At 70.6% G+C, this 113,515-nt stretch carries 104 protein-coding genes and 2 tRNA genes (2 of these 106 only partly in view); 54 read left to right on the forward strand and 52 right to left on the reverse strand.

Annotated features, from left to right (window positions below):
- Positions 1-1,131, reverse strand: partial view of an aspartate kinase gene (locus tag JN22_RS18610; protein WP_085555371.1) — the 5' portion only. 105 nt of this gene lie to the left of the window's left edge; only the first 1,131 of its 1,236 coding nucleotides appear in the window; the start codon lies at positions 1,129-1,131; its stop codon lies off the left edge, out of view.
- Positions 1,132-1,314: 183 nt separating this feature from the next.
- Between JN22_RS18610 and ubiG the strand changes: the two genes are divergently transcribed.
- Positions 1,315-2,094 (forward strand): bifunctional 2-polyprenyl-6-hydroxyphenol methylase/3-demethylubiquinol 3-O-methyltransferase UbiG, encoded by a 780-nt coding sequence (gene ubiG / locus JN22_RS18615; RefSeq protein ID WP_085555372.1) that lies wholly within the window; start codon positions 1,315-1,317, stop codon positions 2,092-2,094.
- A 97-nt stretch (positions 2,095-2,191) separates the two neighbouring features.
- Here ubiG and JN22_RS18620 read toward each other — a convergent pair whose 3' ends face one another.
- The 10 genes from JN22_RS18620 to JN22_RS18665 form a co-directional block, all read right to left on the reverse strand.
- Complete coding sequence (locus JN22_RS18620; protein WP_085555373.1) at positions 2,192-2,737, reverse strand: Uma2 family endonuclease; 546 nt, start codon at positions 2,735-2,737, stop codon at positions 2,192-2,194.
- A gap of 107 nt (positions 2,738-2,844) precedes the next feature.
- Positions 2,845-3,303, reverse strand: coding sequence for a PTS IIA-like nitrogen regulatory protein PtsN (gene ptsN, locus JN22_RS18625; RefSeq protein ID WP_085555374.1), 459 nt, complete (start codon positions 3,301-3,303; stop codon positions 2,845-2,847).
- A 38-nt stretch (positions 3,304-3,341) separates the two neighbouring features.
- The gene (gene hpf / locus JN22_RS18630) at positions 3,342-3,935 is read right to left on the reverse strand and encodes a ribosome hibernation-promoting factor, HPF/YfiA family (protein WP_085555375.1); all 594 of its coding nucleotides are present in this window, start codon (positions 3,933-3,935) and stop codon (positions 3,342-3,344) included.
- A 124-nt stretch (positions 3,936-4,059) separates the two neighbouring features.
- Complete coding sequence (gene rpoN, locus JN22_RS18635; protein WP_085555376.1) at positions 4,060-5,664, reverse strand: RNA polymerase factor sigma-54; 1,605 nt, start codon at positions 5,662-5,664, stop codon at positions 4,060-4,062.
- 17 nt (positions 5,665-5,681) lie between these two features.
- Positions 5,682-6,455, reverse strand: a complete 774-nt coding sequence (gene lptB / locus JN22_RS18640; protein ID WP_085555377.1) for an LPS export ABC transporter ATP-binding protein — start codon at positions 6,453-6,455, stop codon at positions 5,682-5,684.
- A complete protein-coding gene (locus JN22_RS18645; protein ID WP_085555378.1) occupies positions 6,452-7,339 on the reverse strand; it encodes an LptA/OstA family protein in 888 nt (295 codons plus the stop codon). Before JN22_RS18645 ends, lptB begins: the two co-directional genes overlap by 4 nt.
- Positions 7,339-8,100, reverse strand: a complete 762-nt coding sequence (lptC, locus tag JN22_RS18650) for an LPS export ABC transporter periplasmic protein LptC (protein ID WP_085555379.1) — start codon at positions 8,098-8,100, stop codon at positions 7,339-7,341. Before lptC ends, JN22_RS18645 begins: the two co-directional genes overlap by 1 nt.
- A 25-nt stretch (positions 8,101-8,125) precedes the next feature.
- The gene (locus JN22_RS18655) at positions 8,126-9,157 is read right to left on the reverse strand and encodes a KpsF/GutQ family sugar-phosphate isomerase (RefSeq protein WP_143268356.1); all 1,032 of its coding nucleotides are present in this window, start codon (positions 9,155-9,157) and stop codon (positions 8,126-8,128) included.
- A gap of 169 nt (positions 9,158-9,326) precedes the next feature.
- A complete protein-coding gene (locus tag JN22_RS18660) occupies positions 9,327-9,953 on the reverse strand; it encodes a ribonuclease D (protein WP_085555380.1) in 627 nt (208 codons plus the stop codon).
- Positions 9,954-10,068: 115 nt separating this feature from the next.
- Positions 10,069-10,155, reverse strand: a tRNA-Leu gene (locus tag JN22_RS18665).
- A 243-nt stretch (positions 10,156-10,398) separates the two neighbouring features.
- Between JN22_RS18665 and JN22_RS18670 the strand changes: the two genes are divergently transcribed.
- The gene (locus JN22_RS18670; RefSeq protein ID WP_085555381.1) at positions 10,399-11,370 is read left to right on the forward strand and encodes a complex I NDUFA9 subunit family protein; all 972 of its coding nucleotides are present in this window, start codon (positions 10,399-10,401) and stop codon (positions 11,368-11,370) included.
- Positions 11,371-11,547: 177 nt separating this feature from the next.
- Positions 11,548-12,714, forward strand: coding sequence for an MFS transporter (locus tag JN22_RS18675; RefSeq protein WP_085555382.1), 1,167 nt, complete (start codon positions 11,548-11,550; stop codon positions 12,712-12,714).
- 22 nt (positions 12,715-12,736) lie between these two features.
- Here the strand turns inward: JN22_RS18675 and JN22_RS18680 are convergent, their stop codons facing one another.
- Complete coding sequence (locus JN22_RS18680) at positions 12,737-13,537, reverse strand: undecaprenyl-diphosphate phosphatase (RefSeq protein WP_085555383.1); 801 nt, start codon at positions 13,535-13,537, stop codon at positions 12,737-12,739.
- 378 nt (positions 13,538-13,915) lie between these two features.
- On the opposite strand from JN22_RS18680, the gene JN22_RS18685 reads away from it, so the two are divergent.
- The 11 genes from JN22_RS18685 (at position 13,916) to JN22_RS18735 (ending at position 28,461) form a co-directional block, all read left to right on the forward strand.
- On the forward strand, positions 13,916-15,367 hold the full coding sequence (locus JN22_RS18685; RefSeq protein ID WP_085555384.1) for an NAD(P)-dependent oxidoreductase: 1,452 nt from the start codon (positions 13,916-13,918) through the stop codon (positions 15,365-15,367).
- Between the two features lie 6 nt (positions 15,368-15,373).
- Entirely contained in the window at positions 15,374-15,634 is a 261-nt protein-coding gene (locus JN22_RS18690) for a DUF4160 domain-containing protein (protein WP_085555385.1), read from the forward strand.
- Positions 15,627-15,923 carry a DUF2442 domain-containing protein gene (locus tag JN22_RS18695; protein WP_085555386.1) on the forward strand — a complete coding sequence of 99 codons (297 nt, stop codon included), beginning with the start codon at positions 15,627-15,629 and terminating at the stop codon, positions 15,921-15,923. The genes JN22_RS18690 and JN22_RS18695 overlap by 8 nt, the downstream gene beginning before the upstream one ends.
- Positions 15,924-15,951: 28 nt before the next feature.
- Complete coding sequence (locus JN22_RS18700) at positions 15,952-16,317, forward strand: hypothetical protein (RefSeq protein ID WP_143268357.1); 366 nt, start codon at positions 15,952-15,954, stop codon at positions 16,315-16,317.
- A 108-nt stretch (positions 16,318-16,425) separates the two neighbouring features.
- Entirely contained in the window at positions 16,426-20,973 is a 4,548-nt protein-coding gene (gene gltB / locus JN22_RS18705; protein WP_085555387.1) for a glutamate synthase large subunit, read from the forward strand.
- Positions 20,974-21,207: 234 nt separating this feature from the next.
- A complete protein-coding gene (locus JN22_RS18710; RefSeq protein WP_085555388.1) occupies positions 21,208-21,663 on the forward strand; it encodes a GNAT family N-acetyltransferase in 456 nt (151 codons plus the stop codon).
- A 118-nt stretch (positions 21,664-21,781) separates the two neighbouring features.
- Entirely contained in the window at positions 21,782-23,257 is a 1,476-nt protein-coding gene (locus JN22_RS18715; RefSeq protein WP_223677940.1) for a tetratricopeptide repeat protein, read from the forward strand.
- 161 nt (positions 23,258-23,418) lie between these two features.
- On the forward strand, positions 23,419-24,087 hold the full coding sequence (locus JN22_RS18720; protein ID WP_085555390.1) for a glutathione S-transferase family protein: 669 nt from the start codon (positions 23,419-23,421) through the stop codon (positions 24,085-24,087).
- Between the two features lie 110 nt (positions 24,088-24,197).
- The gene (locus tag JN22_RS18725; protein WP_085555391.1) at positions 24,198-25,826 is read left to right on the forward strand and encodes a hypothetical protein; all 1,629 of its coding nucleotides are present in this window, start codon (positions 24,198-24,200) and stop codon (positions 25,824-25,826) included.
- Between the two features lie 349 nt (positions 25,827-26,175).
- Positions 26,176-28,059, forward strand: a complete 1,884-nt coding sequence (htpG, locus tag JN22_RS18730) for a molecular chaperone HtpG (protein WP_085555392.1) — start codon at positions 26,176-26,178, stop codon at positions 28,057-28,059.
- A 66-nt stretch (positions 28,060-28,125) separates the two neighbouring features.
- Complete coding sequence (locus JN22_RS18735) at positions 28,126-28,461, forward strand: endonuclease domain-containing protein (RefSeq protein WP_179166187.1); 336 nt, start codon at positions 28,126-28,128, stop codon at positions 28,459-28,461.
- A gap of 64 nt (positions 28,462-28,525) precedes the next feature.
- Here the strand turns inward: JN22_RS18735 and JN22_RS18740 are convergent, their stop codons facing one another.
- Entirely contained in the window at positions 28,526-29,728 is a 1,203-nt protein-coding gene (locus tag JN22_RS18740; RefSeq protein ID WP_223677784.1) for a sensor histidine kinase, read from the reverse strand.
- A gap of 411 nt (positions 29,729-30,139) precedes the next feature.
- Between JN22_RS18740 and JN22_RS18745 the strand changes: the two genes are divergently transcribed.
- The 4 genes from JN22_RS18745 (at position 30,140) to JN22_RS18760 (ending at position 32,250) form a co-directional block, all read left to right on the forward strand.
- Positions 30,140-30,574 (forward strand): Fur family transcriptional regulator, encoded by a 435-nt coding sequence (locus JN22_RS18745; RefSeq protein WP_085555395.1) that lies wholly within the window; start codon positions 30,140-30,142, stop codon positions 30,572-30,574.
- A 206-nt stretch (positions 30,575-30,780) separates the two neighbouring features.
- Positions 30,781-31,044: a hypothetical protein gene (locus tag JN22_RS18750; RefSeq protein ID WP_223677785.1), complete on the forward strand. Its 264-nt coding sequence runs from the start codon at positions 30,781-30,783 to the stop codon at positions 31,042-31,044.
- A 71-nt stretch (positions 31,045-31,115) separates the two neighbouring features.
- Positions 31,116-31,811, forward strand: coding sequence for an HAD family hydrolase (locus tag JN22_RS18755; protein ID WP_085555396.1), 696 nt, complete (start codon positions 31,116-31,118; stop codon positions 31,809-31,811).
- A gap of 64 nt (positions 31,812-31,875) precedes the next feature.
- Positions 31,876-32,250, forward strand: a complete 375-nt coding sequence (locus tag JN22_RS18760) for a response regulator (protein WP_085555397.1) — start codon at positions 31,876-31,878, stop codon at positions 32,248-32,250.
- Here the strand turns inward: JN22_RS18760 and sigJ are convergent.
- The 10 genes from sigJ to JN22_RS18810 form a co-directional block, all read right to left on the reverse strand.
- Complete coding sequence (gene sigJ, locus JN22_RS18765; RefSeq protein ID WP_085555398.1) at positions 32,239-33,150, reverse strand: RNA polymerase sigma factor SigJ; 912 nt, start codon at positions 33,148-33,150, stop codon at positions 32,239-32,241. The two genes, JN22_RS18760 and sigJ, sit on opposite strands and share 12 nt — an antisense overlap.
- Positions 33,151-33,157: 7 nt before the next feature.
- Positions 33,158-33,607, reverse strand: a complete 450-nt coding sequence (locus tag JN22_RS18770) for a carboxymuconolactone decarboxylase family protein (protein WP_085555399.1) — start codon at positions 33,605-33,607, stop codon at positions 33,158-33,160.
- A 99-nt stretch (positions 33,608-33,706) separates the two neighbouring features.
- Entirely contained in the window at positions 33,707-33,988 is a 282-nt protein-coding gene (locus JN22_RS18775; protein WP_085555400.1) for a hypothetical protein, read from the reverse strand.
- Positions 33,989-33,996: 8 nt separating this feature from the next.
- Entirely contained in the window at positions 33,997-34,464 is a 468-nt protein-coding gene (locus tag JN22_RS18780) for a DsrE family protein (protein ID WP_085555401.1), read from the reverse strand.
- 28 nt (positions 34,465-34,492) lie between these two features.
- Positions 34,493-35,308 carry a HesA/MoeB/ThiF family protein gene (locus JN22_RS18785; protein ID WP_143268358.1) on the reverse strand — a complete coding sequence of 272 codons (816 nt, stop codon included), beginning with the start codon at positions 35,306-35,308 and terminating at the stop codon, positions 34,493-34,495.
- A 123-nt stretch (positions 35,309-35,431) separates the two neighbouring features.
- Entirely contained in the window at positions 35,432-36,199 is a 768-nt protein-coding gene (locus JN22_RS18790; protein WP_085555402.1) for a hypothetical protein, read from the reverse strand.
- Positions 36,200-36,450: 251 nt separating this feature from the next.
- The gene (gene cysK, locus JN22_RS18795; protein WP_085555403.1) at positions 36,451-37,410 is read right to left on the reverse strand and encodes a cysteine synthase A; all 960 of its coding nucleotides are present in this window, start codon (positions 37,408-37,410) and stop codon (positions 36,451-36,453) included.
- A gap of 75 nt (positions 37,411-37,485) precedes the next feature.
- Positions 37,486-37,941 carry an RrF2 family transcriptional regulator gene (locus JN22_RS18800; RefSeq protein WP_085557233.1) on the reverse strand — a complete coding sequence of 152 codons (456 nt, stop codon included), beginning with the start codon at positions 37,939-37,941 and terminating at the stop codon, positions 37,486-37,488.
- A 218-nt stretch (positions 37,942-38,159) separates the two neighbouring features.
- A complete protein-coding gene (locus tag JN22_RS18805) occupies positions 38,160-39,749 on the reverse strand; it encodes a cisplatin damage response ATP-dependent DNA ligase (RefSeq protein ID WP_085555404.1) in 1,590 nt (529 codons plus the stop codon).
- Complete coding sequence (locus JN22_RS18810) at positions 39,746-40,837, reverse strand: ligase-associated DNA damage response exonuclease (RefSeq protein ID WP_085555405.1); 1,092 nt, start codon at positions 40,835-40,837, stop codon at positions 39,746-39,748. The genes JN22_RS18805 and JN22_RS18810 overlap by 4 nt, the downstream gene beginning before the upstream one ends.
- Positions 40,838-40,918: 81 nt before the next feature.
- On the opposite strand from JN22_RS18810, the gene JN22_RS18815 reads away from it, so the two are divergent.
- The 3 genes from JN22_RS18815 to JN22_RS18825 all read left to right on the forward strand — a co-directional run bounded on the left by JN22_RS18815 (position 40,919) and on the right by JN22_RS18825 (position 42,970).
- A complete protein-coding gene (locus JN22_RS18815) occupies positions 40,919-41,848 on the forward strand; it encodes a pseudouridine-5'-phosphate glycosidase (protein WP_085555406.1) in 930 nt (309 codons plus the stop codon).
- A 100-nt stretch (positions 41,849-41,948) separates the two neighbouring features.
- A complete protein-coding gene (locus JN22_RS18820; RefSeq protein ID WP_085555407.1) occupies positions 41,949-42,353 on the forward strand; it encodes a hypothetical protein in 405 nt (134 codons plus the stop codon).
- Between the two features lie 68 nt (positions 42,354-42,421).
- Positions 42,422-42,970, forward strand: a complete 549-nt coding sequence (locus tag JN22_RS18825; RefSeq protein ID WP_085555408.1) for a Uma2 family endonuclease — start codon at positions 42,422-42,424, stop codon at positions 42,968-42,970.
- A 7-nt stretch (positions 42,971-42,977) separates the two neighbouring features.
- Here the strand turns inward: JN22_RS18825 and JN22_RS18830 are convergent, their stop codons facing one another.
- From JN22_RS18830 to JN22_RS34965, 4 genes are all read right to left on the reverse strand, one after another.
- A complete protein-coding gene (locus tag JN22_RS18830; RefSeq protein ID WP_085555409.1) occupies positions 42,978-43,493 on the reverse strand; it encodes an invasion associated locus B family protein in 516 nt (171 codons plus the stop codon).
- A gap of 88 nt (positions 43,494-43,581) precedes the next feature.
- Positions 43,582-44,454, reverse strand: a complete 873-nt coding sequence (locus tag JN22_RS18835; RefSeq protein WP_085555410.1) for a pirin family protein — start codon at positions 44,452-44,454, stop codon at positions 43,582-43,584.
- Positions 44,455-44,562: 108 nt separating this feature from the next.
- Positions 44,563-45,009: a cupin domain-containing protein gene (locus JN22_RS18840; protein ID WP_085555411.1), complete on the reverse strand. Its 447-nt coding sequence runs from the start codon at positions 45,007-45,009 to the stop codon at positions 44,563-44,565.
- A gap of 85 nt (positions 45,010-45,094) precedes the next feature.
- Complete coding sequence (locus JN22_RS34965; protein ID WP_085555412.1) at positions 45,095-45,733, reverse strand: OmpA family protein; 639 nt, start codon at positions 45,731-45,733, stop codon at positions 45,095-45,097.
- A gap of 116 nt (positions 45,734-45,849) precedes the next feature.
- Between JN22_RS34965 and JN22_RS18855 the strand changes: the two genes are divergently transcribed.
- Positions 45,850-46,887 carry a DctP family TRAP transporter solute-binding subunit gene (locus JN22_RS18855; protein ID WP_085555413.1) on the forward strand — a complete coding sequence of 346 codons (1,038 nt, stop codon included), beginning with the start codon at positions 45,850-45,852 and terminating at the stop codon, positions 46,885-46,887.
- Between the two features lie 352 nt (positions 46,888-47,239).
- Positions 47,240-48,136 (forward strand): RNA polymerase factor sigma-32, encoded by an 897-nt coding sequence (locus JN22_RS18860; protein ID WP_085555414.1) that lies wholly within the window; start codon positions 47,240-47,242, stop codon positions 48,134-48,136.
- A gap of 30 nt (positions 48,137-48,166) precedes the next feature.
- On the opposite strand, the gene nikR is transcribed toward JN22_RS18860, so the two are convergent.
- Positions 48,167-48,688, reverse strand: a complete 522-nt coding sequence (gene nikR, locus JN22_RS18865) for a nickel-responsive transcriptional regulator NikR (RefSeq protein WP_085555415.1) — start codon at positions 48,686-48,688, stop codon at positions 48,167-48,169.
- A gap of 245 nt (positions 48,689-48,933) precedes the next feature.
- On the opposite strand from nikR, the gene nikA reads away from it, so the two are divergent.
- From nikA to JN22_RS18900, 7 genes are all read left to right on the forward strand, one after another.
- Positions 48,934-50,508, forward strand: a complete 1,575-nt coding sequence (gene nikA, locus JN22_RS18870; RefSeq protein WP_085555416.1) for a nickel ABC transporter substrate-binding protein — start codon at positions 48,934-48,936, stop codon at positions 50,506-50,508.
- A gap of 16 nt (positions 50,509-50,524) precedes the next feature.
- Positions 50,525-51,469 (forward strand): nickel ABC transporter permease subunit NikB, encoded by a 945-nt coding sequence (nikB, locus tag JN22_RS18875; RefSeq protein ID WP_085555417.1) that lies wholly within the window; start codon positions 50,525-50,527, stop codon positions 51,467-51,469.
- Positions 51,466-52,326: a nickel ABC transporter permease subunit NikC gene (gene nikC, locus JN22_RS18880; protein WP_085555418.1), complete on the forward strand. Its 861-nt coding sequence runs from the start codon at positions 51,466-51,468 to the stop codon at positions 52,324-52,326. Before nikB ends, nikC begins: the two co-directional genes overlap by 4 nt.
- Entirely contained in the window at positions 52,323-53,105 is a 783-nt protein-coding gene (locus tag JN22_RS18885; protein WP_396021952.1) for an ATP-binding cassette domain-containing protein, read from the forward strand. The genes nikC and JN22_RS18885 overlap by 4 nt, the downstream gene beginning before the upstream one ends.
- On the forward strand, positions 53,102-53,905 hold the full coding sequence (gene nikE, locus JN22_RS18890) for a nickel import ATP-binding protein NikE (protein WP_085555420.1): 804 nt from the start codon (positions 53,102-53,104) through the stop codon (positions 53,903-53,905). The genes JN22_RS18885 and nikE overlap by 4 nt, the downstream gene beginning before the upstream one ends.
- Positions 53,906-54,021: 116 nt before the next feature.
- Complete coding sequence (locus JN22_RS18895) at positions 54,022-54,432, forward strand: DUF2946 family protein (RefSeq protein WP_085555421.1); 411 nt, start codon at positions 54,022-54,024, stop codon at positions 54,430-54,432.
- Between the two features lie 140 nt (positions 54,433-54,572).
- Entirely contained in the window at positions 54,573-56,756 is a 2,184-nt protein-coding gene (locus JN22_RS18900) for a TonB-dependent receptor (protein WP_179166189.1), read from the forward strand.
- Positions 56,757-56,782: 26 nt separating this feature from the next.
- Here the strand turns inward: JN22_RS18900 and JN22_RS18905 are convergent, their stop codons facing one another.
- The 4 genes from JN22_RS18905 to JN22_RS18920 all read right to left on the reverse strand — a co-directional run bounded on the left by JN22_RS18905 (position 56,783) and on the right by JN22_RS18920 (position 60,098).
- A complete protein-coding gene (locus tag JN22_RS18905; RefSeq protein ID WP_085555423.1) occupies positions 56,783-57,634 on the reverse strand; it encodes a hypothetical protein in 852 nt (283 codons plus the stop codon).
- Between the two features lie 254 nt (positions 57,635-57,888).
- Positions 57,889-58,389, reverse strand: a complete 501-nt coding sequence (locus JN22_RS18910) for a CarD family transcriptional regulator (RefSeq protein WP_085555424.1) — start codon at positions 58,387-58,389, stop codon at positions 57,889-57,891.
- A 353-nt stretch (positions 58,390-58,742) separates the two neighbouring features.
- A complete protein-coding gene (gene fdxA / locus JN22_RS18915) occupies positions 58,743-59,072 on the reverse strand; it encodes a ferredoxin FdxA (RefSeq protein WP_085555425.1) in 330 nt (109 codons plus the stop codon).
- A gap of 96 nt (positions 59,073-59,168) precedes the next feature.
- Positions 59,169-60,098 carry a LysR family transcriptional regulator gene (locus JN22_RS18920; protein ID WP_085555426.1) on the reverse strand — a complete coding sequence of 310 codons (930 nt, stop codon included), beginning with the start codon at positions 60,096-60,098 and terminating at the stop codon, positions 59,169-59,171.
- Positions 60,099-60,204: 106 nt separating this feature from the next.
- Between JN22_RS18920 and JN22_RS18925 the strand changes: the two genes are divergently transcribed.
- On the forward strand, positions 60,205-61,488 hold the full coding sequence (locus JN22_RS18925; protein WP_223677786.1) for a YbfB/YjiJ family MFS transporter: 1,284 nt from the start codon (positions 60,205-60,207) through the stop codon (positions 61,486-61,488).
- Positions 61,489-61,630: 142 nt separating this feature from the next.
- Positions 61,631-62,041 (forward strand): CBS domain-containing protein, encoded by a 411-nt coding sequence (locus JN22_RS18930; protein ID WP_085555427.1) that lies wholly within the window; start codon positions 61,631-61,633, stop codon positions 62,039-62,041.
- A gap of 36 nt (positions 62,042-62,077) precedes the next feature.
- On the opposite strand, the gene JN22_RS18935 is transcribed toward JN22_RS18930, so the two are convergent.
- The 4 genes from JN22_RS18935 to JN22_RS18950 form a co-directional block, all read right to left on the reverse strand.
- Positions 62,078-62,830 (reverse strand): TerC family protein, encoded by a 753-nt coding sequence (locus JN22_RS18935; RefSeq protein WP_085555428.1) that lies wholly within the window; start codon positions 62,828-62,830, stop codon positions 62,078-62,080.
- A gap of 166 nt (positions 62,831-62,996) precedes the next feature.
- The gene (locus tag JN22_RS18940; protein WP_085555429.1) at positions 62,997-63,395 is read right to left on the reverse strand and encodes an RNA-binding S4 domain-containing protein; all 399 of its coding nucleotides are present in this window, start codon (positions 63,393-63,395) and stop codon (positions 62,997-62,999) included.
- Between the two features lie 50 nt (positions 63,396-63,445).
- Entirely contained in the window at positions 63,446-65,920 is a 2,475-nt protein-coding gene (locus JN22_RS18945) for a helicase-related protein (protein ID WP_223677787.1), read from the reverse strand.
- A 130-nt stretch (positions 65,921-66,050) separates the two neighbouring features.
- Positions 66,051-66,881 (reverse strand): tetratricopeptide repeat protein, encoded by an 831-nt coding sequence (locus JN22_RS18950; protein ID WP_223677788.1) that lies wholly within the window; start codon positions 66,879-66,881, stop codon positions 66,051-66,053.
- 105 nt (positions 66,882-66,986) lie between these two features.
- Between JN22_RS18950 and JN22_RS18955 the strand changes: the two genes are divergently transcribed.
- The 9 genes from JN22_RS18955 to JN22_RS18990 all read left to right on the forward strand — a co-directional run bounded on the left by JN22_RS18955 (position 66,987) and on the right by JN22_RS18990 (position 76,902).
- A complete protein-coding gene (locus tag JN22_RS18955; RefSeq protein ID WP_085555431.1) occupies positions 66,987-67,886 on the forward strand; it encodes an SDR family oxidoreductase in 900 nt (299 codons plus the stop codon).
- 131 nt (positions 67,887-68,017) lie between these two features.
- Positions 68,018-69,715 carry a hypothetical protein gene (locus JN22_RS18960; RefSeq protein WP_223677789.1) on the forward strand — a complete coding sequence of 566 codons (1,698 nt, stop codon included), beginning with the start codon at positions 68,018-68,020 and terminating at the stop codon, positions 69,713-69,715.
- Positions 69,716-69,945: 230 nt separating this feature from the next.
- Complete coding sequence (gene dnaN, locus JN22_RS18965) at positions 69,946-71,079, forward strand: DNA polymerase III subunit beta (RefSeq protein WP_085555432.1); 1,134 nt, start codon at positions 69,946-69,948, stop codon at positions 71,077-71,079.
- A gap of 79 nt (positions 71,080-71,158) precedes the next feature.
- A complete protein-coding gene (gene recF / locus JN22_RS18970) occupies positions 71,159-72,337 on the forward strand; it encodes a DNA replication/repair protein RecF (RefSeq protein ID WP_085555433.1) in 1,179 nt (392 codons plus the stop codon).
- Between the two features lie 102 nt (positions 72,338-72,439).
- Complete coding sequence (gyrB, locus tag JN22_RS18975; protein WP_085555434.1) at positions 72,440-74,926, forward strand: DNA topoisomerase (ATP-hydrolyzing) subunit B; 2,487 nt, start codon at positions 72,440-72,442, stop codon at positions 74,924-74,926.
- Between the two features lie 157 nt (positions 74,927-75,083).
- Positions 75,084-75,239: a hypothetical protein gene (locus JN22_RS18980; protein WP_179166190.1), complete on the forward strand. Its 156-nt coding sequence runs from the start codon at positions 75,084-75,086 to the stop codon at positions 75,237-75,239.
- Positions 75,211-75,834, forward strand: coding sequence for a M48 metallopeptidase family protein (locus tag JN22_RS34970; protein ID WP_085555435.1), 624 nt, complete (start codon positions 75,211-75,213; stop codon positions 75,832-75,834). The genes JN22_RS18980 and JN22_RS34970 overlap by 29 nt, the downstream gene beginning before the upstream one ends.
- Positions 75,824-75,976 carry a M48 metallopeptidase family protein gene (locus tag JN22_RS34975; protein ID WP_211099672.1) on the forward strand — a complete coding sequence of 51 codons (153 nt, stop codon included), beginning with the start codon at positions 75,824-75,826 and terminating at the stop codon, positions 75,974-75,976. Before JN22_RS34970 ends, JN22_RS34975 begins: the two co-directional genes overlap by 11 nt.
- Positions 75,976-76,902, forward strand: a complete 927-nt coding sequence (locus tag JN22_RS18990; protein WP_085555437.1) for a restriction endonuclease — start codon at positions 75,976-75,978, stop codon at positions 76,900-76,902. Before JN22_RS34975 ends, JN22_RS18990 begins: the two co-directional genes overlap by 1 nt.
- Before the next feature lie 32 nt (positions 76,903-76,934).
- On the opposite strand, the gene JN22_RS35375 is transcribed toward JN22_RS18990, so the two are convergent.
- Entirely contained in the window at positions 76,935-77,297 is a 363-nt protein-coding gene (locus JN22_RS35375) for a DUF6538 domain-containing protein (protein ID WP_396022005.1), read from the reverse strand.
- 15 nt (positions 77,298-77,312) lie between these two features.
- Positions 77,313-77,388: transfer RNA gene (locus JN22_RS18995), tRNA-Ala, on the reverse strand.
- Between the two features lie 233 nt (positions 77,389-77,621).
- Here JN22_RS18995 and JN22_RS19000 point away from each other — a divergent pair.
- From JN22_RS19000 to JN22_RS19025, 6 genes are all read left to right on the forward strand, one after another.
- Complete coding sequence (locus JN22_RS19000) at positions 77,622-77,906, forward strand: YggT family protein (RefSeq protein WP_085555438.1); 285 nt, start codon at positions 77,622-77,624, stop codon at positions 77,904-77,906.
- On the forward strand, positions 77,906-78,238 hold the full coding sequence (locus JN22_RS19005) for a DUF167 family protein (RefSeq protein WP_085555439.1): 333 nt from the start codon (positions 77,906-77,908) through the stop codon (positions 78,236-78,238). Before JN22_RS19000 ends, JN22_RS19005 begins: the two co-directional genes overlap by 1 nt.
- A gap of 2 nt (positions 78,239-78,240) precedes the next feature.
- Complete coding sequence (folD, locus tag JN22_RS19010; protein WP_085555440.1) at positions 78,241-79,146, forward strand: bifunctional methylenetetrahydrofolate dehydrogenase/methenyltetrahydrofolate cyclohydrolase FolD; 906 nt, start codon at positions 78,241-78,243, stop codon at positions 79,144-79,146.
- Entirely contained in the window at positions 79,143-80,135 is a 993-nt protein-coding gene (locus tag JN22_RS19015) for a magnesium transporter CorA family protein (protein WP_085555441.1), read from the forward strand. Before folD ends, JN22_RS19015 begins: the two co-directional genes overlap by 4 nt.
- 18 nt (positions 80,136-80,153) lie before the next feature.
- The gene (gene modD, locus JN22_RS19020; RefSeq protein ID WP_085555442.1) at positions 80,154-80,996 is read left to right on the forward strand and encodes a ModD protein; all 843 of its coding nucleotides are present in this window, start codon (positions 80,154-80,156) and stop codon (positions 80,994-80,996) included.
- Positions 80,997-81,178: 182 nt separating this feature from the next.
- Positions 81,179-82,768 (forward strand): MAC/perforin domain-containing protein, encoded by a 1,590-nt coding sequence (locus JN22_RS19025; protein WP_179166191.1) that lies wholly within the window; start codon positions 81,179-81,181, stop codon positions 82,766-82,768.
- Positions 82,769-82,841: 73 nt separating this feature from the next.
- Here JN22_RS19025 and JN22_RS19030 read toward each other — a convergent pair whose 3' ends face one another.
- Positions 82,842-85,541 (reverse strand): bifunctional acetate--CoA ligase family protein/GNAT family N-acetyltransferase, encoded by a 2,700-nt coding sequence (locus JN22_RS19030; protein WP_085557237.1) that lies wholly within the window; start codon positions 85,539-85,541, stop codon positions 82,842-82,844.
- A 276-nt stretch (positions 85,542-85,817) separates the two neighbouring features.
- Here JN22_RS19030 and JN22_RS19035 point away from each other — a divergent pair, with 276 nt between their 5' ends.
- The gene (locus tag JN22_RS19035) at positions 85,818-86,768 is read left to right on the forward strand and encodes an L-lactate dehydrogenase (RefSeq protein WP_085555444.1); all 951 of its coding nucleotides are present in this window, start codon (positions 85,818-85,820) and stop codon (positions 86,766-86,768) included.
- A gap of 100 nt (positions 86,769-86,868) precedes the next feature.
- Here the strand turns inward: JN22_RS19035 and ppa are convergent, their stop codons facing one another.
- Positions 86,869-87,426 carry an inorganic diphosphatase gene (ppa, locus tag JN22_RS19040; protein ID WP_085555445.1) on the reverse strand — a complete coding sequence of 186 codons (558 nt, stop codon included), beginning with the start codon at positions 87,424-87,426 and terminating at the stop codon, positions 86,869-86,871.
- 203 nt (positions 87,427-87,629) lie between these two features.
- On the opposite strand from ppa, the gene JN22_RS19045 reads away from it, so the two are divergent.
- The gene (locus JN22_RS19045; RefSeq protein ID WP_085557238.1) at positions 87,630-89,426 is read left to right on the forward strand and encodes an extracellular solute-binding protein; all 1,797 of its coding nucleotides are present in this window, start codon (positions 87,630-87,632) and stop codon (positions 89,424-89,426) included.
- 90 nt (positions 89,427-89,516) lie between these two features.
- Here the strand turns inward: JN22_RS19045 and trxA are convergent, their stop codons facing one another.
- From trxA to JN22_RS19080, 7 genes are all read right to left on the reverse strand, one after another.
- Positions 89,517-89,840: a thioredoxin TrxA gene (trxA, locus tag JN22_RS19050; protein ID WP_085555446.1), complete on the reverse strand. Its 324-nt coding sequence runs from the start codon at positions 89,838-89,840 to the stop codon at positions 89,517-89,519.
- A 131-nt stretch (positions 89,841-89,971) separates the two neighbouring features.
- Positions 89,972-93,496: a double-strand break repair helicase AddA gene (gene addA / locus JN22_RS19055; protein WP_085557239.1), complete on the reverse strand. Its 3,525-nt coding sequence runs from the start codon at positions 93,494-93,496 to the stop codon at positions 89,972-89,974.
- 16 nt (positions 93,497-93,512) lie between these two features.
- Positions 93,513-96,485, reverse strand: a complete 2,973-nt coding sequence (gene addB, locus JN22_RS19060; RefSeq protein WP_085555447.1) for a double-strand break repair protein AddB — start codon at positions 96,483-96,485, stop codon at positions 93,513-93,515.
- 160 nt (positions 96,486-96,645) lie between these two features.
- Entirely contained in the window at positions 96,646-97,392 is a 747-nt protein-coding gene (locus JN22_RS19065) for a nucleotidyltransferase family protein (RefSeq protein WP_085555448.1), read from the reverse strand.
- Between the two features lies 1 nt (position 97,393).
- Complete coding sequence (locus JN22_RS19070; protein WP_085555449.1) at positions 97,394-98,407, reverse strand: aminoglycoside phosphotransferase family protein; 1,014 nt, start codon at positions 98,405-98,407, stop codon at positions 97,394-97,396.
- Between the two features lie 2 nt (positions 98,408-98,409).
- Complete coding sequence (gene tsaE / locus JN22_RS19075) at positions 98,410-98,889, reverse strand: tRNA (adenosine(37)-N6)-threonylcarbamoyltransferase complex ATPase subunit type 1 TsaE (protein WP_085555450.1); 480 nt, start codon at positions 98,887-98,889, stop codon at positions 98,410-98,412.
- Between the two features lie 102 nt (positions 98,890-98,991).
- Positions 98,992-99,408, reverse strand: a complete 417-nt coding sequence (locus JN22_RS19080; protein ID WP_085557240.1) for a hypothetical protein — start codon at positions 99,406-99,408, stop codon at positions 98,992-98,994.
- 249 nt (positions 99,409-99,657) lie between these two features.
- Between JN22_RS19080 and JN22_RS19085 the strand changes: the two genes are divergently transcribed.
- Entirely contained in the window at positions 99,658-100,680 is a 1,023-nt protein-coding gene (locus JN22_RS19085) for an NAD(P)/FAD-dependent oxidoreductase (RefSeq protein ID WP_085555451.1), read from the forward strand.
- A 338-nt stretch (positions 100,681-101,018) separates the two neighbouring features.
- Here the strand turns inward: JN22_RS19085 and JN22_RS19090 are convergent, their stop codons facing one another.
- Positions 101,019-101,591 (reverse strand): Spy/CpxP family protein refolding chaperone, encoded by a 573-nt coding sequence (locus JN22_RS19090; protein WP_085555452.1) that lies wholly within the window; start codon positions 101,589-101,591, stop codon positions 101,019-101,021.
- A 209-nt stretch (positions 101,592-101,800) separates the two neighbouring features.
- Between JN22_RS19090 and JN22_RS19095 the strand changes: the two genes are divergently transcribed.
- Positions 101,801-102,532 (forward strand): response regulator, encoded by a 732-nt coding sequence (locus JN22_RS19095; protein ID WP_085555453.1) that lies wholly within the window; start codon positions 101,801-101,803, stop codon positions 102,530-102,532.
- Positions 102,529-103,920, forward strand: a complete 1,392-nt coding sequence (locus tag JN22_RS19100; protein WP_317852930.1) for an ATP-binding protein — start codon at positions 102,529-102,531, stop codon at positions 103,918-103,920. The genes JN22_RS19095 and JN22_RS19100 overlap by 4 nt, the downstream gene beginning before the upstream one ends.
- 51 nt (positions 103,921-103,971) lie before the next feature.
- Here JN22_RS19100 and JN22_RS19105 read toward each other — a convergent pair whose 3' ends face one another.
- Together JN22_RS19105 and JN22_RS19110 are read right to left on the reverse strand one after the other, a co-directional pair.
- Entirely contained in the window at positions 103,972-106,272 is a 2,301-nt protein-coding gene (locus JN22_RS19105) for a PAS domain-containing sensor histidine kinase (protein WP_223677790.1), read from the reverse strand.
- A 169-nt stretch (positions 106,273-106,441) separates the two neighbouring features.
- Entirely contained in the window at positions 106,442-110,050 is a 3,609-nt protein-coding gene (locus tag JN22_RS19110) for a response regulator (protein WP_223677791.1), read from the reverse strand.
- Between the two features lie 183 nt (positions 110,051-110,233).
- On the opposite strand from JN22_RS19110, the gene JN22_RS19115 reads away from it, so the two are divergent.
- Complete coding sequence (locus JN22_RS19115; RefSeq protein WP_179166192.1) at positions 110,234-111,265, forward strand: transporter substrate-binding domain-containing protein; 1,032 nt, start codon at positions 110,234-110,236, stop codon at positions 111,263-111,265.
- A gap of 89 nt (positions 111,266-111,354) precedes the next feature.
- On the opposite strand, the gene dut is transcribed toward JN22_RS19115, so the two are convergent.
- Positions 111,355-111,816 (reverse strand): dUTP diphosphatase, encoded by a 462-nt coding sequence (dut, locus tag JN22_RS19120; protein WP_085555456.1) that lies wholly within the window; start codon positions 111,814-111,816, stop codon positions 111,355-111,357.
- Between the two features lie 99 nt (positions 111,817-111,915).
- Positions 111,916-113,196 carry a bifunctional phosphopantothenoylcysteine decarboxylase/phosphopantothenate--cysteine ligase CoaBC gene (gene coaBC / locus JN22_RS19125; RefSeq protein ID WP_085555457.1) on the reverse strand — a complete coding sequence of 427 codons (1,281 nt, stop codon included), beginning with the start codon at positions 113,194-113,196 and terminating at the stop codon, positions 111,916-111,918.
- Between the two features lie 230 nt (positions 113,197-113,426).
- On the opposite strand from coaBC, the gene JN22_RS19130 reads away from it, so the two are divergent.
- Positions 113,427-113,515: the 5' end (the start) of a sigma-54-dependent transcriptional regulator gene (locus tag JN22_RS19130; protein WP_085555458.1), read on the forward strand. 1,342 nt of this gene lie beyond the right edge of the window; only the first 89 of its 1,431 coding nucleotides appear in the window; its start codon is at positions 113,427-113,429; its stop codon lies beyond the right edge, outside the window.

A 113,515-nucleotide genomic window follows, 5' to 3' on the forward strand; every position in this document is an offset into this window, starting at 1 on the left:
CTGGATGTTGATGCCCTTGTCGGCCAGCGCCTTGAACATCCGCTGGGCGACGCCGGCGTGGCTGCGCATGCCGACGCCGATGACCGACACCTTGACGACGTTGGCGTCGGAGATGATGCGCTTGAAGTTCAGCGTCTCCTTCGCGTCCTCCAGCACCTTCACGCCGCGCGCGAGGTCGGCCTTGCCGACGGTGAAGGTCATGTCGGTCGACTTGCCGTCCTCCGACACGTTCTGGACGATCATGTCGACGTTGACGGCGTTGTCGGTCAGCGGCCCGAAGATGGCGGCGGCCACGCCCGGGCGGTCGGCGACGCCGACCAGGGTGATCTTCGCCTCGTCGCGGCTGTAGGCGATGCCGCTCACAACTTCCTTTTCCACGATCTCGTCCTCGTCAACAACCAGGGTTCCCGGAAGCGAGCTGCCCGCCGCCGCCTCGAAGCTCGACAGCACCTGCACGCGCACGCGGTGGTTCATCGCCATCTCGACCGAGCGGGTCTGAAGCACCTTGGCGCCCTGCGAGGCCAGCTCCAGCATCTCCTCGTAGGTGATCTTATCGAGCTTCTTGGCCTTGGTCACGATGCGCGGGTCGGTGGTGTAGACCCCGTCCACGTCGGTGTAGATGTCGCAGCGGTCGGCCTTCACCGCCGCCGCCAGCGCCACCGCCGAGGTGTCGGAGCCGCCGCGGCCGAGCGTGGTGATGCGCCCCTCCTTCGTCACCCCCTGGAAACCCGCGACCACGGCGACCTCGCCGGTCTGCATGGACTTTTCCATCTGGGTGGTGTCAATGGAGACGATGCGCGCCTTGCCGTGCGTGTCGTCGGTGTGGATCGGAATCTGCCAACCCGCCCAGGAGCGCGCCGGGATGCCGATCGACTGCAAGGCCACGGCGAGGAGACCGGAGGTCACCTGCTCGCCCGAGGCGACGACGGCGTCGTACTCGCGCGCGTCGTGCAGCTTGTCGATCTCGTTGCAGTATTTGACGAGCTGGTTGGTCACGCCGGACATCGCCGACACGACGACGGCGACCTGATGGCCCGCCTTGACTTCCTGCTCGACCTTCCGGGCCACGTTCTTGATGCGGTCGATGTCGCCGACCGACGTGCCTCCGAACTTCAGGACGATCCGCGCCATACCTCACACCAATTCTCTGGCCGCCTTCACGGGAGCCCTGGCGGGATCCGTGACGAAGGGCGGCATGCGGCACCCCCGCTCTACCGTTGCCGGCGCGGGGCGGCGTATCCATACTCCCTCGCTCACAGCGAGGCAAGGTTGCCCCGCATGCCAACCGTCAACCACCCCACGGAAATCCCAGCCATGACCGCGACCGCCGGAACTCCGCACGCCACGCCCTCGGGAACGTCCTTTGGAACGATCGATCCCGAGGACGTCGCCCGCTTTTCCGCCATCGCCGCCGAATGGTGGGATCCGGCCGGCAAGTTCCGGCCGCTGCACCGGCTGAACCCGCTGCGCCTCGCCTACATCCGCGACACGGTGTGCAGGCGGCTGGGCCGCGATCCGCTGGCGCCCCTGCCGCTGGCCGGCGTCCGCGTCGTCGACATCGGCTGCGGCGGCGGCCTGCTGGCCGAGCCGATCGCCCGCATGGGCGCCACGGTGGTCGGGGTCGACGCCTCGGAAAAGAACATCAAGACGGCGGCCACCCACGCCGCCGAGACCGGAACCGCCATGGACTACCGCGCCACCACCGCCGAGGATCTGGCCGCCGGCGGCGAGCGCTTCGACGTGGTGCTGGCGATGGAGGTGATCGAGCATGTCGCCGACGTCGACCTGTTCGTGAAGTCCTGCACCGACCTGCTGGCGCCGGGCGGCGTCCTGTTCCTCGCCACGCTGAACCGCACGCCGAAATCCTTCGCGCTGGCCATCGTCGGGGCGGAGTACATCCTGCGCTGGATGCCGCGCGGCACCCACAACTGGCGCCAATTCCTGCGCCCGTCCGAATTGAGCGCCGCCGTACGCGCGTACGGGCTGGGCGTACGCGACCTGACCGGCATCACGTACAACCCGCTGGCCGACGAGTTCCGGCTGAATCCGAAGGACCTGGAGGTCAACTACATGGGCTGGGCCGAGCGGCTGTAAGATCGTCCTGCGCTGCCTCACAGGCCGTGCCCCGCGCCACCCCTTCCCTGCTGGACGGGAGAGGGGCGGGCGGGGCTGACTTGCCTGCCCCTACCCGTCAGTCCTCATAGACCGCGCCCAGCGCCAACGTCAGACCCAGGGAGGCCAGCGTGACCTCGCCCTCGGTGACGATGTCGGCGACCCAGCCACCGCCCTCGCGGCGGTAGATCTCGATCCGCCGTTCGTTCTGCGCCACCAGCACGATCTCGCGCAGGGAGGGGATCGTCTGGTAGTTCACCCGCTTCTCGCGGCGGTCGACCGCCTCGGTGCTGTCCGACAGCACCTCCACGACCAGGACCGGCGCCTCGACCACATAGGGATCGTCGTCGCCCGGATGGCAGGTCGCCACGATGTCCGGGTAGTAGTAGGCGTTCGCCGCCTCGACGCGGACCTTGACGTCGTTCAGGAAGGCATCGCATCCCCGGCGCAGGGCCGCCTGCCGGATGGCGAAGCCGAAGCGGGCCACGATCCCCGCGTGCCGGCGGCTGGCGCCGACCATGGCGAAGATCTCGCCATCGACATACTCGTGCCGCAGCTCGGCCGTCCGTTCGGCGGCGAGATAGTCACCCGGCGAAATCCAGACCTTGCGCAGCGTGTTCGGCATGACGACGACTATACGCCGATGCCGCCCCAAGAAAAGAGGCCCAAAGAAAAAGGGCCGCGCAACCCGTGCGGCGGCCCTCGCGGCGTACGTCCCGTCATGGAAGCCCGTCAGGCGGTCGGGCTGGCCTCATGCTGGGTCAACAGAGCGTAGATCGCGTCGCCCGACTGGGCCCCGCGCAGCTTCTCGCACATGGACTGGTCGCGCAGCAGGCGCGACACGCGGGCGAGCGCCTTCAGGTGATCGGCCCCCGCCTGTTCCGGGGCGAGAAGAAGGAAGATCAGATCCACCGGCTGCTCATCGATCGCGTCGAAATCGATGGGACGTTCCAGGCGGGCGAAGACGCCGTGGACACGGTCGAGGCTGGACAGCTTGCCGTGGGGAATGGCGATGCCATGCCCCACGCCGGTCGTGCCCAGCCGCTCGCGTTCCAGGAGGACGTCGAAGATCGCCCGCTCGTGCTGACCGGTCAGATCGGACGCTTTGCGCGCCAGCTCCTGGAGGGCCTGCTTCTTGCTGCCGGCCTTCAGGTTCGGGAGGATGGCGTGCGGCGCTATGAGGTCGAGCATGAGGCTTCAGACCAGAGGGAAAGGGTCGGCGCCTGGGGTCAGGCGCCGGCCTTCTCCGCCGGATCGACCCAGCCGATGTTTCCGTCGGCGCGGCGGTACACCATGTTCAGGCGACCGTGCACGCCGTTGTGGAACATCAGCGCCGGAGCCTGGGCCAGCTCGAGGCGCATCACCGCCTCGCTGACCGACAGGGTGGCGATGGAGGTCTCCATCTCGGCCACGACCATCGGCTGGTGCGCACCGTCGACCGGGGCCTCCGCCTCGTGGTCGTCGGCCTCGGCCTCCAGGATCTGGTAGCGGGCCGGCAGCGCCTCGACGGCGGCGGAACCGTTCTCGCCATGGTGGTCGCGCAGGCGGCTCTTGTAGCGGCGCAGGCGCTTGGCCAGCTTGTCGCAGGCCGTGTCGAAGGCCGGGTACGGCTCCGTCGCGTCGGCGGCGCTCTGCAGGACGATGCCACGGCCCACATGGACCTGGATGTCGGCCTTGTAGAGGTGCGCGTCCTTGGCCAGGACGACGTTGGCTTCGATCGGCTTGTTGAAGTACTTGCCGACGACGGTGGTCAGGCTGTCGGCCACATGGGTGCGCAGGGCGTCGCCCACGTCAAGCTGCTTGCCTTTGACAGTCAGTTGCATGTTGGAACGTTTCCAATATTGGTCCGCTGGGGACGATGGAGAGACGACGGTCCGCCGTACGCGAGCCGCGACCTTAGTCGGGGGTCCCTAGACTGTCAACGAAGCGCGCCCCCGCAGGTTCCGGCTACATGCGTGACATCTTGGCACGGCGTCTCTGCACCGACGACGGTATTTTCATCGCTTCACGATACTTCGCGACCGTCCGCCGCGCAATGTCGATCCCCTCGGCGCGCAGAATCTCCACCAGCTTGTCGTCGGACAGCACGTCCTCGGGCTTCTCGGCGTCGATCATGGTCTTGATGCGGTGCCGCACCGCCTCCGCCGAATGGGCGGCCTGTCCGTCGGCCCCCTGGATGGCGGAGGTGAAGAAATACTTCAGCTCGAACACGCCGCGCTGGGTCGCCATGAACTTGTTGGTGGTGACGCGGCTGACCGTGCTCTCGTGCATGCCGATCGCCTCGGCGATGTCGCGCAGGATCAGCGGCTTCAGGTGCGAGACGCCGTGGATGAAGAAGGCGTCCTGCTGGCGGATGATCTCGGAGGCCACCTTCAGGATGGTGGTCGCCCGCTGGTGCAGCGACTTCACCAGCCAGTTGGCCGACTGGAACTTCTCCGCCAGATACTCCTTGTCGGCCTTGTTGCGGGTGGCGTCGGAGATGCGCGCGAAATAGCGCTGGTTGACCAGCACGCGCGGCAGGGTGTCGGGGTTGAGGTCGATCAGCCAGCCGCCGCCGGGGTTGGGCCGCATCAGGATGTCGGGGGTGACGAGTTGCGCCGGGGTGTGGTCGAAGCACAGAGCCGGCTTGGGGTTCAGCTTGCGGATGTCGGCGACCATGTCGGCGACGTCCTCGGCGTCGACGCCGCAGACCTTCATGATGGCCGGCAGGTTGCGCGCCGCCAGTAGCTCCAGATTGTCGAGCAGCGCCTGCATCGCCGGGTCGAGCCGGTTCTTCTCGCGCAGCTGGATCGCCAGGCATTCCTTCAGCGATCGGGCGAAGATGCCCGGCGGGTCGAAGCGCTGGCAGGCCGCCAGCACCCGCTCCACCCGCGCCGGATCGCAGCCGAGCTGTTCGGCCAGCGCCGCGGCGTCGAAGCCGACCAGCCAGCCGGCCTCGTCCAGCATGTCGATCAGCGCCAGCCCGATGAGCTGGTCGCCATGGTCGGGCAGGTCGATCTTGAGCTGCTCGGTCAGGTGGTCGCGCAGGCTGATCTCGCCGGTGAGCGTCGCCTCCAGGTTGGAGTCGTCGTCCTCGAAGCCGCTGCGCCCGCCGCGCTCGTTGTAGGAGCCGTAGACCTCGTTGCCGCCGTCCGAGCCGTCGGAAAAGCGGTCGTCGGAATAGACATTCTCGAAATCGGTGTCGAGCGGCGATTCCGACGAGGCCCCCATGGTGTCCGAGGAGGTCAGCTCCACCGTGTCGCGGGTGCGCCCGTCCGCCGGCGGCGGGGCCGGCCCGTCGTCACGCCCGTTGAGGCTGTCGGCCAGCGAGCCGCCCGGCTCCGTGCCGCCCGGCCCGTCCAGGCCACCCTGCGCCTCGCCGCCGACCGGGTCGCTGCCGCCGTCGCCGGGGCCGCTGTCGCGCTCCAGCAGCGGGTTCTGCTCGATCTCGCGGTCCACGAAGTCCGACAGCTCGATGTTCGACAGTTGCAGCAGCTTGATCGCCTGCTGCAACTGCGGCGTCATCACCAGTGTTTGGGCTTGTCGGAGATCGAGACGTTGAGCAAGCGCCATGGACAGGGAACCGAGTGCTAGAGGCTGAACCGGTCGCCGAGGTAGACCCGGCGCACATCCTCGTGCGCCACGATCTCCGCCGGCCCGCCCTCCATTAGTACCACACCATCGTGCAAAATATATGCCCGATCGACTAGGTCTAAAGTTTCTCGCACGTTGTGGTCGGTGATGAGCACGCCGATTCCCCGGTCGCGCAGGTGCCCGACCAGCTCGCGGATGTCGTTCACCGCGATCGGGTCGATGCCAGCCAGCGGCTCGTCGAGCAGGATGAAGTGCGGCTGCCCGGCCAGCGCGCGGGCGATCTCGACACGGCGGCGCTCGCCGCCCGACAGCGCCAGGGCGGGCGCGCGGCGCAGGTGGGTGACGGAGAATTCGGCCAGCAGCTCGTCCAGCATCGCCTCGCGCGCGTCGCGGTCGCTCTCGACGACCTCCAGCACCGAGCGGATGTTGTTCTCCACCGTCATGCCGCGGAAGATCGAGGCCTCCTGCGGCAGATAGCCGATGCCCAGACGCGCGCGCCGGTACATCGGCAGCGCCGTGATGTCCTGCCCGTCCAGCGTGATGGTGCCGGAATCGGCGGCGATCAGCCCGGTGATCATGTAGAAGCAGGTCGTCTTGCCCGCCCCGTTGGGGCCAAGCAGCCCGACCGCCTCGCCGCGCTGAACGCTGACCGTCACGTCGCGGACGACCGGGCGCTTCTTGAAGGACTTGCCGAGATGGCGGGCGACCAGCCCCTCGGCGGGGGCGGCCGCGCTGGCGGCGGCCGGCCCGTTGGCGGTCAGCACGGTCACGGCTTCGCCGCCGCCGGCCTGGCGCCGGGGGCCGGCCTGCCCTGGGAACCGCCCGCTTCCGGACCGTTCTGGCCGGGGATCAGCAGGCCGCTGACCCGCCCGGCGGCGGGGCCGGCGATGACCCGGTTGATCTTGGTGTTCATGTTCATCTCGGCGGCCTCGCCGTTCAGCTGGTTGTCGCCGCGCGTGATCTTCACGTTGCCGATCAGCACCGCGACGTTGTCGGCGACCGAATAGACCATCTTGTCCGACAGCGCGACGTCGGTCGCCGTCGTCACCACGACGCTGCCCGCCCCGTCGATCCGCTCCATCTGGGTGGAACCGTCCGGCATCTTCCTGAGCTGGCCGATCAGCACGTCGGCGCGCAGCCGGTCGGCGCCGCGCACCGCCACCGCGTCGCCGCGCGCCACGGTCAGGTCGCGCGCCTCGTAATATTCCAGGCTGTCGCGGGCGGTCACCACGTCCTTGGTGGTGATCAGCTTCAGGTCCTTGCCGGTCACCACGGCGACCTGCTTGTCGACGTCGTAGACGCCGTGGTCGCCGAACACCTGCTGGTTCGGACTGACCACACGGACGGCGCCGTCGGCGACGAGCTGGAAGACCTCGTTCCCCTTGCCGGGAACCTCGCGGTAATAGGCGGTCAGCACGTCGGCGAAGACGGTCGATTCGCCGCGCTTGGCCGAGGCGTTGCCGCGCGCCACATAGGCGCGGACGTCCTGATGCCACTCGATCGCTTGGTCGGCGTTGACCTCGACCGGGATCTTGCCGCCGCCCATGCCGGGCAGCCCCTGGGCCAGGGCCGCGCCGGGCATGACGGCGCCGCCGGCGACCCCGGCGGCGAGAAGGGCGAGGACGGCGGCCAGCCGGCTGCGCGTGGAATGCATCACCGCTTCTTACTCCCCGGACGCTCGGCGGCCTGGACCTCGGCCTTGGACTGGTTGAGGAAGACCACCGTCTTGCCGCGGTCGGTCATGCGGAAGCCCTTGGCGTTGATCTCGCCCTGCGGCCCCTGCCCGGTCACATGGGCGTCGCCCCAGGCGTTGCCCTTGCGGATGTCGGTTTCCGCTTCCTCGGTGGTGAACTCGTTTCCGTCGTCGCGCATGACGCGGACGTTGCCGCGCATCAGCAGGATGCCGGTCACCTGGTTGTACCAGCCCTTGTCGGAACGGATCGTCACCCAGGTGCCGGCGGTCTCCGTCATCTCCGCCTCGGGCAGGTCGAGCAGCATGATGTCCGGCTGGTCGGTCGACTTGTCGGCCTTGGCGGCGACCAGGGAGAAGGGCTGGTTGTGCTCGTCCAGGCTGAAATAGCGCGGCTTCAGCATCTCGCTCTGCCCCTTGTCCGCGGCGATGCGCGGGGTCGGCAGGCTGGTCAGCGACGGCCACGCCGCCAGCAGCGCCACCAGCGCCAGGGCGGCGGCCGGCAGCACGAACTTCATGGCGGAGACGAAGCGGCTGTAGACCCGGCTGACCGGGCGGGTGTCGCGGCGCCGGTGGGCGCGCGAGGCCGCGGTCAGGTGATGCGGGACCGGGCCGGCGGCCAGGGGCAAGGCCGGAGCCGGGGCGGCGCCCTGCGGCGGAACGGCCGGACGGGTGCCCGGGCGGGCCTCGGCCCTCAGTTCCTGGACACCATCCTCGATGCTCATGGGCGGCTTCTCCGCTCGGCCGTGGTCAGGCGGCGCCCGCCCGCAGGCAATCGTGGATGTGCACGATGCCCAGCGGCCGGTCGGCCTCGATCACGAACAGGGTGGTGATCTGCTTCTCGTTCATCACCCGCAACGCCTCGGCGATCAGCGCCTTCGGCCGGATCGTCTTGGGATGGGGCGACATGATGCGGTCCGCGCGTTCCGCCAGCAGTTCCGGGGCGAGATGGCGGCGCAGGTCGCCATCGGTGATGATCCCGACCAGCGCGCCATCACCGTCGGTGACGCCGACGCAGCCGAGCCGCTTCGCGGTCATCTCAAAGATGACGTCGGACAGCGGGGAATCAAGACGGCAGAGCGGCAGCCCGTCGCCCGCGTGCATGACGTCGGTCACCTTCAGCAGCCCGCGGCCGAGCTGCCCGCCCGGATGGAATTCGCGGAAATCGGCGGCGGAGAAGCCACGGCGCTCCAGCAGCGCCACGGCCAGCGCGTCGCCCAGCGCCAGCATCATGGTGGTCGAGGTGGTCGGCGCCAGCCCCAGCGGGCAGGCCTCCGGCACCGGCGGCAGGATCAGGGCCACGTCCGACTGCTCGGCCAGCGCCGAGGCGGCCCGGCGCGTCATGCCGATCAGCGGGATGTCGAAGCGGCGGGTGTAGGCGATGATGTCCGACAGCTCGTGGGTGCCGCCGGAGTTGGAGAGCGCCACCACCGCGTCGTCGCGGGTGATCATGCCGAGATCGCCGTGGCTCGCCTCGCCGGGATGGACGAAGAAGGCCGGCGTGCCGGTGGAGGCCATCGTCGCCGCGATCTTGCGGGCGACATGGCCCGACTTGCCCATGCCGGTGACGATGACGCGGCCGCGGATGCCGTGCAGCGTGTCGAGCGCGCGCAGGAAGGCGCCGTCCAGCCCGTCGGCCAGCGCGTTCAGCGCGTCGGCCTCGGTGCGCAGGACACGGGCGGCGCAGGCGATGTCGTCCGCCCGCGTCCTTCCGGACTCGGAGGTCACGGATCCGGCCGGATCGCCGATCGCTTCCGCCGCCTCGTTCAACAAGCTGGTCATGGACGCAGGATGCCTTCTGGAAGAAACACGGCGCCGCCCGCCGGAACGAGCGCGGGCGGCGCCCCGCGAAGGGGGCAGTATGCCCACCGGCGGGCGCCGGGTCAAACCCACGGCCGGATGGACAGGGTTTGTCCCACCTTTGGGAGAGGACCCGACTTTGTACGAAGGGTCAATGCGCCAGGATGTCCGGCACTTCCCAGCCGCCGAGGTCGAGCTCGCCACGCGCCGGCAGGAAGTCGAAACAGGCCTGCGCCAGATGGGTCCGCCCCTCGCGCGCCAGCATGACGTCGAGCTTCGCCTTCAGGTCGTGCAGGTGCAGCACGTCCGACGCCGCGTACTTCATCTGCTCGGGAGTCAGTTCGGCGGCACCCCAGTCCGAGGATTGCTGCTGCTTGGACAGCTCGACGCCGATCAGATCCCTGGTCAGATCCTTCAGGCCGTGGCGGTCGGTGAAGGTGCGGACCAGCTTGGAGGCGACCTTGGTGCAGTAGACCGGCCGGCAGGAGACGCCGAGATAGGCCTTCATCACCGCCACGTCGAAACGCGCGAAGTGGAACAGCTTGGTCACGGCGGGATCGGCCAGCAGGCGCTTCAGGTTCGGCGCCTCGTACTGGCCCTTGCGGAACTGGACGAGATGCACCGCCCCGTCGCCGGCCGAGAGCTGGACCAGGCACAGGCGGTCGCGGTGGGGGTTCAGCCCCATGGTCTCGGTGTCGATGGCGACGGCGTTGTCGCGGGCGTTCGCCGCGAGGTCGAGGCCGTCCGGCAGATCGCCGTCATGAAGATCGATGGGCATGGTCGGTTCCCGGCAGAAGGCCCCCGGCCACGGACCCTAGAAACGACGAACGCCGCTCTGCACGGTCGCCCCGGATCGGGGAGTTGTGCATGCGGCGCAGCCGGGTAGAAAGAAATGGTGCCCAGGAGAAGACTCGAACTTCCACGACATTTCTGCCACAGGTACCTGAAACCTGCGCGTCTACCAATTCCGCCACCTGGGCTCGGTGCTCGGTGTGTGGACGGGTTTTTAGTGACCGGGCCGGGGGCCGTCAACAGCTTTTTTCTCGGGATCGTCATTTTTCCGGAACGGGCCGGCCGCCAGGAGCGGCTCCCATGGATGGGAGGCCCTAGCCGGACGGGGATGCTTTCGCTATAAGCATCGGCGCATTCATGTCCTAGAGATCAGGTCCGGGCGGCGCGCCAGCTAAGGGAGCCCGCGCGACACGGCACGGGGGAGACGGTCGATGTCCTATCGCACTCAGGTTATCACGGTGTTCGGCGGGTCGGGCTTCATCGGCCGCCACCTGATCCGGCGCCTCGCCAAGTCGGGCGCCGTCGTCCGCATCGCGACGCGCAACCCGGCCAAGGCCGGCTTCCTGAAGACCGCCGGCGCCGTCGGCCAGATCGTCCCCTTCGCCACCGACGTGACCAAGGACGAGTCGGTCGCCCGCGCGCTCCAGGGCGCCGACATCGCCATCAACCTGATCGGCGTGCTGTACGAGCGGGGAGCCCAGAGCTTCCAGGCCGCCCATGTCGACTGCGCCGCCCGCATCGCCCGCATCGCCGCCGTCGGCGGCGTGTCGCGTCTGGTGCATGTCTCGGCGCTGGGCGCCGACGCCGCCTCGCCGGCTTCCTACGCGCGCTCCAAGGCAGCGGGTGAGCAGGCCGTGCTCGACGCCTATCCGGCGGCGACCATCCTGCGGCCGAGCATCGTCTTCGGGCCGGAGGACAATTTCTTCAACAAGTTCGCCGCGATGGCGCAGATCGCCCCGGCGCTGCCGCTGATCGGCGGCGGCAAGACCCGCTTCCAGCCGGTCTATGTCGGCGACCTCGCCGACGCCATCGTCGCCTCGCTGGATCTCGACAGCGCCAAGGGCCGGACCTTCGAGCTGGGCGGCCCGCGCGTCTACAGCTTCCGCGAACTGCTGGAGCTGACGCTGAAGACCATCCAGCGCAAGCGCTTCCTGGCCACCATTCCGTGGAGCGCCGCCGAGACGCTGGGCGGCGTGCTGGAAAAGGTGCCGGTGCTGGCCCCGGCGCTGACCCGCGACCAGGTCGAGCTGCTGAAGCGCGACAACGTGGTGTCGCCGTCGGCCGCCGGCTTCGCCGACCTCGGCATCACCGCGCTGACCTCCTGCGAGGTGCTGGTGCCCACCTATCTGGGTCGCTTCATCGTCGGCGGCCGCAACCCGACGGTGGCCGGCGGCGCGCACTGATCCGCAGCGCCCCCGCTTCGCCAACGACAGCCCCGGCCGCCGCGCCGGGGCTTTTTTTTCATGGCAGCCCTGTCGGGGGCCGGACACCCCCCGGCTTGATTTCACGGGGCCAGGGCGGCATGTCCGGGCCTCCGCCTTCCGGCCCGGCGGCGGAACACCAACCGGCGGAAGGCGATCATGACGGACAGCGAAGCAGGCCGCACGCAGGCGGCGCGGCGGGCAAGCCGGACCGCCTTCCTCCTGAACGGCACCGTCTTCGGCGTGTGGGCCACCCACATCCCCGCCATCAAGGCGCATCTGGATCTGAGCGCCGCCGTGCTGGGCACGGCGTTGCTCTGCCTCGCGGTCGGCGCGCTGACGGCGATGGTCGCCAGCGGCCCCCTGCTCGGCCGGCTGGGCAGCGCCCCGGTGACGCGGGCCACGGCGCTCGCCTTCGCCGGCCTGCTGCCCCTGCCCTCGCTGATGCCGGACGTCGCGTCGCTCTGCGCCGCCCTGTTCCTGTTCGGCGCGGCCGGCGGCACGATGGACGTCGCCATGAACGCCCAGGGCGCCCTGGTGGAGCGCCGGCTCGGCCGCCCGGTCATGTCGTCGCTGCACGGGATGTGGAGCCTCGGCGGCCTGACCGGGGCCGGGGCCGGCGGGCTGCTGCTGCCTCTGCTGCCGGCGCCCGTCCAGGCCGGGCTGGTCGCCGCCGTCCTGCTCGCCCTCTTCCTGGCGACGCAATCCAGTCTGCTGCCCGACCGCGAGAGCGCGGGAGAGGGCGGCCTCGCCCTGCCCGACCGCGGCACGCTGCTGCTGGGGGCGATGGCGATGCTCGCCTTCATGAGCGAGGGCGCCATCCTCGACTGGAGCGCCATCTATCTGCGCGAGGATCTGGAGAGCGCCACGGCGCTCGCCGGCTTCGGTTTCGCGATCTTTTCCGGCGCCATGGCGCTCTGCCGCTTCTTCGGCGACCGGCTGCGCCAGAAGGTCGGCGCGGTGGCGCTGGTGCGGGCGGGCGGGCTGCTGGCCGCCGGCGGGCTGGCGCTCGCCCTGCTGGGCGGGACGCCGGCGCTGGCGCTGGTCGGCTTCGGGCTGACCGGAATCGGCCTGTCGAACATCGTCCCGGTGCTGTTCAGCGCCGCCGGGGCCGCGGAGGAGGGGCCGGGGAAGATATCCGCCGCCCGCTCGATCGCCGCGGTTTCGACGCTCGGCTACACCGGGGTGCTGGCCGGGCCGGCGCTGCTCGGCTTCGTGGCGGAGGCGAGCAGCGTCGGGGCGTCCTTCGGTCTGGTCGCGGCGCTGATCCTGGCGATCACCGCCATGGCCCGGCGGGGCGTGCGGGTGCCCGCCCGACCGCTGTGACCCGACCGCTGTGACCTGACCGTTACAGATAGAGGAAGGCCAGCATTCCGCTGCCGATGGCGATGCGGTACCAGCCGAACGGCGTGAAGCCGTAGCGGCCGACGAAGTCCACCAGCGTCTTGACCACCAGCGCCGCCGCGATGAAGGCGGTGACGAAACCGACCGCGATCAACGCCGCGTCGTCGAGGTTCATCACGCCCCAGTTCTTGTAGAGGTCGTAGGCCGTCGCCCCGGCCATGGTCGGCACCGCCAGAAAGAACGAGAATTCGGCCGCCGCCTTGCGGTCCACCCCCATCAGCAGCGCGCCCAGGATGCTGGCGCCCGAGCGCGACACGCCGGGCACCAGGGCCAGGCACTGGCACAGCCCGATCTTCAGCGCCAGCGGCGCCGAGAAGCTCTCGATCTGGTGATAGCGGGCGACCGGGACGAAGCGCTCGACCACCAGGATGGCGACGCCGCCGACGATCAGGGCGACGCTGACCACGGTCGGGTTGAACAGCAGGGTCTTGATGATCCCATGCAGCCCGGCGCCCAGAACCATGGCCGGCAGGAAGGCCAGCAGCACGGCGCGGACGAAGCGGCGGGCGCCCGGATCGTCGGCCAGCCCGGTGGCGACCTTCCACAGCCGGGCGAAATAGACGACGCAGATCGCCAGGATGGCGCCGAGCTGGATCACCACCTCGAACACCTTGCCGGGCGGCCCCTCGAAGCCGAGGAAGGTGTCCAGCATGATGAGGTGGCCGGTGGAGGACACCGGCAGGAACTCGGTCAGCCCCTCCAGGAGGCCCATCAGGACGGCGTCCAGATATTGATCGATCAGCATGCGGTGCTGCGCCTTCGACGGAGTGGGGAAAACACTGTTCCGGCTTATAGCACCCGTCCTGGAGCTTGGCGATGTCGAGGGGTCGGTACCCCTCTTTGGGGGAAAGGACCGATTCGAGACTAATTTTCTTTCTTGATTTCCGAAACCGCCGATATGCGGACCAATCCGGTCTGGATTGCGAATGAAAAGGTCAACAACCGATACCTATCGGCTCTTTTGTGCTTCCACCGCGCCGCAGCATGCGTTATATGACGAGCGTCCGACCGTGCGCGGACATTCGGTTTCAACCCAGCCGAGGGTCCCAAGGCAACCGCCGGGACCTCCCGGTCAGGCGGTCGCCCCTCACGGCGCGGTGCCGCGTAGAAGGAGCAGAAGGTCATGGCGAGCCAGAAGATGTTGGGCTTCGTGCACACCGCGCAGAAGATGCCCGACAAGCGCACCGCCGAGGAGCGCCGCCAGGACTTCGCCGAGATCTACGCCCGCTTCACCGACCAGCGCGCCAACGAACAGGCCAACCGCTGCTCGCAGTGCGGGGTTCCCTTCTGCCAGGTCCATTGCCCGGTCTCCAACAACATCCCCGACTGGCTGAAGCTGACCGCCGAAGGCCGGCTGGAGGAGGCCTACGAGACCTCGCAGGCGACCAACAACTTCCCGGAAATCTGCGGCCGCATCTGCCCGCAGGACCGGCTGTGCGAGGGCAACTGCGTCATCGAGCAGTCGACCCACGGCGCCGTGACCATCGGCTCGGTCGAGAAGTACATCAACGACACCGCCTGGGAGCAGGGCTGGGTCAAGCCCCGCACGCCGGTGCGTGAGCTGGGCCTGTCGGTCGGCATCGTCGGCGCCGGCCCCGCCGGTCTGGCCGCCGCCGAGGAACTGCGCGCCAAGGGTTACGAAGTCCATGTCTACGACCGTCACGACCGCATGGGCGGCCTGCTGGTCTACGGCATCCCCGGCTTCAAGCTGGAGAAGGACGTCGTCGGCCGCCGCGTTCAGCTGCTGGCCGACGCTGGCGTGATCTTCCACCCGAACTTCGAGATCGGCCGCGACGCCTCGCTGGCCGATCTGCGCGATCGCCACGTCTCCGTGCTGATCGCGACCGGCGTCTACAAGGCGCGCGACATCAAGGCGCCGGGCTGCGGCCTGAAGAACATCGTGCCGGCGCTGGACTACCTGACCACCTCCAACAAGGTGAGCCTGGGCGACAGCGTCGCGGCGTTCGAGGACGGCTCGCTGAACGCCAACGGCAAGAAGGTCGTGGTGCTGGGTGGCGGCGACACCGCCATGGACTGCGTGCGCACGGCGATCCGCCAGGGCGCCACCTCGGTGAAGTGCCTCTACCGCCGCGACCGCAAGAACATGCCGGGCTCGCAGCGCGAGGTCGCCCACGCCGAGGAGGAGGGCGTCGAGTTCGTCTGGCAGGCCGCCCCCGAGGGCTTCACCGGCGATGATGTCGTGACCGGCGTGCGCGCCGTGCGCATCCATCTCGGCGTCGCCGACGCCACCGGCCGCCAGACCCCGCAGGTGATCGAGGGCTCCGCGTTCACCGAGGAGGCCGATCTGGTCATCAAGGCGCTGGGCTTCGAGCCGGAGGACCTGCCGGGCGCCTTCGGCGCGCCCGACCTGACCACCACCCGCTGGGGCACGCTGCTGGTCGACCACCGCACCAAGATGACCAGCCTGGACGGCGTCTTCGCCGCCGGCGACATCGTGCGCGGCGCCTCGCTGGTCGTCTGGGCCATCCGCGACGGCCGCGACGCGGCGGAAGCCATGCACGCCTACGCCCAGGCCGAGACGGAGCGCGTCGCGCTGGCCGTCGCCGCGGAGTGATCGACGGTGCCCACCGTCGCCTGGATCGTCGGCTTCGCCGTTCTCATCTTCTTCGAAGACCATGACCCGCCCCATTTCCACATCCGGGGCAAGGGCGTGGTGGCCAAGATCCTTCTGGAGGATCTGTCCATCGTCGAGGTGAAGGGAACCCTGAAGCCGGCGGAAATCCGGGCGATCCGCGCGTGGGCCAGGAACCACTTGCCGGACTTGTATCATTGCTGGCGGGCGGTGCAGTCTGGCGAGACACCACAGAAGATCGATGGGTGACGCGATGTATTCCATTGCACGAGCCACAGCCAACCGGGATCACACGGTGGACATCGACTGGCAGCACGGCGCCTCGTCGACCGTGGACTTCAAGCCCACCATCGCCAAGGGCGGGGTCTTCACGCCAATGGCCGACCCGGAATTCTTCGCGACGCGGATGCGGGTGGACCCGGAAGGTTACAGCCTGGGTTGGCCAGGCGAGGTGGATTTCAGCGCCGACAGCCTGTGGTACCGCACGCATCCGGAAGACTTGCAGCGTGATTATGGGGTGATTTCAGCAGCTGAATAAAAAATTAACAGATCAAGGAAAATACATCATGTTTCCGACAATAATACGTAGGATCAAGTTATTCTGCCCGGATTCCGGCCCTTTCTGGTTTGACGTCAGAACAGACAAAGATTGCAAAATTCTGCTTTTTCCTGGTCAATATTATCCAGGATTCCACAAGCATGAAGATTCTAATTTTCACTCCAATGAACCCGCACATCCCGTTCTTCTTGATCAAGACAGCGGCGAAGTAATATGGTCAGCTGAACCTAAAAACGACAGATGGCACTTTGATCTGAAAAGATTCAACGCCATAATCGGTGAGAAAATTACTTTTACACATGGTGATGGATCGCAATACATCTACACAGTAGAAGAGGATGATGTAATTTTCACGGAAAACACATTAGAGTAAATTTATTTGTTTGATGGCATTTTACTGACACCGCCAGCTGTTTTGTCTTTCATCTCCCCAGGGGTCCAAACCCCCAGGTCCACGTTCAGACTGTGAAAGGGTCGTTCCATGACCACCGAGTTGAACCAGGGTGAGCAGTTCGTCGCCGATTTCCGCGCCAACGCCGCGGCGCTGACCACTGCCAACGCCTACAATCCGGAGGATGAGCACGACGCCTGCGGCGTCGGCTTCATCGCCGCGATCGACGGCAAGCCCCGCCGTTCGGTGGTCGAGAAAGGCATCGAGGCGCTGAAGGCGGTCTGGCACCGGGGTGCGGTGGACGCGGACGGCAAGACCGGCGACGGCGCCGGCATCCACGTCCAGGTCCCGCAGAAGTTCTTCAAGGACCATGTCAGGGTCATCGGCCACCGCGCGCCCGACAACAACCTCGCCGTCGGCCAGGTGTTCCTGCCGCGCGTCAGCCTGGACGCGCAGGAAGCCTGCCGCTGCATCGTCGAGACCGAGATCCTGGGCTTCGGCTACTACATCTACGGCTGGCGCCAGGTGCCGATCAACGTCGACATCATCGGCGAGAAGGCCAACGCGACCCGGCCCGAGATCGAGCAGATCATCGTCGGCAACACCAAGGGCGTGTCCGACGAGCAGTTCGAGCTGGACCTCTACATCATCCGCAACCGCATCGAGAAGGCGGTGCGCGGCGAGCAGATCAACGACTTCTACATCTGCTCCCTGTCGGCGCGCTCGCTGATCTACAAGGGCATGTTCCTGGCCGAGCAGCTGACCACCTTCTACCCCGACCTGACCGACGAGCGGTTCGAGTCGAGCTTCGCCATCTACCACCAGCGCTACTCGACCAACACCTTCCCGACCTGGCCGCTGGCCCAGCCCTTCCGCATGCTCGCCCACAACGGCGAGATCAACACGCTGAAGGGCAACGTCAACTGGATGAAGGCGCACGAGACCCGCATGGAGCACCCGGCCTTCGGGGCGCACATGCAGGATCTCAAGCCCATCATCGGCGTCGGCCTGTCCGATTCGGGCGCCTTCGACTCGGTGTTCGAGGTGATGGTGCGCGCCGGCCGCACGGCGCCGATGGTCAAGATGATGCTGGTGCCCCAGGCGCTGACCAGCTCCAAGACCACGCCCGACAACCACAAGGCGCTGATCGCCTACTGCAACTCGGTGATGGAGCCGTGGGACGGCCCGGCCGCGCTCGCCATGACCGACGGCCGCTGGGTCGTCGGCGGCATGGACCGCAACGGCCTGCGCCCGATGCGCTACACCATCACGACGGACGGCCTGATCATCGGCGGGTCCGAGACCGGCATGGTCAAGATCGACGAGACCCAGGTGGTCGAGAAGGGCCGCCTCGGGCCGGGCGAGATGATCGCCGTCGACCTGCTGGAGGGCAAGCTCTACCACGACCGCGCGCTGAAGGACCATCTGTCCTCCCTGAAGCCGTGGGGACAATGGGTGAAGAACACCACCCACCTCGACGAGCTGGTCAAGGACGCCGCTCAGAAGGGCGAGCCGTCGGAGATGGACCGCGACGAGCTGCGCCGCCGCCAGATGGCCTTCGGCCTGACCATGGAGGACATGGAGCTGATCCTCCATCCCATGGCCGAAGACGGCAAGGAGGCCATCGGCTCGATGGGCGACGACAGCCCCATCGCCGTGCTGTCGGAGAAGTACCGCGGCCTGCACAATTTCTTCCGCCAGAACTTCTCCCAGGTCACCAACCCGCCGATCGACTCGCTGCGTGAACGCCGCGTGATGAGCCTGAAGACGCGGCTCGGCAACCTCGGCAACATCCTGGACGAGGACGAGAGCCAGACCCGGCTGCTCCAGCTCGACAGCCCGGTGCTGACCACCGCCGAGTTCCGCGCCATGCGCGGCTACATGGGCGACACGCTGGCCGAGATCGACGCCACCTTCCCGGTGGACGGCGGCCCCGACGCGCTCCGCGACGCGCTGCGCCGCATCCGCGTCGAGACCGAGGACGCGGTGCGCGGCGGCGCCAGCCACGTCGTGCTGACCGATGAGGCGATGGGCTCGGCCCGCGCCGCCATCCCGGCGATCCTGGCGACCGGCGCCGTCCACACCCACCTGATCCGCAGCAACCTGCGCACCTTCACCTCGCTGAACGTGCGCACGGCCGAGTGCCTGGACACCCATTACTACGCCGTGCTGATCGGCGTCGGCGCCACCACCGTCAACGCCTATCTGGCGCAGGAGGCGGTGGCCGAGCGTCACCGTCGCGGCCTGCTCGGCTCGCTGCCGCTGGAAAAGGCGATGGCCAACGTCAAGAAGTCGATCGACGACGGCCTGCTGAAGATCATGTCCAAGATGGGCATCTCGGTCATCAGCAGCTACCGCGGCGGCTGCAACTTCGAAGCCATCGGCCTGTCCCGCGCGCTGGTCGCCGAGCATTTCCCGGCGATGGTCAGCCGCATCTCCGGCATCGGCCTGAACGGCATCCAGAAGAAGGTGCTGGAGCAGCACGCCGTGGCCTACGACAACGCCGTCGTGGCGCTGCCGGTCGGCGGCTTCTACCGCTTCCGCAAGTCGGGCGACCGCCACGGCTGGGAGGGCGGCATCATCCACACCCTCCAGCAGGCCGTCACCAACGACAGCTACACCACCTTCAAGAAGTATTCCGAGCAGGTGAACAAGCGGCCGCCCATGCAGCTGCGCGACCTGCTGGAGTTCCGCTCGACCAAGCCCGCCGTCCCGGTGGACGAGGTCGAGAGCATCACCGCCATCCGCAAGCGCTTCATCACGCCCGGCATGTCGATGGGCGCGCTGTCGCCCGAGGCGCACGGCACGCTGAACGTCGCGATGAACCGCATCGGCGCCAAGTCCGACTCGGGCGAGGGCGGCGAGGATCCGGCGCGCTTCCGTCCCGACAAGAACGGCGACAACTGGAACTCCGCGATCAAGCAGGTGGCGTCGGGCCGCTTCGGCGTCACCGCCGAGTACCTGAACCAGTGCCGCGAGCTTGAGATCAAGGTCGCCCAGGGCGCCAAGCCCGGCGAGGGCGGGCAGCTGCCCGGCTTCAAGGTGACGGAGATGATCGCCAAGCTGCGCCACGCCACCCCCGGCGTGATGCTGATCAGCCCGCCGCCGCACCACGACATCTACTCCATCGAGGATCTAGCCCAGCTCATCTACGACCTGAAGCAGATCAATCCGGACGCGAAGGTAACGGTGAAGCTGGTGAGCCGTTCCGGCATCGGAACGATCGCCGCCGGCGTCGCCAAGGCCAACGCCGACATCATCCTGATCTCGGGCCATTCGGGCGGCACGGGCGCCAGCCCGCAGACCTCGATCAAGTTCGCCGGCCTGCCCTGGGAGATGGGCCTGTCGGAGGTCCATCAGGTCCTGACGCTGAACCGCCTGCGCCACCGCGTGCGGCTGCGCACCGACGGCGGCCTGAAGACCGGCCGCGACATCGTCATCGCCGCCATGCTGGGTGCGGAAGAGTACGGCATCGGCACCGCCAGCCTGATCGCCATGGGCTGCATCATGGTCCGCCAGTGCCACTCCAACACCTGCCCGGTCGGTGTCTGCGTGCAGGACGAGGCGCTGCGCGAGAAGTTCGTCGGCTCGCCGGAGAAGGTCGTCAACCTGTTCACCTTCCTCGCCGAGGAGGTCCGCGAAATCCTGGCCAAGCTGGGCTTCCGCACGCTCAACGAGGTGATCGGCCGCACCGACCTGCTCCATCAGGTCAGCCGCGGCGCCGAGCATCTCGACGACCTCGACCTCAACCCGCTGCTGGCCCAGGTCGATCCCGGCGAGAACGCCCGCTACTGCACGCTCCAGGGCCGCAACGAGGTGCCGGACACGCTCGATGCCCGCATCGTCGCCGACGCCCGCCCGCTGTTCGAGGAGGGCGAGAAGATGCAGCTCGCCTACAACGCGCGGAACACGCAGCGCGCCATCGGCACGCGGCTGTCCTCGATGATCACGCGGAAATTCGGGATGTTCGGGCTCCAGCCCGGCCACATCACCGTGCGCCTGCGCGGCACCGCCGGCCAGTCGCTGGGCGCCTTCGCGGTGCAGGGCATCAAGCTGGAGGTGATGGGCGACGCCAACGACTATGTCGGCAAGGGCCTGTCGGGCGGCATGATCGTGGTGCGCCCGCCGACCAGCAGCCCGCTGCTGTCGAACGAGAACACCATCATCGGCAACACGGTGCTGTACGGCGCCACCGCCGGCAAGCTGTTCGCGGCGGGTCAGGCGGGCGAGCGGTTCGCGGTGCGCAACTCCGGCGCCACCGTGGTGGTCGAGGGCTGCGGCTCCAACGGCTGCGAGTACATGACCGGCGGCACGGCGGTGATCCTGGGCAGGGTCGGCGACAATTTCGGCGCCGGCATGACCGGGGGCATGGCCTACATCTACGACGCCGACGACCAGCTGCCGCTCTACATCAACGACGAGAGCGTCATCTTCCAGCGCATCGAGGTCACGCATTACGAGGCCCAGCTGCGCGCCCTGATCGAGGAGCACGTCGCGGAGACCCAGAGCCGCTTCGCCGCCGAGATCCTGAACGACTGGGAGCGCGAGCTGACCAAGTTCTGGCAGATCGTGCCGAAGGAGATGCTGAACCGTCTGGCCGTTCCGGTGACGCTGCCCAAGGCGATCCCGGCGGAGTGACGGCCCGTCTGAAAGCCCCTCTCCTCCTGCGGGAGAGGGTTTCGGACAACCTCTCACGAAGACTTCCACAGGGGCGGTCCCATCCGGGCCGCCCTTTCTCTTTGGACGTACTCCCGGCTCCCGTCGCGACCAATGGACCGTTCGCCTATTTCCGCATTCCGGAATATTCTGGTGTGTGGATGGTTGATGCAGGCGGACCCGACCACCGCCCCGCAACCGACGAAAGGAGGGCGCATGCCGGCAGGCGACGGCTTTCGCATCGTGATCCGCATGGCCCGCGCGACCGACGCGCCGCGCTGCGCCGAGATCTTCCTCCACGGCCGCCGCACGGCGTTCTCCTGGCACCCGGCCGACCGCTTCGGCCTCGACGACTATTACGATTGCGTCCAGGAGGACGAGGTGATGGTCGCCGAGGTGGACGGGCTGGTCGTCGGCTTCGTGTCGATCGACGAATCGGAACGCTTCATCCACAACCTGTTCATCGACGCCGCCTGGCACAAGCGCGGCATCGGCTCCGCCCTGCTGCGCGAGGCGCTCGCCCTGCTGCAAGGCTCCGCCCAGCTCGCCTGCGCGGCGCGCAACGCGGCGGCCCGCGCCTTCTACGAGCACAAGGGCTGGACGCCGGTTCCCCCTCCCCCCTCGGACCATCCCGAACCGCTGGTGCTCTACCGGATGTCGCGGGCGGGCTAGACACGACCGGTTCGGGCGTTTCCCAGGGTGCCCACGGTCGCGCCCGTGCTAGAAGGAACCGGCACCCGGCACATCACCCGCGCGCAGGAGAAGCGCCATAGCGACCATCGCCGAAGCGCTGAATCTGGCACTCGACCACCACCGCCAGGGACGGATGGAGGAGGCGGGGATTCTCTACGGCCGCATCCTCGACGCCGACCCGGACCAGCCCGACGCCCTGCATCTGCTGGGCCTGCTGCGCGCCCAGCAGGGACACCCCGCGCAGGCGCTGGAACTGGTGGACCGGGCGCTGGCCCTGCGCGGCGACCGCGCGGCGTTCCACGTCAACCGCGCAAAGCTGGCCCTGGTCCTGGGCCGCCCCCGGGAGGCCGGCCATGGCCTGCGCCGCGCCCTGGCCCTGGACCCGGCGGCGGCGGACGCCTGGGAGCAGGCGGCCTCCCTCGCGGAGCACGGCATCGACCCGCCGCAAGATCCACGGCAGGCTCTCAGCCGCGCCGTCCGGCTGGGACGGCGGGATCTGGCGGCCCGGCTGGCGGCCCTGGGGCGTCAGCACGGCGACGCCATCCTGCTGGGCGACGCCGTCGCCGCCGGGGCCTGCGACGCCGACACCTTCTACGCCCTTGCCAACGCCCGGCTCGACGCGGGCCGTCCGGCCCCGGCGGCCCGCGCCTACCGCGCGACCCTCTGCCTGCGGCCGGACGCCCACGCGGCCTTCTACAATCTGGGCGTGGCCGCCTTTTCCGCCGGGGATTTCGACACGGCCGAGCGGGCCTTCGCGCGCGCCGGCACCGTCCGCCCGGACGACCTGCAAGCGCTCGACTACCGCGCGGTCGTTCTCCACACCGCCCATCGGCTGCCCGAGGCGGCGGCCCAGACCGACCTGCTGCTCGACCGCAAGAACGCACTGGCGCCCGCGGCACCACCCCTGCCGGAGATGCCCAGCCATCCCGGCCGGCGCCGGCGCGACGTGATCGCCTTCAGCCTGTGGGGCGACCGGCCGGACTACACGCAGGGCGCCATCGAGAATGTCCGGCTGGCGCGGGAGCTTTATCCCGGCTGGATCTGCCGGATCTACCACGACGACTCGGTGCCGGCCCCCGTGCTCGCCGCGCTGGACGCCGCCGGGGCAGAGCGGGTGGCGATGCCCGTGGGGACGGCGGCGGCGCAGGGAACCCTGTGGCGCTTTCTGGTGTCCGACGACCCCGATGTGGCCCGTTTCCTGTGCCGGGACGCCGATTCCCGGCTGAACCGCCGCGAGCGGGCCGCCGTGGACGAATGGCTGGCCTCGCCGCACCCCTTCCATGTGCTGCGCGACCATGTGCTGCACAGCGAGGTCATGCTGGCGGGGCTGTGGGGCGGTCTGGCCGGCCTGCTGCCGCCGCTGCCCCCCCTGTTCGACGCCCACACCGCGCGGGGGACCGACCGGCTGAGCGACCAGCGCTTCCTGCGCGACGTGGTCTGGCCGCGCATCCGCACGCGCTGCCTCGTTCACGACAGCGCCCATCCCCGCCACGGCCGCCCCTTCCCGCCCGTGTCCATCGAGCCGCGGTTCGCCTTCACCCATGTCGGGGCCAGCGTCCGGGTGGAGGGGTGAGCGTCGTGGCCGGCCGGGCCTGAAACCGCGATCGAAACCGCGATTCGGGGACCGGGCGCGACGTTCCGGCTGATGGGGGCGGTCATCCCCCGAACGGACGAGCGTCCACCCCGCCGCCCGGGCTGTTTTCCTTTGCTGCGTTGCGCTACAGTCCCGCCGCCATGAGGACCCTGTACCACCACCCGCTCCACACGCTGTCGCGAATCGCCCGCGTGATGCTGGCCGAGAAGGGCCTGCCCTTCGATCCGGTGATCGAGAAGCCGTGGGAGCGGCGCACCGACTTCCTCAAGCTGAACCCCTCCGGCGAGGTCCCGGTCCTGGTCGAGGAGGACGGCACCATCGTCGCCGGCGGGCTGGCGGTGGTCGAGTATCTGGAGGAAGCCTACCCCGACGTGGTCCTGCTGCCGCGCGAGATCGCCCACCGGGCCGAGGTGCGGCGGCTGGTCGACTGGTTCACCCGCAAGTTCGAGCGCGAGGTGACCGAGAACCTCGTCGGCGAGAAGCTGATCAAGCGGCTGTCCGGCGAGGGCCACCCCTTCGCCCCGGCGATCCGCGCCGGGCTGGCGAACATCCATTACCACCTCGACTACATCGCCTTCCTGTCGGAGCGGCGCCCCTGGCTGGCCGGGCCGAGCTTCACGCTGGCCGACATCGCGGCGGCGGCGGAACTCTCCTGCCTCGACTACATCGACAACGTGCCGTGGGACCGGCACGGCGAGGCCAAGGACTGGTACGCCCGCATCAAATCGCGGCCCAGCTTCCGCGCCCTGCTGGCCGACAACGTCACCGGCAGCCCGCCGCCCAAACACTACGCCGACCTCGATTTCTGACCGGCGGGGCCCGGCGGGTCGGCGGTTCGTCCGTCTCCCATTCAGACGATGGACCGGCGTCGCGTATCAGGCTTAACTGAGGCCAACCAACCCCTTGGGAGAGTCCCCAGATGCGTCGTCCGTCCGTCCGTCCCCTCACACCCGGCGCGCTCGCCGGCGGCCTGTTCGTCCTGGTCGCCGCCGCCTGGACTCCGGTCCGGGCCGAAGTGCCCGTGGTCGATGACGCCGGCGCCCGCGCCCTCGCCGCCACGCTGAAGAGCGGCCTCAACCGCTGGTTCCCCGCCGCCACCGAGGACAGCGAGGGCATCGGCTTCGAATGGGAGGGCGAGCCCACCGTCAAGCCGGCCGGCGACCATTACGACGTCGCCCTGCCCCGCCTGTCGGCGGAGGGCCCCGAGGGCACGCGGATCGAGGTCGGCACCGTCCTGCTGACCGTCACGCCGCGCGACGCCGGCCAGTTCGGCATCGCCGTCACCCTGCCCGGCAGGATCGCCGTCCAGCAATACGACGAGGAGGAGGACGACTACGCCGAGGCCGCCACCGTCACGCTGGGGCGCCAGAACTTCACCGGCACCTGGTCGGCCCCGCTGGAGACCCTGCTGACGGTCGATGCCGCCTACAACGACGTCACCGTCATCAGCCCGGACGGCAAGGGCAGCATCGCCATCGGCTCTCTGACCATGGCCCAGGACCTGAAGCCCGACGGCGCCACCACCTGGAGCGGCCCGGCCGCCATCGCCGTCGGCGGCGTGGTCGGGCTGGACGAGAAGAAGCGCGAGGTCTTCAAGCTCGGCGGGCTCGCCGTCGAGAACAGCTACGTCCGCGCCGACCTCGCCAAGATCGGCGCCCTCCAGAAGCTGTCGCAGCAGCTCGCCGCCAGCGGCAAGACCCCGACCTCGGCCGAGGTGCTGCCCATGCTGCGCGGCCTGATCGGCAGCGCCACCGGCAAGCTGCGGCTGACCGGCCTGTCGGCGACCGACAGCTCGGACGGCTCCACCGTCACGCTCGGCCAGCTCGCCTTCCAGGGCGGCATCACGGATCTCGACCAGGGCTTCGCCACCGCCAGCTTCGGGCTGGAGGCGCGCGACTTCGCCATGACGCCCTCGCCGGCCCCGTCGGCCTTCACGCCCAAGGCGGTCGATGTCCAGCTCTCGCTCGCCAAGCTGCCCACCACCGCGCTGTGGCAGACCTTCAGCGACCTGATCGTCGCCGCCGAGGCCGAGCAGAAGGCCGCCGCCGAGCCGCCCAAGAAGGGCGCCAAGGCCAAGCAGCCGCCGGCCGCCCCGGCGCCCGCCGCCGCCGACGTCGCCATGCAGAAGGCGATGGCCGCCCTGATCGAGGCGGGCAGCGAGCTGCGGCTCGACAAGCTGGCGGTCGACACGCCGGCCACCGCCGGCAGCGCCACCGGCGCGCTGCGCGTCGCCCCCCAGTCGCCCTTCGGCGTCACCGGCGGGACGGTCGTGCTGCTGAAGGGGCTGGACGCCGCCGTCAAGGCCTTGCAGCCGGCCCCCGGCGCCAAGCCCGACAAGGAGACCCAGGACGTCCTCGGCATGATCGGCATGCTCCAGGCGATGGGGCAGGTCAGCCAGGATCCGGGCGGCGCCGAGGTCCGCAGCTACAAGATCGACGTGACCGAGACCGGCCAGCTCCTGCTGAACGGCGCCGACATGGCGCCGCTGCTGGCCGGCGGCGCCGAGCCGGCCCCGGCCGAGCCGCCCAAGAAGGCCCCCAAGAAGTAAAGGGACGGGTCAGGCAACCGCCCTCCTTTCCCATCCGTCATGCCCGGCCTCGAGCCGGACATCCACGCGCAAACTCCCGACGCCCATGGCGGTACGCCCGTGGATGACCGGGCCAAGCCCGGTCATGACCTGGTCGGGAGAGCTGGCGCGCTGTTTCCGTGCGTCTCCCGGCCCAGCCGGACACTTTGCTCCACCAGCGCCGCGCAACCACGACGGGACGGGAAAACATCCCCGTCCCGTCGTGCGCGCGGTGTTTCTGCGCCCATGCCTCTTGAACCGGAGGGGTGCTCTCGCCTATCTCCGCCGTTCAAACGCTTCACCACGACAAGACACGGACGAAGGTGCCCCCATGACCGAAGAACGGCTCAGTTTCCAGGCCGAGGTCAGCCGCCTGCTCGACATCGTCGCGCACTCGCTCTACAGCGAGAAGGAAGTGTTCCTGCGCGAGCTGGTTTCCAACGCGTCGGACGCCTGCGACCGGCTGCGCTACGCGGCGCTGACCCAGCCCGAGCTGTCGGCCGAGGACCCGAACCTCCAAGTCCGCCTGCTGGCCGACAAGGAGGCGCGGACCCTGACCGTCGCCGACAACGGCATCGGCATGAACCGCGAGGATCTGATCGAGAATCTGGGCACCATCGCGCGGTCGGGCACCGCCGCCTTCATGAAGTCGCTGAAGGAGGCCAACGCCGAGGGCAAGAAGGACGTCAATCTGATCGGCCAGTTCGGCGTCGGCTTCTACTCCGCCTTCATGGCCGCCGACCGCGTCGAGGTGCTGACCCGCAAGGCCGGCGAGAGCCAGGGCTGGCGCTGGGAATCCGACGGCAAGGGCGAGTTCACGATCGCCGAGACCGACGGCCTGCCGCGCGGCACGAGGATCGTCCTGCACCTGCGCGAGGGCGACGACGAGTATCTGGAGGAGCACCGGCTGGGCGCCATCGTCCGCAAATACTCCGACCACATCGCCATCCCCATCGTCTTCGGCGAGGGTGAGGACGCCAAGTCGCTGAACAGCGCGTCGGCCCTGTGGACCCGCTCGAAGAACGAGATCACCGCCGACCAGTACAAGGAATTCTACCACCATGTCGGCCACGCCTTCGACGAGCCGTGGCTGACCCTGCACTGGCGGGCGGAAGGGGCGCTGGAATACACCAACCTGCTGTTCGTCCCCTCGACCAAGCCCTTCGACCTGTTCGACCCCAAGCGCGCCCACCGGGTGAAGCTGTACGTCAAGCGCGTCTTCATCACCGACGCGGCCGAGGGGCTGATCCCGCCCTACCTGCGCTTCCTGCGCGGCGTGGTCGACAGCGAGGATCTGCCGCTGAACATCAGCCGCGAGATGCTCCAGCACAACCCGATGCTGGCCAAGATCCGCGCCGGCCTGACCCGCCGCGTCCTGTCGGAGCTGAACAAGAAGGCCAAGGACACGGAGAAGGCCGCCGAATACGCGACCTTCTGGGAGAATTTCGGCGCGGTCCTCAAGGAAGGGCTCTACGAGGACTACGAGCACCGCGACGAGCTGCTGAAGCTGCTGCGCTTCCGCAGCACCGCCGGCGACGGGCTGGTGTCGCTGGAGGAATATGTCGGCCGCATGAAGGAGGGCCAGGACACCATCTTCACCCTGTCGGGCGACGATGTGGACAGCCTGCTGCGCAGCCCGCAGCTCGAAGGCTTCAAGGCCAAGGGCGTCGAGGTGCTGCTGCTGACCGACCCGGTGGACGAGTTCTGGATGCCTTCGGTCGGCGTCTATGACGGCAAGCCCTTCAAGTCGGTGACCCGCAGCGGCGCCGACCTCGGCAAGATCAAGGGCGGCGAGGAGGACAAGCCGGAGGACAAGGCGCCGGAAGGCGAGCTGGTCGACCTGCTGGCCCTGCTGAAGCTGACGCTGAGCGACGCCGTGAAGGACGTCCGCAAGTCCGAACGCCTGACCGACAGCGCCGTCTGCCTGGTGTCCGACGACAACGACATGGACATGCACCTGGAGCGGCTGCTCAAGCAGCACAAGCAGCTCGGCGCCGACGCGGCCGGGGCCAAGCGCATCCTGGAGATCAACCCGTCGCACCCGCTGATCAAGCGTCTCGCCGACCGGGCCAAGGCCGAGGGCGCCGCGGTGAACCTTGAGGACGCGGCGTGGCTGCTGCTCGACCAGGCCCGCATCGTCGAGGGCGAGTCCCTGCCCGATCCCGCCGCCTTCGCCCGCCGCCTGGCGAGCGCCATGGAGAAGGGGCTGGCGTAAGCGGAGGCGAAACCGAAGCCCCTCTCCCCTTGTGGGAGAGGGGTTGGGGTGAGGGGGCCGCAACTCATGACCACGGAACGCGCTCGCAGCTTGCGCCAAACGGCGACCGATGCGGAAAAGCTCCTTTGGCATGGCTTGCGTGACCGGCGTCTCGGCGGCATGAAATTTCGAAGACAGCAGACCGTTGGCCGCTATGTCGTTGACTTTCTTTGCTATGATCGGCGTTTGATTGTGGAGGCCGATGGCAGCCAACACACACCCGCGGCCGACGCCTTGCGAACGGCTTTTCTTCAAGCGCAAGGGTACCGCGTTCTGCGTTTCTGGAATCCGGATGTGCTTACGAATTTGACCGGCGTTCTGGAAACAATTCTCGCGATTGCGGAGGGGCGGGACATCGATTGATTGCGGCTTCGCCGCATCCCCCTCATCCCAACCCTTCTCCCACAAGGGGAGAAGGGCTTTTTCTTCACGCCCGCCCCATCCGGTCGGGCGGGAAGACCAGCGCCATCGTCGTGCCGCGGTCGGGCGTGCTGATCACGTCCAGCCGGCCGCCATGCAGCTCGATCAGGCATTTGGTCAGCGGCAGCCCGAGCCCGGTCCCGACATGGCCGCGCCCCAGCGCGCTGTCGATCTGCCCCCAGGGCTCCAGCGCCTTGGCCAGCTCCTCGCCGGACATGCCGATGCCGGTGTCGTGCACCGACATCCACAGCGATCCGTTCGCCGCCAGACGCGCGCTCACCGTCACCACCCCGTCGGCCGGGGTGAACTTCACCGCGTTGGACAGCAGGTTCAGCAGCATCTGGCGCAGCTTGCGCTCGTCCGCCCACAGGGCCGGCAGGTCGGGCGGAACCGCGGTGACGATGCGCACGCCGTTGCGCGCGGCGCGCTCGGACAGCAGGCGCGCGGTGCCGGCGAGCACGCGCGGCACGTCCACCGTCGCCTCGACCAGATCGAGCCGGTCGGCCTCGGCCTTCGACAGATCCAGCAGGTCGTTGATGAGATCCATCAGGTGCCGGCCGCTCTCCGCGATGTCGCGGGCGTATTCGCGGTAGAGCGGGATGGCGTGGGGCCCGAGGACCTCCTGTTCCAGGATCTCCGCGAAGCCCATCATGGCGTTCAGCGGCGTGCGAATCTCGTGGCTCATGTTGGCGAGGAAGGCGGTCTTGGCCCGGTTGGCCTGCTCGGCCTGCCGCCGCGCCGCCTCGAGCTGGCGGCTGCGCAGTTCGCCCTGCTCGGCCGAGCGCGCCATCAGCCCGGTGGCGGTGCCGAGGCCGAGATAGCGTCCATCCCGCACCACCACGAAGCCGGTCACCAGGGCCGCCGGCTTCAGCCGCGCCATCCGCCGGCCGATCTCGCTCAGGGTCAGGCCGGCCTCGACCGTCAACGGCTTGGCGTCCATCAGTTCGGCCACCGGCCGCCGCGCCACCTCGGGATCCTCGGCGAAGGCCGCCATCAGGCTGTTGCGGTCGATCAGCCCGAGCACCCAGCCGTCGCGGTCGACCACGACCAGCGCCGGCAGATCGGCGTGACGGGAAAAGCGGTCGATCGCCTCGGCGCAGACGCGGTCGCTGTCGACCGGCGCCACGGGCACGGCAAGCCCGGCGGCCGTGTAGGCCGCCTCGTCGTCGCGCGCCGCCGAGGCGTAGCCGATTGGGTCGGATGGCGTCACCGCGCTCCCCGCTGTCTGGACCGCCGCCGGTTCCGACCGGCCTTGCGGGCACCGGACAGGGTCGGGCAGCGGGTATCGTCGCGCCGGTCCCGACCGCAATCGGGCTGCGCTTGCAGCAAACGCTAGCAGCCGTTTATGAGCAATTGGTTTCCGAACGGCGTTTGCCCCTGCCTCCGCCCGGCCCGCCGCGGCGCCCGGAACGGCCTGCCGCCGGCCGGTCGCGCCGGTCGGAATAATGAGGCGCGCGGTCTTGCCATGGATCGGCGGCGGGGGCATTTGAGAATGATCTCGAAACACAGTATGATGGTCGGATATTCGGGGGCCGGGCGCAAATCCTGGTCCGGCCACCCGCAAAGCTCGCGGGCGGCCTTTCGCCGGAAGCGGTTAGAGACACGACAACAGGGGATTTCCATGCCTTCGCGCCTCGAGGATCTGTGTGTGCAGAAGGGGTTGAAGATGACCGACCAGCGGCGTGTGATTTCACGCGTGCTGTCCGACGCCACCGATCATCCCGACGTGGAGGAGGTGCACCGCCGCGCCTCCGCCATCGATCCGCGCATCTCGATCGCCACGGTGTACCGGACGATGCGGCTTTTCGAGGAGGCGCACGTGATCGACCGGCTCGATTTCGGCGACGGCCGCGCCCGCTACGAGGAAACCCGGACCGACCACCATCATCACCTGATCGACGTCGATTCCGGCGAAGTGATCGAATTCACCAACGAAGAGATGGAAAAGCTGAAGGAAAGCATCGCCCGCGAACTGGGCTATGACTTGATCGGCCATCGTCTTGAACTGTACGGCGTGCCGCACAACCGGCGCAACGACCAGGGCGAGGAATCCTGATCGTTTCGGGTTTGGGTGCAAATCCTAATCGTCTGCGCGCAAGGGGTGCCCGCGAACCGGGCATCCCCCGGAATCTCCAAAACTTTCACGGGCGGTTACGGCGCCCCACCGCTTGCGGAGTGCGCCGGGCGCGGCGCTGGTTCTTGACGGTTCGGGTTCCCAGATCAAGACTTGGACCCACCCCACCGACCGGAACCGGCCGTACCATGGACGACAGCAACACCGACCCCGTGCTCGCCCGCTTGGACCGCTTGTCCGAACTGCTCGTCCGCCGCCTGGACCGCCTTGAACAGAAGGTGCGCGGGCTGGAGCAGGACAACGGCGAAATCATCAACCTGCTGATCGCCGTCAAGGCGGGGCTGGAGGAAGCCTCCGGCGACCTGATCGCCCAGCTCGAGGAATTCCAGGCGGACGACCCGGTTCCCGACGACGACGGGCGGGACGGCCAGGCGGGCCCCATGCTGCACTGAGGTTTTCCCTGGCCGCAGGTCCCACGGAAAACCCTTGCCGGAGCGGCCGGGACCGCCGGATAAACGCGGCCATGCAGACCACCGACGCCAAAGCCGCGCCCCACGGCCTTTCACCCGCCATCGACCCGCCCGGCAAGGCCGGCGGCGGTCCCGGAGTCGCCTTCTTCGACTTCGACGGCACCCTGATCCACGGTGACAGCCTGCCGATGTTCGTCGGCGAGGTGATCGGGCGCCGCCGCGCCGCGCTGGCGCTGGCCGACGCCATCCGCTCCGGGCTGCACCGCCATGTGCGGGGGCGCGGGCCGGGGGTGGATTTTCCCGGATCGGTCAAGGCGATCTTCCTGAAGCGCACCCTGCGCGGCCTGCCGGTCGCCGACGCGCTGGCCGCCGCCGAACGGATGGTGCCGCGCGTCCGCTGGCATCCGCCGCTGCTCGACACCCTGAAGGCCCACCGCGCGCGCGGCCACCGCGTGGTGATCGCCACCGGCGCGCTCGACCTCTACATGCCGGCGCTGCTGCGCGGGCTGGGGGTGGACGATCTGCTCGCCACCGGCATGGAGGTGGTGGACGGCGCGCTGACCGGCCGGCTCGGCACCGCCAACTGCGTGCGGCTGAACAAGGCGGAGCGGGTGCGCGCCTGGATCGACGCCCATGGTCCGGTCGGCGCCACCTGGGGCTACGGCAACCGTCCGAGCGACCTGCCGATGCTGGCGCTGATGGAGCGCGGCGAGGTGGTGAAGATCCGCCGCGGCCACGCCCAACGGTAGCGCCGGTTTACAGGCCCGGCTCTCCGTTCTATAACCAAACGGTGATGAGCGAAGGAGACGGGCGGTGTTCAGCATCGATGCCGATATCCGGCCGCCGGGCCATGGCGGGCGCCGCGCCGTGGTGTCCGACCGCGACGCCGGCCAGCGCGAAGCGTTGAGCCGCCATCTGGCCGGGCGCGGTTTCCGCGTGTCCCAGGCCGACAACGGGCTCGACGCCCTGTCGATCATCGGGGAGGAGGCGCCGAGCGTCGCCCTGCTGCACGACGACCAGGGCGGCGACGGCGAACGCGCGGCGGCGCTGGCCGCGATGCTCTACCCGCAGACCCGCATCATCGTCACCGGCGGCGCCGCGCCGGCCGGCGACGGCCCCTTTCCGGTCCTGTGCCGCCCGGTCGACCTCGACCAGCTCGACCGCTGCCTGGACGCGCTACAGGCCTGACGGCGGCGTCACGTGCGCCAGCTTGTGCGGGTTGGCGATCTTGTACAGGCGCGTGATCCGCCCGTCCGCGATGTCCAGCGCCCACACCCCGCTGAACACCCCGCCATGGGTGGTCAGGAAGCCCGGCCCGCCATTGACCCGGACGGGCGTGAAGGCGAAGGCCCGGCCATGCTTGCGCTGCACGCCGATGATGAAGCGGGCGATGCGGTCGGCGCCGCGGATCGGGTTGAGCGCGGTCAGCGCCACGCCGCCGCCGTCGCCCAGCCACAGCGCGTCGTCCGACAGCAGCGACACGATCGCCGCGTAGTCGCGCCGGACGCTGGCCTCGGCGAAGGCGTCGGCCAGCCGGCGCCCCGCCTCGGGCCGGGCGGTGGCGGCGGAGGGTTCGGCCAGACGGCCACGCGCCCGCCGCATGATCTGGCGGCAGGCCTCGGCGGACTTGCCGAGGATGGCGGCGATTTCCGCGTAATCGAGATCCATCGCCTCGCGCAGCACGAAGACCGCCCGCTGGTCCGGGGCCAGACGCTCCAGCAGGAGCATCATCGCCATCGGCACCTGATCCGCCGCCTCGACCTCGTCGTCCCAGGAGGAGACCTCGGGTTCCGGCAGCCACAGCCCGTAATAGCGCTCGCGCACCGTCCGGGCGGCGCGCAGCCGGTCGAGCGCCAGCCGGGTCACCATCGTGGTCAGGAAGGCCGCCGGCGTCCCGACGGCCGCCGCGTCGACCGCGCTCCAGCGCAGCCACGCGTCCTGGAGCACATCCTCCGACTCGGCCACCGAACCGAGCAGGCGGTAGGCCAGCGACCGCAGCCGCCCCCGCTCGGCCGCGAAGACGGCGAGCGGGTCGTGGATGGCGGCGTCGCCAAAGGCCGTGTCGAGGGTGCCGAGGGCGGCGCTCATGCCGGCCTCAGGCGGCGGCCGGCGACACGGCTTCACGGTACTGGGCGATGCCGAGCCGGTTCCAGGCGTTGATCTGCGCCACCGCCACGGTCAGCACGCCGATCTGGCCGTCGTCGAAATGCCGCTGAAGCGCGCGGTGCGCCCCGTCGATCTCGTCGTGCCGGTTGCGGGTCAGCGCCTCGGCCCAGGCGAAGGCGGCGCGCTCGTCCGCCTCGAACCGGTCGGACGCGGCCCAGCCGGCGAGGGCGGCGAGACGCTCCTCGGTCTCCCCCGCGTGGCGGGCCTCCTTGCCGTGCATGTCGATGCAGAAGGCGCAGCCGTTGATCTGCGACACCCGCAGATCGACCAGATGGATCAGGCGGGCCGGCAAGCCGGCGGCGCGGAGGGCGGTGGTGGTCGCGATCATCGCGCGGTAGAGGGCGGGAGCGATGGCGGAAACGGAAAGACGGGTGTCCATGGTCGGCGCGTCCTTGGGCCTGGTTCGTGATCGCCCCTGTGACGGGACGGCCGGCGGAAACGTGACGCATGGCCGCCTTGCGCCTGGATCAACGCTCCGTCAGTCGCTTTCGAGGATCAGCCCGGCCGCCTCGCGCAGGATCGCGGTCTTGGCGGCGAAACGGCCGGCCGGGTCGCTCTCGCCGATCAGCTCGATCATGATGCCCAGCGCGTGGGCGACCCGTGGCGCCATGCCCGGCATCGCCCGCACCCGCCGCGCCAGATCGGCCAGGGCGTCGGCGTGGGGTTTGCCCTCGAAACCGTCCGTGGCGATGGCCTCGAAGCGGTTGGCGAGGTCGAGGACGGCGGCGTTGCCCGGCGGGGCGGGCTGGCGTTCAGGCATGGACGGGCTCACACGAACAGCATGGCGGCGCCCTTCGGCGCCTCGTTCAGGAAGGTGACGACGCCGCCGCCCTGCACCGGCACGTCCGCGCGCAGGGCCGCGCCGGCCGGCAGGCCAAGCGCCCGCAGCCCCATCTCGCAGGCCATCACGCGCACGCCGAGCAGGACGCAGGCCTCCAGCAGCTCCTCGAAGGTCGCGACTCCGTTGCCGGCGAACCAGCGGTCGCGCGCCGCCGGGGCGCTGCCGTCGTCGGCCGGGTCGAGCCCATGCCAGCCCGGCGCCTCCGGCCCGTCCCCGGGCAGCAGGGCCCCCAGGGCGCGGCCGGTGAAGAACAGGGTGACCGGCCGGTTGGTGGCCGCCGCCGCGCTGGCCATCACCAGCGCGTAATGGACCCGGTCGAACCCGCCGGCGAACAGGACGATCGCCAGCCCGGCCGGGTTGCCGGAGCCGGCGGATGGGGTGTCGGATGAAGACATGGCCGCCCTCCTCGGGCCGCGGAGCGCCTCAATGGGCGGAGAGATCGTGGGCGGAGAGATCGAGGATCGTCGGGTGATCGCCGCACAGCGGGCAGTCGGGATCCCGCTTCAGCCCGATGCGCTGGTAGGAGGCGTAGAGCGAATCCATCATCAGCAGGCTGCCCGACAGGCTCTCGCCCAGCCCCAGCAGTTCCTTCAGCACCTCGGTGGCCTGGAGCGAGCCGACGAAGCCGGCCAGCGCCCCCAGCACCCCGCCTTCCGAGCAGGAGGGCACCAGGCCGCGCGGCGGCGGTTCGGGGAACAGGCAGCGGTAGCAGGGGTGCGGCGGGCCGAGATGCGCCTTGAAGCTGCTCAGCTGCCCGTCGAACCGCAGGATCGCCGCCGACACCAGGGTCTTCCTGGCGAAGAAGCAGGCGTCGTTCAGCAGGAAGCGCGTGGCGAAATTGTCCGACCCGTCGGCGACGAGGTCGTAGCGCCCGATCAGATCCAGCGCGTTGTCGCGGGTCAGCCGGGTCCGGTGGGCCTCGACCGTGACGTCCGGGTTGAGGGCGCGGATGCGCGCGGCGGCGCTTTCCACCTTCGGCTGGCCGAGCGAGGCCTCGTCGTGGATGACCTGCCGTTGCAGGTTGGACAGATCGACCGAGTCGTCGTCGACGATGCCGATGGTGCCGACCCCCGCTGCCGCCAGATAGAGCAGCAGCGGCGCGCCCAGCCCGCCGGCGCCGACCACCAGCACCTTCGATCGCAAGAGCCGTTCCTGCCCGATCCCGCCGACTTCCGGCAGGATGATGTGGCGCGAATAACGGTGGAGCTGTGTGTCGGTGAAGTCCATGGCGCCGAGCATAGCGCAACCCGCCCCACCCGGCGCAAGTGTCCGCTCCGCTCTTTTCCGAAAGCGGCCGGCGGGGACGGCCGACGGGGACGGTTGGAGCGGCGGTGGTAGGAGTGGAGGCGGCCGGGGCGGCGGTCAGGCCGAGGTCGTGGTCGGCTTGGCCTCCGACGCCCATTGCTTCAGACGCGCCTCGCGCTCCCGAAGGATCTTGCTGACGCCGCTTTCCTGGTTCCCGCCCGTCGCGGTCACGGTGGTGTCGCGCGGCACGAAGCTCATGTGGAACGGGGTCGGTTGCTCCATCTTGGACGAGGGAATGATCATCATCTGATATTCCCCCGGCTCGATCTTGAAGGTCGGCTTGTTGAAGAAGTCCGTTTCCTGCTTGCTGTCGCTGGAGGCGACGACCTGACCGTTCTTGTCCGTCATCGCCCAGCGGGCGTTGGGCAGCGAGAAGTTGGCGATGAAGCTGCCGCCCTGGGCGACGTTCACCGTGTGCTTCTGGATGCCGGTGTCCGCCCCTGCCACCGGCTGCGCCATGCCCTTGAACGTCGCGCCGGCGGCGGTCATCAGCACGTTCTGCCGCTCGCTGATGTCGAGCGAGAAGTCGCGGGGCTTTGCGGTCCGGTTGGCCTCGGTGATCACCGCGGTGTAGGTGCCCGGCCCAAGCTTCGCGCTGGTGTCGGCGACCTCGGTCTTGGAATTGAGCTGGGCAACGACCTTGTTGTTCTGGTCGAGGATCTTGACGTTGGTGAAGGTGTTGTTGATCTTGAAATTGAGTTCGGACGCCTTGCCGACCTGGAACTGCTGGTAGGACGCCTTGCCGCCGTCGGAGGCAAGCTCCGTCGTCTTCCCCTTGATGCGCGAGAAGCTTCCCAGCGTCACGTTCGGTATGGAGACACCCATGGCGGTCACTCCCCATCGGCAAGGGGCACGCTCGGGCAGGCCGGATCGCCGGAGCGGCGGATGATGGAACGAATTTACTAAAATACGATCAAATCGTCAAACGGGAACCGTGTCCCGGTACGGAACCGCACGCCCGATCATAGCCGAACCGGCGCGGGCGCACAACGCTGGATGGAAGCCCGGCGCGGAAACCGCCCATGGAAGCCCGACCGCGCGCGGAACGGCGGCGCGGCCGGGCTTCGGCCGGAGGCTTACTCCAGCCCTTCGAACAGGGCGGTCGACAGGTAGCGCTCGGCGAAGGACGGCAGGATGACGACGATCTGCTTGCCCTCGTTCTCCGGACGGGCGCCCAACTCCAGCGCGGCGGCCAGGGCGGCGCCGGACGAGATGCCGACCGGAACGCCTTCCAGGCGGGCGACCTTGCGGGCGGTCTCGAAGGCGCGCTGGTTGGAGATGCGGATCACCTCGTCGATCAGATCCTTCTTCAGGATGTCGGGCACGAAGCCGGCGCCGATGCCCTGGATCTTGTGCGGGCCGGGCATGCCGCCCGACAGGACCGGGCTGTCCTCCGGCTCGACCGCGACGACGCGAAAGCTGGGCTTGCGGGCCTTGATGACCTCGCCGACGCCGGTCAGCGTGCCGCCGGTGCCGACGCCCGAGATCAGGAAATCGGCCTGGCCAGCGGTGTCGGTCCAGATTTCCTCGGCCGTGGTGGCGCGGTGGACCGCCGGGTTGGCGGTGTTCTTGAACTGCTGGAGCAGGTAGGCGTTCGGGTCGGCGGCGAGGATCTCCTCGGCCTTGCGGATGGCGCCCTTCATGCCTTCCGACGCCGGGGTCAGCACCAGCTCGGCGCCCAGCAGCTTCAGCATCTTGCGGCGCTCGACCGACATGCTCTCCGGCATGGTCAGGATCAGCTTGTAGCCCTTGGCGGCGGCGACGAAGGCCAGCGCGATGCCGGTGTTGCCCGAGGTCGGCTCGACCAGCGTGGTGCGGCCGGGCGCGATGGTGCCGGCGGCTTCCGCCGCTTCGATCATGGCGTTGCCGATGCGGTCCTTGACGCTGGCCAGCGGGTTGAAGAACTCCAGCTTGCCGAGAATCTGCGCCTTGACGCCCGCGTCGTCGGCCAGACGCTTCAGCCGCACCAGCGGCGTGGCGCCGATGGTGTCGAGCACGCTGTCGTAGATCCTGCCGCGGAATTCGGAAGCAGCCATGATTCTACCTCTTTCCTCTGTCTTTTAAGCGGTTTCAACACCCTGACTGGAATTTACCCACTCCGGCAGGGGGAATCAAATCGTAAAGTCGATGCGGTCTTCCGTTTCGCTCTCCACCCCGGCGGCCCGCGCGCGCATGCACAGATCCTCGATGGTGATGGTGTCGAGCTGCTTCATGGTCTCCTCCTGAAGCTCGCCCCACAGCGGACGCACCACCTTGTGGCCGAGGATCGAGCCGGCGGGCTCCTCGATCGGGTCGGTCGCGGTCTCCATGGAGCGGACGACCTTGACGATCTCGCCCAGCGTGATCCGCCGCCGCTCGCGGGCGAGGCGGTAGCCGCCGCGCGGGCCACGCACCCCCGCCAGCACGCCGTCGCGGACGAGCTGCTGGAGCACCTGTTCCAGATAGCGCTTCGGAATGCCCTGGCGGCGGGTGATCTCTCCGGACTGCACCGGCTCGGTGCCCGCGTTGTAGGCGATGTCGAGAACCGCCTCGATGGCGAACATCAGCTTCTTGGAGATGCGGAGCATCACGGCCACTCCTGAACGGTCCAATGGGTGTTGCGGGCGCGGACTGCCCGGTTTGCATCCGGCGGGTTGGGGAACGCGGACGGCTTTCCCCAGCCGGGCTGTTGGTTGGAAATTGTTTTACATCGGAGAGGCGGGAATTCACAACATGATTTGTCGCACCCCGCGGTGTGACGGGATGCGGGATGTCCGCTCCGCGAGGCGGGGAGGTCGTCTGATGTCTAGGCCGCCGCGTCGGCGCCCACCACCATGCGCGCCAGCGTCTCCAGCCGGTCGGCCTCGGGGGCGGGCTTGTCCCAGCGGATGCGGTGGATTCGGGGGAAGCGCATCGCCAGACCGCTCTTGTGCCGGGTCGAGGGGTGCACGCTGTCGAAGGCGACCTCCAGCACCAGCCCGGCCGACACCTCGCGCACCGGGCCGTATTTGCGGACGGTGTGGTTGCGCACCCAGCGGTCCAGCTCGACCAGCTCGGCGTCGGTGAAGCCGAAATAGGCCTTGCCGACCGGAACCAGCTCCCCGCCGCGCCAGACGCCGAAGGTGAAGTCGGAATAGAAGCTCGACCGCTTGCCGTGGCCGCGCTGGGCGTACATCAGCACGGTGTCGAGGGTCAACGCCCCGCGCTTCCATTTGAACCACGGCCCCTTGGGACGCCCGCCGAGATAGGGGCTGTCGGAGCGCTTCAGCATCAGCCCCTCGATCCCGTTCTCCCGCGCGCCCTCGCGCAGCGCCGCGAGCTGCTCCCAGCCCTGGAAGGGCACCAGCGGCGACAGGTCCATGCGGCGCGGCCGGACGGCCTCGTACCAGCGCTCCAGCCGGGCGCGGCGTTCGGTGAAGGGAAGACTGCGCAGATCCTCGGCGCCGTCGAACAGGATGTCGTAGAGCCGCACCCAGGCCGGCCCGTCGCGCAGCATCGCCGCCGTCACGCTCTTGCGGTTCAGCCGCTGTTGCAGGTCGTTGAAGGGCGCCACCACCCCGTCGCGCGCCACCAGAAGCTCGCCGTCCAGCACGGCGTCGAACAGCATGTGGTCGGCGACGTCGGGGAAGGCGCCGGACAGCTCGTCGCCGGTGCGGCTGTAGACGCGCCGCTGCCCGTCGCGCGCCACGAGCTGCACGCGGATGCCGTCCCATTTCCATTCGGCGCAATAGGCGGCGGGGTCGAGCGCCGCACGGTCCTCCTCCTCCAGCGGGTGGGACAGCATCATCGGGCGGAAGCCGGCGCCGTGCCCGGCGGCGGGGCGCTCCCCCCTGCCCTCGGCCCAGGCGAACAGGCCGGCGTAGGGCGGGGTCAGGCCGTGCCAGACCTCCTCCAGCTCGGCGATGTCGAGCTTGCCCCATTCGGCCAGCGCCGTCTTGGCGAGCCGGGCCGACACGCCGATGCGCAGCGATCCGGTGATGAGCTTCAGCAGGGCGAAGCGGCCCGACGCGTCCAGCGTGTCGAGCCAGCCCTCGACCAGCTCCATCACCTGCCCGCGCTTCACGTCGTGCAGCCCCCGCACCACCTCGTCGAGGCTGGGGGGCAGGCTGTTGGCGCGCTCCGGCCGCTCGGGCCAGATCAGCGCCACCGTCTCCGCCAGATCGCCGACATAATCGTAGGAGAGGGCGAACAGCTCCGGATCGACGCGGGTGGCGACCAGTTGGCGGATGGCGGCGGGCTTGGCCTCGCGGAAGCTCAGCCCGCCGGTCAGGGCGGCCAGCGCCCAGCCGCGCTCCGGGTCGGGCGTCCCGGCGAAATGGTCGATCAGCAGGCGGATCTTGCCGTTGCGCGAGGGCATGAAGACCAGCGCGTCGATCAGCGCGGCGAAGCGGTTCATGCGCCTTTCTCCCTTGCGCCTTCCCCGCTCACCGCCGCCTCCTCCAGATCCTCCTCCTCGAAGCCGATCAGGGCCAGGGCGCGGGCGCGGATGCCGCGCCGGGTGGCGTGGTGGACCAGCGCCTCCTCCCGGCCATGGGTGACCCAGACCTCGGGCGCGCCGACATCCTCCAGCGTTTGCGTCAACTCGTCCCAGTCGGCGTGATCGGAGATGACGAGCGGCAGTTCGACCCCGCGCTGCCGGGCCCGCTGGCGCACCCGCATCCAGCCCGACGCCATGGCGACCACCGGGTCGCTCAGCCGCCGCGCCCAGCGGTCGGTGGCGGCGGCGGGCGGGGCGAGGACCAGCGCGCCCCTCAGCTCCTCCCTGGCGGCGACGGTGGCCGGGCGCAGTTCGCCCAATTCCACCCCGAAACGGCCGTAGAGGGCGCAGAGCGGCTCCAGCGCGCCGTGAAGATAGATGGGCCGGTCGTAGCCGGCGGCGCGCAGCAGCGTGATGACCCGCTGGCATTTGCCGAGCGCGTAGGCGCCGACGACGTGGCTGCGCTCCGGGAACAGCGCCATCGAATGCAGCAGCTTCTCCACCTCCCCCAGGTCGGGCGGGTGGCGGAAGACCGGCAGGCCGAAGGTCGCCTCGGTCACGAAGACGTCGCAGGGCACCGGCTCGAACGGCGCGCAAGTGCGGTCCAGGCGGCGCTTGTAGTCGCCGGAGACGACGACCCGCGACCCGGCATGCTCCAGCACCACCTGGGCGCTGCCCAGCACATGGCCGGCCGGCGCCAGACGGACGAGGACGTCGCCGATGCGGATCGGCTCGCCATACTCCAGCGGCTGGGTCGAGGCCGGGGCCGCCTCCCCCATGCGCTGCGCCATGATGGCCAGCGTCGCGGGGGTGGCCAGGACATGGCGGTTGCCGGGCCGGGCGTGGTCGGAATGACCGTGGGTGACGACGGCGCGCTCCACCGGACGCACCGGGTCGATGTAAAAACCGCCGGGCTCGACATACAGCCCCTCGGGCTGGACCTTGATCCAGCGGTCGGGATGGGGACGGCCGGAAGGAAGGGGTTGGGGATGGAGTGCCGGGGCCATGCCCCCTAATATAGGGCGCGCCCACCCCGGAGCCATCGCCCCGGCACCTTCGTCCCAAAGCCACATTGCCCGGAGACCCCCATGCACGAGCGCCTGCTGCCGACGCCCGAGATCGCCGACGCGCTGGCCGAGGGCCGCCCGGTGGTGGCGCTGGAATCCACCGTGATCTCGCACGGCATGCCCTACCCGCGGAACCTCGACAGCGCCCGCGCCCTGGAGGCCGAGGTCCGCGCCGCCGGCGCCGTCCCCGCCACCGTCGCGGTGATGGACGGGCGCATCCGCATCGGACTCGACGACGCGGCGCTGGAGCGGCTGGCCGAAGGCGGAACGGCGGCCTGGAAGCTCAGCCGCCGCGACCTGCCCGTCGCGCTGGCGGTCGGCGCGCTGGGCGCCACCACGGTCGCCGCGACGATGATCGCGGCGCGCATGGCCGGCATAGCGGTCTTCGCCACCGGCGGCATCGGCGGCGTCCATCGCGGGGCGGAGACCAGCTTCGACGTGTCGGCCGATCTCGACGAACTGGCCCGGACCCCGGTCTGCGTCGTCTGCGCCGGGGCCAAGTCGATTCTCGACCTGCCCAAGACCCTGGAGGTGCTGGAGACGCGCGGCGTGCCGGTTCTGGGCTTCGGCACCGACGAGTTTCCCGCCTTCTACAGCCGGCGCAGCGGGCTGCCCGTCTCGCGCCGCTGTGACAACGTCACCGAGGTCGCGGCGATCCTGCACGCCAAATGGGAGCTCGGGCTGGAGGGCGGGGTGCTGCTCGCCAACCCGATCCCGCCCGCCGACGAGCTGGACGGCGAGGCGATGGAGGCGGCCATCGGTCTGGCGCTGGCCGACGCGGACTCCAAGGGAATCAAGGGGAAGGACGTCACGCCGCATCTGCTGGCGGCGCTGGAGCGCCTGACGGAGGGGCGCAGCCTGACCGCCAACATGGCGCTGATCCGCGACAACGCGCGCGTCGCGGCGGGGGTGGCGGCCGCCTTCGCGGCCATCACCCGCCCGAAGGACTAGGCCATACCTCAGGGGGAGTAAGGCTTCCGCCCCTGACCGGCTTAAGACCCCGTTAACCGCCGTGGGGCAACTCTGGGGCCGTCACACAGCGGAGGCTCTCATGCACACCTCGACCCTGGTTTCCCGGATGATCGCGATGGCCGGCCAGCCCGACGAGACGGCGCTCGCGACCGAGACCCAGCCGGCGGCGCGGGTCAAGCGCATCGTCTGGAGCGCCCAGGCCGCCGCGCTGCGCGGTTCGCTGTCGGCCCGCGCGGTCTACGACATCGAGACCGCCGTGACGCTGGATCTGGACAGCATGGAACTGCCGGAAATCTTCTTCACCTCGGTCGAGATCGGCGGCCGGGTCATCACCTGCGATCTCGACGCGTCGGGCACCGCGTCGATCTTCGGCCTGATCGACGCCGGCGAGTACGACGATCTGGTCGAGGAGGCCGGCGACGACGCCCTGTTCGGCGTCGATTGGGACGGCGTCTACATCACCCCGGCGCGCACCCGCCACTGAGGCCCCGCACCGAGCCTTTGCCTTTCCGCCGCTTGGAAGCGGGCGGACGCGATGCCATACTCAGGGGCATGAGCGATCCCGCCCGCCGTGTGATGACCGTCGATGAGTTCCTTGTCTGGGACGACGGAACCGACACCCGCTATGAACTGATCGGCGGCGAGCCGGTCGCGATGGCGCCGCCATCACCGAATCATGGTGCCTTGACGGTCGCCATCGCCGTCCAGATCGCCGCCCGCCTGCGCCCACCCTGCCGGGTGATTTCCGAAGCCGGCATCCGGCTGGCCAACCGCAACGACAGCTATTTTCAGGCCGATCTGGCGGTGACCTGCCAGCCGCTCGGCCCCGCCCTGACCGCGACCCCCGACCCGACCGTCATCGTCGAGGTGCTGTCGCCATCCACCGAGGGCACCGACCGGACGGTCAAGCTGCCGGCCTACCGCAACATCGACTCCGTCCAGGAAATCCTGCTGATCTCCGCCACCAAGCGCCGGGCGGAGCTGTGGCACCGTTCGGGCGACGAATGGCGGGTGCGGGACATCATCGGCGACGGCGTCCTCCGCTTCGAGTCGCTGGACGCCGAGATTCCGATGACCGCGCTCTACGACGGGCTGGTCTGACCCACCCTCATTGCAGGCTGCGCTGCATCTCCTCGAAGTTCCGCGAGAAGCCGTTCAGAGGAAAATCGATGTCGCGCTTGCCGGCGCGCAGAAAGCTGACGCGGACCAGGATCGACGAGCCGTTGCGGAACTGGTCGACCACCTTGCCCGACATGAAGTTCGGGAACATGCACATGTTCAGCGTGGCGATGTGGGATTCGATGCGCGGCTGGCGGTCGACGCGGATCGCGCAGCTCTCCACCAGCCCCTGGCTGGTCGTCAGGAACAGGTGGTAGTCGTTGCCGGTCGGGATGACGCTGAGCGCGACGAAGCCGACGTCCTTCCCGTCGTCGAACAGGCGGTAGACCATCAGCCGGCAGACCTTGCTGTCGGTCATCCGGTCGACGTCGCACTGGGTCGACCACGCGCCCTCCGGGCCGAACTCGGCGCCCGCCTTCGAGAAGTCCACCGCCCCCGCCGGCTGGACGAGGAACGCGGACATCAGCGCCGCCACGAAACCACCCAGAAGACCTTTCCAGCGCATTGCCCCGGCTCCCCATCCGTTCGGGTTAATACCCGCGCATGATAACCGGGGAAGGCCGGGGCGCAAGGCGCGTGTTGCCGCGCAACACTCAGATGCGGCCGGCCTCGTAGTCGCGGAAGGCCTGCATCACCTCCTCGCGCGTGTTCATCACGAAGGGGCCGCCCCAGGCGATCGGCTCGCCCAGCGGCCGGCCGGACAGCAGCAGGAAGCGCGCGCCTTCCGGCCCGGCGGCGGCCTCCACCCGCTCGCCCTCGCCCAGCACGACGACCTGCGGACCGGACAGGGTTCCCTCGGCCCCCGCCACGCTCACGCCGCCCTCGAACAGCACGAGGAAGGCCGTGTGATCGGCCGGCAGCGGCTCGGCGAAGGTCGCGCCGGCCGGGAGCGCCACGTCGAAATAGCGCGCGTCGGTCGCCTCGGCCCGCACCGGCCCGGCCGTGCCGCGCGCGGTGTCGCCGGCGATCACGGTGACGGTGACTCCCCCCTCGCGCGACTCCACCGGGATGCGGGCGGCCGGGAACTCCTGGTAGCGCGGCTCGGTCATCTTCAGGCGGGCCGGCAGGTTGATCCAGAGCTGGAAGCCGCGCATCAGACCCTCGGTCTGCTCCGGCATCTCGGAATGGATCAGGCCGCGCCCGGCGGTCATCCACTGCACGCCGCCGGTCTCGATGACGCCCTCATGGCCGTGGTTGTCGGCGTGGCGCATCCGCCCGGCCAGCATGTAGGTGACGGTCTCGAAGCCGCGGTGCGGGTGGTCGGGAAAGCCGGCGAGATAGTCGGTCGGCTCGTCCGACCCGAACAGGTCGAGCATCAGGAAGGGGTCGAGCGTGCGCAGGCGCGGGGTGCCCAGCATGCGGGTCATGCTCACGCCGGCGCCGTCCGACGTCGCCATGCCCTCGACGGCGGCGATCACGGGACGGATGCTGGGGGTCGGGCTGGCGGGGGGCGGGCTGGCGGGCATGGCGGATTCCTCAAGGCTGGCAATGGCCGAGAGGTAGTCGTTCCTTCCCGATGCCGGAAGTGGGAATGGAAAGGGAAGAGTGTTGCGAAGCGTGAAACAATGCCCGGTTCAGAACGCCGCTTCCACGGCGCCTTTCCCGCCCCCGCCCTTCAGCCAGCCGCGCAGCCGGAGCCTCAGCCGCGCCAGCGCGCTCTGGCGTTTCTGGACCGCGTAGTATTTGCGCACCGTCTCCTTGATGTCCCAGGTTCCGGTGAAGCCCATCGGCAGCACCAGCGCGTCGCCAGCCCGATACTCGCGCGCGGCCCCACCCTCGGGGGTGATCACCACCCGGCCGGACAGCAGGACGCAAAACTCGTCGTAGGGCCAGTCCTTCATCGCCACCAGCCCCGGCGTGCATTGCCAGACGCCGGAGGCGAAGCGCCCGCCGTCCCCGTCATAGAGATTCCGGTGGATCTCGCGCGGGTCGCCCGCCAGGACGCTGCCGAACACCGCCGGCTTCCCGACCTCGCCGTCGGCGATGCGGCCCTGGTCGATGCGCAGGACGGGCGGGGGCATGGCGGATCTCCTGCGTTGGGAACCGATGATGGAAGGGCTGTCGGCGGCTCACGCTGCAAACAGCCAAGTCCGTGAATCGATCCGCCTATTCCCCCAAATTGATGATCTCCACCCGCCGGTTCGCCGCCGCCTTGGGCTGGTCGGGCAGCAGCAATTCGCGCAATCCCCGGCCGGACGCCTCCAGCCGTTCGGGGCTGATTTGGTGATGCTCGACCAGATAGGCCGCCACCGCCCTGGCCCGCCGCTCCGACAGGGCGAGGTTGGCCGCGTCGCCGCCGACCGCGTCGGTGTGGCCGACGATGCGGAAACGCGCCTTCCCCGCCTCCGGCCCCGTCATCACCGCCGCGACGCGGTCGAGGATCGCCCGCGATTCGGGGCGGATGACGGCCGAATTGAACGCGAACTCGATCCGGAAGGCGGCGCGCAGGGTGGGCTTGGCGATGTCCGGCGGCGGCTCCAGCGCCGGAACCGCCACCGGTCCCGGCCTGGCCGGCGGCGGAGCGACCAGCGGCGGGGCGGTCAGCGGCTGGGCGGCCGGTTGCGACGGATCGGGCGGCGGCGGGCGGCGCATCCGCAGAGGGGGGCAGTCCGGCCCGACCACGCCCAGCAGCGCCGCCTGGATCTCGCATTCGCTGGGGTTCGGTCCCAGCGGAACGGTCTGCGCGAGGGCGGCCGGCGCCGCCGCCAGCAGCCCGGCGACGAGAAGGCGCCGCCATCCCCGCATGGCCGGATTGTCCGCCCGACGGATCGTTCCGTCAAATTCCGCGTGCAAGGGTCGTGCGTCGGTCTGTACCATCCCGGTCCGTATCTTTCGTATAAGGCGCTTGGGAGGAAACAAGCATGACATCGCTGAAGGCTCTGCTCGCCGGCATCGCGCTGGCCGCCCTGACGGTTCCGGCTCTGCTGACGGGCACCGCCGGCGCCGCCGACTACAAGGCGGAGTACAAGCTCTCCACCGTTCTGGGCAAGCCTTTCCCCTGGGGCATCGGCGGCGACCGCTGGGCCGAGCTGGTGAAGGAGAAGACCAACGGGCGCATCAACGTCAAGATGTACCCCGGCACCTCGCTGGTGAACGGCGACCAGACGAAGGAGTTCACCGCGCTCCGCCAGGGCACCATCGACATGGCGGTCGGCTCGACCATCAACTGGTCGCCGCAGGTCAAGGAGCTGAACCTCTTCTCCCTGCCCTTCCTGATGCCCGACCACAAGGCGCTCGACGCGCTGACGCAAGGCGAGGTCGGCAAGAAACTGTTCGACCTGCTCGCCACCAAGGACGTGGTGCCGCTGGCCTGGGGCGAGAACGGCTTCCGCGAGATCTCCAACTCCAAGCGCTCCATCCGGACGCCGGAGGATCTGAAGGGCCTGAAGATCCGCGTCGTCGGCTCGCCGCTCTACCTCGACACCTTCACCGCGCTGGGCGCCAACCCGACGCAGATGAGCTGGGCCGACGCCCAGCCCGCCCTGTCCACCGGCGCCGTCGACGGGCAGGAGAACCCGCTGACCATCTTCACCGCCGCCAAGCTGCCGACGCTCGGCCAGAAGCACCTGACGCTGTGGGGCTACGTCGCCGACCCGCTGATCTTCGTGGTCGGCAAGGGCGTGTGGGAGAGCTGGTCGAAGGAGGACCAGGAGGCCGTGCGCGCCGCCGCCGTCCAGGCCGCCGCCGAGGAGGTCGCGCTGTCGCGCAAGGGCATCGCCGCCGGCGACGACAGCCTGCTGAAGGAGATCGCCGGCCAGGGCGTCGATGTGGTCCAGCTCACCCCCGACCAGCAGAAGGCGTTCCAGAAGGCGACCCAGGCCGTCTACGACAAGTGGGCCAAGCAGATCGGCCCCGATTTGGTCAAGACGGCGGAAGACGCCATCGCCAAGCGTCCGTAAACGCTCAGCTCATCGAGCGCTCGGAAGCGCCCGGGGGCGCAGGGCCGGTCCGCAAGGGCCGGCCCACCTTTCGAATCCACCATCCGATCCGCGCCGCCACGCCGGCCTCCGCCTTCCCCTTTCCGCATAAATGCGTCCCGTCCGCCGACCATTCGTCATCCCGCCCACCAAGATCGCCTTCCCCTTGTGATCCAACCCCCGCTGATCTGCGTATGACGATGCAACAGGGGGCGCCGGCGCCTGTTGTCTTCCCCAGTCACATCAGCGAGGGGGTGGACGGCCGGCCGGCGGAGACCCATCGGAAAAGAACTCCAAGGGACATGATGCCGCCCAGACGGGAAGGAAGGGACGGATGGCTTACATCGACGATCCGGAGACTCAGCGCGCGAATCTGAGCTTCATCAAGGCGTCCATGCGCGAACCGCTGCTGTCGCGCGATCACGAGTTCGATCTTGCCCGCAAATGGCGCGAGGGGGCCGACGAGCGCGCCCTGCACGAGCTGGTGCGGGCCTACACCCGGCTGGTCATCGCCACCGCGTCGCGCTTCCGCAATTACGGCCTGCCGATGGGCGATCTGGTCCAGGAGGGCAATGTCGGGCTGATGCAGGCGGCCAGCCGTTTCGAGCCCGACCGCGAGGTGCGCTTCTCCACCTACGCCGCCTGGTGGATCCGCTCGGCGATGCAGGATTACATCCTGCGCAACTGGTCGATCGTGCGCACCGGCACGACCGCCGCGCAGAAGTCGCTGTTCTTCAACCTGCGCCGCCTGCGCGCCAAGATCGACAGCGCCTCGCAGAACGGCAGCGGCAACAGCCTGACCAAGGAAGGCCGCGAGTGGATCGCCGGCGAGTTGCAGGTCGACGTCGCCGAGGTCGAGGCGATGGAGATGCGCCTGTCCGGCGCCGACCAGTCGCTGAACACCCCGGTGGCCGACGGCTCGGACGACGACTGGCAGGACTTCCTCGCCGACCAGCGCCCGTCGCCGGAGGACGTCGTCATCGGCATGCGCGACGCCAACACCCGTTCGCAATGGCTGGCCGACGCGCTGGGCGAACTGTCGCCGCGCGAGCGCACGATCATCCAGGAACGCCGCCTCCGCGAGGAGGGCGCCACGCTGGAGGAGCTGGGCCGCGAGCTGGGGGTCAGCAAGGAGCGCGTCCGCCAGTTGGAGCACCGCGCCCTGCTCAAGCTGCGCCAGTCGATGCTCAAGCGGGTCGAGGATTCCGACGACCTGCTGGCCGAGGCGTGAGGAACGCCGGCCAGGGCCGGGGCGATCCCGTCACTCCGGCGACCGGACGCCAGGATGAGCATGGGGAGGGGACTGAGGATGGGCATGGCTGTGATGGCCGTGCCCGCCGCCGTTTTCGCCGTCGCGCGACGGGTCGCCGGACACCGGGTCGTCGCGCACCGGGATGACGACCGCCCGGCCGTGGCGCACGCCGCGCTCGGCGATCACCCTCTCCGCCATGCCGCGCACCGCCGCTTCGTCGCCCTTCAGCACCGACACCTCCATGCAGCTTCCATGGTCGAGATGGACGTGCAGCGTGGTCAGCGTCAGTTCGTGATGCTCGTGGAAGGTGGTGGTCAGCCGCTTCGACAGTTCCCGCGCCGCGTGGTCGTAGACATAGACCAGCGCCGCCACGCAGGGTCCCGTCTCCCCCTCCGCCGGGGCGGCCTCGGCCAGACCGCTGCGGGCGAGGTCGCGGATCGCCTCCGAGCGTCCCTGGTAGCCGCGCCGCTCGACCAGCCGGTCGATGTCGGCCAGCAGATCGTCGTCCAGCGTGATCGTCACCCGTTGCATGCCGCCTCCCGCCGCGCCGGGCCGGACACGGAAGGGCCGGGCGCAAAACCTTTTTTCCATAGGGGTATGATGATTCCAGATGGACATCATACAACCCCGGCCGTATCGTCACCCCATCGACCATAGGCCCGGCCACGGCGGCCGTCCATCCGCAAGCGGCGGTTGGGCGAGGCCGCCGCGTGTCCGCGCAGGGGATGCGGCCGCGCAAGGGGCATGGCGGGCGGGCCGGACGGAAGGGGGTTCGGATGACGCGGTGGCGGATGGGGCTGATCGGTGCGGCGGCGGCCGCGCTTCTGGCAACGGCGGCCGCGGGACACGCCGTGGCGGCAAGCCCAAAGGGCACGCTGACCTATTCCTGGACCGGCAACGTCGGGCCGCTCGACCCGCACCGCTACGCGCCCAATCAGATGTTCGCCCAGGCCATGGTCTACGAGCCGCTGGTGCGTTACCGGGACGGCGGCGCCATCGAGCCGTGGCTCGCCACCGCCTGGACGGTGTCGCCGGACGGCCGGACCTACGACTTCACCCTGCGCGAGGGCGTCACCTTTTCCGACGGCACGCCCTTCGACGCGGCGGCGGTCAAGGCGAACTTCGACGCCGTGCTCGCCGACCGCGCCAGGCATGACTGGCTGGAGCTGGTTGCGCAGATCCGCTCCGTCGAGGCGCCGGAGCCCCACAGGCTCCGGCTGACCCTGAAGGATCCCTATTACCCGACCCTGCTGGAACTGGCGCTGATCCGCCCGGTGCGCTTCGCCGCCCCGTCGGTGCTGACGCCGGACGGGGTGACGAAGCCGGTCGGCACCGGCCCCTGGATGCTGACCGGGACGAAGAAGGGCGAATACGACGTCTTCACCCGCAACCCGGCCTATTGGGGGCCGAAGCCGGCCTATGAGCGCGTCGTCGTCAAGGTCATCCCCGACCCCACCGCCCGCGCCGTCGCCTTCGAGACCGGCGAGATCGACCTGATCTACGGCGGCACCGGCCAGATCTCGGCCGACAGCTTCACCCGCTTCAAGACGCGCGGCACCGGCCAGACCGCCGTGTCGGCGCCGCTCGCCACCCGGACCATGGCGATCAACAGCGCCCGCGCCCCGACCAGCGATCTGGCGGTGCGCCGCGCCATCAACCACGCGGTCGACAAGGACGCCATCGTCGCCACGCTGCTCTACGGGCTGGAGCCCAAGGCCGACACGCTGTTCGCCGCGAACTTCCCCTACAGCGACCTCGGCCTGAGGCCCTACGCTTACGATCCGGCCCGCGCGGCGCGGCTGCTCGACGAGGCCGGCTGGATCCTGCCGCCCGGCGGCAAGCTGCGTGTGCGCGACGGCCAGCCGCTGCGGGTCGAGCTGTGCTTCATCGGCAACGACGCGCGGGAGCGAACGCTCGCCGAGGCGATCCAGGCCAACCTGAGGGCGGTCGGCTTCGACGCCCAGCTGGTCGGCGAGGAGGAGAACGCCATCGAGGCGCGGCAGAAGGACGGCCGCTTCGGACTGATCTTCGGCGATACCTGGGGGGCGCCCTACGACCCTCATTCCTTCGTCGGCTCCATGCGGGTGCCGACCCACGCCGACTACCAGGCGCAGCGCGGCCTGCCGATGAAGACCGAGATCGACGCGAGGATCTCCGCCGTTCTGGTGACGACCGACGAGACGGCGCGGCAGGCGCTCTACCGCGACATCCTGACGACGCTGCACGAGCAGGCGGTCTATCTGCCGCTGTCCCACCTGACCGCCATGGCGGTCAGCCGCGGCGTGGACGGGGTGGGCTTCGGCGCCAGCGCCTACGAAATCCCGTTCGGCGCGATGCGGCCGGCGCCGTAACCGGGGAGGGACGCCGATGCTGCGCTTCATCGCCGGCCGCCTGCTGACCCTGCCGCCGCTGCTGCTGGCGGTGTCGGCCGGCGTGTTCCTGCTGCTGCGGCTGGGGCGCGGCGACCCGGCGCTGGATTACCTGCGCCTGTCGAACATCCCGCCGACCGACGCCGCCATCGCCGAGGCGCAGCGGCTGCTCGGCCTCGACCGGCCGCTGGCCGAGCAGTATCTGTCCTGGCTGTGGCAGGCGCTGCACCTCGATTTCGGGCTGTCCTACGTCACCCGCCAGCCGGTGCTCGACGACCTGCTGCATTACCTGCCGGCCACCCTGCAACTGGGCGCCGCCGCGCTGGTCGTCACGCTGGCCGTCAGCCTGCCGCTCGGCGTGTGGGCGGCGCGGCACCGCGACCGGATGCCCGACCATCTGGTGCGGGCGCTCGCCTTCGTCGGCGTGTCGATTCCGAATTTCTGGCTGGGCTTCCTGCTGGTGCTGCTGTTCGCGGTGACGCTGAACTGGCTGCCGCCGCTCGGCCGCGGCGGCTGGAGCCACATGGTGATGCCGGTGGCCGCCGTGTCGCTGATGTCGCTGTGCATCAACGCCCGGCTGCTGCGCGCCAGCATGCTGGAGACGGCGGGGCAGCGCCACGTCCTCTACGCCCGGCTGCGCGGCCTGCCGGAGCGGCGCGTCGTCCACGACCACATCCTGCGCAACGCCCTGCTGCCCATCGTCACCGCCACCGGCATGCACATCGGCGAGCTGCTGGGCGGCACGCTGGTGATCGAGAACATCTTCGGCTGGCCGGGGGTCGGGCGCTACGCCGTCTCGGCCATCCACAACCGCGACTACCCGGTGTTGCAGTGCTTCACCCTGCTGATGACGGTGATCTTCGTGCTGTGCAATCTGGCCGTCGACCTGCTGTACGCGTGGCTCGACCCGCGCATCCGGCTGGCGCGGGAGGCCGCGCGATGAGCGCGCTCGCCGAGGAGGCCGCCGCGCCGGCCGTCCGCCACCGCCGGCCGCGCCGCACGACGCTGGCCGGGCTGGCCCTGGTCGGGACCATGATCCTGGGCGCCCTGGCCGCCCCCCTGCTGCCCTGGGATCCGGAGGCGGTCGACCTGATGGCCCGGCTGGAGGGGCCGGGCGCCGCCCACTGGCTCGGCACCGACCATCTCGGGCGCGACGTGCTGGCGCGGCTGCTGCACGGCGCCTCGGTGTCGCTGGGGGCGGTCGCCGTCATCGTCGGGCTGATCCTGGCGCTGGGCATCGGCGTCGGCGGCCTGTCGGGCCTCCTGGGCGGGCGGACCGACCGGATCGTCATGCGGGTGTGCGACGGCTTCCTGACGGTGCCGACCTTCGTGCTCGCCATGTTCATGGTCGGCGCGCTCGGCACCGGGCTGGCCAACGTGATGCTGGCCATCGCCCTGTCGCACTGGGCCTGGTACGCGCGCCTCGTGCGCGGCATGGTGCTGTCGCTGCGCGAGCGCGACTATGTGGCCGCCGCCATCGTCTCCGGCGCCTCGCGCCCGCGCGTCTTCGTCGAGCACATCCTGCCGGGGGTGCTGGTGCAGCTGGTGGTGCTGGCGAGTCTCGACATCGGGCACATGATCCTGCACGTCGCCGGCCTGTCCTTCCTGGGGCTGGGGGTGACGCCGCCGACGCCGGAATGGGGGGTGATGATCAACGACGCGCGCGAGTTCATCTGGACCCAGCCCACGCTGATGCTGTGGCCGGGGCTGATGATCCTGCTGACGGTGATGGGCTTCAACCTGCTGGGCGACGCCCTGCGCGACCGGCTCGACCCGACGCTGGCGGGGGACGACCATTGAGCGGGCGGCGTCTCGGCGTGGAGGGGCTGCGGCTCGCCGCCCGCCGCGACGGCCGGCCGCTGGAGCTGGTGCGCGGCGTCGATCTGGCGCTGGAGCGCGGGCGGGTCACCGCACTGGTCGGCGCCAGCGGGTCGGGCAAGTCGCTGACCTGCCTGGGCTTGCAGGGGCTGACGCCGCCGGGGGTGGAGCGGCTCGCCGGCCGCGTCCGGCTGGACGGCGCGGCGGTCGAGCCGGCGACTCTGCCGGGCCGGCTGGTGGCGACGGTGATGCAGAATCCGCGCAGCGCCTTCAACCCGGTGCTGACCATGCGCGCCCACGCCCGCGAGACGCTGGCCGTCCGTGGCGTCACCGACGATCTGGACGAGCGGCTGGCCGGGGCGCTGGCCGAGGTCGGCCTGCCGGAGCCCGGGCGCGTCGCCCGGCTGCACCCCTTCGAGATGAGCGGCGGGATGCTCCAGCGCATGATGATCGCGCTGGCTCTGCTGGCCGACGTGCCCTTCCTGCTGGCCGACGAGCCGACGACCGACCTCGACCCGCTGGCCCAGGCGCGCATCCTGGCGCTGATCGAGCGGCTGGCCGCCGAGCGGGGGCTGGGGGTGCTGATCGTCACCCACGACATGGGCGTGGTCGCCCGGCTGGCCGACGAGGTGGCGGTGATGGAGGCCGGCCGCATCGTCGAGACCGCGCCGGTGGCCGGGCTGTTCGCGGCGCCGCGCTCCGGCGCCGCCCGCGCCCTGCTGGCCGCCCACCGCGCGCTCTATCCGGAGGAGTTCGCGTGACGGTCCTGCTGGCCGCCGAAGCGGTGGAGAAGCGTTATCGCGGACCGGGCGCCTTCGGCGGCGGCCCGGCGAGGACCGTGCTGCGCGGCGTCAGCCTGTCGGTGCGCGAGGGGGAGAGCGTCGCGCTGCTCGGCGCCAGCGGGTCGGGAAAGAGCACGCTGGCCCGCCTGATGCTGGGCCTCGACCGGCCGGACGGCGGCACGGTGCGCTGCCTCGGCCGGCCGATCGACGGGTTGGACGCCGCCGGGCGCCGGACCTTCCGGCGGACGGTGCAGGCGGTGTTCCAGGATCCGCTGGGCGCCGTCAACCCGCGCCATCCGGTCGGCCGGATCATCGCCGAGCCGCTGCGCCACCTGACCGACCTCGACCGGCAGGGGCGGGAGGCGCGGGTGGCGGAGCTGCTGCGGCTGGTCGGGCTGGAGCCGGAGGATGCCGGCCGGCTGCCGGGCGGCTTGAGCGGCGGCCAGGTCCAGCGCGTCTGCATCGCCCGTGCGCTCGCCCCGCAGCCCCGGCTGATCCTGCTCGACGAGGCGGTGTCGAACCTCGACCTCGTGCTGCAAATCCAGATCCTCGACCTGCTGGCCGGGCTGCGCGAGCGGCTGGGCACCGCCTTCCTGTTCATCACCCACGACGTCCGGCTGGCCCGCCGCTTCTGCGGCCGGGTGGCGGTGCTGCACGACGGGGAACTGGTGGAGGACCGGCCGGCCGGCCCCTCCCTCGCTTTCGACCACCCGGCGGCGCGCGCGCTTCTGGAGGCGGCGTTGCCCGCCGCTCCGTCAGCGGCCCGGCCTTCCCGGTGAGGGGCGGCCGCGCCCCCCTGCGTGAAAATGCCGCTCACCCCGCCCCCGGCGCTTCGGCTAGTGTGCCGCCCCGGTGCGTGTCGGGCACCGCACCAGGGACGGATCGACGGACCGGCATGAGCGCGACCCAGGACAGGATGCGACCCGCGCGGCGGGCCGGCCTTGCGGCCGGCGCGGTCGCGCTGCTGTTGCAGATCGTCGCCTGGGCCTGGATGCCGGCCATGATCGCGTCCGCCAACGCGGCCGACAGCAGCCGGATCGTCATCTGCACGCCGGATGGCTTCAAGACCGTGGTGTGGGGCGATCACGGCACGGGGAGCGATCCCGCGGACGACAAGGCCGAATCGGCGATGTCCGGCGGTTCCTGCCCGCTCTGCCCGCTGATCGGCGGGCTGGCCCTGCCGCCGCCGGACACCCGGCCACTGCCCGCCCTGGCCGGACGCCACAGCCCCGAGGAGCTGCCCGGCGGCCTGATCGCCGCCGGCTGGTTCCTGTCCACCCTCCAGGCGCGCGCGCCACCGGTCTGAGCCCAGGGATGCGGGATCGTTGCGCGGAAGACCCGCGCGACCGACCGCCGTTGCCACCCACCCCTGCCTTCCGGCTTCGACACGCCCCCCGCCCCCTTGGCGCGGCGCCGTGTGTCGCCGGCCCCAGATCGAGAATCCTCATGACGTCGCGTTTTGCCGCGGCCGGCGCCCTGCGCGCGGCCCTGCTGTCGGGTGCCGCCCTGGCCGGCCTGCTGTCCAACGATGCTTTCGCCCAGCCGGTCCAATCCCTGCCCACCATCTCCGTGACCGCCAGCCCGGACGAGTCCGCCCTGCCGTCCGGCGACGGCCTGGGCGGAAGCGGGCTCGCCGCCCGCCGTGCCTCCACCAGCGACGTGGCGGCGCTGCTGCGCGGCCTGCCCGGAGTCAGCCTCTACGGCAACGGCGGCGTGTCGAGCCTGCCGGCGCTGAACGGGCTGGGCGCCGACCGCGTCAACGTGCTGGTCGACGGCGCGCCCGTCGCCCCCGCCTGCCCCAACCAGATGAACCCGGCCCTGTCCACCATCGCCCCGACCCGCGTGTCCAAGGTGGAGGTGCTGGCCGGCATCACGCCGGTCAGCGCCGGCGGCGACAGCCTGTCCGGCACCATCTCCGTCGAAAGCGCACCCCCGGTCTTCGCCGTTCCCGGCGAAACGGTGCACACGGAAGGCAGCCTGTCGGGCTTCTACCGCTCCAACGGCCGCAGCGTCACCGGCGCCGCCGAGGCGTCCGTCGCCAGCGACAGCGTCAGCCTCCGCTACAACGGCGCCTGGAGCCGCGCGGAGAATTACAAGGCGGGCAACGGCCAGACCGTCCGCTCGACGCTGTTCAACGTGCAGGACAACGCCCTGACGCTCGGCATGCAGCGCGACGGGCACCGGATCACCGTGCAGGGCGGCATCCAGACCATGCCCTACCAGGGCTTCCCGACCCAGCGCATGGACCTGACCGACAACCGCAGCGTCTTCCTCAACGGCCGCTACGAGGGAAGCTTCGACTGGGGAACGCTGGACGCGCGGGCCAACTGGCGGCGGACCCGGCACACCATGAATTTCCTGGAGGACAAGGGCGGCTTCACCGCCGGCGGCGGCATGCCGATGGACACGCTGACGACGGACGCCGGCGCTTCGGTCAAGGCGACGCTGCAACTGTCGGCGCGCGACACGCTGCGCGTCGGCGGCGAGTTCCGCCACACCGGCCTTGACGACTGGTGGGATGCGGTGGCCGGCAGCATGATGATGGGGCCGCTGACCTACTGGAACGTCAAGGACGGCAACCGCAACCGCCTGGGCACCTTCGCCGAGTGGGAGGCCGGCTGGTCGCCGGCCTGGACGACCCTGCTCGGCGTGCGCAACGAAGTGGTGTGGATGGACACCGGCGCGGTGCAGCCCTACTCCTGGCGGAACCCCATCGGCATGGGCATGATGGCGATGGCCAACCCGGACGCCGCCGACGCCCTCGCCTTCAACGCCCGCGACCGCGGTCGCACCGACGTGAATGTCGACGTGACGGCGCTGGTCCGCTACACCCCGTCCGACACCAGCGCGATCGAGGCCGGCTACGCCCGCAAGACCCGCTCGCCCAACCTGTACGAGCGCTACGCCTGGGGCACCGGCGCCATGTCGAGCAGCATGAACGGCTGGTTCGGCGACGCCAACGGCTATGTTGGCAACCCCGACCTCAAGCCCGAGATCGCCCACACCGTCAGCGCCACCCTGGCCCTGCACGCCGCCGACCATCAGGCGTGGGAGGTCAAGCTCACGCCCTACTACACCTATGTCCAGGACTTCATCGACGTCGAGCGGATCGGCACGCTGGGCAACGGCTTCGTCAAGCTGCGCTTCGCCAACCACGACGCGGTTCTCGTCGGCGCCAACCTGTCGGCGGCGGCCCGGCTCTACGCGGATGACGAGATCGGCGCCTTCCGCCTGTCCGGGGTGGTCGGCTGGGTGCATGGCCGCAACCTCGACACCGGCGACGCGCTGTACCACATGATGCCGCTCAACGCCCTGCTGACGGCCGAGCACCGGCTGGGCGGCTGGAGCAGCGCCGTCGAGCTTCAGGCCACCGCCCGCAAGGATCGGGTGGAAGCGGCGCGCAACGAGCCCAGGACGCCGGGCTACGCCCTGGTCAACCTGCGGACGGGGTACGAGTGGGGCGGCGTCCGGGTCGACGCCGGGATCGAGAACCTGTTCGACCGGCATTACGACCAGCCGCTGGGCGGAGTCGATTACGCCGACCACCGGGCCGGGGGAAGCCGCGGCACGGTCGGGGCGCTGCCGGGGATGGGACGCTCCTTCATCGCCGGCATGACCGTGAAGTTCTGAGGCGGGCGGCGAGCCGCCGGAGCCGCTCAGGCCTGGAGCAGTTCCAGCGGTTCGCCGGCCGAATCCAGCCGGGCGCAGACGAGAGGCCCGCCGAACCCGCAGCCGCCGTCCAGCGTGATCGTGTGTGCCCCGACGGCCAGCCCCCGGCGGGCCGGATCGAAGCCGCGAACCAGGCGCTGGAAGGCCCCGTAGGGGGCGTCCAACCGGGCGAAGCCGTTGCCGCCCCACCAGAAGGCGTCGCCCTGCCCGGTCAGCGGCCGGGCCGGGTCGATGCCGGCACTGACCAGCAGAAGCCGGGCGTCGTCCGGCCCGCCGCCGCCATTGCCATCCGCGTCCGCGTCGCCGCCGTCGGCACCGCCGGTGTAGGCGGCGCGGCGCAGCGCGTTGAACAGGGCCTCGTGCCCCGGCCGCGCCTGGACCGCCTGCCGGAGCCCCCGCGTCCAGCGGCCGAGCATCACCGTTCCTCCGCGCGCCGCCGCCATCCCGGCGTCCGGCGTGCCGCCGTAGGCGGCCAGCGTCGGGCCGACGCCCTGGCGCAGCATCCAGTCGAGCACATGGCGGGGGTCGGGGGCGAAATGGAGTTGCAGCAGCTTCTGCCACATCTCCTCCTGCGCGCCGCGCAGATAGACGATGTCGCTGGCCAGCATGCCGCGCCGGCTCAGCAGGGCGCGGCGGAAGACGAGCAGGCGGTCGATGGTGTCCAGCACCCGCTCGCCATGGCCGATCATGTTGCCGAGATAGACCAGCCGGTCGCCCGGCTGGAAACGTTCGGCGATGGCGTGGTGGATGGCGTCCAGCGGATCGGGCTGGGCGTGGATCGCCCCGATGGCCCAGACATGGCGCGGCCGCCCGAGCGTCGCGAACCGGGTGTCGGCCATGCTTCCGGCGCCGGGGCCTCCGGGGGCCGGGCTTCCGGAAACCGTGCGGCCGGGAGCGGTGTTGCGGCCGGCGGTCCGGGGGGCGATGTTTCGAAGATCAGCCATGCGCACGCAAACGCCCACACTCCGGTCCGAGGTATGACGGGCCGGAGTGTAGGCGTGTTGCGCAACGGAAACAAAGACGAAAGCGGACGGCGGACGCGCGGCTTAACGATGCAGCCGCGCGGATTCGCCGCGCGCGCTTGGACGGCCCCTCAGGCGGCCTTGGACAGGACCGATTCCAGACGCTCGGTCGCCTTCAGCTCGTCGATCATCTCGACGGCGGCGAGTTCGCGGGCCAGGCGCTCCAGGGCGGCCTGGTAGATCTGACGCTCGCTGTAGGACTGGTCGGACTGGTCGGCGCCGCGGTACAGGTCGCGCACCACCTCGGCGATCGACACCGGGTCGCCCGAATTGATCTTGGCCTCGTATTCCTGGGCGCGGCGGCTCCACATGGTGCGGCGCACGCGCGAACGGCCCTGGAGGGTCTCCAGCGCGACCTTGATCCGGTCCTTGGTGGACAGGCGGCGCAGGCCGGCGTTGCGGGCCTTGCCCACCGGAACCTTGAGCGTCATGCGCTCCTTCTCGAACGTGATCGCGTAGAGCTGAACCTCAAGGCCAGCGATGCTGTGGGTTTCGATCCCTTCGACTCGACCGACGCCATGAGCCGGATAAACGACGAAGTCGCCGGCTTCGAAGTCAAGCTTGTTCGACATGTGGGTTGGCTCTCACTTTTCGCGATCACGCCATTTTGGCCGCCCCGGTGGAAGGGACGAAAAAAGACCCTCAGACGATCATGGCGCCGTGGGGATTGGAACCCAGCCACGACGATCACGACAGTCACGAGTCCTTGAGCGTTGGGAATGCCGGCAATGGCGCGAAGGCCGGCTCCGGGCGCGCATTATAGCGATGTTACGCCCGAGTTACAAAGGGAACGTCCCTTGGGCCGGGCGGTTTTATCCGCCGCCCGACCATGGCCGACCCGTCCATTTTGCATGGCAACAAATTTAGGCGAAACCCGCGAAACGGGGCGACTCCGCGCCGCCCGCGAAGGGCCGGCGCGTTGGTGTCACTTGCCGGGCTTGGGCGAAAGATGCTTCAGCTTGTCCGCGACGCCCTTCCACTGGTCGGCGTCGGGCAGCGCGTCCTTCTTGCGGGTGATGTTCGGCCACTGGCCGGCGTAGTCGCGATTCAGCTCCAGCCATTGGGTCGCGCGGTCGTCGGTGTCCGGGACGATCGCCTCGGCCGGGCATTCCGGCTCGCACACGCCGCAGTCGATGCATTCGTCGGGGTGAATGACCAGGAAGTTCTCACCCTCGTAGAAGCAATCCACGGGGCAGACCTCGACGCAGTCGGTGTACTTGCACTTGATGCAGCCGTCGGTGACGACGTAAGGCATGATTCTCTCTCCGCTGTTCCGGCCCGCCCGTCTGTCCGTCGGCGCGAAAGCCCGCGCCGGACGGCCGTCAATGCCGGATTGCCAACCCGCGCCTGCCTAGCACGCCGCCTCGAAGGGGTTCAACCCTGCGCGTGCTGTGGGCGCTTGCGTCGCGGCCCCGGCGGCCGTCTCCGGAACCGCGCCGGACACGCTGTCCAGGAAGGCCCGCAGGCTGGCGGTCTCGATGGAATCGGTGCGGCGGACGAACAGGGTCGGCATCCGGCCCTGCCCGCCCGGCAGGGCGCGCCACGCCAGCAGGCCGCGCCACGGGTCGCGCTCCACCACCGAGCGCGGCAGGACGGTGACGCCCATGCCCGCGCCGACGCATCCCAATATGGCGTCGAGCGAGCCGAACTCCATCACCCGGAAGGGCACGCGGCCGGCCTCGCGCATCACCATCTCCGCCCGCCCGCGATAGGCGCAGGTCCGCGCGAAGCCGAGCAGCGTGCTGCGCGCGCCCTCCGTGGTCAGGCCGCCCGCCGGCTCCACCAGCACCAGCTCCTCGTCGAAGACGGCAAAGGCGGTCAGGTCGGGGTGGTCGACCGCGCCGCCGACGAAGGCGCCGTCGATGCGGCCGGCCAGCACCTCGGCCAGCATGGTCTCGGTCGGGCCGGGAAGGATGGTCAGCTCGACGTCGGGATGGTCGGCGTGGAAGCGGGCCAGGATCGGCGGCAGCCGCACCGCCGCCGTCGATTCCATGGTGCCGATCGACAGCCGCCCGCCGCGCCCGGCGGCGTCGGCCACCGCGTCGCGCGCCTGCGCCACCAGCCGCAGCACGCGGTCGGCGTAGTCGGCCAGCACCCGCCCGGCCGGGGTCGGCACCATGCCGCGGCTCATCCGCCGGAACAGGTCGACGCCGAGATCCTCCTCCAGCCGCTTGACCCGCGCGGTGACGTTGGACTGGACGCAATGCAGCGTCTCCGCCGCGCGGCTGACGCTGCCGGTGTCGGCCACCGCCTTGACGACGCGCAATCCCGCCAGATCCATGCCAGTCGCTCCCTTGCCGGGCCCCCGGTCGCCGCATGGCTCCCATCACCCGGAGTGCAGCTTATCATCAGGACAATTCATTGGAAATGAGCGCTGAACCGCGTCCATGATGGACACCAAAAGCAATCAGAAGACCAAACGAGAGGCGTGGACCATGTTTCGGGTGCTGATCGGCGGCGTCATCTCGCTCGCCATCGCCATGGGGGTGGCGCGCTTCGCCTTCACCCCGATCCTGCCGGCCATGCAGAGCGCCACCGGGCTGGGCACCGACGGGGCGGGCTTCCTCGCCTCGCTGAACTATCTGGGCTATTTCATCGGGGCGATCGGGGCCGGGCTGGTGCCGCACGGGCGGGTGCGCACCAACGTCTTCCGGCTGTCGCTGCTGCTCAACGTCGCCAGCACGGCGGCGATGGGCATCGATTTCGGCGACGCCGCCCAGGCGATGCCGGCCTGGAGCGTGCTGCGCTTCGTCTCCGGCGTGACCAGCGCCGGCATGTTCATCCTCGGCATCGCCATGGTTCTCGACACGCTGGCCCGCGCCCAGGGCGAGCGCTGGGCCGGCTGGCTCTACATGGGCGTCGGCACCGGCATCGCCTCGTCCGGGCTGTTCGTGGCGCTGGTGGGCGGCCGGCTCGGCTGGACCGGCGACTGGCTGGCGCTGGGGGCGATCTGCGCGGCGATCGGGCTGCTGCCGGCGCTGTGGCTGACCGACCCGCCGCCGGCCGCCCACGCCTCCCACGCCGCCGCTCCGACCGCCGGTGCCGGGAAAACCGGCGGGAAGAGCGGCGCGCCGTCCGCCCTGTCGGCGCCGCTGCTGCTGCTGACCGCCGCCTATTTCCTGGAGGGCGGCGGCTACATCGTCTCCGGCACCTTCCTGGTGTCGATCCTGAAGACCGACCCGGCCATGGCGGCGCTCGGCGAGACGGCCTGGATGGTCGTCGGGCTGGGCGCCATGGGGGCCGGCGTGTTCTGGGCGGCGGTCGCCCGCCGGGTCGGCTCCTGGTGGGCGCTGATCCTCGCCCACCTCGCCCAGACGGTCGGCATCCTGCTGCCGATGACCGGGTCGCCGACGGCGGCGCTCGTCTCGGCGATCCTGTTCGGCGGGACCTTCGTCGGCATCGTCTCGCAGGCCTTCGCGCTCGGCCGTTCCCTGTCGGGCGGCGCCTCGGCGAAGGTCGTCGGCACGCTGACCGCCGTCTACGGGCTGGGCCAGATCATCGGGCCGCTGCCGGCCGGCATGGTGGTGGCGCGCACCGGCAGCTTCGATTCCGCGCTGCTGGGGGCGGCGGCGGCGGTGGTCGCCGGGGCCGTCCTGCTGGCGGCCGGCGCCTGGATCGCCGGACGCCGGGCGGAGGAGCGCGATCCGCTGGCCCGCCCCAAGATTTCGTAAGTATTCATACGAGTCAGGGCGGCCTGCGACAATAGGTGCCCGCCGCCCGGACAGTCGGCGGCTTCCGCCGATCATACGCCTTGTCTACAGTTTCCCCCGTGTCGTCATCGGTTGGACACGACTCCAACAAGCGGGGGAAAACATGAAGCGCAAACTGGTTCCGGACGTCATCGGGTCGCAGGAGCTGATCCTGGTGCCGGAGGACACCTCGGTCGCCACCGTGTCGAAGCTGATGGCCGAGAAGAACATCGGCGCCGTGCTGGTGGTCAATCACGGCTCGCTGATCGGCATCGTCACCGAGCGCGACCTGAACAACAAGGTCCTGTCCAGGGATCTCGACCCGGCGGCGGTCGAGGTGTCGGCGGTGATGACCCGCAACCCCGACACGCTGCCGCCCGACGCCGACGCGGTGGACGCGCTGAAGCTGATGCACGACAAGCATTACCGCCATCTGCCGATCACCCAGGGCAAGCGCGCGGTCGGCATCGTGTCGATCCGCGACCTGTTCAAGGTCGCCTACGAGCATCTGATGGCCGAACGCGCGCCCGCCTGAGGCAAGAAAGAGGGCGCGCGGCAGGGGTGGGGGGGCTCAGTGCCCCGCCGCCGCGCCCCGCGCCTCCTTCTGCGCCGCCTTCTTGCGCCGGCCGGCGGCCATCAGGTTCAGCGCCTCGACCAGCGCCGAGAAGGCGATGGCGAAGTACAGGTAGCCCTTGGGGATGTGGAAGCCGAGGCCGTCGGCGATCAGCGCCACGCCGACCAGCAGCAGGAAGGACAGCGCCAGCATCTTCACCGTGGTGTGGCGGTTGACGAAGTCGCCGACCGGACCGGAGGCGAACAGCATCACCGCCATGGCGATGACGACCGCCGCGACCATCACCGGCAGGTGGTTCGACATGCCGACCGCCGTGATGACGCTGTCCAGCGAGAAGACGATGTCCAGCACCATGATCTGGAGCACGACCGAGCGGAAGGTCGCGTGCTTCGGCGCGGATCCGGCCTCCTCGTGGCCTTCCACCGTGTGGTGGATCTCCAGCGTGCCCTTGGCGAGCAGGAACAGGCCGCCGCCGATCAGGATCAGGTCGCGGCCCGACACCGCCCAGCCCATGACCGTGAACAGCGGTTGCGTCAACTGGGCGATCCAGGCGATGGAGGCCAGCAGCGCCAGCCGGCTGATCAGCGCCAGCGCGAGGCCGAACTGGCGCGCCGACTTCTGCTGCTCGACCGGCAGCTTCGACGCCATGATCGAGATGAAGATGATGTTGTCGATGCCCAGCACGATCTCCAACGCGGTCAACGTCAGAAGGCTGGCCCAGACATTCGGGTCGGCGAGCAGGTCGAGCATGATGAAGGGCGGGGCTCCAGGGGTTCGGGACGGCGTACGGCCGCCGGCCGGTCAAGCGTGACCGCGCCCACATGATGCCACAATCATCATCCCGCAAGAGGGGATGCGATGATTTTCCGGCTCAGCTTTTCGCCCTACGCCCGGCGTCCCGTCCCCTCGGCCGGAGTCACTCGCCGTCGCCGTGCAGGGCGTCGATGGCCCGGCGGTCGCGCTTGGTCGGCCGTCCGGCGCCGGGCGCCCGGTAGGGATCCTCCAGCCGCTCCTCCGGCACCGGCGGGGAGAGATCCTCGTAGAGCGCCTGGGCTTCCGGCGCCGGGCCGCGCCGGGTTCCCAGCGCCAGCACCTTGATCACCCGGATGTGGCGTCCCTGCGCGAAGGTCAGCACGTCGCCCGGCTTGACCGCCGCGTGGGCCTTGGTGACGACCGCGCCCGACAGGCGGACGGCACCGTCGTTGCAGTGCTTGGCGGCGAGGCTGCGCGTCTTGAAGAAGCGCGCGAACCACAGCCACTTATCGATGCGCAGCCGGCCGGGGGCGGAGTCGTCGGCGTCGCCGGTGGCGGTCATGACGGGGCTCCCGCCTGATCCGACGTTCCGGCATCGTTCATGTCGTTCATTCACATCCCCGACAGTTGACGCAACTTGGCGAAGGGGTGGTCGGCGTTGGCCGGAGGCCCGCGCCGGGGCCTCGGCCCCTGCGGGCGCCGCCGCCGCCACGTCACCGCCCCGTCCTCCGCGACCGAGCGGGCATAGCCGAGCCCGCTCAGCACCGCGCCCAGCTCCTCCGCCGACACGCCGATCCGCTGCCCGAGCGCGACCTCACTGACCGGCGCGCCGGATTTTCCGAGGGTCAGCAGTTCCGTCTCCAGCCGGTCGAGCATGTCGACCCGCAGGGCCCGCCCGCCGGCCGGCGGATAGCCGATGGCCTCCCAGAAGGCGGGCGGCGCGCCGGCGGCCTCGACCGAGACGCGGCCCGGCGGCGGCAGCGGAACCGGCAGCGGATGCCCCTTGGCGACCGCCCACAGCAGCCCGCGCAGCGCCACCGCCGCCGGCTTGGCCAGCGCCGTCAGGTAGAGGTGCGACACGCCGAGCCGCACGCCGAGCTTCGCCAGCGCCTTGCGGTCCTCGCGCTCCAGCCCCTCGACCAGCGGGGCGACCGGCGGGCGCGGCAGCACCCCCAGCCCCTCGACGAGCTGAAAGGCCAGCCCGCGCGCCGTGCCCGACAGGCCGTGGGGTCCGGCCCCGTGACCGTCGGCCAGCGCGAAGAGCGGCTTCAGCCGGGCGGCGACATGCTCCTTCAGCCAGCGCTCCAGCCGGGCGCGCACCCGCTCGCGCTGGGCCTGGTCGAGCATGCCCTCGTCGAAGGGGACGACCAGCGGCGCCAGCACCGACGGCCCGGCGGCGAGCCTCGCCACCGGCACCCCGTCGGCGCTCAGCACCCCGTCGGGGCCCAGCGCGAAGACGTCGTCGGGCTCCTGCTCGAAGGTCCGCAGCCGCCGCGCCAGCTCGTCGCGCAGCGCGCGGCGGGCGGCGGTGGCGAGCGCGCGCGCCTCCTCCGAGCGGTCGGGCGCGTCGGGGACGAAGCGGAAGCCCTCCAGCCGGCCGACGACGTGCCCCTCCACCACCACCTCGCCGTCGGCGCGCACGCCGCCGATCAGGGCGCGGCCGTCCTTCAGCGTGCGCGACAGCGTGGCGGAGCGGCGGTCGATGAAGCGTTGCGTCAACCGCTCGTGCAGGGCGTCGGACAGCCGGTCCTCGATGGCGCGGGTGCGCTCCTGCCAATGCAGCGGGTCGCTCAGCCAGGACGGACGGTTGGAGATGTAGGTCCAGGTGCGGATGTGGGCGATGCGGGCGACCAGCGCGTCGATGTCGCCCTCGGTGCGGTCGAGCCGGGCGATCTGCTTGCCGACCCAGTCGGTGTCGAGCCGGCCGAGCCGGGTCCGCAAGGATCGGTAGACCTGCCCGAGCAGCCTCGTGTGCGCGTCCGACAGCACCTTGCGGAAGTCGGGAACCTGGCAGACCTCCCACAGCAGCCGCACGGCCTCCTTGCCCTTGGCGAGATCCAGCACCTCCTGGTCGCGCACCAGCGCCTGGAGCGCCAGATGGTCGTCGGCGTCGCGGGTGCGGCTCAGCTCCGGGATGGGGGCCCGCTCCTCCAGCGACTTCAGCAGGAAGCCCGGCGTGTCGAAGCGCAGCGCGCTGTTGCGCCAACTCAAGGTCTTCAGCGTCTCGAACTCGTGATTCTCGACGCGGCTGATGAGGTCGGGGTCGAGTTCGCCCACCTCGTCGGTGGTGCCGAAGGTGCCGTCGCGCATGTGGCGGCCGGCGCGGCCGGCGATCTGCGCCACCTCGGCCGGGCGCAGGCGGCGCGGGGCGAAACCGTCGAACTTGACGATGCGGGCGAAGGCGACATGGTCGACGTCCATGTTCAGCCCCATGCCGATGGCGTCGGTCGCCACCAGGTAATCGACCTCGCCCGCCTGGTAGAGCGCCACCTGGGCGTTGCGGGTGCGGGGCGACAGCGCCCCCAGCACCACCGCCGTGCCGCCGCGCTGGCGGCGGATCAGCTCGGCCATCGAATAGACGTCGGTCGCCGAGAAGGCGACGACGGCGGAGCGCGGCGGCAGACGGGTCAGCTTGCGATGGCCGGCGTAGGTGAGCTGGGAGAAGCGCGGCCGGTTGACGAACTCGACGCGCGGCACCAGCCGGCGGATCAGCGGCTGGATCGAATCGGAGCCGAGGAACATCGTCTCGACCAGCCCGCGCGCGTTGAGCAGCCGGTCGGTGAAGATGTGGCCGCGCTCGGGATCGGCGCAGAGCTGGATCTCGTCCACCGCCAGGAAATCGACGGCGCGGTCGAGCGGCATCGACTCGACGGTGCAAACCCACCAGGACGGGTTGGGGGGCAGGATCTTCTCCTCCCCCGTCACCAGCGCCACGGCGTTCCTGCCCTTGATCGAGACGATGCGGTCGTAATTCTCCCGCGCCAGCAGGCGCAGGGGAAAGCCGATCATGCCGGACCTGTGGCCGAGCATGCGCTCGATGGCCAGATAGGTCTTGCCGGTGTTGGTCGGCCCCAGCACGGCGACCACGCGGCCCCCAAGCCCGAGACCGCCGCCCCCCAAAGCTTGAGAGGCCGAAGCGTGAGAAGACGTCATGGCAGTAAGCTTTGGTGTGCCGGAGGCCGCTTTGCAAGCGTCGGCTGGGCGGTGGGCGAGCCGTTCAGGGGGACTTCGGTTTTTCCGCCTTCGGCGCCTCGGGCGCGGGCGCCGTCCCGGCGCCGGTCATCCTCGCCACCCGCTCCAGATTGACCGCCGCCGCCTTGCCGGACTCGCTGTCGGGGGCGAGGCGCGCCACCAGCGCCCAATCCTCCCTGGCGCCGGCGAGGCCGCCGCTCAGCGCCTTGACGTTGCCGCGCAGCAGGATCGCCTCGGGGTCGCCGGGCTTCAGCTCCAGCGCATGGCCGATGTCGGCCAGCGCCTGCCGGTAATTCGACAGCGCCTTCTGCGCGCTGGCCCGGTAGAGGTAGGCGTCGGCCCGCGTCGGGTCCTTGGCCAGCGCCGCGTCGAGGTCGGCGATGGCGTCCCAGAATCGCTCCGCCTCGGCGCGGGCGAAGGCGCGGTCGATCAGCAGGTCGACGTCGCCCGGCTGCCGGTCCAGCGCGGCGCTGTAGAGCCGCTCCGCCCGCTTCTGGTCGCCCGCCCGCAGCCACGCCCAGCCGCCGCGCGCCAGGATCGAGGCCGCCGCCTTGGGGTCGTCCTTGCCCAGCACGCCGGCCAGCTCCTCCAGCCGCCCGCCGGCGGCCTTGAAGTCGCCCTTGTGGAAGAGCGCGAGCGCCTGGCAGAGCCGGGCGAAATCGCCGCCGCCCGCCTCCTGCCAGCGCAGCGCGCGGTCGAAGGCGGCGTCGGGCGCGGTCTCGGCCTGCGTCGCGCAGTCCTTCAGTTCGCGGTTCCGGTCGAGCGCCGGGTCGGCGGCAAGCGCGGGGGTCAAGGCGGGGGCCGTGGCCAGCAGCGACAGGACGGCCAGCGTGCGGTAAGCGTTGCGTCGGATCATGGTCGCCTTACACTCCGCCATCGTCCGGTCCGGCGCAAGCCCCAGCGCGCCGGGCCCGCCGCCCTCGACTCCGCCCTCGACTCCGTTGCCCAAGGATGCGCCGCGATGTCCTCCCCCCGCCTGTTCGTCTTCGGCCTCGGCTACAGCGCCCGCGTCTTCGCCGAGTCGCTGCGCGCCGAGGGCTGGCGGATCGCCGCCACCTGCCGCGGCGAGGAGAAGCGCGCCGCCCTGGAGGCCGAGGGGATCGAGGCCTTCCCGTTCGACCGCGACCGCCCGCTGGCCGATCCGGCGGCGGCGTTGGAGGGCACCACCCATCTGCTGGTCAGCATCCCCCCCGACGCCAAGGGCGACCCGGTGCTCGACCACCACGCCCGGCATCTGGCCGACCTGCGCACGCTGGACTGGGGCGGCTACCTCTCCACCACCGGGGTCTACGGCGACACCAAGGGCGAGTGGGTCAGCGAGGCGGCGTGGCTGAAACCGACCGGCGAGCGCCAGAAGCGCCGGGTCGAGGCGGAACGCGGCTGGCTCGGCCTCTACCGGCAGTACGGCGTGCCGATGCACCTGTTCCGGCTGGCCGGCATCTACGGCCCCGGCCGCAGCGCGCTCGATTCCGTGCGCGACGGCACCGCCAAGCGGGTGGACAAGCCGGGGCAGGTCTTCGGCCGCATCCACGTCGCCGACATCGCGGCGACCCTGCGCGCCTCGATGGCGAAGCCGACGCTGGGCGCCGTCTACAACGTGGTCGACGACCTGCCGACCCCCTCGCACGAGGTGGTGGAGTACGCCTGCCGCCTGCTGGGCGTCGAGCCGCCGCCGCTGGTGCCCTTCGAGCAGGCGGACCTGTCGCCGATGGCCGCCAGCTTCTACGCCGACAGCCGGCGGGTGAAGAACGACCGCATCAAGCGGCAGCTCGGCGTGACGCTGGCCTATCCCGACTACCGCGCCGGGCTGGACGCCCAGCTTGCCGCCGACAGGCTCGCCGCCGGCAATCTTCGGTCCTGAAGGATTCGCCGACACACCCCGCCAATATCAGCGCCTGCGACCAAAACACGCGTCCGGGCCGGAAAAGGTTATTTAATACTCTCAACGGATCATCACCGCATCGCTGACGGGAATCCTGCGGGAGTGTGGGCATGAACGGCACGTTGCCCGGCATGATGGCCAAGACTGGCGGTGGGTCCACGGAGAATCCGGACGTCGAAATCTTCCGCCGCCAGATGAACGAGGTCGTCTCGCGCATCCCGATGCACGCCATCCGCTCGGTGCTGGACGCGGTGGAGGAGTCGGCCGCGCCCAACGGCCAGCGCGCCCGGCACCTGCGCGACGCCCTGGTCGATCATTTCAACCGCCTGCGCCCGATGAAGGCGCGCCGCCTGTTCACCGGCCTGTTCGAGCCCTTCCTGGTCGACGACCAGATCCTCTACCGCGCGCCCGAGGCGGTGCCGGCCCTGATCCAGCGCGTCGACATGGGCGGCATCTGGGCCGCCCTGACGCAACACGCCTTCCCCGCGCTGGCCGCCGAGGTGCAGAGCCGGCTCGACGACATGGCGCGCGAGGCGATGCTCGACGCCGTCCTGGTCAGCCCGCAGGCGATGGGCCTGCGCGAGGAGATGCGCCGGGAGGCGCTCGATTTCCTGATCCGCATGGCCGCCGACCGCAAGCTGACCGACCGCTTCCTGGCGACGGCCAACGACGAGGCGCTGCACGACGCCCGCCTGCGCACCCAGTATCTCGGCCGCAAGGCGCCGATCGACAGCGACCTGCTGGGCTTCGTCCGCGCCCTGCTGGAGCACAACGCCGTGCTGGTGCCGCTGACCGAGCGGATGCGCCGCGACATCGAGGAGATGCAGGCGGGCAGCGACTCCCGATCCGCCGAGGTCGAATGCCAGTCGGCCCTGATGGTCGGCTTCGTGCGGCGGGTGCGCGACCTTGGCGTGCCCTTCCGCGACCAGACCCAGGTGCTGGCGTGGTTCGCCCCGCTCTACGGGCTGAACGTCAAGCGCCGCTACGACGTGTTCCTGCGCCATGTGCGCGAGCACGCCGGCCCGGCGGTGCGCGAGTCGCACCCGTTGCTGCGCGCCCTGCTCGACCATTTCCACGCCGCCGGCACCACCGTGCGCGAGGTGGTGGACGGCATGTTCGGCGACGTCGACATCCAGGACGGCGGCGTGCTGTCGGTCAACACCGCCACCCGCGAGCTGCTGTCGGCCGCGGTGGAGCGATTCGACCGCTCGCTGACCGCCCTGTCGGGGACCGGCTTCCTGGCCAGCCGCTCGACCGGCCCGGCGATCCGCGGGCAGCTCGCCGAGGTCAGCCGGGCGCTGACCGGAACCGTCATGCCGGCGCTGGCCTCGCGCATGCAGGCGGCGATGAGCGCCCGCGTCGCCCCGGTGCCCGACCAGCAGGACATCGTCTGGCTGCTGGAGCTGGTGTGGCGTTGGGGGCGCTGCCTCGGCAACGCCGGCTACGCCAACCCCGAGCTGAAGTCGCTGCGCCTCTACGCGGTGGAGACCGGGCGGGTCGCCTTCGTCCAGGCGATGAAGGCGGAGGGCGACGAGAAGCCCGCCCACCGGATGGCCCACATGCTGCGCATCCGCCGCCTGATGGCGGCGCTGGGCGAGGGCGTCGATTCCTGGATCAGCCCGGTCAGCCAGGGCCTGCACCGCGTCGTCTACGCCTATCTCGATCAGATCGAGGCGATCGCGGAGGACGAATGGGCGGTGATCGACGCCTTCGTCGCGGCGATCCGCTCGGAGCTGACCCGCTCCCGCCACTGGCAGAGCGCCGACCTCGTGGAGATCCTGAGGCTGCACGAGATGCGCGGGCGGTGAGGCGGCAGCCCGCGAAGCGGGCGGCGCCTTCCGGCACTCGCGGAAACCCTGCGATCGCCCATGCCGAACGGTCCTATGATCCGCCATAAGGCCCTGATCGCACGAATTTGGTTCGACGCAACCGCCATTATGGTATGATGCGCGCCCGCTCTGGGCGGTTGTCCCGGATTCCGCCTCCGGAAGTCCGCCCGAGCGCCCACCGATACATCCGCCGCCGAGACGACGACAGCATGAACATCACCATCGAACGCGCCGCCCTTCTTCGGTCCCTGGGTCACGTGCAGAGTGTGGTCGAGCGGCGGAACACCATTCCCATCCTCTCCAACGTCCTGCTGCGCGCGAGCGACGGCGAGCTGTCGCTGGCCGCCACCGACATGGATCTGGAGATCGTCGAGACGGTGCCGGCCACGGTCGGCCGCGCCGGCGGCACCACCGCCCCGGCCCACACCCTCTACGACATCGTCCGCAAGCTGCCCGACGGCAGCCAGGTCGAGCTGGACGTCGGCGGCGACGGCAACATCCTGACGCTGCGCGCCGGCCGCTCGCAGTTCAAGCTGTCCTGCCTGCCGGTGGAGGATTTCCCGCAGCTTTCCGGCGGCGAGCTGAAGCACAATTTCGCGGTTCCCGCCGCCGACCTGCGCGCGCTGGTCGACCGCACCCGCTTCGCGATCTCCACCGAGGAGACGCGCTACTACCTGAACGGCATCTACCTGCACGCCACCCGCTCCAAGACCGGCGGCGGCGCCGAGCTGCCGGTGCTGCGCGCGGTCGCCACCGACGGCCACCGTCTGGCGCGGGTCGAGATGCCGCTGCCCGAGGGCGCCGAGGGCATTCCCGGCGTCATCGTGCCGCGCAAGACGGTCAACGAGATCCGCAAGCTGATCGACGAGGCCGCCGACCGCATCGAGCTGTCGCTGTCCGACAACAAGATCCGCTTCGGCTTCGATTCCGTCACCGTCACCTCCAAGCTGATCGACGGCACCTTCCCCGACTACGAGCGGGTCATCCCGGTCGGCAACGACAAGGTGATGGAGGTCGACGCCAAGCTGTTCGCCGCCGCCGTCGACCGCGTCGCCACCATCTCGACCGAGAAGAGCCGGGCGGTGAAGCTGGCGCTGGCGCGCGGCGCCCTGACCCTGTCGGCGACCAGCCCGGAGGCCGGCAGCGCCACCGAGGAGCTGGAGGTCAATTACCAGGAAGGTCCCCTGGAAATCGGCTTCAACTCGCGCTACCTGCTCGACATCACGCAGCAGATCGAGGGCGAGGGCGCCCGCTTCACGCTGGCCGACGCCGCCTCGCCGACGATCATCCGCGACGTGGCGGATTCGACGGCCCTCTACGTCCTGATGCCGATGCGCGTGTGATGGGGTGCGGGGGACGGGTCCTCCGCCGAGCGGAACCGTGTCCTTGTCCACAGCAGCCTTCCATCCCCCTCGGCCCCCGATGAGCGCGGAACCGCCGGCGCTGGCGGTCCGCCGCCTGACGCTGACGCGCTTCCGCGGCTACGAGTCCGCGCGGCTGGAGCCCGACCGCCGGCCGGTGGCGCTGATCGGGCCCAACGGCGCCGGCAAGACCAACCTGCTGGAGGCCGTCAGCTTCCTCGCCCCCGGCCGCGGCCTGCGCGGCGCGCGGCTGGCCGAGATCGAGCGGATCGGCTCGCCTCCCGGCGCCGGCTGGGCGGTGGCGGCGACGCTCGACGGCCCGGCCGGCCCGGTGGAGATCGGCACCGGCCGCGAGCCGGCCCGCGAACCGCAAGGCTCCCGCAAGCCGACCGACCGCGACCGCCGCCTCGTCCGCATCGACGGCCACGCCGCCAAGGGCCAGACCGCGCTGGCCGAGCATGTCGCCGTCGTCTGGCTGACCCCGCAGATGGACCGGCTGTTCCTGGAGGGCTCCAGCGGACGGCGCCGTTTCCTCGACCGGCTGGTCTTCGGCTTCGATCCCGCCCATGCCGGCCGGCTGTCGCGCTACGAGCACGCGCTGCGCGAGCGCGCCCGCCTGCTGCGGGATGGCCGCTTCGACGAGGGCTGGCTCGGCGCGCTGGAGGACCAGATGGCGACCACCGGCGTCGCCGTCGCCGCCGCCCGGCGCGAGGTGGTGCAGCGGCTGCGCGCCGCCTGCGCCCGCTCGGTCGGCCCCTTCCCCGGCGCCGACCTCGCGGTGACGGGGGCGGTGGAGGATTGGCTGGACGAGGGGCCGGCGCTGGCCGCCGAGGACCGGCTGCGCCAGTCTCTGCGCGACAGCCGGCGCCACGACGGCGGCAGCGACGGCGGCGGCGGCGGCGCGGCGACCGGCCCGCACAAGAGCGACCTGTCGGTCCGTCACGCGCCCAAGGACATGCCGGCGGCGCTCTGCTCGACCGGCGAGCAGAAGGCGCTGCTGATCGCCATCGTGCTGGCCAACGCCCGCCTGCTGGCGGCGGAGCGCGGCGCGGCGCCGATCCTGCTGCTCGACGAGGTCGCGGCCCATCTCGACCCCGACCGGCGCGAGGCGCTGTTCGGCGAGATCCTGGCGCTCGGCGCCCAGGCCTGGATGACCGGCACCGACGAGGCGGTCTTCGCCCCGCTGGGCGGCGAGGCCGGGCGGTTCCACGTCGAGGACGCGCGCATCCGCCCCGGATAGCCCTTCCGATGATCCGGCCGGGCTGTGTGGAAGGCCGGAAAAAAAGCAGGCGTGCGCATGCGAAAACGCCGTTTTCTCAACCCGATCTGTTATAGTTGGCGCATGGCACAGGAAGCATTGAAGAACGACCTCCCGCAGCAGGACTATGGGGCCGAGTCGATCACCGTTCTGCGCGGGCTCGACGCCGTGCGCAAACGTCCGGGCATGTACATCGGCGACACCGACGACGGGTCGGGTCTGCACCACATGGTGTATGAGGTCGTCGACAACGCCATCGACGAGGCCCTGGCCGGCTATTGCGACAAGGTCGAGGTGCAGTTGAACGCCGACGGATCGGTGACGGTCCGCGACAACGGCCGCGGCATCCCAACCGACATCCATTCGGAAGAGGGCATCTCGGCCGCCGAGGTCGTGATGACCCAGCTCCACGCCGGCGGCAAGTTCAACCAGAACAGCTACAAGGTGTCGGGCGGCCTGCACGGCGTCGGCGTCTCGGTGGTCAACGCCCTGTCGGAGACGCTGGACCTGCGCATCTGGCGCGGCGGCCGCACCCACGCCATGCGCTTCCGCCATGGCGAGGCCGAGGCGCCGCTGGCCGACGTCGGCCCGGCCCCGGCGCTGGAGGCCGGGCGCGCCGACGGCAAGACCGTGCTGAGCGGCACCGAGGTCACCTTCCTGCCCTCGAAGGAGACCTTCACCAACACCGAGTTCGACTACGCGACGCTGGAGCACCGGCTGCGCGAGCTGGCCTTCCTCAACTCCGGCGTCCGGCTGGTGCTGACCGACGCGCGCGGGGTCGAGCCGAAGGTGCAGGACCTGCATTACGAGGGCGGGCTGGAGGCCTTCGTCACCTACCTCGACCGTTCCAAGGTGGCGCTGCACAAGCCGGCGATCACCCTGAAGGCCGAGCGCCCGACCGAGCATGGCGGCGTGGTGACGGTGGAATGCGCGTTGCAGTGGAACGACAGCTACCACGAGACGACGCTCTGCTTCACCAACAACATCCCGCAGAAGGACGGCGGCACCCACCTCGCCGGCTTCCGCGCGGCGCTGACGCGGGCGATCAACAGCTACGCCAACGAATCCGGCATCGCGAAGAAGGAGAAGGTCAATCTGTCGGGCGACGACGCCCGCGAGGGGTTGACCTGCGTCCTGTCGGTGAAGGTGCCCGATCCGAAATTCTCCAGCCAGACCAAGGACAAGCTCGTCTCGTCGGAAGTCCGCCCGGTGGTCGAGACCATCGTCGGCGAGGCGCTGGCCCAGTATTTCGAGGAGCATCCGGCCGACGCCAAGCGCGTCGTCATGAAGGTGGTCGAGGCCGCCGCCGCCCGCGAGGCCGCGCGCAAGGCGCGCGAGCTGACCCGGCGCAAGGGTGCCTTGGACATGGCCTCGCTGCCCGGCAAGCTGGCCGACTGCCAGGAGCGCGACCCGGCCGGCTCCGAGCTGTTCATCGTCGAGGGTGATTCGGCGGGCGGCTCGGCCAAGCAGGGGCGGTCGCGCCAGTTCCAGGCCATCCTGCCGCTGCGCGGCAAGATCCTGAACGTCGAGCGGGCGCGCTTCGACAAGATGCTGTCCTCCGCGGAGATCGGCACGCTGATCGCGGCGCTCGGCACCGGCATCGGCCGCGACGAGTTCAACGCCGACAAGACGCGCTACCACAAGATCATCATCATGACCGACGCGGACGTGGACGGCAGCCACATCCGCACCCTGCTGCTGACCTTCTTCTTCCGGCAGATGCCGGAGCTGATCGACCGCGGCTATCTCTACATCGCCCAGCCTCCGCTCTACCGGATCAAGCGCGGCAACGCCAAGGAACGGTATCTGAAGGACGACCGGGCGCTGGAGGAGTATCTGGTCGAGGCGGCGCTCGGCGATTTGTCGGTGCAGCTCTCCGACGGCAGCCTGCTGATCGGCGAGCAGTTAAGCGGTCTGGTCGAGCAGGCGCGCACCGCCCGCCCGGCGCTCGACGCGCTGGCCCGCAAGGCCGGCACCCTGACGGTGGTGGAGCAGGCGGCGGTCGCCGGCGCGCTGTCGCCCGCCCTGGTCAACGACGCCGCCGCGGCGCTCGCCGCCGCCCAGACGGTGGCGGAACGCCTGAACGGGCTGGATCCGGAGGGCGGCTGGCGCGGCGAGGCCCTGCCGCAGGGCGGCTACGCCGTGGTCCGCTCGCGCCGGGGCGTGACCCACCGCCACCTGTTCGACGCCGACCTGCTGAAGAGCGTCGAGGCGCGCCGGCTGGACGCGCTGGCGCCCGATTTGAAGCGGGTCTTCGGCACGGTCGGCCGCGCCTTCGAGAAGCAGAAGGAAACCCGCGCCCTGACCGGCCCGGTGGCGCTGTTCGACGTGGTGATGGAGCTGGGGCGCCGTGGCGTGACCATCCAGCGCTACAAGGGTTTGGGCGAGATGAACCCGGACCAGCTCTGGGAGACCACGCTGGACCCGACCAAGCGCTCGCTGCTCCAGGTGCGCGTCAACCACGCCGACCAGGCGGAGGAGGTCTTCTCCACCCTGATGGGCGACATCGTGGAGCCGCGCCGCGAGTTCATCCAGGACAACGCCCTGAAGGTCTCGAATCTCGACGCCTGACGTTGCCGATCGCGAGTTTTTTACCGACCGCCGCCGGATGACGGTGTGAGTCGCGTCCGGAAAGCGGTGCTACAGCAGGGCGGGGTCGAAAAGGCTCCGCCTTTCTTGCGACTCGGGGCACCCCGCTTCAGGCAGGGCGGGCCCCGGCCCACGCCGCGTGCGACAGGCCCTGCCGGCCGCAACCCGCCCCTCGGTGACGGCCAACACTGTCCCGCCCGAGCCCATCGGCCCGGCCATCCACATCGACCTCGACCTTCTGGCCAGCCGCATCGCCGAAAAACTCCATGCCGCCCAACAAGTCGCCGGGCAGTAACCGGCCAAATCAGGCAGCCAAGGGCCGCCGTCTGGTCGCCGACGCCCGCAAACGGAACGGGCTGATCGTCGATTGCATCGGCGTGTCCGCCCACCTCGACAGGGCTCTGGCCTCCTACCGGGCCGACGATGTCCGCAACGCCATGCGGGACCTCGACGACCTCCGCAACCAGCTTCGGGCCGCCCACGCCGCCGTGCTCCACATGATGAAGGGGGTGAAGCGGGCCGGCGGACGGATTGACAAGGACAGCCTGAAGGCCGAGTTTGACCAGCTTGTCGCCCGGCTGAAACCCGATGAGACCCAGTGGATCGAGTTCCGCAACAAGGCCCGCGAGTTCATCGGCCTGTACGAGGCCGTCAGCCCGGCCCCCTGCGTGCTGGAGTTCACCGCCGACCTGAAATGGGTGGCCCTGTTCCTCCATGTCGCCGACCTCGTCCGCCGGCACGGCGAGCCGAACGGGCTGAAGCCGAAGGATGCCCGGGTCAAGGACCAAAAGCATGTCTGGGGAAGCTGTGGGATCGACCGCGTCGTGAACCTGAACTGGCAGTTGGTCTTCGCCCCCCCGGACGGTGCTGGAATACGCGGTGGTCCATGAACTCTGCCACCTGCGGCACCGCACCCATGACCGGCCCTTCTGGGGGCTGGTCGGAACCATCCTGCCGGACTGGGAGGCCAGGAAGGCGTGGCTGGACCAGAACGAACATTTCCTGACGTTGCGACGCGTGGAGCCGACCTGATGGCCATTCCCGATTTCCAGACCCTGATGCTCCCCGTGCTGAAGACCGCCGCCGGGGGTGGCGAGGTCCGCATCGGCGATGTGGTGGACCAGCTTGCCGACGTGTTCGCCTTGACCGACGAGGAGCGAGCCCAGCTTCTGCCGTCAGGGCGGCAGACGACCTTCGCCAACCGGGTCCACTGGGCGAAGAGCTACTTGACCAAAGCCGGGCTGGTGGACCTCACCCGGCGGGCACATTTCCGCATCACGCCGACAGGCCGGGGCGTGCTGAGTTCGCCACCGGAGCGGATCACCATCCGGTTCCTGGAGCAATTCCCGAGCTTCAAGGGTTTTCGCGACGGCGAGGCCGGGGCGGCCGAAGCGGCCGACAGTGCCGAGGTCGTGCTGCCGGTCGCCGAGAGCCCCCTGACCCCCGATGAGGTGATGCGGCAGGCCCATCTGCGGATCGAGGCGTCGCTGGCGGAGGAAATCCTCCAGCGGGTGCGATCCGGCACGCCTGCCTTCTTCGAGAAGACCGTGGTCCACCTGCTGATCACCATGGGCTATGGCGGTTCGGTCACGGAACTCGACAAGGCTCTGGTCGGCAAGTCGGGTGACGATGGTGTGGACGGCGTCATCGATCAGGACCCGCTTGGGCTGGATCGGGTCTATGTCCAGGCCAAGCGGTACGCGGACGGCAACACCGTCGGGGCGGGGGCGATCCGCGACTTCTTCGGCAGCCTGAATCTGTTCAAGGCGACCAAGGGGCTGTTCGTCACCACCTCGGCCTTCACCGTGTCGGCCAGGGAGACGGCCGGCCGGTTGGGCACCCGCATCGTGCTGATCGACGGAATCCAACTGGCCAAACTCATGATCCGGCACGAGGTCGGATGCAGGATCGAGGAGACCCTGCACATCAAGCGGGTGGATGAGGACTTCTTCGAGTAGCCGCCGGGCCTACGCCGGGAACGGGGCAAGCATCAGGTGGCCAAGGTCCACCCGCGGGCCGCATCGAACAGTCCCTCGATCTCGAAGGCCAACCTGTGGGCCGCCCGGATGGCGTCGGGGTAGTTGCTGGTCCTGAGGGAGCGGTTGATGCGCGTCCGGCCCAGAACCTCCTGGAGGTCGGCCGGAACCCGCGTCTGGAATTGCCAGACGGCTCCCCGGATCCACAGCCCTGTGGGACGCCGTTTGGGCGACAGGGATGTGCGACACCGCGGACGGGCTGAAACGGCGGATTTTGAAGGGGATGGCGGCGATTCGGCCGGCGCCGCGTACGACAGGGCGGTGTCACACCGCAGGGAATTCCGCCGCTTCCGGGCGAATTCCTGTGTCGCATCAATGTTTTTTTAGGTAATTGGTGGAGCCGAGGAGGATCGAACTCCCGACCTACGCATTGCGAACGCGTCGCTCTCCCAGCTGAGCTACGGCCCCACACCATGTCGCCCGGCGGGGTACCGCCCGGCGTGGCGCGGATATTGTCCATCGGCGGCTCCCCTGTCAAGCGATTGATTCACGAAAATTCGCAGATTGTCGAACAGGCCCGGCGGGGCCATTTCCAAGGCCCGCGGCACTGGACAGCCTTCGCCGCTTGTGCTTAGGGTGCCCGGAAAACGCTGGCGCCCGGCGGGGCAGCCGCAAAAAAACCGAAACGGAGCAGGCCCGGAATGATCGCGCTGTATATGCTCATCAACACCATCCTCGACCTGTTCTTTTGGGTCCTGATCATCTCGGCGGTGCTGAGCTGGCTGGTCGCCTTCAACGTGGTCAACACGCGCAACCGCGCGGTCTACGTCATCGGCGATTTCCTCTACCGGATCACCGAGCCGGTGCTGGCTCCGATCCGCCGGGTGCTGCCCAACATGGGCGGGCTCGACCTGTCGCCCATCGTGGTCCTGCTGCTGATCTCCTTCATCCAGAACCTGATGGCCCAGTACTGGCCGCGCTTCTGATGGCACCGTCGCCGCCCTCCCCGCTGGAGCCGGTGGCCGACGGCCTGCGCCTGTCGCTGCGCGTGACGCCCAAGGCGTCGCGCAACGCCGTCGCCGGGCTGGCCGACACCGCCGAAGGCGGGCGGGTGCTGAAGGTGACGGTGACCGCCGTGCCGGAGAACGGCAAGGCGAACGAGGCGGTCATAAAACTGCTGTCGAAGGCGTGGAAACTGCCCAAGACCAGCCTGACGGTGGTGGCCGGCGCCACCGATCGGAACAAGATTCTGCATGTGGCCGGCGATCCGGCGGCGCTGATGCCGCGGCTGACGGCCTTGATCGAGGGTGGAGAGTGAGCATGGCGGACGCGAAGATCATCGACGGCAAGGCCTACGCCGCCGGCCTGCGGGCGCGGGTGGCGGAGGGCGTGGCGGCGCTGAAGGCCAGCCACGGCGTCACCCCCGGTCTGGCCGTGGTGCTGGTGGGCGAGGATCCGGCGAGCCAGGTCTATGTGCGCTCCAAGGAGCGGGCGCTGGTCGAGCTCGGCATGAACAGCTTCGACCATCACGAATCGCCCGACATGGCCGAAGGCGACCTGCTGGCGCTGATCGACCGGCTGAACGCCGACCCGGCGGTGCACGGCATCCTCGTCCAGCTGCCGCTGCCGAAGCACATCGACAGCCAGAAGGTGCTGGCCCGCATCGTGCCGGAGAAGGACGCCGACGGCTTCCACGTCGTCAACGCAGGCCTGCTCGCCACCGGCCAGCCGGGCGCCATCGTGCCCTGCACGCCGCTCGGCAGCCTGCTGCTGATCCGCGACACGCTGGGCCGCGACCTGAAGGGCAAGCGGGCGCTGGTGCTCGGCCGTTCCAACATCGTCGGCAAACCGATGGCGCAGCTGCTGCTCCAGGCCGACTGCACGGTGACGATGGCCCATTCCCGCACCGCCGATCTGCCGGAGGAGTGCCGCCGCGCCGACATCCTGGTCGCCGCCGTCGGTCGTCCGGAGATGGTGCGCGGCGACTGGATCAAGCCGGGCGCCACCGTCATCGACGTCGGCATCAACCGCGTTCCGGCCGCCGAGCCCGGCAAGACCCGGCTGGTCGGCGACGTCGCCTTCGACGAGGCGGTCACGGTCGCCGGCGCCATCACCCCGGTGCCGGGCGGCGTCGGCCCGATGACCATCGCCTGCCTGATGCTGAACACGCTCGCCGCCGCCTGCCGCGCCGCCGGCGCCCCGGTGCCGGAAGAGGCCGCCCTTTGATCACCGTCCACGCCCGCGTCGACGGCCGTGTCGTCCGCCAGCCGCTGGCGCTCGACGAGCCCCTGCCGGCCGACGCGGTGTGGATCGACCTGCTGCGCCCGGACGAGGCCGAGCGCGCCCGCGTCGGCGCACTGACCGGCTGCGACCTGCCAACGCGCGAGGAGATGAAGGAGATCGAGGCGTCGAGCCAGCTCTACACCGAGGGCGACGGCATCTACATGACCTCGCCCATCATCTCGCGCGCCACCTCGCCCCACCCGGAGCAGGGCGAGCTGACCTTCGTGCTGACGCCGCGCCACCTGATCACGCTGCGCTACACCGAACCGCTGCCGGTCATCACCTTCGCCGCCCGCAGCGTCCGCCAGCCGGAGCTGCTGGCCTCGGCCGAGAGCGCCCTGTTCGGGCTGCTCGACGCGGTGATCGACCGGGTCGCCGACGTGCTGGAGCTGGTCGGCGGCCGCATCGACGAGCTGTCGGCCCGCATCTTCGACGATTCGCTCGACGGCGGCGGCTTCGGCAAGGCGGCCAAGAAGCCGGACGAGTTGCAGGACGTGCTGCGCGGCATCGGGCGCGCCGGCGACCTGACCCACAAGGTGCGCGACAGCCTCGCCGGCCTCGACCGGCTGGTGGTGTTCCTGACCTCGGTCAGCGGCGGCCGGATGAACAAGGACCAGAAGACCGCGCTGAAGACGATGACTCGCGACTTGCGGTCGCTGAACGAGCACGCCGGCTTCCTGGCCCACGAGGCGAACTTCCTGCTCGACGCCACGCTGGGCCTCATCAACATCGAGCAGAACGCCATCATCAAGATCTTCTCGGTCGTCGCCGTGGCGCTGATGCCGCCGACGCTGATCGCGTCCGCCTACGGCATGAACTTCAAGCACATGCCGGAGCTGGACTGGGAGTTCGGCTACCCGATGGCGCTGGGGCTGATGGTGCTGTCGGCGGTGCTGCCCCTCTGGTACTTCCGCCGGCGCGGCTGGCTCTGACGCAAGGGAACATCGCCGATGATCGTCCTGCCCGACTCCGCCCTCGACGCGCTGCTGGCCCAGGACGTTCCCCACGGCGACCTGACCACCGACTCGCTCGGCATCGGCGGCCGGCCCGCCACCATGCGCTTCGCCGCGCGCGGCGCCATGGTGCTGGCCGCGACCGAGGAGGCCGCCCGGCTCGTCGAGAAGGCCGGTGGCCGGATCCTCCGCTTTTCCCCGAGCGGCACGGGCGTCGAGGCCGGTGCGGTCTTCCTGGAGGCGGACGGCCCGGCCGGCGCCCTGCACCGCGCCTGGAAGGTGGCGCAGACGCTGGTCGAATACGCTTCCGGCATCGCCACCCGCGCCCGGCGCATCGTCGACGCGGCTCCCGGCGTGACGGTCGCCTGCACCCGCAAGAATTTCCCCGGCGCCAAGGACATCAGCGTCAAGGCGGTGATGGCCGGCGGCGCCGTGATGCACCGGATGGGCCTGTCGGAAACCCTGCTGGCCTTCCCCGAGCACCGCGCCTTCCTGTCCGATCCGCCCGCGGACTGGATCGCCGCCCTGCGTCGCAAGGCTCCGGAAAAGAAGATCGTCGTCGAGGCCGGCTCGGTCGAGGAGGCCGTCGCCCTGGCCGAGGCCGGCGCCGACGTGATCCAGTTGGAAAAGCTGCCACCCGAGGCCGCCCGCGCGGTGATCGAGGCGACGCGCGGCCTGAACCCGGCCCCGGTCGTCGCTCCCGCCGGCGGAGTGACCGAGGCCAACGCCGCCGCCTACGCCGCCGCCGGCTGCCGCCTGCTGGTGACGTCGGCGCCCTATTTCGGGCAGCCCGCCGACGTCAAGGTGACGCTGCAACCGGCGCGGCAATATCCCTCATAAGGGGATTTATCAGCCACTCTTGCACGCCGAACCCCCCAATTCATGGGTTTTCCCACCACTTCCGCGCGCTCTAGAACAGGAGGCCGGACGGGATGACGGGTTGTGCGCCATCCCCGCCGCTCGCGGGGACTTCGGGAATCCACGCATCCTCGAAGCTCCCGGCCCCGATGCTGGAGATTGCCATGCCTCCCGTGACCGTCAGAACGGCGTCCGTCACTCCCCTTGTCCTGTCCGCCCTTGTCCTGTCCGCCCTGGCGACCGCACCGTCCGGCGCGGCGGCGAGCGGGTGCTCGTCGCTGCTCTATGGCTCCGACCTGCTCGGCCGGATGTACAACGTCAAGACCGGCAAGGTCGCGAGCGCCGATTCCGTGACCGGCATCCAGCTGTTCGACCTGAAGTGCCAGAGCACGAATTCCGCGACGCTCTATGGAACCACCTACGCCTACCCGGCCAGCCTGACGCTGACGCCGTCCGCCCAGACCACGGTGAACGACGCGGTTCAGTCGACCTACAGCTACGACGAGATCGACAACAATTTCGAGGTCGATCTCGGCGTCCAGGGCGTGTCCTCCACCTTCAGCGCCGAGCTCGACGCCAGCGTCGCCCTGTCCTCCACCCATTCCGTCGCCACCTCCTACGTGCAGGCGAACGCCGGATCGGTCCTGGAATCCTACCGGCTGGCGCTGCCGCCGGTGGCGGCTGGGCTGCGCGATCTGCTGATCCCCGGCGTCAAGGCCGACATCGACACGATGGAGCCGAACGCCCTGGTCGCCAAATACGGCACCCATTTCCTGAACTCGTCGGTCTTCGGGGGCCGCTGGCTGTTCTCCCAAAGCATCTCCAGCTCCCAGACGACCGACACCCAGAGCATCGAAGGGGCGGTCCAGGCGAACTACAACGCCTACAGCGCCAACGTCTCGGCGGGGCAATCCACCAAGGACTACGACAGCAACACCCAGACGGCGGCCGTCTTCGTCGCGATCGGCGGGGCGCCCATCGCCGGACAGACGACGCTGAGCCAATGGGCCGCCACCGTTCCCGGCAATTTCGGCCTGATCCAGTTCGACCGTCAGTCGGGCACCGCCTCCCTGCTGCCCCTGTCGGTGCTGGCGACGACCGCCCAGCGCACCTCGGAGATCAACCAAGCGATCGTCGCCGCCCTTCAGACCCCCCAGTTCAGCTTCTACAATCTGATGTGGGACAACAGCGGCATCCCCACCACGATCGTCGGCGAGAAGAGCTACCAGCTGACCGACGTCGGCAAGATCATCGTCGGCATCGCCCTGAACGTCGAAGACAACAACGTCAGCCACATGGCCGTGCAGACCCGCGATCTCAACAGCGGAGACACCGCCTGGGTGGACGTCGAGGGGCGCCCCTTCAACCAGAACTCCTACGAGGCGATCTACAGCCTGGAAGACACCGGAAAGGGGCTGGCCGCGGTGGGCTACTGCTTCAGCGCCGACAAGAACGTCCCCAACACGATCGGGCTCTACCACCGCGCGGTGAACGCGACGAAGGACACGAGCGGCTTCCTTCAGGGCGACGTCGCGCTCGGCTACAACAAGGGTCCGAACTGCGAGCAATCCTTCAACCCCGGCAACGGCGCCCAGAAGGTTCTCGTCGGCATCGGCATCATCGTCCACGACAACGCCGTCGGCATCGTCAACGCCAGCTTCGCCCCGCTGAAGGCCTCGCCGGCCACGGTGCCGTCCGGCGCCGCCCCGCGCAGCCAGGAACGAGCAGCCGGGAAGACGGCGGCCCGCCGATAGCTTCCCGCGTCTGCGGAAACGGAACCGCCGGCCGGTCGTCCCGGCCGGTGGTTCCCCCTTTCGATGCGCGGCCCTACTCCGCCGCCAGACCGCCGCCCAGCTCGATGCGCACCTCGACGACGCCGGGCTCGTCCATGTTCTCCTTGCGGACGAAGCCCAGCGCGCGGCACATGCCCAGCATGTTGGTGTTCTCGCGCAGAACCTCGCCATAGACCTCCCTGATGCCGCGCGAGCGGGCGTAGTCGAGGATCTTGTTCATCAGGATGTAGCCGAGCCCCTGCCCCTTCATGTCGGAGCGCACCATCACCGCGTATTCGGCGCGGCGGTTGTCGGGATCGGCGTTGATGCGCACCACGCCGTACATGATGGTGTCGCCGGTCTCCGGATCGGGGCCGACGGCGATCAGCCCCATCTCGCGGTCGTAGTCGATCTGGGTCAGCCGCGCCGCCGCCTGGTGCGACAACCGCTTCAGCGGCGCGAAAAAGCGCAGCCGCAGATCCTCGGCCGTCTGGTTCTCCACCAGATGATGCACCAGCGGCTCGTCCTCCGGCAGGATCGGGCGGACGACGAACTGCCGGCCGTCCTTGATGGTGATCCGGTCCTCCAGCGCCTTCGGGTAGGGGCGGATCGCCAGCCGGTTGGCCCCGGCCAGCGCCGGCACGCCCACCTTGATGCGGGCGTCGAGCGCCAGCACCCCGTCGGCGTCGGCCAGCAGCGGGTTGATGTCCAGCTCGGCGATCTCCGGGAAATCGACGATGAGCTGCGACAGCTTGTTCAGCGTCAGCGCCACCGCGTCGAGATCGACCGCCGCGCGCGAGCGGTAGCCCTGCAACTGCTTCCAGATGCGGGTGCGGCCCATCAGGTCGGCGGCCAGCTTCATGTTCAGCGGCGGCAGGGCGAGGGCGTAATCCTCCACCACCTCGACCCCGATGCCGCCCTCGCCGAACAGCAGGACCGGGCCGAACATCTCGTTCTCGGTCATGCCGACGATCAGCTCGTAGGCGTCGGGGCGGACGGCCATCTCCTGGACGGTGAAGCCCTCGATCCGCGCGTCCGGCGCCAGTTCGTGCACGCGGGCGAGCATCGCCTCGGCCGCCGCCCGCACCTCCTCCGGAGTCGTGAGCCCCAGCGCGACGCCGCCGACGTCCGACTTGTGGGCGATGTCGTGCGACAGGATCTTCAGCGCGATGGGGCCGCCGATGACGCGGGCGGCGGCGGCGGCGTCCTCCGGAGTCTCGGCGACGCGGGTGTCGACCACCGGGATGCCGTAGGCGGCCAGCACGCGCTTGGCCTCGTACTCGCTGAGCCAGTCCCGCTTTTCCGCCATGGCGCGGGCGATCACCCGCTTGACCGTGATGCCGTCGGGCTGGAAATCCTCGGCCACCGAGGGCGGGGTCTCCATCAGCAGCTCCTGGCTGCGCCGGTAGCGCACCAGATGCATGAAGGCGCGCACCGCGTTGGACGGCCCGTCGTAGGTCGGGATGCGGTTGGCGGCGAAGAGCTGGCGGGCGTCCGCCGCCGACTCGTCGCCGATCCAGCTGGTCAGCACCGGGTGGCGGCGCGCCTTGTTGGCCAGCACGGTGTCGGTGACGGCCTTGGCGATGGCGGCGCTGTCGGTCAGGGCCGAGGGGCAGTGCAGCACCAGCACCGCGTCGTTGCTGCCGTCCTGCATCAGCGCGTTCAGCGCGTCGGCGTAGCGCTTGGGCGTGGCGTCGGCGCCGATGCGCAGCGGGTTGCCGCGCGGCCCCCCGCCGGGATTCGCCCCCAGCACCGCGGTCAGCGCCTCCTGCGTCTCGGCGGACAGGGTGGCGAGGCGGCCGCGGGCATGGATCAGCTTGTCGGTCGCCATGACCCCCATGCCGCCGCCGTTGGTCAGGATGGCCAGCCGGTCGCCGGTGATCGGCACGCCGGTGCCCAGCGTGCCGGCGGCGTCGAACAGCTCGGCCAGATCGTTGACGCGCAGCACGCCGGCGCGGCGGAACACCGCGTCGTAGACGGCGTCCGACACCGCCAGCGCCCCGGTGTGGGAGGTCGCCGCCTCCTGCGCCTCGTCGGAGCGGCCGGCCTTGATGACGATGACCGGCTTCTGGCGGGCGGCGGAGCGCGCCGCCGACATGAACTTGCGGGCGTGGCTGATGCTCTCGATGTAGAGCAGGATGGCGCGCACGGTGACGTCGGAGGCCAGATAGTCGAGCAGGTCGCCGAAATCGACGTCGCCCCGGTCGCCCAGCGACACCAGATGCGAGAAGCCGATGCCGCGCGAGGTCGCCCAGTCGGCGATCGAGGTCACGACCATCGAGGACTGCGCCACCAGCGCGACGTCGCCCTTCTTGGGCGCCACCGGGCCGAAGCTGGCGTTCAGGCCGCGCCCCGGCACCATGGCGCCGAGGCTGTTCGGCCCCAGCACCCGCATCAGGTAGGGCTTGGCGGCGTCGAGCATCGCCTGCGTCTGCTCGGCGTTCATCCCGCCAGTCATGACGATGGCGGCCTTGGTGCCGCGCTTGCCCAGCGCGTCGATGGTCGCCACCACCTTGTCGGCCGGGGTGCAGATCACGCCGAGGTCGGGGGTGATCGGCAGGCCGTCCACCGCCTTGTAGGTCAGCACGCCCTCGACGGCACGCTCGGTCGCGTTGACCGGCATCACCGGCCCGTCGAATCCGGCCTGGAACAGGTTGCGGGCGACCACCGCCCCCACCGTTCCCGGCTTGCGGCTGGCCCCGATCAGCGCGATCGAGGCGGGTTTGAACAGCTTGTCGAGGTTGCGAACGGTCATGACCCGGCCCGGTGCAGGAGAATTCGCCAAGCGCGCAGCATAGCGCGCCCGATCGGCGGTTTTGATGACGAACAGCGGCGGGCCGGACTTTCTTCCGTCCCATTTGCTGCGGCGCAACATTAAGGGTTGGTATGACCATCGGACAAGGGGGCGTTTCGTCGCGCGTCGCCAAAGGCACAAAATTGGCGCGGCAGCCTTGCACGGACGCTCCTCCGGCCGCAGGTTTGAAGGCTTGACGCTCTTGAAACCGGAAATGGCAAAAGGGAGGACACGGGCATGAAGGTCGGAATCGTCGGGGCGGGCTTCGTCGGCAGCACCGCCGCCTTCGCGATGGTCACGATGGGGGCGGCCAGCGAGATCGTGCTGGTCGACGCCAACGACGCGCTGGCCCAGGCCCAGGCCCAGGACATCGCCCACGCCGTTCCCTTCGCCCGCGCGGTCGCCGTCCAGGCCGGGCCCTACGCGGCGCTGGAGGGTGCCGGCGTGGTGGTGCTGTCGGCCGGCGTCGCCCAGAAGCCGGGCGAAACCCGGCTCGACCTGCTGGAGCGCAACGCCCGCGTCTTCGCCGAGGTGATTCCCGCCGTTCTCGCCGCCGCACCCGACACTGTGCTGCTGATCGCGACCAACCCGGTCGACGTGATGACTCAGATCGCCACCCGCATCAGCGGCCTGCCGCGCCACCGGGTGATCGGCTCCGGCACCGTGCTGGACACCGCGCGCTTCCGCGCCCTGCTCGCCCGCAAGCTGGGGGTGACGCCGAAATCCGTCCACGCCCATGTGGTCGGCGAGCACGGCGACTCGGAGGTGCTGCTGTGGTCCGGCGCCACCGTCGCCGGGGTGCCGGTGGAGCGGATCGCCGAGCAACTCCGCCGTCCGCTGACCGCCGGGGACCGCGCCGACATCGACGAGGGGGTGCGCCGCGCCGCCTACCGCATCATCAACGGCAAGGGTCACACGGCCTTCGGCATCGGCGGCGGGCTGGCCCGTCTGGTCGCCGCCATCGCCGGCGACGAGCGCATGGTGACGACCTGCGCGATGCTGAACGATAACGTCGTCGGCGTGCCCGAGGTGGTGCTGTCGCTGCCCCGGATCGTCGGAGCCGGCGGGGTGCTCGACACCATCCTGCCCGACCTCGCCCCCGACGAGGAAACCGCCCTGCGGCGCAGCGCCGACATCCTCAAGGAGGCGGCGGACGGGGTGGAGCGGCGGATGGGCTGGAAGGCCTGACGGCCGCCCCCATCGCCTTCCCCAAACGCAAACCGCCGGACGGACCAGGACTTCGTCGTCCCGGTCCATCCGGCGGTGCGTGGCGTTGATCGGCGGTCGATCAGACGATGACGCCGGGCTTGCCCTTGTTGGCGGCCGCGGCGCGGGCCAGGCCTTCCTCGATCTTCTTGGCGGCCTCCTCGGCGTCGCCCCAGCGCAGGACCTTCACCCACTTGCCCTTCTCGAGATCCTTGTAGTGCTCGAAGAAGTGGGCGATCTGCTCGGTCAGGATGCTCGGCAGGTCGGTGTAGTTCTTCACGTCGCTGTAGAAGGGGTGCAGCTTGTCGACCGGAACGGCCAGCAGCTTCTCGTCCTCGCCGCCCTCGTCCTCCATGTACAGGACGCCGATCGGGCGCGAGCGCAGCACGGCGCCGGGGATGACTGGGGTGCGGCCGACGACGCAGACGTCCACCGGGTCGCCGTCGCCCGACAGGGTGTGCGGAATGAAGCCGTAGTTGCAGGGATAGAACATCGCCGTGTGCAGGAAGCGGTCGACGAACATCGCACCCGATTCCTTGTCGACCTCGTACTTCACCGGGTCGCCGCCCACGGGGATCTCGATGACGACGTTCACATCCCAGGGCGCGTTCTTGCCCACGGCAACCTTGCTCAGATCCATAATCTCTCGTCCTTCGACTGGCGTAACGGGGCGTGTTCTTGTTCGGCGCCGATGCCGATGACCCAAGACATGATGCCCCAAAGGCTCATGCCAGGACCGCACCGGCGCCGCGCGCGGCCGGAGTGTAGGCGAGAAGCGTGCGCAAGGCCAAGGCACTTGCGCGGCCTATTGCGCAGATGCGGCAAAGCGGCAACCTTGCGGGCATGACCCGGCTCATCTCCTCCCTCGTCCTGCTTCTGCTGGCCGGCACCGGCGCGGTGGCGGACACCACGCACGGCATCGCGATGCACGGCGACCTCCGGCTGCCGCCGGGCTTCGCGGCGCTGCCCTACGTCAACCCGGCGGCCCCCAAGGGCGGCACCATCCGGCAGGCGGTCACCGGCAGCTTCGACACGCTGAACCCGCACATCGTGAAGGGCGTGCCGGCGCTGGGCCTCGGGCTGACCTTCGAGAGCCTGCTGACCCGCTCGTGGGACGAGCCCTTCTCGCTCTACGGCCTGCTGGCCGAAAGCCTGGAGGTCGCCGACGACCGCTCGGCCGTCACCTTCCGCATCAACCCGAAGGCGCGCTGGCACGACGGCACGCCGGTGACCGCCGACGACGTGCTGTTCTCGCTGGCGGTGCAACGTGCCCACGGCACGCCGAACCGCCGGCTGTTCTACGCCAAGGTGACGACGGCGGAGGCGCCCGATCCGCGCACCGTGCGCTTCGCCTTCGCCGCCAACCCGGACGGCAGCATCGACCGCGAGATGCCCTTGCTGATGGGGCTGATGCCGATCCATTCCAAGGCATGGTGGGGTGACAAGCCGTTCGACCGCACGACGCTGGAGCCGATTCCGGGCAGCGGCCCCTACCGGGTGGCGTCGGTCGATCCCGGCCGCCGCATCACCTACGAGCGGGTGCCCGACTATTGGGGGCGCGACCTGCCGATCCGGCTCGGCCAGTTCAACGCCGACCGGCTCGACTACGTCTATTACCGCGACGACTCGGTGGCGCTGGAGGCGTTCAAGGCCGGCGAGGGCGACGTGCGGCGCGAGATCGACCCGGCCAAATGGGCGACCGGCTACGACGGCCCGGCCCTGCGCGACGGCCGAATCCTGCGCGAGGAACTGCCGCACCGGCGCCCCGACTTCGCGCGCGGCCTGATCTTCAACACCCGGCGGCCGCTGTTCGCCGACATTCGCGTGCGCCGGGCGCTGGGGATGGCGACCGACTTCGCCTGGATGGGGCGGACCCTGTTCCACGGCGTCCTGGCGCGGACCGCCAGCTATTACCCGAACTCGGAACTTGCGGCGCAGGGACTGCCCGAGGGGGAGGAGTTGCGCGTCCTCGCCGCCTTCCGCGACCGCTTGCCCCCGGAGCTCTTCACCCGGCCCTTCGCCCTGCCGCAAAGCGACGGCAGCGGCCCGGCGGGCTCGCGCGGCAACCTGCGCGAGGCGCTGCGGCTGCTGGCCGAGGCCGGCTGGCGAGTGCGCGACGGCCGGCTGACGGACGCCGGGGGACGCCCCTTCGCCTTCGAAATCCTGCTGGCCGACCCGTCGGAAGAGAAGGTGGCGCTGGAGTTCGCCCGCTCGCTCGACCGGCTGGGGATCGCCGCCTCGGTGCGGACGGTGGACAGCGCCCAGTTCCAGGCGCGGCTGGAGCGCTTCGACTTCGACATGACGCTGCGCTGGTGGATCTCCAGCCTCTCGCCGGGCAACGAGCAGCTCTATTACTACGGCTCCGAGGCCGCCGGGCAGGAGGGCAGCCGCAACCTCGCCGGCATCCGCGACCCGGTGGTCGACTCCATCGCCCGCTCCATCGCCGAGGCGACGACGCGCGCCGATCTGGTGGCGCGGGTGCGGGCGCTCGACCGGGTGCTGTCGTGGGGGCACTACATGGTGCCGCTGTTCCACAGCCCGGTGGACCGTCTGGCCCATTGGACCCGGCTGAAGCGGCCGGAGACGACGCCGCTCTATGGCCCGTTGATCGAGACCTGGTGGGTGGAGGACGGGCGGTAGGGGCAAGTGGCAGCCAAGAAAAAAAATCCAAGAAAAAACCCCGCCGCGACCGCGACGGGGTTCCTTCGACGAACGTGACCGCTCAGCGGCTCAGAGCGACGCCTCGAGCCACTGGATCAGCGCGCCCTTGGGCAGCGCGCCGATCTTGGTGGCGGCGACGTTGCCGTTCTTGAACAGCATCAGCGTCGGGATGCCGCGCACGCCGTACTTGGTCGGGGTGCCGGGGTTCTCGTCGATGTTCAGCTTGGCAACCGTCACCTTGCCCTCGAACGAAACGGCGATGTCTTCCAGCGCCGGAGCGATCATCTTGCAGGGGCCGCACCATTCCGCCCAGAAATCGACCAGGACCGGGCCGGGGGCCTGGAGAACGTCCTGCTCGAAGTTGTCGTCGGTAACCTTGATGGTGGTGCTCATGTGACCTCTTGCCTGAATTCAGGGCCTTCGCCGGCCGCGAGCGCGGGGAGGCGAGGCATGGCCCTGTCCGTGGAATTGAGCAAAATGTAGGGCGGACCTGACGTGCCGGTCAAGTGACCCCATCTTTCGGGTCAGCCACCGGCCCCGGCCGCGACCCCGGTCAATCCTGGAACGCCGGCCGCGTCGAGAAGTTCCGCCGGCAGTTCCATGGCGAACGGCCCATCGGTCCACAGCAGCACGCAACGCACGCCCATGCCCGGATAGACCGCCTCCAGCGCCGCCCGGTAGGCGGCCATCTGGCGGCGGTAAACCGCTGGAACATCATCCAAAACCCGTGGCGGCGGACGGTTCGTCTTGTAATCGACGATCCACACCGTGTCGCCGCGAATCGTCAGCCGGTCGATGCGGCCGGCGATGGTCCGGTTGCCGACGACGCCGACCAGCGGCACCTCGGCCCGCGACCCCGCGCCGAACAGGTGCGCGAAGTCCGCATGGCTCAGCACCGCCAGCGTCTCGCGCGCGATGGCGTCCTGCTGCCCGGCGTCGAGCTTGTGGGCCGGGCGGGCGAGGAAGCGGCGGCAGGCGGCCTCCCGAGCCCCCTCCTCCAGTTCGGGCAGGGTCTGCAACAGCCGGTGCACCAGCAGCCCGCGCTTGAAGCGCTGGCCGTCGTCGGCGCCGAGCGGCGAGCGGACCGCCGGCTCTTCCCCGTCGGGGCGCGACGGCGTGAGCGGGCGCGACGGCTCCGGCTCGACCGGGGCCGGGGCGGTCAGCCAGGACGGCGCGCCATGGTCGGCGGCGGCGTCCTCCTCGGCGACGTAACGGGGCGGAACGGCGGTCTGCGGGCCGGCCAGACGCCAGCCGGGGCCGCTCCAGCCTTCCGGCCCGTGGTGGGTGAAGTCGAAGTCCTGCGGCACGCCGCTGTCGCTCAGCGCCGCCTCGACCAGCTTGTACCAGCAGCCTTCCGGCGGCTCGCGCTTCCCCTGGTAGCCGCAGACGTAGAGCCGGTCCTCGGCGCGGGTCAGCGCGACGTAGAGCAGGCGGCGGTATTCCTGGTCGCGCCGCCGGTTGGCCCGCGCCCGCGCCTCGGCGCTCAGCGAATCCTCCTGGGTGCGGCGGGCGGCGAAGAGGGGCACCGGGCAGTCGTCGTCCGGCCACAGGATCGGCGGGCTCTGGGTCGGGTTGCCCAGCGTGTCGGGCAGGAAGACGATGGGTGCCTGCAAGCCCTTGGAGCCGTGCACCGTCATGATCCGCACGGTGCCGCCGCCCTGGTCCAGCTCGCGCTTGATCTCGGCCTCGCTGGCCGCCAGCCAGGCCAGGAAATTCTGCAACGAGGGCGGCTCGGTCTTCTCGAAGGCGAGGCAGACCGCCAGGAACTCGTCGAGCGGGTCCTGGGCGTCGGGGCCGAGCCGTTTCAGGATGGCGCGCCGCCCCGACCGGGTGTCGGCCGGACAGGGCCGGTTCAGCAGCCCGGCGAACAGCTCGTAGGGGGCGGAGAAGTCGGTGCGCGCCAGCAGGTCGCCGAGGTAGCGCCGCGCCGGCCGCACGTCCGGATCGGTCTCGGCCGCCGCCACCAGCGCGCGCCACAGCGTGCCGCGCCGGCCGTGCGCCAGCCGGAACAGCTCCTCCTCGGTCAGCCCGATCAGCGGCCCCTTCAGCACGGTGGCGAGCGTCAGGTCGTCGTCGGGCAGCAGCAGGAAATCGGCCAGCGCCATCAGGTCCATGACGGCGAGCTGCTCGGTCAGCACCATGCGGTCGACGCCGGCCACCGGGACACCGCGGTCCTTCAGCGCGCGGACCAGCTCGGTGACGAAGCCGGTGCGGCGGCGCACCAGCACCATCACGTCGCCGGGGCGCACCGGGCGGCCCTTGGCCTCCAGCAGCTCGCCGCGCTCCAGCCAGCCGCCGACCGTGCCGGCGATGACGGCGGCGAGCCGGGCCGACGGCGAATCGGCGGCCTCGCGCGCCACCGGCGGCGCCCAGGCGGGGGTTTCCATGGCCTCGGCCGGCTTGACCGGCGGCCACAGCTCGACCAGCCCGGCCTGCCCGCGCCGGAAGGCGCGGTGGCGGATCACCGGGCTGGCCGCCGACGCCACGCCGTCACGGGCGGCCTCGCTGGCGAAGACGGCGTCCACCGCCTCCAGCACGGCTGCGGTCGAGCGGAAGGAGATGTCAAGGTCCACCGACGCCCAGCTCCGCTCCGCCGCCTCGGCGCGCTCCTGGAAATGGCGGCGCATGCGGGCGAATTCGGCCGGGTCGGCGCGCTGGAAGCTGAAGATCGACTGCTTCTCGTCGCCCACCGCGAAGACGGTGCGGGTGGTGGCGTCCCCGGCGCTCGCCGCCAGTTCGCTGAAGAACTCCCCGGCGATGGCGGCGACGATCTCCCACTGGTCGGGGTTGGTGTCCTGCGCCTCGTCGATCAGGATGTGGTCGAGGCCGCCGTCCAGCTTGAACAGCACCCAGGGCACCGCCGGCACGCCGTTCTTGCCACGCAGCAGCGTCATCGCCGCCAGGATCAGGTCGTCGTAGTCGAGCAGCGCGCGGGCCGCCTTGCGGGCGCGGTAGCTCTCCAGCATGGCTTCCGCCAGCGTCAGCAGCGCCGAGGTGGACGCGGCGACCCCGGCGGCCTTGACCCTGCCCGCCACCTCGACCAGCCGTTCGGCCTCGGCCTGGAGCCCGGCCAGCGCGACGGCGCTGGCGGCGGCGGCCTTCTTGGTGATCAGCGTCTTGCGCGGCGTGCCCTCGGCGGTCAGGTAGAGGCGCAGGTAGGCCTGGAAGGCGCGGATGCGGCTGTCGGCGGCGTCGAGCCAGCCCTGGATGCCGATGCCGCGCTCCTGGTCGCTGGCGCTGCCGGCGGAGAGCGCCCGGCAGGCCTCGCGCAGGGTGGGGGCGTCGAAGACGTCGTCGCGGCAGGCGTCCGTGAGCAGCGACGCCTCGGTGGTGCCGGGCGCGACCTTGAGGGCGTCGTGGACCGCATCGACGATGCCGTCCAGGCTGCCGAACCGCTCGAACAGGCGCTGGATGCGCCCGCGCTCCGAGGCCAGCTCGGCCAGCAGATCGGCGAACTCCTCGGCGTTGAGGTCGGCGGTCAGCCGGGCCATGGCGCGGCCGAGCGGGCTGTCCGGCTCCATCCGGCCGGCGTGGAGCACTTGGTCGCGCGCCTCGGTCAGCAGGCCGGCAGCGGTGCGCTCGTCCATCACCTCGAAATGCGGGGCGAGCCGGGCCTCCAGCGGGAAGCGGCGCAGCAGCGACTGGCAGAAGGCGTGGATGGTCTGGATCTTCATGCCGCCGGGGCAGTCGACCACCTGGGCGAACAGGCGCCGGGCGTTGGTCCTGATCTCCGGCGACGGGCGCTCGCCGCACAGGTCGGCCAGACGGTCCTCCAGATCGGCGTCGGGCAGCGTCGCCCACAGGCCCAGCGTGTTGTTGACGCGGATCGCCATCTCGGCCGCCGCCGCCTTGGTGAAGGTCAGGCAGAGGATGCGGGCGGGCGGCGTGCCGGCCAGCATCTGGCGCAGCACGCGGTCGGTCAGCACCTTGGTCTTTCCCGACCCGGCCGACGCCCCCACCCACACCGAGGAGGCCGGGTCGGAGGCGCGGCGCTGGGCGACGTTGGGGTCGAGGGGCAGCGTGCGGGCAAGGTTGTCGGTCGTCGTCATGCTCATCCCTCTCCCCTCACCCTTCCCCGCCGTCGCCGCCGGCCGACCATTCCTGGATGCGGGCCAGATGCGCGTAATCGGTGTAGCGCGGCGCCATCGCCGGACGCGGGCAGGAGCGGTAGGGGGTGGACGGGTCGTCGAACTGGCGGATCAGTTCCTCCAGCCCGGCGCGCGCCTCGGCGGCCAGCGTCGCCGGGTCGCCCTTGACCGGCTTCTCCTCGCCCGCCGGGTCGCCGCCGGCCAGACGCCAGAAGGCCAGCTCGGCGACCGTGCCCGCGTCGATGCCGCTGAAGCCGCCGGCCTCGGCGATGGCGGCCTCCAGCGGCAATTGCGGGGCGAAGCCCAGCTCGATCTCGCGGGTCGAGGGCGGGGTGCCGGTCTTGTAGTCGATCACCACCAGCCCGTCGGGCCCCTTGTCGATGCGGTCGGCCTTGGCGGTCAGGGTGAAGGGGCCGCCGGGGCCCTGGAGGGTCAGCGTGCCCGTCACCTCGGTCGCCAGCGTGCGCAGGCGCGGGCGGCGCTCGCGCTCCAGCGCGACGAACCATTCGGCGACCCGCTCGAAGCGCGGCCACCAGAAGGCCCAGACGTCGGGATGGCTGCGCAGCAGCGGCCCGAAGGCGTCGCGGCCGAGGGCGAGCAGGCGCGGCAGCGCGTCCGGCGGCAGCGGGCCGGGGAATGCGCGGACGAAGGCGTCGAGCGTGGCGTGGATGATCTGGCCGCGGTCGGCGGCGCCGGGATCGGCGGCGATGGGGTCGAGCTTCGACAGCCGCAGCACGTAGCGGGCGTAGACCGCGTAGGGATCGCGCATCCAGGTCTCGACCGCCGTCACCGACAGCTTGCGCGGCCGGGCGGCCAGCGGCGGGCGCGGCTCGGGCGGCAGCACCGGGCGGACCTGCTCCGGCTCGTCGAGCCCCTGCGCCCAGGCCAGCCAGCGGGCACCCCGATCCTCGATGCGTCCGTGCAGGTTGAGCGCCTTCAGCACGGTGTCCAGCCGCAGCAGCCAGCGCGACGGCACGGTCGGCGTGCCCTCCACCCGCTCGGCGCGGGTCAGCACCACCTCGGGCGCGCCGCAGGCGTGGGCGAAGTCGTGGGCCGACATGCCGACCAGCCGTTCCGGGCTGGGCAGGCCGAAATCCCGGCGCATCGGCCGCGACATCCAGGGATCGGCCGACGGGCTGGGCGGCCAAGTCCCCTCGTTCAGCCCGCCGAGGATGGTGAGGTCGAGATGCTGGAGGCGGGCCTCCATCGGCCCCAGGATGAACAGGCGCGGGTGCAGGCCGAAACGCGGACGCACCGCCCGCGCGCTCATCAGCGCGTCGAGCAGCGCCGGATAGTCGGTCGCCGGAATGGCCGGGAAATCCTCGACGGCGTTCAGCAGGTCGTGGACGAAGCGCGCCGCCTCCTCGCCGTCCTCCTGGCGCCAGAGCCGCTTGGGCCCCTCGGTCTCGTGGTCGTCGGCCAGCGACTCGGCGAAGGCGACGTGGGCGCGCAGCAGGTCGGCCAGCGGCGCCTCGCCCTGCATGACCTGGAGGAAGGGGGCGGCCCGGCGCGACACATCGTCGAGCCAGTCGCGCAGGATGCCCTGCTGCTCCTCATGGTCGAAGCGGGTCGCCGCGTTCAGCGCCGCCGCCACCCCGGCGAAGCCCTCGGCCGGGCGCGGGCCGCGCAGGACGGTGCGCTCCAGCGCGCGGGCGGCGGCGCGGAAATCCGCCGAGTCGCGGCCGCCCGCCGCCATCGGGTGCTTGGCCAGCGCCAGCAGGGCCAGCGGGTGGACCCGCGTCGCCGCCAGCTCCGCCGTCATGCGCAGATAGGTGCCGACGGCGGTGTGGGCGAGCGGCTGGCCGCCCGAGTCGTTCACCGCGATGCCCCAGCGGGCCAGCGCCATGGCGACCCGGCGGCCGAGGTTGCGGTCCGGCGTGATCAGCGCCGCCGTGCGGGTCGGGATCTCCAGCGCCTCGCGCATCAGCAGGGCGATGACCTGCGCCTCTTCCTCCGAGGTCGCGGCGTCGATGCGGGTCAGCCCGTCGAGCGCGGTTGCGTCAAGTCCCTCCAGCCCGCGCCAGCCCTCGGTGGTGGCGGCCGGGCGCAGGGACTCGGCGATCAGGCGGGCGCGGGGGCCGCGCGGCTCCGGCGTGTCGGCCCAGGGGACAACCTCGGCTCGGGTGACGCCCAAAGCGCGAATGAGTTGCGACAGGCCGTGCTGCGGGTGGGCCTCGTCGGTCTCGATGTGATCCCAGATGTCGTCGCCGGCCCGCTGGTCGAGGCCGGGCAGCACCACCATCCCTTGCGGCAGCCGGGCGATGACGCCGAGCAGGTCGGTCGCCGCCGCGATCGAGCCGGTGGAGCCGGCAGCGATCACCATGCCCTTGGGCGGCACCGCGCGCCACAGCGCCGCCTGCGCCTCCAGCGCGAGGTTGCGGCGGTGGGCCGGGTCGGTCTCGGCGGTCGAGGCGAGGATCGCGGGCCAGACCTCGGTGACGATGGTCAGGAACTTCAGCGTGGTCTGCCAGTGCTCAGCGTAGTCGGCGGGGACCAGCGACTCGAGCCGGTCGAAGGCGACGCGCTCGGTCCACACCGCGTCGATCAGCCGGCCGAGGTCGGCGCCCAGTCGCACCGCCTGCGCGGTGGTGGCGGCCATGCCGTCGGCGTGCAGGATCAGCCGGGCCAGCGTCATCTGCCGGTTGAGCCCGGAGATGGCGCCCGGCAGGTCGAGCGGCACCTCGGGCAGCTCGTCCTCGGTCAGGGCGAGGTCGCCGGCGTCGAGTTCGCCGAGCGGGCTGAGACGCGGCAGCAGCATCGGCCGGCCGCCGGAGCGCCGCAGGAACGCCTGTTGCAGCGAGCGGCAGGCGCGGCGGGTCGGCAGCAGGACGGTGACCTCGGCCAGCGCCAGCGGATCCTCCCCGACCCGCGCCACGATGCCCTCCGCCAGCGTGTCCACGAAGGGCGCGCCGGAGGGGATGCTGTAGACCTTGGGCGGGGGGAGGGTCATCGGGGGTCCGGAGAAGGGGTTGGTCACTTGCCCCCCGGCCCTCCCTCGGCACGGGCGGGAAAGGGAGGGAGGAGCTTCGTCAAAGTAGGGCGGCCGTCCCCTCCCCTGCGAAGCGGAGGAGGGTCAGAGTGGGGGCAAGCGCGCCGCCCCTCCCCTCATCTCAATGCGCGATGGCCCGCACGCCGCCGATGGCGAGCAGATCCTCGGCCTCCTTCAGCCCGTCGGGTGTGCCGATGTGGAACCACAGCCCGTCATGGGCGAGGCCGAACAGCCGCCCCGCCTCCTGCGCGCGGTCCCAGATCAGGTTGGTGGAGAAGGCGCCGTCGGGAGTGTCCTGCGCGAACAGCTCCGGCTTGACGATCTGCACGCCGGCGAAGACGAAGGGGGCGAGTTCCAGCTCGGCCCGCCGGGTCAGGCGGCCCAGCGGGTCCATGTGGTAGTCGCCGCGCCCCTCGTAGCCGACCGCCCGCGTGGTCGCCATCAGCAGGAGCAGCGCGTCCATCGTCTCCGGATCCCAATGCCGGGCCAGCCGCCGCAGGGCGGGGATCGGACCGTCGAGCCACAGGATGTCGGCGTTCACCGTGTAAATCGGCGCCGGCCCCAGCAGCGGCAGCGCCTTCTTCACCCCGCCGCCGGTCTCCAGCAGCGTCGCCTCGGGCGACGGCACGATGGCCGGCACACTGCGGCCGGCGAGATGGTCCTCGATCATGCGGCCGAGATAGTGGTTGTTCACCACCGCCCTTTCCACCCCCACCTCGGCCAGCCGGTCGAGCGCGTGGTCGAGCATCGGCTTGCCGAGGATCGGGATCAGCGGCTTCGGCCGGTCGAGCGTCAGCGGGCGCATGCGCACCCCCTGGCCGGCGGCCAGAACCATCGCCGTCTGGGGGATCGGAACAGTCGCGGTCATGTCAGGTCGTCTCCGGAACGACGAAATCGGCACGGGTGCCCGGCGGCAGATGGCGGGCGAACCACTCGGCGACCGGGGCAAGCTCCGGCTTGGCCAGCTGGCCCTCCAGCAGGCGCCAGACCCGCCCCAGATGGACGAGGTAGCCGCGCCGGCCCTTCAGAGCCAGGCGCACGAAGATGGCGAGGATCCGTGCGTGGCGCACCGCCCCCAGCACCGCCATGGAGCGGCGGAAGGCCGCCGCGTCCAGATCCGGGAAGGCCGCCAGATAACGGGCGGTCATCGCCTCGGCGAGCGCGGGCGCGACGTCGCGGCGGGCGTCCTCCAGCAGGGACACCAGATCATAGGCGACCGGCCCATGGCCGGCGTTCTGGAAGTCGATCAGCCCGGCCGCCTTCACACCGTCGCGCGGCAGCCGCAGCACGTTGTCGACGTGGTAGTCGCGCAGCAGCAGCGACGCCGGCCCGGCGCAGGCCGGCTCGACCACCGCCCGCCATAGCGTTTCGAATTCGGAACGATCCTCGTCCGACAGGGGAGAGCCGCAGGCCGCCGGAACGTAGACGTCGGCGAACAGCATGGTCTGCTCGACGAACAGGGCAACGTCGTAGACCGGCAGCCCCAGCCGTTCCGACCCGCCCGCCGGCCAGCAGCGGTGCAGCGCGATCAGCGAGTCGGTCGCCAGCGCGTAGAGCGGCTGTGGGTCCGCCCCCTCCGCCAGCAGGCGGGTGAAGGTTTCGTCTCCGAAATCATCCTGCAAGGCGAGGCCGCGCCCGGTGTCCGCCGCGTGGATGGCCGGCACCGACAGGCCGATGCCGGCAAGCGCCGCGCCGATCGCCATGAAGGGAAGCAGATCCTCGGCCGGCACCGGCGTGTCGACCAGGATCAGGGTCGAGCCGTCCGTCCTCCTCAGCCGCTCGTAACGGCGGACCGAGGCGTCACCGGCCAACGGCGTCCGCACCGCGTCGGCCAGACCGTTCCGGGCGAGGAAGCTCCGGATCTCGGCGTCGCGTTCCGTCATGGTCACAGCGTCCAGTCGGCGGCGGCCAGCCGGGCCGCCAGGGCGCCATGACCGGTCAGGACGGCGCGGCGGGCGTCGGGGCCGTCGTGGAACAGCTCCAGCTCCACCCGGTCGGCGGGCAGCAGCGGCCCCAGCCGGTCAGGCCACTCGACCAGCGCCACAGCCTCGGCCCGCGCGTCGTCCCAGCCCAGTTCGATCACCTCGTCGGGGCCGGACAGACGGTAGAGGTCGAAATGCCAGAGCGGCCCGATGCCGGTGTCGTAGGTCTGCACCAGCGTGAAGGTGGGGGACGGCACCTCGGCGTCGGGCTCCGTGACGCCGCGGATCAGGGCGCGCGACAGGGCGGTCTTGCCGGCGCCGAGGTCGCCGCGCAGGGCCACGAGGTCGCCCGGCCGCAGCAGGGCGCCGAGCCGCAGGGCCAGCCGTCCGGTCGCGGCCTCATCCGGCAAGGCAAGGGTCTGGGAAAAAGGGGTGTCCGACATGGGCCGGATACTGAGCGAACGGACCCGCGACCCGCAACCGGAAAGCGGCGGGTGCCGTCGAGTGTCTCAGGCTGTGTCCCTGACACGTATCAGGTCAGGGCCTCAGGCGCCGACCTTGCGCCGCGCGCCGGCCACCGCCCCGGCGCCCCCGGCCTTCGGCCCGTTGGCGGCCAGCGGCGTGACCAGACGCGGCGCCTTCTGGAAATTCATCGTGATCATCAGCGTCAGCGCGCCGTTGATCAGATGCAGCGCCTTGTCCGAGGCCACCGGCAGGGGGATGCGCCGGCCCATGCAATAGGCGACCATGGCCGCCGCGACCTCCGTTTCCGACAGCAGCAGCTCGCGGGACTCGCCGGCGTCGCTGACGATCGTCAGGATGGTTTCGACCCCGTTTCCGTGGCGGTGGCCGACCCCCTTCACCGTCCCGGTCGGCAGAGGCTCGCGCAGGCGCTGTCGACGGTCGAGAACGGCCTTGATCACCTCCGGCTCGGTGAAGACCAGGCAACGCAGTTCCTTCATGGCGGCCTCCACCGCGGCTGGGGCCGGAAGCGCGGCCCGGTCCATTGTCCGGCACGGGCGGCGCGCCGCACAATCAACAAATTTAGACAAATCCCGCCCAAACGCTGCGACGCCCCAACCCTGCGACGCAACGTCGTCCTCGGGTCCGGCCGCCATCGCCCCTGCCGGGTTGGGGTTGACCCGGCGATGAAATGCGGACAATGGAAGGACAGTCGTTCTCCCGCACCCGGTTTCAAGGAATCGCCTTCCATGTCGCAGACCCTTCATCGCACCGATGTCGTCATCGTCGGGGCCGGTCCCGTCGGACTGTTCGCCGTGTTCGAATGCGGGATGCTGAAAATGCGCTGTCACGTCGTCGACGCGCTGGACATGGTGGGCGGGCAGTGCACCGCGCTCTATCCGGAGAAGCCGATCTACGACATCCCGGCGCACCCCTCGATCGAGGCCGCCGACCTGATCGACCGGCTGGCCGAGCAGGCCGCCCCCTTCGCCCCGACCTACCATCTGGGCCAGCAGGTGGTGAAGCTGACCCGCACCGACGAGGGGCGCTGGCTGGTCGAGACCAGCATCGGCACGCGGATCGACGCCCAGGCGGTCATCCTCGCCGCCGGCGCCGGCGCCTTCGGCCCCAACCGCCCCCCCTTGGAAGGGCTGGAGCAGTATGAGGGCCACGGCGTCCATTACATGGTCCGCCGCCGCCAAGATTTCGCCGGCAAGCGCGTGGTCATCGCCGGCGGCGGCGATTCGGCGGTCGACTGGACCCTGTCGCTGGCCGACGTCGCCGAGAAGGTCTACGTCGTCCACCGCCGGCCGAAGTTCCGCGCCGCGCCGGAAAGCGTCGCCCGCATGGACGCGCTGGCCCGCGAGGGGCGCATCGAGATGGTGGTGCCCTACCAGCTCTCCGGACTGGATGGGACGGACGGCACGCTCTCCGCCGTGCGGGTCGCGACGCTGGACGGCGAGGAGAAGGCGCTGCCGGCCGACGCGCTGCTGGCCTTCTTCGGCCTGTCGATGAATCTCGGCCCGATCGCCGACTGGGGGTTGAACCTGGAGCGCAGCCACATCGCCGTGTCGCAGCCCGGCTGCGCCACCAACACGCCCGGCATCTTCGCCATCGGCGACATCGCCACCTACCCCGGCAAGCTGAAGCTGATCCTCTGCGGTTTCGCCGAGGCGGCGCAGGCGGCCCACGCCATCCACCCGATGGTGCATCCGGGCGAGGCGCTGCATTTCGAGTACTCGACATCGAAGGGCGTGCCGGGCGCCGCCTGAGGCTCCGTCGACCGGGCCGCCCTTCCCCTCCTTCGTCATGCCCGGCCTCGTGCCGGGCATTCACGGCCGCAAATTCCGAGGCGATGGTCGCGCGCGGATGACCGTGACAAGGCCGGTCATGACGACCCGAGACACATCCCGCGTGAAGGTTCGGAACCTCGAAGCGCACGCTGAAAACGGCACAGGCCGCCGGAGGGGGGATCCGGCGGCCCGCGTCTTGCGGCGACTCCTTGGGGGGCTTGGGAAATCAGCCGCCGCAAACTCGATCCTTGGTCAGATCAAGGATTGATCGTTGGTCGGATCAAGGATTGATCCGTGGTCAGATCACACCTGATACGTCAGCCGCCGCGCGACTCCTGCGGCTTGCCGTCGGGGCCGGGACGGCCGGGGCCATGGTCGCGGTCATGACCCGGCCCGCCATGATGCCCGCCATGCATCCCCTTGCCGCCCATGCGCGGACCGCCCTGGTTCAGCAGATGGTCGGCGGTCTTCTGCTGGTCCGGCGTCAGCTGGGCGTACAGCTCGTTGAGGGCCGGACGGACGGTCTGGAGCTGCTGGAGATGGGCCTGCATCATCGTCTCGGCGCGCTCCAGGCGCTGCGGCAGGGCGGCCGGGCGCGGCTGGTCCTTGAATTTGACGCACAGGTCCTGGGTCGGCTTCAGGCTGGCCCGCGCGCTGTCGGCGAACTTGGTCCAGGCGGCGCGCTGCTGCTCGGTGATCTTCAGCTTCTTCTCGGCGAAGGCGAGCTTGCCGGCGAGCCGGGCGTCCTGGTCCTCGCACATGCGGCCGAAGTGACGGTCCGGCCCGCCCGGTCCGCCCATGGGGCCGCCGGGCTCGGGCTGGGCGAAGACCGGCAGGGCGAAGCCGAGGCCGGCGACCAGCATGGCGGAGGTCAGAAGGGCGCGTTTCATGAGGAAAACTCCTGGTTGGTTAGGAGGCGATCTCGTTGGGGTGCGGCGGCGCCGCGTTCCCGATGAGCCAGACAATGGGCCCCGAACTTTGCCGGACGATGTCCGCAAACCCGTCACTTGGTAACAGTGTGTAACCGCCGCCGCTCCCGTAACCGGCCGTTACACATTTCCCCTTCACCCCAAGGCCGCAGCACCCGATCATGCGCGGCATGGACCGCATCCCCCACCTTCTGGTCGTCGACGACGACCGCGAGATCCGCTCGCTCGTGGCCCAGTTCCTGACCAAGCACGGCTTCCGTGTCACCGGGGTCAAGGACGGGGCGGAGATGATGCGCACGCTGGACGGCGCGCGCGTCGACCTGATCGTGCTCGACCTGATGCTGCCGGGGGAGGACGGGCTGTCGCTCTGCCGCCGGCTGCGGGCGTCGCCGCCGACCGCCCAGACGCCGGTCATCATGCTGACCGCGATGGGCGAGGAGACCGACCGCATCGTCGGGCTCGAGATGGGCGCCGACGACTATCTGGCGAAGCCCTTCAGCCCGCGCGAGCTGCTGGCCCGCATCAAGGCGGTGCTGCGCCGCGCCTCGGCCCCGCCGGTGGCCGGCACCAGCGCCGGCGGCACGGTGCTGCGCTTCGAGGGCTGGTCGCTCGACGTCACCAAGCGCGAGCTGCGCTCGCCCGACGGGGCGCTGGTCCAGCTCTCCGCCGGGGAGTACGACCTGCTGGTCGCCTTCGCCGAGCATCCCCAGCGGGTGCTGAACCGCGACCAGCTCCTCGATCTGGCGCGCGGCCGCTCGGCGGTGCCCTTCGACCGCTCGGTCGACGTGCAGGTCAGCCGGCTGCGCCGCAAGATCGAGCCCGACCCGGCGGAGCCGACCCTGATCAAGACGGTGCGCGGCGGCGGCTATCTGTTCACGCCGTCGGTCGGTGTGGGATCGTGAGGCTCCGGCGCTTCGCCTTTCCCGACAGCATCGCCGCGCGCATGGTGCTGACCGTGGTGGTGGCGCTGTTCCTGACCCAGGCGATCAGCACGCTGGTCTATCTGACCGACCGCAGCGAGGGGCCGCCGATCCACGGGCCGGGCGTGCTGGTCCAGCGCGTCACCGCCATCGTGCAGCTCGTCGGCAGCACGCCCGCGGCCGACCGCGAGCGGCTGGTCAAGGCGATCGACGACCCGGTGCTGCGCGTCGAATGGCACCCCGACCGGCCGCCGGAGCTGAGCGACTACACCGGGGTGCGCTTCGACGGGCTGCGGCGGCGGCTGCGCGAGACGCTGAACATCCCGTCCCGCGCCATCGTCTTCGAGGTCGAGCGGCGCGACGGCGACGACCGCCACGAGGGGGGCCGCCACCGCCCGCCGCCGCCGCCCTTCGCCGGCGACGACGACCGGCGCTGGGGGCCGCACATCCGGCTGTCGATCCAGCTCGGCGACGGATCCTGGCTGACCTTCACCGGCGGCGACCCGCTGGAGGGGCCGTTCCGCGTCATCCGCTTCGTGCTGTGGATGGGCGCGCTGGTCGCGGTGATCCTGGTGTCGTCGCTGTGGGCGGCCCGCCGCTTCACCGCGCCGCTCGCCGGCTTCGCCGCGGCCGCCGAACGGCTGGGGGTGGACGCCGAGGCCCCCCCGCTGCCCGAGGCCGGCCCGCGCGAGCTGCGCGCCGCCACCCGCGCCTTCAACCGGATGCAGGCCCGCCTCGCCCGCTTCGTCGCCGACCGCACCCAGATGCTGGCGGCGATCAGCCACGACCTGCGCACGCCGCTGACCCGGCTGCGGCTGCGCGCCGAGCTGGTCGAGGATCCGGAGATGCAGCGCAAGATGCTGGCCGACCTCGACGAGATGGAGGCGATGATCGCCGCCACCATGGCCTTCGCCCGCGACGACGCCAAGCGCGAGCCGCGCGGCCGCCTCGACCTCGCCGACCTGTTGCAGAGCCTGTGCGACGACCGGGTGGATTCCGGCCATGACGCCGTCTACGACGGCCCGGCCCACGCGGTGGCGGAGGGGCGGCCGGTGGCGCTGCGCCGCGCCTTCGCCAACCTGATGGACAACGCCATCGCCTATGGCGGCGGCTTCACCGTGCGGCTGGAGCCGGAGGAGGGGCAGTGCCGCGTCCATGTCGACGACCGCGGCCCCGGCATCCCGGAGGACGAGTTCGAGAAGGTCTTCGCCCCCTTCTACCGGCTGGAGCGCTCGCGCTCACGCGACACGGGCGGGGTCGGGCTCGGGCTGTCGACGGCGCGGACGATCATCCGCGGCCATGGCGGCGACATCGCGCTGGCCAACCGGCCGGAAGGCGGCCTGCGCGTAACGGTGACGCTGCCCCGGTAGGGCGCATCAAGCTCCTCTCCCTGAGGGAGAGGGGCTTAAGACACGGCAGGGTCAGGGCCGAGGCAGGTGAGCGTCCGCATGCCCGCCGTTGACCGGCGCCCGCACCGGCATGACGCACCGCACATGGGCGCCGCGCCCGGTCATCTCGTCCAGCTCCAGCCGGCCGCCATGCAGCTCCACCACGTTGCGGGCCAGCGACAGCCCGAGCGCCGCCGCACCCTGGCCGTCGCCGCCGTCGGGGGTGGCGGCGCCGCTGACCGACAGGGTGACGGTGCCGTTCAGCCGCTCGCCGGACAGGCGGATGCGGCGGTCGGCCGGCGGGTTGCGGATGGCGCCGACCACCAGCGTGAACAGGGCCTGCTTCAGCCGCTTGCCGTCGCCCTCCATCTCGCCCAGGCCCGAGGGGGCGACGACGTCCAGCTTCAGCCCCTCGCGCCGCGCCCATTCGCGGGTCAGCCCGGCCACCGAGTCGAGCAGGTCCGGCACGTCCACCGGCCCGCGCTCCAGCGTCGTCACCCCGGCGCCCAGGCTGGTCAGGTCGACCACGTCGTCGATCAGCTCCAGCAGCCGCTCGCCGGCGTTCAGCGTGCCCTTGACGTACTCCATCTGGCGCGGGTTCAGCTCGCCGAAATACTGGTTCGCCAGCACCTCGGCGAAGCCGATGATGCCGTTCAGCGGCGTGCGCAGATGGTGCGAGACGTTGGCGATGAACTCGCTCTTCAACTGGTCCGCCGCCTCCAGCGCGGCGTTGGAGGCGCGCAGCGCCGCCTCCAGCCGGGCGCCGTCGGTGACGTCGAGGTAGCTGTTCAGCACCGCCCCGTCGGGCAGCGGCAGGGTGGAGAACTCGACCACCGAGCCGTCGCTGCGCTCGACCCGGCCCGACCGCACGGTGCGCTCCAGCGTGGCGCCGATCAGCTCCTCCTTCAGCGCGTCCCAGCCCTCGCCGGTCGTGTCGTCGGCGTGGGCCAGCAGCGGGCGCATGCGGTCGATGACCTCGGCGATGTGCGGCTCGCCCTGGAGATCCTCGTCGGCCATGTCCCAGACGCGGGCGAAGGCCGGGTTGGACAGCTTCAGCCGGCCGTCGCCGCCGAAGACGGCGATGCCCTCCGCCAGATTGTCCAGCGTCTCCTGCTGCACCGCGATCAGCGTGTTGTAGGAGGATTCCAGCGCCAGCGTGTTGGTCACGTCCTCCAGGATGGTGATCAGGCCGCCCAGCGGGTGGGGCGCCGCCAGATGGCGCAGCGTGGTGCCGTCGGGAAGATGCAGCAGCTCCTCCATCGGCTCCACCAGATGGGTGTAGCGGGTCAGCCGCTCGCGCTTGAAGGTCTGGTAGTCGGCGTATTCCGGCAGGCGGCGGCGGGCGCGCAGCTCCTCCAGAAGCTCGGCGTTGGTCGGCTCGTTGCGCAGCCAGGATTCGTCGAGATCCCACAGCCGGGCGTAGGCTTGGTTGAAGAATCTCAGCCGCGTGTCCGGGCCGAAGATGGCGATGGCGGTGCCCAGCCGCTCCAGCACCTCGGCGTGGGCCGAGAGATGGCGGTCCAGCTCGCCGCGCAGCTCCTCCAGCGGGGTGAGGTCGAGCGCGTAGCCGACCACCAGCGTGCCGCCGCTCCCGCCGCCCTCCTTGTCGAAGGGGAGCGGCGCCTCGGTCACCTCCAGCATGCGGCGTTCGGTGCCGATGACCACGGGCACCCGTTCGGACTGGGCGAAGCCGCCGCTGCGCGCCCGTTCGGCCAGCGCCCGGCGGGACGGCCCCTGCGTCAGTTCCCTCTGGCCGTCCAGCACGGCGGCGGGCTCCGCGTCCACGGCGCGGGCGTAGGCCCGGTTGCACCAGGACAGGCCGAGGTCGCGGTCGCGCAGCCAGACCGGGACCGGCAGGGCGTCGACCGCGGCGCGCAGCGCGGCGAGGCCGGACTCGGCGGCGTCAAGGGCGGACTTGCGGTCGCTGGTTTCCGCCAGGGCGGCGGTGACGTCCTCCACCCAGACCACGTCGCAGCGTTCGGCCTGCTCCCCGGCGCCCGCCCCGCCGCGCCGCCCGGTCAGGACGAGGCGGCGGCCGTCGCGGGTGGTGGCCGCGCAGCGAAAGGGCTCGCCGTCGCGGCGCAGGCGGTCGAGGGCCGCCGGAAGCTCGGGCGCCGCGACGGCGGAGACGAGGTCGTCGGCGGTGCGGATGCCGAGCAGGGACGCCGCGTCGGCCGACAGCCGCCCCTCCCCGTTGCGGTCCCAGGCGCACCAGGGATGCGGGGCCGCCGCCAGCACGGCCTCCAGCCGGTCGCGGTCGGCCGTCGCGCGGTCGGCGCGGCGCCGGGTTTCCTTCGCGTTCCAGAACAATCCGCCGAAGCCGGCCACGCTCACCACCCCCGCCGGCCCGGGCACAACCAGGGCCCCGGCCACTCTGGTCTGGAGACTGAATTCACGCGAGGGAGAGTAGTTCAGGCATCCCAGGGCGACAAGCAACGCGCGCGCCGCATGCGGTTTTTCCTACGCCACCGTCCGAATGGCGAAGCCGATAGGCCCGTAAGGGTTAGGCAACACCCTCTTTTGCGCAGCGCAGCGCCCGGATGGCGGCTTCGACCGCGGGATAGGCGGCGTCCATCGCCGCCGCCTGCCGTTGCGCCTCTTCGGGGCGATTCGCCAGGATCGCGTTCTCCAGGGCGGAACAATGGGCGGCCAGCATCTTCGCACCCGCGGTGCGGGCGGCCCCGGCGGCGGAATGGGCGGCGGCGCGCGCCGCCTCCAGATCGCCCGCCGCCAGCGCCGCCAGCGCCTGGTCGAGGGTGGGACGGGTCGTCTCCAGGAAGAAATCCATCATGTCGGCGGTCCCCGCGTCCAGCGACCCGAAGGTCGCGCGCACATGATCGAGGTCGAGGACCGGCAAGGCGGGCGGCGGGTCGGAAAACGGGGACTCGGAGAACGGGGACTCGGGCGGTGCGGACAGGGAAACCGGGGTGGAAGGCACGGCGGCGGATCGGGGCGGCGGCGGGCCGCCCAGCCAGCGGGACAGCGCGGCGGACAGGTGCGCCAGGGTGACGGGCTTGGCAAGGTAATCGTCCATGCCGGCGGCGACGCAGCGCTCCCGCTCGCCCGACAGGGCGTTGGCGGTCATCGCGATGATGGGAATGCGGCGCTCCCCGCCGGCCTCCGCCTCGCGGATGCGGCGGGCCAGCTCGTAGCCGTCCATGCGCGGCATGTGGCAGTCGGTGATCAGCAGCCGGTGGCCGCCGCCACGCCACGCCGCCAGCGCGACGGCGCCATCCTCCGCCAGCTCGGCCTCGAAACCGAGCTGGCGGAGTTGACGCAACACGACCTGCCGGTTGGTCGGGTGGTCCTCGGCGACCAGGATCGTTCCATGCCCCGGAAGCCCCGGCCCGACGAGCGGGTGCGGAGTCGGCCCGTCCCCGGACATGCCGGGACTGGGGCCGGAATTGGCGGGCGGGACGGCGGCGCCCCGGCCCAGCAGACGGGCCGCCGCCGCGATCAGGGCGGAGCGGTGGACCGGTTGCGTCAACCCGGCGACCGCCGGCCATGGTGCCGGCGGCGGCGGCGGGGAATGGGGGCCCGCCGGCCCGCCGCCGACCAGCAGGAGCGGCGGCGCTGCCCGATCGTCCGGCGCGGTGACCCGGCCGGCCATCGCGGTCGTCGTCACCAGCAGATCCGCCCCGCCCGCGCGCAGCAGCGCCGATGCCTCGTCCCCGTCGCCGGTTTCGGCCACCGCCGCCCCGGCATGGGCCAGATAGCGGGCCAGAACGCCGCGCTGGGTGTCGTCCGCGTCGGCCACCAGCACGGACAGGCCGGCCAGCGCCGTGGCCGCCCCGTCCGGCCCGGCCTCCCCGGCGCGCGCCAGCTCCACCGTGAACCAGAAGGTCGAGCCGTGGCCAGGCACCGAATCGACGCCGATCCGGCCACCCATCCGCTCGACCAGCCGGGTGCAGATCGCCAGCCCCAGCCCGGTCCCGCCGAACCGCCGGGTGGTCGAACTGTCGGCCTGGCTGAAGGGCTGGAACAGCCGGGCCTGCCCCTCCGCCCCAATGCCGATGCCGGTGTCCTCGACGCTGACATGCAGGCGGACCCGGCCGAGGGAGGGGCCGGGGGAGGGGCCGGGAACCGCCGGACCGGCGGCGTGGACCCGCAGCACGACCCGGCCCCGGTCGGTGAACTTGATGGCGTTGCCGGTCAGGTTGAACAGGACTTGACGCAAGCGGCCGGCGTCGCCGCGCAGCAGCGGCGGCACCGACCCATCGATGTCGCAGACCAGCGCCAGATTCTTGTGGTGGGCCTGCGGGGCCAGCAGGTCGGCCACCCCCTCCACCAGCTCGGCCGGGCGGAGATCCTGCTCCTCCAGCTCCAGCTTGCCGGCCTCGATCTTCGACAGGTCGAGGATGTCGTCGATGATCCGCAGCAGGGAGCCGGCGCTCTCGCGCATCGTGGTGACCAGCGTGCGCTGCTCGGCGTCCAGCGACGTCAGGGCGATCAGCTCCAGCAGGCCGAGCACGCCGTTCATCGGCGTGCGGATCTCGTGGCTCATCGTCGCCAGGAACTCGGACTTGGAGCGGGCGGCGACCTCCGCCTGCTCCTTGGCGGCGCGCAGCGCCTCCTCGGCGCGCTTGCGCTCGGTGATGTCGTAGCTCCAGGCCAGCACCGCCGGCTTGCCTTCGAACTCGGTGCGCTGGAGCGTCTGGAGCGCCCAGACCCGCCGCCCGTCCGGGCGGTCCACCGCGACCTCGACGTCGCGGGCGACCACGTCGCCGTCGCTGCCGCCGGCGGGGCCGCTGGGGGAGCCGCTGGGGGAGCCGGACTCGGCGCCGGCCGCCGCCGGACGGCGGCCGTGGATGGTGGCGCCCGGCAGGGCCAGCGCGTGGCGGCTGCCGATGAAGGCGCCGAGGTCGAGCCCGGCCAGCTCGGCGGCGCGGGCGTTGGCAAAGGCGACGCTGCCGTCGGTCCGCCCGATCGAGACGCCGACCGGGCTCTGCTCCAGGATGGCGCGCAGCCGGCGCTCGCTGTCGCTGAGCGCGCTCTCGCGGGCGCGGATGGTGCCGACGAAAAAGGCCAGCGCGCGGGCCATCTCGCCGATCTCGTCGCGCCCCTGGGTGGGGATGGCGACCGGCGAGCCCGCCTGGTGGGCGACCATCGCCGCCTGGAGCGCGCGCAGCCGCCGCACCACGTTGCGGTGGATGTAGGCGAAGATCGCGGCGGCCCCCAGGATCGACAGCAGCGCCATGGCGATCACCGCGCGCTCGCCGTCCTGGATGACGCGCTCGAACTCCGACGACCGGCGGGCGACGTCCCGCTCCACCGCCAGGAAATAGTCGGAGACGGAGGCGACCAGCCGGTCCGACACCGTCTGGTTCCGCGCCGCCGCGCCCTTGACCGCCCGTTGCAGCGACAGCTCGGCCGCCCGCGCCGCGAACAGCGGGTCGGGGCCGAAGGCGGCGGCGGAAAGCGCGTCCTGCAACGCCGCCAGCGGCGCCGCGCGGTCGGGCGGCAGCAGGGCCAGCGCCGCCGCGGCGCGATCGAGACGGACGCCGGTGTCGGCCCGCAGCCGGTCCAGCTGGGCCTCGTGGCCGGCGCGCAGCGCCGCCAGCAGGATGGTCAGCGCCTCCCCGGCGTCACGCTGCCAGCGGTGGATGGCCGCGTGGTCGGCCGGCGGGACGGCCCTGTCCTCCGTCAGCGCCTCCGTGGCGCGCAGGCGGGCGGCCAGCCCGGCCAGGGCCAGGGCGCGGGCGTCGGTGTCGGCGGTCTGCGCCAGTTGCCGCTCGACCTGCACGTTCAGGGTCAGCAGGTTGGCGACCAGCTCGTTCTTGCGGCGCTCCAGCTCGGTCAGGTCGCCCAGCCCCTCGCCGCGGGCGGCAAGGCGGGCCATCAGTTCCTCCAGCATGACGATCTGGTCGCCGAGCCGGGCCATCACCGCCTCGCGCGCCGGCTGGTCCTGCACCGCGACCAGCGCGGGGGCGATGGCGGCGACGGTGCCGCTCTGCTGGGCGAGCTGCGACGCGGCGACCAGCCCCGGCACCTTGGCGGTGGCGACCTGCTGAAACCCCTGGTGGAAGCGCGAGAACAGGGACACGGCGACGACGCTGGTGGCGGCGGCGAGTCCGCCAATCACCGTCAAGCCCGCCAGGATGCGGAACGCCACGCTTCGCCGGGGAATCCGCATTGCAGCCCCTGCCCCTTCAGCCGGCCGCCTCTCGCGGCTTCGTGACATACCATGCCGCGCAAGGCCGGTGCAATTCACCCGGTTGACGCGTCGGCGGAGGGGGTGGATCCTGTTTCACGTGGAACGGCGCGGGCGCGCTCCACGAAGCGGAGGACGGCGGCCATGGGCGGATGGATGAGGGCGGTCGCCGTCGGCGTGGCGCTGGCCGCCGGCGCCCTGCTGGCTGCCGAAGCCCGCGCCGGGACGCTGGAGCGGGTGCGCGAGGCCGGGGTCCTGCGCTGCGGCGTCATCCCCAGCGGGACCGGCGTGGCGACGATGGACGGGGCGGGCAACTGGACCGGCTTCTTTCCCGAGATGTGCCGGGCGCTGGCCGCCGCCGCGCTGGGCCGGGCCGGCAGCGTCGCCTTCGTCGAGGTCGGGGTCGAGAACCGCTTCACCGCGCTGCGCAACGGCGCGATCGACGTGGTGATGGAAACCTCGACCTGGACGCAGGAGCGCGAGCTGACCATGGGGCTGGCCTTCCCCGCCGTCTATCTGTTCGACGGCCAGGGCTTCCTCGCCCACCGCTCGCTGGCCGCCGCGACGCTGGCGGAGGCCGGGACGGCCAGCGTCTGCGTCGTCGACGGCACCACCACCGTCCGCAACCTGGAGAACTGGATCGCCCGCCAGGGGGCAAGGCTGACCATCCGGCGGATGCGGTCGGCGGACGGCGCGATCACCGCCTTCTTCAACCACCATTGCGATCTCTACACCGGCGACCGGGTGGCGCTGCACGGCCAGCGGGCGCAGAACGCGCCCGCCCGCGACGACTACCGCATCCTGCCGGACATCATCGCCAAGGAGCCGTTGTCCCCGGTGGTGCGCAACGACGATCCCAACTGGCGGGACGTGGTGCGCTGGGTCGTGCTGGCCCTGCTGACGGCGGAGGAGAAGGGCGTCACCGCCGCCAACGCCGCCGCCCGCAAGACCACCGGCGACGCCGAGACCCGCCGCCTGCTCGGCGCCTTGCCCGGCCTGGGGCAGGGGCTGGGGCTCGACGACGGCTGGGGGCTGCGGGTGGTCATGCAGATCGGGAACTACGGCGAGATCTACGACCGCACGCTCGGCCGGCTGTCGCCGCTCGCCATCGAGCGCGGGATGAACGCGCTGTGGACCGACGGCGGGCTGCTCTACGCCCCGCCGCTGGGCGGGTGACCGCCCATTGCATATGGTGGCGGGTGACCGCCCATTTGATACGGTGGCGGGGGTGACCGCCCATCGCATACGGTGGCGGTGAGGGCGCCTTACGCCACCCCGGTGGAGCCGAAGCCGCCGCTGCCGCGCGCCGTCTCGTCGAGATCCGCCGCCTCGACCAGCGCCGCCTGCGGCGCGCGGGCGATCACCGCCTGGGCGATGCGGTCGCCGCGCGCGATGGTGAAGGGCTCCTCGCCGAGGTTGATCAGGCAGACGGCGACCGGGCCGCGATAGTCGCAATCGACCGTGCCCGGCGTGTTCAGCACCGTCACCCCGTTCTTCACCGCCAGCCCGGAGCGCGGGCGGACCTGCATCTCCCAGCCGACGGGCAGGCCGACCGCGAAGCCGGTCGGCACCAGCAGGCGCCGGCCGGGCGCCAGCGTCACCGTTTCCCCGGCCGGAACGGCGGCGCGCAAATCGAAGCCGGCGGCCCCGGCGGTGGCGTAGGACGGCAGCGGCAGATCGTCGTTGCCGGCGAGCCGCAGGAACTTCACGACGGGGGCGTCGGTCATGGGGAGGCTTTCTGTCTTGGAAAATGTGGAGGATGCCGGGCCGCTTGCCCCCATCCCAGCAGGGGAGGGTCAGGGCCGGGGCACATGGAGCGCGCCCCCTCACCCCGCCCGGAAACGCTCGGCGATGGCCTCGGCCAGCCGGGCGGCGACGGCGTCCTTGCCCATGGTCGGCCAGGATTCCACCCCGCCCTCGCGGATCAGGTGCACGGTGTTGTCGGCCCCGCCGAAGGTCGTGGTGCCGAGCGACACGTCGTTGGCGACGATCCAGTCGCAGCCCTTGCGGGCGCGCTTGGCGGTGGCATAGGCGATCACGTCGCCGGTCTCGGCGGCGAAGCCAACGACCAGCGCCGGACGCCGTTCCCCCGCCTGCGACAGGGTCGCCAGGATGTCGGGATTCTCGGTCAGCGCCAGGGTCGGTGGGCCGCCGCCGTCCTTCTTCAGCTTGCGGTCGGACAGGCCGACGACGCGCCAGTCGGCGACCGCCGCGGCGCAGACCGCGATGTCGGCGGGCAGCGCCGCCTCGCAGGCCGCCAGCATCTCGCGCGCCGTCTCGATGGGAACCACCGTGCAGCCGGGCGGGTCGGCCAGCCGGGTCGGGCCGCTGACCAGCGTCACCGCCGCGCCCAGCCGGGCGAGCGCCTCGGCGATGGCGTGGCCCTGCTTGCCCGACGAGCGGTTGGCGATGTAGCGCACCGGGTCGATCGGCTCGTGGGTCGGGCCGCTGGTGACGATCGCGCGCTTGCCGGCCAGCGGCTTCGGCGGGGCGTCCGTCATGGCGGACGCGGTGCTTTTGTCGGCCGCGAAATGCGCGGCGCTTTTGTCCGCCGCGAAATGCGCGGCGATGGCGTCGATGATCTCCATCGGCTCGGCCATCCGGCCGGGGCCGAACTCGTTGCAGGCCATCACCCCGTCGTTGGGGCCGACCCGCAGCACGCCGCGCCGCTCCAGCAGCTCCATGTTCGCCTGCGTCGCCGGGTGCAGCCACATCCGCACGTTCATCGCGGGCGCCACCAGCACCGGCTTGTCGGTCGCCAGCAACACCGTCGCCGCCAGATCGTCGGCCATGCCCGCCGCCATCCGCGCCAGCAGGTCGGCGGTGGCCGGCGCCACGACGACGAGGTCGGCGGCGCGCGAGAGCTGAATGTGGCCCATCTCCGACTCGTCGGTCAGCGACCACAGATCCTGGTGGACGGTGCTCTCGGTCAGCGCCTGCACCGACAGCGGCGTGACGAAGCGCGCCCCCGCCGCGGTCAGCACGGCGCGCACCGACACCCCGCGCTCACGCAGGCGGCGGATCAGATCCAGGCACTTGTAGGCGGCGATGCCCCCCGCGATCACCAGCAGCACGCGCTTGCCGGACAGAATGGCGTGATCGGCCAAGGCCGCCTCCGTTGCCGGGTTGGATCGGGGGGCCTCCCCCCACCGGCTGCTGATAGTCCATCGCGCCGGCCGCGACAAGCGCCGTCCCGGCGCGCAATTTTGCTACGCGGGAAGTTTTTGTTCGTTTCTCGCGGCATCGGTGTTTGCACGGGCTGAGATTTCGGGAAAGATCTGCTAGAGAGGAAGACACCGAGCTTCCCGCTCATCCATTCACAGCGTGCCGCTCCCGCATGCCCGTCGGTTCCATTCCCGTCCTTCTGATCGAGGACACCCCGTCGCTGGCCCGCGTCTACGCGGAGTTCCTGAAGAAGGAATCGCA

It is taken from the genome of Azospirillum agricola, assembly GCF_020005195.1.
Taxonomy (GTDB): Bacteria; Pseudomonadota; Alphaproteobacteria; order Azospirillales; family Azospirillaceae; genus Azospirillum; species Azospirillum agricola.

Bases quoted from the DNA above. Each gene is read 5' to 3' on its own strand.
- JN22_RS18720 (WP_085555390.1), top strand. From the start codon at position 23,419: ATGAGGACCCTGTACCACCACCCGCTCCACACGCTGTCGCGAATCGCC.
- tsaE (WP_085555450.1), bottom strand. From the start codon at position 98,889: ATGTCGGACACCCCTTTTTCCCAGACCCTTGCCTTGCCGGATGAGGCC.
- JN22_RS19005 (WP_085555439.1), top strand. From the start codon at position 77,906: ATGGCACCGTCGCCGCCCTCCCCGCTGGAGCCGGTGGCCGACGGCCTG.
- JN22_RS19000 (WP_085555438.1), top strand. From the start codon at position 77,622: ATGATCGCGCTGTATATGCTCATCAACACCATCCTCGACCTGTTCTTT.
- JN22_RS18645 (WP_085555378.1), bottom strand. From the start codon at position 7,339: ATGCATTCCACGCGCAGCCGGCTGGCCGCCGTCCTCGCCCTTCTCGCC.
- cysK (WP_085555403.1), bottom strand. From the start codon at position 37,410: ATGGCTGCTTCCGAATTCCGCGGCAGGATCTACGACAGCGTGCTCGAC.
- JN22_RS18770 (WP_085555399.1), bottom strand. From the start codon at position 33,607: ATGGACACCCGTCTTTCCGTTTCCGCCATCGCTCCCGCCCTCTACCGC.
- JN22_RS18790 (WP_085555402.1), bottom strand. From the start codon at position 36,199: ATGGGTGTCTCCATACCGAACGTGACGCTGGGAAGCTTCTCGCGCATC.
- JN22_RS18670 (WP_085555381.1), top strand. From the start codon at position 10,399: ATGTCCTATCGCACTCAGGTTATCACGGTGTTCGGCGGGTCGGGCTTC.
- nikC (WP_085555418.1), top strand. From the start codon at position 51,466: ATGAGCGCGCTCGCCGAGGAGGCCGCCGCGCCGGCCGTCCGCCACCGC.
- JN22_RS18810 (WP_085555405.1), bottom strand. From the start codon at position 40,837: ATGGCCCCGGCACTCCATCCCCAACCCCTTCCTTCCGGCCGTCCCCAT.
- JN22_RS18935 (WP_085555428.1), bottom strand. From the start codon at position 62,830: ATGCTCGACCTGCTCGCCGACCCGAATGTCTGGGCCAGCCTTCTGACG.
- JN22_RS18895 (WP_085555421.1), top strand. From the start codon at position 54,022: ATGAGCGCGACCCAGGACAGGATGCGACCCGCGCGGCGGGCCGGCCTT.
- JN22_RS18840 (WP_085555411.1), bottom strand. From the start codon at position 45,009: ATGCCCCCGCCCGTCCTGCGCATCGACCAGGGCCGCATCGCCGACGGC.
- JN22_RS18925 (WP_223677786.1), top strand. From the start codon at position 60,205: ATGATGGACACCAAAAGCAATCAGAAGACCAAACGAGAGGCGTGGACC.
- JN22_RS18745 (WP_085555395.1), top strand. From the start codon at position 30,140: ATGCCTTCGCGCCTCGAGGATCTGTGTGTGCAGAAGGGGTTGAAGATG.
- JN22_RS18725 (WP_085555391.1), top strand. From the start codon at position 24,198: ATGCGTCGTCCGTCCGTCCGTCCCCTCACACCCGGCGCGCTCGCCGGC.
- JN22_RS18835 (WP_085555410.1), bottom strand. From the start codon at position 44,454: ATGCCCGCCAGCCCGCCCCCCGCCAGCCCGACCCCCAGCATCCGTCCC.
- JN22_RS19035 (WP_085555444.1), top strand. From the start codon at position 85,818: ATGAAGGTCGGAATCGTCGGGGCGGGCTTCGTCGGCAGCACCGCCGCC.
- dnaN (WP_085555432.1), top strand. From the start codon at position 69,946: ATGAACATCACCATCGAACGCGCCGCCCTTCTTCGGTCCCTGGGTCAC.
- JN22_RS18990 (WP_085555437.1), top strand. From the start codon at position 75,976: ATGGCCATTCCCGATTTCCAGACCCTGATGCTCCCCGTGCTGAAGACC.
- JN22_RS18920 (WP_085555426.1), bottom strand. From the start codon at position 60,098: ATGGATCTGGCGGGATTGCGCGTCGTCAAGGCGGTGGCCGACACCGGC.
- rpoN (WP_085555376.1), bottom strand. From the start codon at position 5,664: ATGGCGCTTGCTCAACGTCTCGATCTCCGACAAGCCCAAACACTGGTG.
- JN22_RS34965 (WP_085555412.1), bottom strand. From the start codon at position 45,733: ATGCGGGGATGGCGGCGCCTTCTCGTCGCCGGGCTGCTGGCGGCGGCG.
- trxA (WP_085555446.1), bottom strand. From the start codon at position 89,840: ATGAGCACCACCATCAAGGTTACCGACGACAACTTCGAGCAGGACGTT.
- JN22_RS19030 (WP_085557237.1), bottom strand. From the start codon at position 85,541: ATGACCGTTCGCAACCTCGACAAGCTGTTCAAACCCGCCTCGATCGCG.
- JN22_RS18695 (WP_085555386.1), top strand. From the start codon at position 15,627: ATGGGTGACGCGATGTATTCCATTGCACGAGCCACAGCCAACCGGGAT.
- folD (WP_085555440.1), top strand. From the start codon at position 78,241: ATGGCGGACGCGAAGATCATCGACGGCAAGGCCTACGCCGCCGGCCTG.
- addB (WP_085555447.1), bottom strand. From the start codon at position 96,485: ATGACCCTCCCCCCGCCCAAGGTCTACAGCATCCCCTCCGGCGCGCCC.
- JN22_RS18660 (WP_085555380.1), bottom strand. From the start codon at position 9,953: ATGCCCATCGATCTTCATGACGGCGATCTGCCGGACGGCCTCGACCTC.
- JN22_RS18825 (WP_085555408.1), top strand. From the start codon at position 42,422: ATGAGCGATCCCGCCCGCCGTGTGATGACCGTCGATGAGTTCCTTGTC.
- JN22_RS19065 (WP_085555448.1), bottom strand. From the start codon at position 97,392: ATGACCGCGACTGTTCCGATCCCCCAGACGGCGATGGTTCTGGCCGCC.
- ubiG (WP_085555372.1), top strand. From the start codon at position 1,315: ATGACCGCGACCGCCGGAACTCCGCACGCCACGCCCTCGGGAACGTCC.
- gyrB (WP_085555434.1), top strand. From the start codon at position 72,440: ATGGCACAGGAAGCATTGAAGAACGACCTCCCGCAGCAGGACTATGGG.
- JN22_RS18950 (WP_223677788.1), bottom strand. From the start codon at position 66,881: ATGATCCGACGCAACGCTTACCGCACGCTGGCCGTCCTGTCGCTGCTG.
- JN22_RS18900 (WP_179166189.1), top strand. From the start codon at position 54,573: ATGACGTCGCGTTTTGCCGCGGCCGGCGCCCTGCGCGCGGCCCTGCTG.
- JN22_RS18830 (WP_085555409.1), bottom strand. From the start codon at position 43,493: ATGCGCTGGAAAGGTCTTCTGGGTGGTTTCGTGGCGGCGCTGATGTCC.
- JN22_RS18785 (WP_143268358.1), bottom strand. From the start codon at position 35,308: ATGCTCGGCGCCATGGACTTCACCGACACACAGCTCCACCGTTATTCG.
- JN22_RS18710 (WP_085555388.1), top strand. From the start codon at position 21,208: ATGCCGGCAGGCGACGGCTTTCGCATCGTGATCCGCATGGCCCGCGCG.
- JN22_RS19090 (WP_085555452.1), bottom strand. From the start codon at position 101,591: ATGAAACGCGCCCTTCTGACCTCCGCCATGCTGGTCGCCGGCCTCGGC.
- nikB (WP_085555417.1), top strand. From the start codon at position 50,525: ATGCTGCGCTTCATCGCCGGCCGCCTGCTGACCCTGCCGCCGCTGCTG.
- recF (WP_085555433.1), top strand. From the start codon at position 71,159: ATGAGCGCGGAACCGCCGGCGCTGGCGGTCCGCCGCCTGACGCTGACG.
- gltB (WP_085555387.1), top strand. From the start codon at position 16,426: ATGACCACCGAGTTGAACCAGGGTGAGCAGTTCGTCGCCGATTTCCGC.
- JN22_RS18955 (WP_085555431.1), top strand. From the start codon at position 66,987: ATGTCCTCCCCCCGCCTGTTCGTCTTCGGCCTCGGCTACAGCGCCCGC.
- lptC (WP_085555379.1), bottom strand. From the start codon at position 8,100: ATGAGCATCGAGGATGGTGTCCAGGAACTGAGGGCCGAGGCCCGCCCG.
- JN22_RS18755 (WP_085555396.1), top strand. From the start codon at position 31,116: ATGCAGACCACCGACGCCAAAGCCGCGCCCCACGGCCTTTCACCCGCC.
- JN22_RS19070 (WP_085555449.1), bottom strand. From the start codon at position 98,407: ATGACGGAACGCGACGCCGAGATCCGGAGCTTCCTCGCCCGGAACGGT.
- JN22_RS18685 (WP_085555384.1), top strand. From the start codon at position 13,916: ATGGCGAGCCAGAAGATGTTGGGCTTCGTGCACACCGCGCAGAAGATG.
- addA (WP_085557239.1), bottom strand. From the start codon at position 93,496: ATGACGACGACCGACAACCTTGCCCGCACGCTGCCCCTCGACCCCAAC.
- JN22_RS18960 (WP_223677789.1), top strand. From the start codon at position 68,018: ATGAACGGCACGTTGCCCGGCATGATGGCCAAGACTGGCGGTGGGTCC.
- JN22_RS18675 (WP_085555382.1), top strand. From the start codon at position 11,548: ATGACGGACAGCGAAGCAGGCCGCACGCAGGCGGCGCGGCGGGCAAGC.
- JN22_RS18775 (WP_085555400.1), bottom strand. From the start codon at position 33,988: ATGCCTGAACGCCAGCCCGCCCCGCCGGGCAACGCCGCCGTCCTCGAC.
- JN22_RS19115 (WP_179166192.1), top strand. From the start codon at position 110,234: ATGGGCGGATGGATGAGGGCGGTCGCCGTCGGCGTGGCGCTGGCCGCC.
- JN22_RS18750 (WP_223677785.1), top strand. From the start codon at position 30,781: ATGGACGACAGCAACACCGACCCCGTGCTCGCCCGCTTGGACCGCTTG.
- JN22_RS18820 (WP_085555407.1), top strand. From the start codon at position 41,949: ATGCACACCTCGACCCTGGTTTCCCGGATGATCGCGATGGCCGGCCAG.
- JN22_RS18855 (WP_085555413.1), top strand. From the start codon at position 45,850: ATGACATCGCTGAAGGCTCTGCTCGCCGGCATCGCGCTGGCCGCCCTG.
- sigJ (WP_085555398.1), bottom strand. From the start codon at position 33,150: ATGAGCGCCGCCCTCGGCACCCTCGACACGGCCTTTGGCGACGCCGCC.
- hpf (WP_085555375.1), bottom strand. From the start codon at position 3,935: ATGCAACTGACTGTCAAAGGCAAGCAGCTTGACGTGGGCGACGCCCTG.
- JN22_RS18905 (WP_085555423.1), bottom strand. From the start codon at position 57,634: ATGGCCGACACCCGGTTCGCGACGCTCGGGCGGCCGCGCCATGTCTGG.
- JN22_RS18805 (WP_085555404.1), bottom strand. From the start codon at position 39,749: ATGAACCGCTTCGCCGCGCTGATCGACGCGCTGGTCTTCATGCCCTCG.
- JN22_RS18780 (WP_085555401.1), bottom strand. From the start codon at position 34,464: ATGTCTTCATCCGACACCCCATCCGCCGGCTCCGGCAACCCGGCCGGG.
- JN22_RS19025 (WP_179166191.1), top strand. From the start codon at position 81,179: ATGCCTCCCGTGACCGTCAGAACGGCGTCCGTCACTCCCCTTGTCCTG.
- JN22_RS34970 (WP_085555435.1), top strand. From the start codon at position 75,211: ATGCCGCCCAACAAGTCGCCGGGCAGTAACCGGCCAAATCAGGCAGCC.
- JN22_RS18735 (WP_179166187.1), top strand. From the start codon at position 28,126: ATGACCACGGAACGCGCTCGCAGCTTGCGCCAAACGGCGACCGATGCG.
- fdxA (WP_085555425.1), bottom strand. From the start codon at position 59,072: ATGCCTTACGTCGTCACCGACGGCTGCATCAAGTGCAAGTACACCGAC.
- JN22_RS18815 (WP_085555406.1), top strand. From the start codon at position 40,919: ATGCACGAGCGCCTGCTGCCGACGCCCGAGATCGCCGACGCGCTGGCC.
- JN22_RS19085 (WP_085555451.1), top strand. From the start codon at position 99,658: ATGTCGCAGACCCTTCATCGCACCGATGTCGTCATCGTCGGGGCCGGT.
- JN22_RS19045 (WP_085557238.1), top strand. From the start codon at position 87,630: ATGACCCGGCTCATCTCCTCCCTCGTCCTGCTTCTGCTGGCCGGCACC.
- JN22_RS18680 (WP_085555383.1), bottom strand. From the start codon at position 13,537: ATGCTGATCGATCAATATCTGGACGCCGTCCTGATGGGCCTCCTGGAG.
- ppa (WP_085555445.1), bottom strand. From the start codon at position 87,426: ATGGATCTGAGCAAGGTTGCCGTGGGCAAGAACGCGCCCTGGGATGTG.
- JN22_RS18930 (WP_085555427.1), top strand. From the start codon at position 61,631: ATGAAGCGCAAACTGGTTCCGGACGTCATCGGGTCGCAGGAGCTGATC.
- JN22_RS18860 (WP_085555414.1), top strand. From the start codon at position 47,240: ATGGCTTACATCGACGATCCGGAGACTCAGCGCGCGAATCTGAGCTTC.
- JN22_RS18655 (WP_143268356.1), bottom strand. From the start codon at position 9,157: ATGACCAGCTTGTTGAACGAGGCGGCGGAAGCGATCGGCGATCCGGCC.
- nikR (WP_085555415.1), bottom strand. From the start codon at position 48,688: ATGCAACGGGTGACGATCACGCTGGACGACGATCTGCTGGCCGACATC.
- JN22_RS18620 (WP_085555373.1), bottom strand. From the start codon at position 2,737: ATGCCGAACACGCTGCGCAAGGTCTGGATTTCGCCGGGTGACTATCTC.
- ptsN (WP_085555374.1), bottom strand. From the start codon at position 3,303: ATGCTCGACCTCATAGCGCCGCACGCCATCCTCCCGAACCTGAAGGCC.
- nikA (WP_085555416.1), top strand. From the start codon at position 48,934: ATGACGCGGTGGCGGATGGGGCTGATCGGTGCGGCGGCGGCCGCGCTT.
- JN22_RS19080 (WP_085557240.1), bottom strand. From the start codon at position 99,408: ATGAAGGAACTGCGTTGCCTGGTCTTCACCGAGCCGGAGGTGATCAAG.
- htpG (WP_085555392.1), top strand. From the start codon at position 26,176: ATGACCGAAGAACGGCTCAGTTTCCAGGCCGAGGTCAGCCGCCTGCTC.
- JN22_RS18800 (WP_085557233.1), bottom strand. From the start codon at position 37,941: ATGCTCCGCATCTCCAAGAAGCTGATGTTCGCCATCGAGGCGGTTCTC.
- JN22_RS18940 (WP_085555429.1), bottom strand. From the start codon at position 63,395: ATGACCGCCACCGGCGACGCCGACGACTCCGCCCCCGGCCGGCTGCGC.
- JN22_RS18700 (WP_143268357.1), top strand. From the start codon at position 15,952: ATGTTTCCGACAATAATACGTAGGATCAAGTTATTCTGCCCGGATTCC.
- dut (WP_085555456.1), bottom strand. From the start codon at position 111,816: ATGACCGACGCCCCCGTCGTGAAGTTCCTGCGGCTCGCCGGCAACGAC.
- JN22_RS19095 (WP_085555453.1), top strand. From the start codon at position 101,801: ATGGACCGCATCCCCCACCTTCTGGTCGTCGACGACGACCGCGAGATC.
- modD (WP_085555442.1), top strand. From the start codon at position 80,154: ATGATCGTCCTGCCCGACTCCGCCCTCGACGCGCTGCTGGCCCAGGAC.
- JN22_RS18910 (WP_085555424.1), bottom strand. From the start codon at position 58,389: ATGTCGAACAAGCTTGACTTCGAAGCCGGCGACTTCGTCGTTTATCCG.